Origin of the sequence: Escherichia sp. GZ89, from assembly GCF_019366485.1 — a bacterium.
Classification (GTDB): domain Bacteria; phylum Pseudomonadota; class Gammaproteobacteria; order Enterobacterales; family Enterobacteriaceae; genus Escherichia; species Escherichia fergusonii.
Genome location: NZ_JAEOHX010000004.1, coordinates 227,966 through 343,308, shown reverse-complemented (window position 1 = coordinate 343,308; position 115,343 = coordinate 227,966). Strand labels below are relative to the sequence as shown.

Annotated in this window: 103 protein-coding genes, 1 tRNA gene and 5 pseudogenes (2 of these 109 running past the window's edge); 52 read left to right on the top strand and 57 right to left on the bottom strand. The window is 49.2% G+C overall.

Annotation, left to right across the window (positions count from 1 at the left end):
- Nucleotides 1-660 carry the 5' portion of a sugar-binding transcriptional regulator gene (locus K0335_RS09960; RefSeq protein ID WP_000257635.1) on the bottom strand. 294 nt of this gene lie to the left of the window's left edge, so the window shows 660 of its 954 coding nt (coding positions 1-660); it begins with the start codon at nucleotides 658-660; the stop codon falls past the left edge of the window.
- Between the two features lie 348 nt (nucleotides 661-1,008).
- On the opposite strand from K0335_RS09960, the gene rluF reads away from it, so the two are divergent.
- A complete protein-coding gene (rluF, locus tag K0335_RS09955) occupies nucleotides 1,009-1,881 on the top strand; it encodes a 23S rRNA pseudouridine(2604) synthase RluF (RefSeq protein WP_219393805.1) in 873 nt (290 codons plus the stop codon).
- On the opposite strand, the gene K0335_RS09950 is transcribed toward rluF, so the two are convergent.
- Nucleotides 1,882-2,154 carry a DUF3811 domain-containing protein gene (locus tag K0335_RS09950; protein WP_001207638.1) on the bottom strand — a complete coding sequence of 91 codons (273 nt, stop codon included), beginning with the start codon at nucleotides 2,152-2,154 and terminating at the stop codon, nucleotides 1,882-1,884. It lies immediately after the preceding gene.
- A gap of 657 nt (nucleotides 2,155-2,811) precedes the next feature.
- Here K0335_RS09950 and K0335_RS09945 point away from each other — a divergent pair.
- Nucleotides 2,812-3,810 carry a slipin family protein gene (locus K0335_RS09945; RefSeq protein ID WP_223685747.1) on the top strand — a complete coding sequence of 333 codons (999 nt, stop codon included), beginning with the start codon at nucleotides 2,812-2,814 and terminating at the stop codon, nucleotides 3,808-3,810.
- Between the two features lie 5 nt (nucleotides 3,811-3,815).
- A complete protein-coding gene (locus K0335_RS09940) occupies nucleotides 3,816-4,607 on the top strand; it encodes a nucleotidyltransferase domain-containing protein (protein ID WP_104919833.1) in 792 nt (263 codons plus the stop codon).
- A gap of 29 nt (nucleotides 4,608-4,636) precedes the next feature.
- Here K0335_RS09940 and K0335_RS09935 read toward each other — a convergent pair whose 3' ends face one another.
- The 20 genes and pseudogenes from K0335_RS09935 to K0335_RS09840 all read right to left on the bottom strand — a co-directional run bounded on the left by K0335_RS09935 (nucleotide 4,637) and on the right by K0335_RS09840 (nucleotide 20,343).
- Nucleotides 4,637-5,365, bottom strand: a complete 729-nt coding sequence (locus tag K0335_RS09935) for a hypothetical protein (RefSeq protein ID WP_104919834.1) — start codon at nucleotides 5,363-5,365, stop codon at nucleotides 4,637-4,639.
- A 213-nt stretch (nucleotides 5,366-5,578) separates the two neighbouring features.
- Nucleotides 5,579-6,033: pseudogene (locus K0335_RS09930) on the bottom strand (hypothetical protein).
- A pseudogene (locus K0335_RS09925) lies at nucleotides 6,030-6,730 on the bottom strand (DUF4376 domain-containing protein). The pseudogenes K0335_RS09930 and K0335_RS09925 overlap by 4 nt, the downstream one beginning before the upstream one ends.
- Nucleotides 6,727-8,307 (bottom strand): annotated as a pseudogene (locus K0335_RS09920) (phage tail protein). The pseudogenes K0335_RS09925 and K0335_RS09920 overlap by 4 nt, the downstream one beginning before the upstream one ends.
- Nucleotides 8,308-8,309: 2 nt before the next feature.
- Nucleotides 8,310-9,026, bottom strand: a complete 717-nt coding sequence (locus K0335_RS09915) for a phage tail protein I (RefSeq protein ID WP_000359520.1) — start codon at nucleotides 9,024-9,026, stop codon at nucleotides 8,310-8,312.
- Nucleotides 9,019-10,134, bottom strand: a complete 1,116-nt coding sequence (locus tag K0335_RS09910) for a baseplate J/gp47 family protein (RefSeq protein WP_000951745.1) — start codon at nucleotides 10,132-10,134, stop codon at nucleotides 9,019-9,021. Before K0335_RS09910 ends, K0335_RS09915 begins: the two co-directional genes overlap by 8 nt.
- Entirely contained in the window at nucleotides 10,125-10,484 is a 360-nt protein-coding gene (locus tag K0335_RS09905) for a GPW/gp25 family protein (RefSeq protein ID WP_001093497.1), read from the bottom strand. Before K0335_RS09905 ends, K0335_RS09910 begins: the two co-directional genes overlap by 10 nt.
- A gap of 98 nt (nucleotides 10,485-10,582) precedes the next feature.
- Nucleotides 10,583-11,284, bottom strand: coding sequence for a phage baseplate assembly protein V (locus K0335_RS09900; RefSeq protein WP_104919838.1), 702 nt, complete (start codon nucleotides 11,282-11,284; stop codon nucleotides 10,583-10,585).
- A 9-nt stretch (nucleotides 11,285-11,293) separates the two neighbouring features.
- Complete coding sequence (locus tag K0335_RS09895) at nucleotides 11,294-12,334, bottom strand: phage late control D family protein (protein ID WP_104919839.1); 1,041 nt, start codon at nucleotides 12,332-12,334, stop codon at nucleotides 11,294-11,296.
- Complete coding sequence (locus tag K0335_RS09890; protein WP_001269712.1) at nucleotides 12,322-12,531, bottom strand: tail protein X; 210 nt, start codon at nucleotides 12,529-12,531, stop codon at nucleotides 12,322-12,324. The genes K0335_RS09895 and K0335_RS09890 overlap by 13 nt, the downstream gene beginning before the upstream one ends.
- Nucleotides 12,531-13,484 carry a phage tail protein gene (locus K0335_RS09885; protein WP_104919840.1) on the bottom strand — a complete coding sequence of 318 codons (954 nt, stop codon included), beginning with the start codon at nucleotides 13,482-13,484 and terminating at the stop codon, nucleotides 12,531-12,533. The genes K0335_RS09890 and K0335_RS09885 overlap by 1 nt, the downstream gene beginning before the upstream one ends.
- On the bottom strand, nucleotides 13,484-15,859 hold the full coding sequence (locus K0335_RS09880) for a phage tail tape measure protein (protein WP_104919841.1): 2,376 nt from the start codon (nucleotides 15,857-15,859) through the stop codon (nucleotides 13,484-13,486). Before K0335_RS09880 ends, K0335_RS09885 begins: the two co-directional genes overlap by 1 nt.
- Nucleotides 15,860-16,047: 188 nt before the next feature.
- Nucleotides 16,048-16,365 carry a phage tail assembly protein gene (locus K0335_RS09875; protein ID WP_104919842.1) on the bottom strand — a complete coding sequence of 106 codons (318 nt, stop codon included), beginning with the start codon at nucleotides 16,363-16,365 and terminating at the stop codon, nucleotides 16,048-16,050.
- A 50-nt stretch (nucleotides 16,366-16,415) separates the two neighbouring features.
- Nucleotides 16,416-16,940: a phage major tail tube protein gene (locus K0335_RS09870; RefSeq protein ID WP_104919843.1), complete on the bottom strand. Its 525-nt coding sequence runs from the start codon at nucleotides 16,938-16,940 to the stop codon at nucleotides 16,416-16,418.
- Nucleotides 16,940-18,364, bottom strand: a complete 1,425-nt coding sequence (locus tag K0335_RS09865; RefSeq protein ID WP_000729836.1) for a phage tail sheath family protein — start codon at nucleotides 18,362-18,364, stop codon at nucleotides 16,940-16,942. Before K0335_RS09865 ends, K0335_RS09870 begins: the two co-directional genes overlap by 1 nt.
- On the bottom strand, nucleotides 18,354-18,551 hold the full coding sequence (locus K0335_RS09860) for a hypothetical protein (protein WP_000875309.1): 198 nt from the start codon (nucleotides 18,549-18,551) through the stop codon (nucleotides 18,354-18,356). Before K0335_RS09860 ends, K0335_RS09865 begins: the two co-directional genes overlap by 11 nt.
- Nucleotides 18,548-19,003: a Gp37 family protein gene (locus tag K0335_RS09855; RefSeq protein ID WP_000404766.1), complete on the bottom strand. Its 456-nt coding sequence runs from the start codon at nucleotides 19,001-19,003 to the stop codon at nucleotides 18,548-18,550. Before K0335_RS09855 ends, K0335_RS09860 begins: the two co-directional genes overlap by 4 nt.
- Before the next feature lie 117 nt (nucleotides 19,004-19,120).
- Nucleotides 19,121-19,435, bottom strand: coding sequence for a hypothetical protein (locus tag K0335_RS09850; RefSeq protein ID WP_000777271.1), 315 nt, complete (start codon nucleotides 19,433-19,435; stop codon nucleotides 19,121-19,123).
- Nucleotides 19,436-19,447: 12 nt separating this feature from the next.
- Nucleotides 19,448-20,053 carry a lytic transglycosylase domain-containing protein gene (locus tag K0335_RS09845; RefSeq protein WP_000266450.1) on the bottom strand — a complete coding sequence of 202 codons (606 nt, stop codon included), beginning with the start codon at nucleotides 20,051-20,053 and terminating at the stop codon, nucleotides 19,448-19,450.
- Nucleotides 20,054-20,055: 2 nt separating this feature from the next.
- Nucleotides 20,056-20,343 (bottom strand): putative holin, encoded by a 288-nt coding sequence (locus tag K0335_RS09840; protein ID WP_000724378.1) that lies wholly within the window; start codon nucleotides 20,341-20,343, stop codon nucleotides 20,056-20,058.
- Between the two features lie 537 nt (nucleotides 20,344-20,880).
- Here K0335_RS09840 and K0335_RS09835 point away from each other — a divergent pair.
- Entirely contained in the window at nucleotides 20,881-21,225 is a 345-nt protein-coding gene (locus tag K0335_RS09835) for a Mor transcription activator family protein (protein WP_104919845.1), read from the top strand.
- Nucleotides 21,226-21,396: 171 nt separating this feature from the next.
- Here the strand turns inward: K0335_RS09835 and K0335_RS09830 are convergent.
- Both K0335_RS09830 and lysC read right to left on the bottom strand, forming a co-directional pair.
- Nucleotides 21,397-22,326, bottom strand: a pseudogene (locus tag K0335_RS09830) (zeta toxin family protein).
- A 144-nt stretch (nucleotides 22,327-22,470) separates the two neighbouring features.
- Nucleotides 22,471-23,820 carry a lysine-sensitive aspartokinase 3 gene (lysC, locus tag K0335_RS09825; RefSeq protein WP_001112915.1) on the bottom strand — a complete coding sequence of 450 codons (1,350 nt, stop codon included), beginning with the start codon at nucleotides 23,818-23,820 and terminating at the stop codon, nucleotides 22,471-22,473.
- Between the two features lie 292 nt (nucleotides 23,821-24,112).
- Here lysC and pgi point away from each other — a divergent pair, with 292 nt between their 5' ends.
- The 5 genes from pgi to K0335_RS09800 all read left to right on the top strand — a co-directional run bounded on the left by pgi (nucleotide 24,113) and on the right by K0335_RS09800 (nucleotide 29,942).
- A complete protein-coding gene (gene pgi / locus K0335_RS09820; RefSeq protein ID WP_104919847.1) occupies nucleotides 24,113-25,762 on the top strand; it encodes a glucose-6-phosphate isomerase in 1,650 nt (549 codons plus the stop codon).
- Nucleotides 25,763-26,116: 354 nt separating this feature from the next.
- On the top strand, nucleotides 26,117-26,359 hold the full coding sequence (yjbE, locus tag K0335_RS09815) for an exopolysaccharide production protein YjbE (RefSeq protein WP_000757333.1): 243 nt from the start codon (nucleotides 26,117-26,119) through the stop codon (nucleotides 26,357-26,359).
- 114 nt (nucleotides 26,360-26,473) lie between these two features.
- Nucleotides 26,474-27,112: a YjbF family lipoprotein gene (locus K0335_RS09810; protein ID WP_002433024.1), complete on the top strand. Its 639-nt coding sequence runs from the start codon at nucleotides 26,474-26,476 to the stop codon at nucleotides 27,110-27,112.
- Nucleotides 27,109-27,846: a capsule biosynthesis GfcC family protein gene (locus tag K0335_RS09805; RefSeq protein WP_104919848.1), complete on the top strand. Its 738-nt coding sequence runs from the start codon at nucleotides 27,109-27,111 to the stop codon at nucleotides 27,844-27,846. Before K0335_RS09810 ends, K0335_RS09805 begins: the two co-directional genes overlap by 4 nt.
- A complete protein-coding gene (locus K0335_RS09800; protein WP_104919849.1) occupies nucleotides 27,846-29,942 on the top strand; it encodes a YjbH domain-containing protein in 2,097 nt (698 codons plus the stop codon). The genes K0335_RS09805 and K0335_RS09800 overlap by 1 nt, the downstream gene beginning before the upstream one ends.
- Before the next feature lie 46 nt (nucleotides 29,943-29,988).
- Here K0335_RS09800 and K0335_RS09795 read toward each other — a convergent pair whose 3' ends face one another.
- Complete coding sequence (locus tag K0335_RS09795; RefSeq protein WP_001295279.1) at nucleotides 29,989-30,267, bottom strand: periplasmic protein; 279 nt, start codon at nucleotides 30,265-30,267, stop codon at nucleotides 29,989-29,991.
- A 214-nt stretch (nucleotides 30,268-30,481) separates the two neighbouring features.
- Here K0335_RS09795 and psiE point away from each other — a divergent pair, with 214 nt between their 5' ends.
- On the top strand, nucleotides 30,482-30,892 hold the full coding sequence (gene psiE / locus K0335_RS09790) for a phosphate-starvation-inducible protein PsiE (protein WP_000202902.1): 411 nt from the start codon (nucleotides 30,482-30,484) through the stop codon (nucleotides 30,890-30,892).
- Nucleotides 30,893-30,935: 43 nt separating this feature from the next.
- Here psiE and xylE read toward each other — a convergent pair whose 3' ends face one another.
- The 4 genes from xylE to malE form a co-directional block, all read right to left on the bottom strand.
- The gene (gene xylE / locus K0335_RS09785) at nucleotides 30,936-32,411 is read right to left on the bottom strand and encodes a D-xylose transporter XylE (protein ID WP_219393804.1); all 1,476 of its coding nucleotides are present in this window, start codon (nucleotides 32,409-32,411) and stop codon (nucleotides 30,936-30,938) included.
- Nucleotides 32,412-32,799: 388 nt separating this feature from the next.
- Nucleotides 32,800-33,690, bottom strand: a complete 891-nt coding sequence (gene malG, locus K0335_RS09780; RefSeq protein ID WP_001252083.1) for a maltose ABC transporter permease MalG — start codon at nucleotides 33,688-33,690, stop codon at nucleotides 32,800-32,802.
- Between the two features lie 12 nt (nucleotides 33,691-33,702).
- Nucleotides 33,703-35,247 (bottom strand): maltose ABC transporter permease MalF, encoded by a 1,545-nt coding sequence (gene malF, locus K0335_RS09775; RefSeq protein ID WP_015953923.1) that lies wholly within the window; start codon nucleotides 35,245-35,247, stop codon nucleotides 33,703-33,705.
- A gap of 153 nt (nucleotides 35,248-35,400) precedes the next feature.
- Entirely contained in the window at nucleotides 35,401-36,591 is a 1,191-nt protein-coding gene (gene malE / locus K0335_RS09770; protein ID WP_000695373.1) for a maltose/maltodextrin ABC transporter substrate-binding protein MalE, read from the bottom strand.
- A 377-nt stretch (nucleotides 36,592-36,968) separates the two neighbouring features.
- On the opposite strand from malE, the gene malK reads away from it, so the two are divergent.
- The 5 genes from malK (at nucleotide 36,969) to ubiA (ending at nucleotide 42,098) form a co-directional block, all read left to right on the top strand.
- Nucleotides 36,969-38,084 carry a maltose/maltodextrin ABC transporter ATP-binding protein MalK gene (gene malK / locus K0335_RS09765; RefSeq protein ID WP_000179181.1) on the top strand — a complete coding sequence of 372 codons (1,116 nt, stop codon included), beginning with the start codon at nucleotides 36,969-36,971 and terminating at the stop codon, nucleotides 38,082-38,084.
- 74 nt (nucleotides 38,085-38,158) lie between these two features.
- The gene (locus K0335_RS09760) at nucleotides 38,159-39,499 is read left to right on the top strand and encodes a maltoporin (RefSeq protein WP_046076453.1); all 1,341 of its coding nucleotides are present in this window, start codon (nucleotides 38,159-38,161) and stop codon (nucleotides 39,497-39,499) included.
- 106 nt (nucleotides 39,500-39,605) lie between these two features.
- On the top strand, nucleotides 39,606-40,538 hold the full coding sequence (gene malM, locus K0335_RS09755) for a maltose operon protein MalM (RefSeq protein WP_000782489.1): 933 nt from the start codon (nucleotides 39,606-39,608) through the stop codon (nucleotides 40,536-40,538).
- A gap of 177 nt (nucleotides 40,539-40,715) precedes the next feature.
- Complete coding sequence (ubiC, locus tag K0335_RS09750; RefSeq protein WP_104919852.1) at nucleotides 40,716-41,213, top strand: chorismate lyase; 498 nt, start codon at nucleotides 40,716-40,718, stop codon at nucleotides 41,211-41,213.
- A gap of 12 nt (nucleotides 41,214-41,225) precedes the next feature.
- A complete protein-coding gene (gene ubiA, locus K0335_RS09745) occupies nucleotides 41,226-42,098 on the top strand; it encodes a 4-hydroxybenzoate octaprenyltransferase (RefSeq protein ID WP_000455219.1) in 873 nt (290 codons plus the stop codon).
- A 55-nt stretch (nucleotides 42,099-42,153) separates the two neighbouring features.
- On the opposite strand, the gene plsB is transcribed toward ubiA, so the two are convergent.
- Nucleotides 42,154-44,574 (bottom strand): glycerol-3-phosphate 1-O-acyltransferase PlsB, encoded by a 2,421-nt coding sequence (gene plsB, locus K0335_RS09740; RefSeq protein ID WP_000017352.1) that lies wholly within the window; start codon nucleotides 44,572-44,574, stop codon nucleotides 42,154-42,156.
- Between the two features lie 170 nt (nucleotides 44,575-44,744).
- Between plsB and K0335_RS09735 the strand changes: the two genes are divergently transcribed.
- The 4 genes from K0335_RS09735 (at nucleotide 44,745) to K0335_RS09720 (ending at nucleotide 47,570) form a co-directional block, all read left to right on the top strand.
- Complete coding sequence (locus K0335_RS09735) at nucleotides 44,745-45,113, top strand: diacylglycerol kinase (protein ID WP_000002903.1); 369 nt, start codon at nucleotides 44,745-44,747, stop codon at nucleotides 45,111-45,113.
- Nucleotides 45,114-45,222: 109 nt separating this feature from the next.
- Nucleotides 45,223-45,831, top strand: coding sequence for a transcriptional repressor LexA (gene lexA, locus K0335_RS09730; RefSeq protein WP_000646099.1), 609 nt, complete (start codon nucleotides 45,223-45,225; stop codon nucleotides 45,829-45,831).
- 72 nt (nucleotides 45,832-45,903) lie between these two features.
- A complete protein-coding gene (dinF, locus tag K0335_RS09725; protein WP_000874974.1) occupies nucleotides 45,904-47,229 on the top strand; it encodes an MATE family efflux transporter DinF in 1,326 nt (441 codons plus the stop codon).
- A 131-nt stretch (nucleotides 47,230-47,360) separates the two neighbouring features.
- Nucleotides 47,361-47,570, top strand: a complete 210-nt coding sequence (locus K0335_RS09720) for a CsbD family protein (RefSeq protein WP_001030605.1) — start codon at nucleotides 47,361-47,363, stop codon at nucleotides 47,568-47,570.
- A 50-nt stretch (nucleotides 47,571-47,620) separates the two neighbouring features.
- On the opposite strand, the gene zur is transcribed toward K0335_RS09720, so the two are convergent.
- Nucleotides 47,621-48,136 carry a zinc uptake transcriptional repressor Zur gene (gene zur / locus K0335_RS09715; protein WP_000426182.1) on the bottom strand — a complete coding sequence of 172 codons (516 nt, stop codon included), beginning with the start codon at nucleotides 48,134-48,136 and terminating at the stop codon, nucleotides 47,621-47,623.
- Nucleotides 48,137-48,300: 164 nt separating this feature from the next.
- On the opposite strand from zur, the gene dusA reads away from it, so the two are divergent.
- Nucleotides 48,301-49,296 carry a tRNA dihydrouridine(20/20a) synthase DusA gene (dusA, locus tag K0335_RS09710; RefSeq protein ID WP_104919853.1) on the top strand — a complete coding sequence of 332 codons (996 nt, stop codon included), beginning with the start codon at nucleotides 48,301-48,303 and terminating at the stop codon, nucleotides 49,294-49,296.
- Between the two features lie 134 nt (nucleotides 49,297-49,430).
- On the top strand, nucleotides 49,431-49,673 hold the full coding sequence (gene pspG / locus K0335_RS09705; RefSeq protein ID WP_000891392.1) for an envelope stress response protein PspG: 243 nt from the start codon (nucleotides 49,431-49,433) through the stop codon (nucleotides 49,671-49,673).
- Between the two features lie 174 nt (nucleotides 49,674-49,847).
- Here pspG and K0335_RS09700 read toward each other — a convergent pair whose 3' ends face one another.
- Nucleotides 49,848-50,831, bottom strand: a complete 984-nt coding sequence (locus K0335_RS09700) for a quinone oxidoreductase (protein ID WP_000985191.1) — start codon at nucleotides 50,829-50,831, stop codon at nucleotides 49,848-49,850.
- A 502-nt stretch (nucleotides 50,832-51,333) separates the two neighbouring features.
- Here K0335_RS09700 and dnaB point away from each other — a divergent pair.
- Entirely contained in the window at nucleotides 51,334-52,749 is a 1,416-nt protein-coding gene (gene dnaB / locus K0335_RS09695) for a replicative DNA helicase (protein WP_002431749.1), read from the top strand.
- 31 nt (nucleotides 52,750-52,780) lie between these two features.
- Here dnaB and K0335_RS09690 read toward each other — a convergent pair whose 3' ends face one another.
- Together K0335_RS09690 and K0335_RS09685 are read right to left on the bottom strand one after the other, a co-directional pair.
- Nucleotides 52,781-53,308 (bottom strand): hypothetical protein, encoded by a 528-nt coding sequence (locus tag K0335_RS09690; protein WP_104919854.1) that lies wholly within the window; start codon nucleotides 53,306-53,308, stop codon nucleotides 52,781-52,783.
- 45 nt (nucleotides 53,309-53,353) lie between these two features.
- A complete protein-coding gene (locus tag K0335_RS09685) occupies nucleotides 53,354-53,914 on the bottom strand; it encodes a hypothetical protein (protein ID WP_223665951.1) in 561 nt (186 codons plus the stop codon).
- Nucleotides 53,915-54,040: 126 nt separating this feature from the next.
- Here K0335_RS09685 and alr point away from each other — a divergent pair, with 126 nt between their 5' ends.
- From alr to K0335_RS09630, 11 genes are all read left to right on the top strand, one after another.
- Nucleotides 54,041-55,120: an alanine racemase gene (alr, locus tag K0335_RS09680; RefSeq protein WP_046082098.1), complete on the top strand. Its 1,080-nt coding sequence runs from the start codon at nucleotides 54,041-54,043 to the stop codon at nucleotides 55,118-55,120.
- A 22-nt stretch (nucleotides 55,121-55,142) separates the two neighbouring features.
- The gene (pnuC, locus tag K0335_RS09675; RefSeq protein ID WP_000122232.1) at nucleotides 55,143-55,697 is read left to right on the top strand and encodes a nicotinamide riboside transporter PnuC; all 555 of its coding nucleotides are present in this window, start codon (nucleotides 55,143-55,145) and stop codon (nucleotides 55,695-55,697) included.
- Nucleotides 55,697-56,707, top strand: a complete 1,011-nt coding sequence (locus K0335_RS09670) for an AAA family ATPase (RefSeq protein WP_104919856.1) — start codon at nucleotides 55,697-55,699, stop codon at nucleotides 56,705-56,707. Before pnuC ends, K0335_RS09670 begins: the two co-directional genes overlap by 1 nt.
- Before the next feature lie 75 nt (nucleotides 56,708-56,782).
- Nucleotides 56,783-57,976, top strand: a complete 1,194-nt coding sequence (gene tyrB, locus K0335_RS09665; RefSeq protein WP_000486933.1) for an aromatic amino acid transaminase — start codon at nucleotides 56,783-56,785, stop codon at nucleotides 57,974-57,976.
- 184 nt (nucleotides 57,977-58,160) lie between these two features.
- Nucleotides 58,161-60,905, top strand: a complete 2,745-nt coding sequence (locus tag K0335_RS09660) for a 2-oxoglutarate dehydrogenase E1 component (RefSeq protein WP_160193802.1) — start codon at nucleotides 58,161-58,163, stop codon at nucleotides 60,903-60,905.
- Between the two features lie 32 nt (nucleotides 60,906-60,937).
- A complete protein-coding gene (gene odhB / locus K0335_RS09655) occupies nucleotides 60,938-62,092 on the top strand; it encodes a 2-oxoglutarate dehydrogenase complex dihydrolipoyllysine-residue succinyltransferase (protein ID WP_104919859.1) in 1,155 nt (384 codons plus the stop codon).
- 11 nt (nucleotides 62,093-62,103) lie between these two features.
- Nucleotides 62,104-63,522 (top strand): dihydrolipoyl dehydrogenase, encoded by a 1,419-nt coding sequence (lpdA, locus tag K0335_RS09650; RefSeq protein ID WP_104919860.1) that lies wholly within the window; start codon nucleotides 62,104-62,106, stop codon nucleotides 63,520-63,522.
- Nucleotides 63,523-63,543: 21 nt separating this feature from the next.
- Nucleotides 63,544-64,713: an ADP-forming succinate--CoA ligase subunit beta gene (sucC, locus tag K0335_RS09645; protein ID WP_104919861.1), complete on the top strand. Its 1,170-nt coding sequence runs from the start codon at nucleotides 63,544-63,546 to the stop codon at nucleotides 64,711-64,713.
- Between the two features lie 12 nt (nucleotides 64,714-64,725).
- Nucleotides 64,726-65,598: a succinate--CoA ligase subunit alpha gene (sucD, locus tag K0335_RS09640; protein ID WP_000114642.1), complete on the top strand. Its 873-nt coding sequence runs from the start codon at nucleotides 64,726-64,728 to the stop codon at nucleotides 65,596-65,598.
- Nucleotides 65,599-65,809: 211 nt separating this feature from the next.
- A complete protein-coding gene (locus tag K0335_RS09635; RefSeq protein WP_002431748.1) occupies nucleotides 65,810-67,309 on the top strand; it encodes a DASS family sodium-coupled anion symporter in 1,500 nt (499 codons plus the stop codon).
- An 11-nt stretch (nucleotides 67,310-67,320) separates the two neighbouring features.
- Entirely contained in the window at nucleotides 67,321-68,394 is a 1,074-nt protein-coding gene (locus K0335_RS09630) for an Ldh family oxidoreductase (RefSeq protein WP_002431747.1), read from the top strand.
- On the opposite strand, the gene K0335_RS09625 is transcribed toward K0335_RS09630, so the two are convergent.
- Together K0335_RS09625 and K0335_RS09620 are read right to left on the bottom strand one after the other, a co-directional pair.
- Complete coding sequence (locus tag K0335_RS09625; RefSeq protein ID WP_000608871.1) at nucleotides 68,383-69,741, bottom strand: sigma-54 dependent transcriptional regulator; 1,359 nt, start codon at nucleotides 69,739-69,741, stop codon at nucleotides 68,383-68,385. The two genes, K0335_RS09630 and K0335_RS09625, sit on opposite strands and share 12 nt — an antisense overlap.
- Entirely contained in the window at nucleotides 69,731-71,554 is a 1,824-nt protein-coding gene (locus K0335_RS09620) for an ATP-binding protein (RefSeq protein ID WP_219393803.1), read from the bottom strand. Before K0335_RS09620 ends, K0335_RS09625 begins: the two co-directional genes overlap by 11 nt.
- A 276-nt stretch (nucleotides 71,555-71,830) precedes the next feature.
- On the opposite strand from K0335_RS09620, the gene aphA reads away from it, so the two are divergent.
- From aphA to K0335_RS09605, 3 genes are all read left to right on the top strand, one after another.
- Complete coding sequence (aphA, locus tag K0335_RS09615) at nucleotides 71,831-72,544, top strand: acid phosphatase AphA (protein WP_104919862.1); 714 nt, start codon at nucleotides 71,831-71,833, stop codon at nucleotides 72,542-72,544.
- A 110-nt stretch (nucleotides 72,545-72,654) separates the two neighbouring features.
- Nucleotides 72,655-73,071, top strand: a complete 417-nt coding sequence (locus K0335_RS09610; protein WP_000270375.1) for a secondary thiamine-phosphate synthase enzyme YjbQ — start codon at nucleotides 72,655-72,657, stop codon at nucleotides 73,069-73,071.
- Between the two features lie 3 nt (nucleotides 73,072-73,074).
- The gene (locus K0335_RS09605) at nucleotides 73,075-73,431 is read left to right on the top strand and encodes an MmcQ/YjbR family DNA-binding protein (RefSeq protein ID WP_000155656.1); all 357 of its coding nucleotides are present in this window, start codon (nucleotides 73,075-73,077) and stop codon (nucleotides 73,429-73,431) included.
- 31 nt (nucleotides 73,432-73,462) lie between these two features.
- On the opposite strand, the gene uvrA is transcribed toward K0335_RS09605, so the two are convergent.
- The gene (uvrA, locus tag K0335_RS09600) at nucleotides 73,463-76,285 is read right to left on the bottom strand and encodes an excinuclease ABC subunit UvrA (protein ID WP_219393802.1); all 2,823 of its coding nucleotides are present in this window, start codon (nucleotides 76,283-76,285) and stop codon (nucleotides 73,463-73,465) included.
- 252 nt (nucleotides 76,286-76,537) lie between these two features.
- Here uvrA and ssb1 point away from each other — a divergent pair, with 252 nt between their 5' ends.
- A complete protein-coding gene (ssb1, locus tag K0335_RS09595) occupies nucleotides 76,538-77,074 on the top strand; it encodes a single-stranded DNA-binding protein SSB1 (protein ID WP_104919864.1) in 537 nt (178 codons plus the stop codon).
- A gap of 98 nt (nucleotides 77,075-77,172) precedes the next feature.
- Here ssb1 and K0335_RS09590 read toward each other — a convergent pair whose 3' ends face one another.
- Entirely contained in the window at nucleotides 77,173-77,454 is a 282-nt protein-coding gene (locus K0335_RS09590) for a YjcB family protein (protein WP_000201427.1), read from the bottom strand.
- A 243-nt stretch (nucleotides 77,455-77,697) separates the two neighbouring features.
- The gene (gene soxS / locus K0335_RS09585) at nucleotides 77,698-78,021 is read right to left on the bottom strand and encodes a superoxide response transcriptional regulator SoxS (RefSeq protein WP_000019480.1); all 324 of its coding nucleotides are present in this window, start codon (nucleotides 78,019-78,021) and stop codon (nucleotides 77,698-77,700) included.
- A gap of 86 nt (nucleotides 78,022-78,107) precedes the next feature.
- Between soxS and soxR the strand changes: the two genes are divergently transcribed.
- The 3 genes from soxR to K0335_RS09570 all read left to right on the top strand — a co-directional run bounded on the left by soxR (nucleotide 78,108) and on the right by K0335_RS09570 (nucleotide 82,303).
- The gene (soxR, locus tag K0335_RS09580; RefSeq protein ID WP_000412441.1) at nucleotides 78,108-78,572 is read left to right on the top strand and encodes a redox-sensitive transcriptional activator SoxR; all 465 of its coding nucleotides are present in this window, start codon (nucleotides 78,108-78,110) and stop codon (nucleotides 78,570-78,572) included.
- Between the two features lie 578 nt (nucleotides 78,573-79,150).
- Complete coding sequence (gene ghxP / locus K0335_RS09575) at nucleotides 79,151-80,500, top strand: guanine/hypoxanthine transporter GhxP (RefSeq protein WP_000106868.1); 1,350 nt, start codon at nucleotides 79,151-79,153, stop codon at nucleotides 80,498-80,500.
- Between the two features lie 156 nt (nucleotides 80,501-80,656).
- Nucleotides 80,657-82,303, top strand: a complete 1,647-nt coding sequence (locus K0335_RS09570; RefSeq protein WP_000402191.1) for a Na+/H+ antiporter — start codon at nucleotides 80,657-80,659, stop codon at nucleotides 82,301-82,303.
- Between the two features lie 63 nt (nucleotides 82,304-82,366).
- Here K0335_RS09570 and K0335_RS09565 read toward each other — a convergent pair whose 3' ends face one another.
- The gene (locus K0335_RS09565) at nucleotides 82,367-82,702 is read right to left on the bottom strand and encodes a zinc ribbon domain-containing protein YjdM (protein WP_002431746.1); all 336 of its coding nucleotides are present in this window, start codon (nucleotides 82,700-82,702) and stop codon (nucleotides 82,367-82,369) included.
- A gap of 413 nt (nucleotides 82,703-83,115) precedes the next feature.
- Between K0335_RS09565 and crfC the strand changes: the two genes are divergently transcribed.
- The 4 genes from crfC to pmrR all read left to right on the top strand — a co-directional run bounded on the left by crfC (nucleotide 83,116) and on the right by pmrR (nucleotide 88,201).
- Nucleotides 83,116-85,416, top strand: coding sequence for a clamp-binding protein CrfC (gene crfC, locus K0335_RS09560; protein WP_104919866.1), 2,301 nt, complete (start codon nucleotides 83,116-83,118; stop codon nucleotides 85,414-85,416).
- Nucleotides 85,409-86,248: a diguanylate cyclase regulator RdcB family protein gene (locus K0335_RS09555; RefSeq protein WP_104917808.1), complete on the top strand. Its 840-nt coding sequence runs from the start codon at nucleotides 85,409-85,411 to the stop codon at nucleotides 86,246-86,248. Before crfC ends, K0335_RS09555 begins: the two co-directional genes overlap by 8 nt.
- Nucleotides 86,249-86,528: 280 nt before the next feature.
- Entirely contained in the window at nucleotides 86,529-88,031 is a 1,503-nt protein-coding gene (gene proP / locus K0335_RS09550; protein WP_000914141.1) for a glycine betaine/L-proline transporter ProP, read from the top strand.
- An 80-nt stretch (nucleotides 88,032-88,111) separates the two neighbouring features.
- Entirely contained in the window at nucleotides 88,112-88,201 is a 90-nt protein-coding gene (pmrR, locus tag K0335_RS22700) for an LpxT activity modulator PmrR (protein ID WP_169710673.1), read from the top strand.
- On the opposite strand, the pseudogene pmrB reads toward pmrR, so the two are convergent.
- From pmrB to K0335_RS09505, 9 genes and pseudogenes are all read right to left on the bottom strand, one after another.
- Nucleotides 88,202-89,278: pseudogene (pmrB, locus tag K0335_RS09545) on the bottom strand (two-component system sensor histidine kinase PmrB); the annotation flags it as partial.
- On the bottom strand, nucleotides 89,275-89,946 hold the full coding sequence (pmrA, locus tag K0335_RS09540; protein WP_000697902.1) for a two-component system response regulator PmrA: 672 nt from the start codon (nucleotides 89,944-89,946) through the stop codon (nucleotides 89,275-89,277). The pseudogene pmrB and the gene pmrA, both read right to left, overlap by 4 nt.
- Nucleotides 89,943-91,586 carry a phosphoethanolamine transferase EptA gene (gene eptA / locus K0335_RS09535; protein ID WP_104917807.1) on the bottom strand — a complete coding sequence of 548 codons (1,644 nt, stop codon included), beginning with the start codon at nucleotides 91,584-91,586 and terminating at the stop codon, nucleotides 89,943-89,945. Before eptA ends, pmrA begins: the two co-directional genes overlap by 4 nt.
- 104 nt (nucleotides 91,587-91,690) lie before the next feature.
- On the bottom strand, nucleotides 91,691-92,446 hold the full coding sequence (locus K0335_RS09530; RefSeq protein ID WP_001217094.1) for an AraC family transcriptional regulator: 756 nt from the start codon (nucleotides 92,444-92,446) through the stop codon (nucleotides 91,691-91,693).
- Between the two features lie 540 nt (nucleotides 92,447-92,986).
- On the bottom strand, nucleotides 92,987-93,613 hold the full coding sequence (locus K0335_RS09525) for a DUF2238 domain-containing protein (protein ID WP_000198586.1): 627 nt from the start codon (nucleotides 93,611-93,613) through the stop codon (nucleotides 92,987-92,989).
- A 122-nt stretch (nucleotides 93,614-93,735) separates the two neighbouring features.
- Nucleotides 93,736-95,382, bottom strand: a complete 1,647-nt coding sequence (gene fumB, locus K0335_RS09520; protein ID WP_000066715.1) for a class I fumarate hydratase — start codon at nucleotides 95,380-95,382, stop codon at nucleotides 93,736-93,738.
- 77 nt (nucleotides 95,383-95,459) lie between these two features.
- Complete coding sequence (gene dcuB / locus K0335_RS09515) at nucleotides 95,460-96,800, bottom strand: anaerobic C4-dicarboxylate transporter DcuB (RefSeq protein ID WP_000899617.1); 1,341 nt, start codon at nucleotides 96,798-96,800, stop codon at nucleotides 95,460-95,462.
- Between the two features lie 561 nt (nucleotides 96,801-97,361).
- Nucleotides 97,362-98,084 carry a two-component system response regulator DcuR gene (dcuR, locus tag K0335_RS09510; RefSeq protein ID WP_000982280.1) on the bottom strand — a complete coding sequence of 241 codons (723 nt, stop codon included), beginning with the start codon at nucleotides 98,082-98,084 and terminating at the stop codon, nucleotides 97,362-97,364.
- A complete protein-coding gene (locus tag K0335_RS09505) occupies nucleotides 98,081-99,712 on the bottom strand; it encodes a sensor histidine kinase (protein WP_219393801.1) in 1,632 nt (543 codons plus the stop codon). The genes dcuR and K0335_RS09505 overlap by 4 nt, the downstream gene beginning before the upstream one ends.
- Nucleotides 99,713-100,203: 491 nt before the next feature.
- Here K0335_RS09505 and K0335_RS09500 point away from each other — a divergent pair, with 491 nt between their 5' ends.
- The 5 genes from K0335_RS09500 to K0335_RS09480 are packed head-to-tail and all read left to right on the top strand — an operon-like array spanning nucleotide 100,204 to nucleotide 105,217.
- On the top strand, nucleotides 100,204-102,630 hold the full coding sequence (locus tag K0335_RS09500; RefSeq protein WP_000661392.1) for a DMSO/selenate family reductase complex A subunit: 2,427 nt from the start codon (nucleotides 100,204-100,206) through the stop codon (nucleotides 102,628-102,630).
- A 13-nt stretch (nucleotides 102,631-102,643) separates the two neighbouring features.
- Nucleotides 102,644-103,270, top strand: a complete 627-nt coding sequence (locus K0335_RS09495; RefSeq protein WP_000816147.1) for a DMSO/selenate family reductase complex B subunit — start codon at nucleotides 102,644-102,646, stop codon at nucleotides 103,268-103,270.
- The gene (locus tag K0335_RS09490; protein ID WP_000544912.1) at nucleotides 103,263-104,039 is read left to right on the top strand and encodes a DmsC/YnfH family molybdoenzyme membrane anchor subunit; all 777 of its coding nucleotides are present in this window, start codon (nucleotides 103,263-103,265) and stop codon (nucleotides 104,037-104,039) included. Before K0335_RS09495 ends, K0335_RS09490 begins: the two co-directional genes overlap by 8 nt.
- A 54-nt stretch (nucleotides 104,040-104,093) precedes the next feature.
- Nucleotides 104,094-104,690: a molecular chaperone gene (locus K0335_RS09485; protein ID WP_001139857.1), complete on the top strand. Its 597-nt coding sequence runs from the start codon at nucleotides 104,094-104,096 to the stop codon at nucleotides 104,688-104,690.
- 29 nt (nucleotides 104,691-104,719) lie between these two features.
- A complete protein-coding gene (locus K0335_RS09480; RefSeq protein ID WP_223685754.1) occupies nucleotides 104,720-105,217 on the top strand; it encodes a 4Fe-4S dicluster domain-containing protein in 498 nt (165 codons plus the stop codon).
- Between the two features lie 567 nt (nucleotides 105,218-105,784).
- Here the strand turns inward: K0335_RS09480 and K0335_RS09475 are convergent.
- The 7 genes from K0335_RS09475 to aspA all read right to left on the bottom strand — a co-directional run bounded on the left by K0335_RS09475 (nucleotide 105,785) and on the right by aspA (nucleotide 111,909).
- Nucleotides 105,785-105,860: transfer RNA gene (locus tag K0335_RS09475), tRNA-Phe, on the bottom strand.
- 136 nt (nucleotides 105,861-105,996) lie between these two features.
- Entirely contained in the window at nucleotides 105,997-106,254 is a 258-nt protein-coding gene (locus tag K0335_RS09470) for a hypothetical protein (protein WP_001237784.1), read from the bottom strand.
- A gap of 67 nt (nucleotides 106,255-106,321) precedes the next feature.
- Nucleotides 106,322-106,897, bottom strand: a complete 576-nt coding sequence (locus K0335_RS09465) for a transcriptional regulator (RefSeq protein ID WP_001188518.1) — start codon at nucleotides 106,895-106,897, stop codon at nucleotides 106,322-106,324.
- Nucleotides 106,898-106,933: 36 nt separating this feature from the next.
- Nucleotides 106,934-108,628, bottom strand: coding sequence for a protein-disulfide reductase DsbD (dsbD, locus tag K0335_RS09460; protein ID WP_000068962.1), 1,695 nt, complete (start codon nucleotides 108,626-108,628; stop codon nucleotides 106,934-106,936).
- Nucleotides 108,604-108,942, bottom strand: a complete 339-nt coding sequence (gene cutA, locus K0335_RS09455; RefSeq protein WP_000879045.1) for a divalent cation tolerance protein CutA — start codon at nucleotides 108,940-108,942, stop codon at nucleotides 108,604-108,606. Before cutA ends, dsbD begins: the two co-directional genes overlap by 25 nt.
- A gap of 115 nt (nucleotides 108,943-109,057) precedes the next feature.
- Nucleotides 109,058-110,359, bottom strand: coding sequence for an anaerobic C4-dicarboxylate transporter DcuA (dcuA, locus tag K0335_RS09450; RefSeq protein WP_000637590.1), 1,302 nt, complete (start codon nucleotides 110,357-110,359; stop codon nucleotides 109,058-109,060).
- A 113-nt stretch (nucleotides 110,360-110,472) separates the two neighbouring features.
- Nucleotides 110,473-111,909: an aspartate ammonia-lyase gene (aspA, locus tag K0335_RS09445; RefSeq protein WP_002431743.1), complete on the bottom strand. Its 1,437-nt coding sequence runs from the start codon at nucleotides 111,907-111,909 to the stop codon at nucleotides 110,473-110,475.
- 336 nt (nucleotides 111,910-112,245) lie between these two features.
- Here aspA and K0335_RS09440 point away from each other — a divergent pair, with 336 nt between their 5' ends.
- Nucleotides 112,246-112,722, top strand: a complete 477-nt coding sequence (locus K0335_RS09440) for an FxsA family protein (RefSeq protein ID WP_001267295.1) — start codon at nucleotides 112,246-112,248, stop codon at nucleotides 112,720-112,722.
- A 15-nt stretch (nucleotides 112,723-112,737) separates the two neighbouring features.
- Here K0335_RS09440 and yjeH read toward each other — a convergent pair whose 3' ends face one another.
- Complete coding sequence (gene yjeH / locus K0335_RS09435; RefSeq protein ID WP_046076438.1) at nucleotides 112,738-113,994, bottom strand: L-methionine/branched-chain amino acid transporter; 1,257 nt, start codon at nucleotides 113,992-113,994, stop codon at nucleotides 112,738-112,740.
- Nucleotides 113,995-114,269: 275 nt separating this feature from the next.
- On the opposite strand from yjeH, the gene K0335_RS09430 reads away from it, so the two are divergent.
- Together K0335_RS09430 and groL are read left to right on the top strand one after the other, a co-directional pair.
- Nucleotides 114,270-114,563 carry a co-chaperone GroES gene (locus K0335_RS09430; RefSeq protein WP_001026276.1) on the top strand — a complete coding sequence of 98 codons (294 nt, stop codon included), beginning with the start codon at nucleotides 114,270-114,272 and terminating at the stop codon, nucleotides 114,561-114,563.
- A 43-nt stretch (nucleotides 114,564-114,606) separates the two neighbouring features.
- A protein-coding gene (gene groL / locus K0335_RS09425) for a chaperonin GroEL (protein ID WP_000729132.1) crosses the window boundary here: on the top strand, nucleotides 114,607-115,343 show its 5' portion. It continues 910 nt past the right edge of the window; only the first 737 of its 1,647 coding nucleotides appear in the window; it begins with the start codon at nucleotides 114,607-114,609; its stop codon lies off the right edge, out of view.

The window sequence follows — 115,343 nt, the reverse complement described above, 5'->3', positions numbered from 1 at the left end:
ACGTATTGCAGGGGAACCTATCCCCACCAGAGCAATATCGATGTTATTCCAGTAATCTGCAATGGTGCGAAAGTGTTGGGACTGCATGATACCGTTACGAATCAATGCATTATCCAGTAGTGCTGGAAAGTCTGCGAGATGAGATTCACCTTTCAGTTTTGCAGCAGCACCGTAGGTAAGGGTGTTCACATGGTAACGGCTTTCCAGTTTTCCCGAAGGTCCCCCGATAACAGGTACACAAATATGCTGATGTGACTGGCTGGCTGTCGATAGCCCCTCAACCATCGCCCGTACCGCACGTCCCCAGGAAAACCCGATGATATCGCCTGGCTCCAGTAGTCGTTCCAGTAGCTGTGCGCCATGTACACCCATTATTGCCAGTTGCTCTTCTTCCTGTTCTTGTTGGCAGGGCACTACCACAGCTTCTTTAAGAGCAAATTTTTGTTTTAGCTGCTGCTCCAGCCACAAGTTATCGTTGTAGTTGTAATTGATTGCGATGGTCACTAAACCCAGTTCACGACCACGTTTAAGCAGACGACTGATGGTCGTTCGGTAGATACCTAGCTCGCGGGCGATTTGTGCCTGAGTCATTTCTTGATCGTAATAAAGCTGCGCTATTTTCACGATCAGGCGAATATCGTCACCGTTTTCTACCGCCATACTGGCCTCCTGCACGTGCACATTTGTGCAAATCTCATTTTTTACCGCTTGATCTGATATAACCTCATCAACAGAGTGTTTCAAAAGGATTTTTCACTATTTATCCGCAAAAAATACAAGGTTAATTGTGCACATTTGTTTTTGTGTATCGTTAAGGCAAGCACATCTGTGCGTTATTATTTAACTAATTGATATTTATATGTATTTGTTGGTCTTGTTACTGACTTCGATGCCGTTGATTTTTGTGCAGAAAATTGTGGTGGATCACAATTAATTTCACTGTTGCGAAGAAACGCTGTTTTTCCTGCATCAGAGTCAGGGTATATTCCGCGTTTTACAGGAGAATTTATGCTGTCCGACTCATCTATCCGATTAAACAAATACATTAGCGAAAGTGGAATTTGCTCACGACGCGAAGCGGATCGCTTTATTGAACAAGGCAATGTGTTCATCAATGGCAAACGTGCCACCATTGGCGACCAGGTTAAACCAGGCGACGTCGTGAAGGTAAATGGTCGGTTGATTGAGCCGCGTGAAGCAGAAGACTTAGTGCTTATTGCTCTGAACAAACCTGTAGGGATCGTTAGTACTACTGAAGATGGCGAGCGCGACAACATCGTTGATTTCGTCAACCACAGTAAACGCGTGTTCCCGATAGGTCGTCTGGATAAAGACTCTCAGGGGCTGATTTTTCTCACTAACCATGGCGATCTGGTCAATAAGATCCTCCGTGCTGGCAATGATCATGAAAAAGAGTATCTGGTGACGGTCGATAAACCGATCACCGATGAATTTATTCGTGGTATGGGGGCGGGAGTACCGATCCTCGGAACGGTGACGAAAAAGTGCAAAGTCAAAAAAGAAGCACCATTTGTCTTTCGCATTACCCTTGTGCAGGGGCTGAACCGTCAGATCCGGCGCATGTGCGAGCACTTTGGTTACGAAGTGAAAAAGCTGGAACGTACGCGCATTATGAACGTCAGCTTAAGCGGCATTCTGTTAGGTGAGTGGCGCGATTTAACCGACGATGAGCTAATTGATCTCTTTAAATTAATTGAGAATTCTACTTCCGAGGTGAAACCTAAAGCGAAGGCCAAACCGAAAACGGCGGGCATCAAACGCCCGGTGGTGAAGATGGAAAAAACATCAGAAAAAGGTGGCCGCCCGGCGTCAAATGGTAAACGTTTCACCTCGCCGGGGCGTAAGAAAAAAGGGCGCTAATCAGCGCCTGCCGCGCGTCGACGTATTTGCCGACCAGCTAAATGACGCTTCGGGATCGGGTTTATAAGCCTGCTTTTTTTTCAACTGGCGGGCTTTTTTCGCTTCAGCCTCACGTTCAACCATTAATTTATCGATGTACTCTTTCTTGATGCTGTTGGTTTCGGAGTTGGTCAGTACGCGACCATGCGCAATCCGCGCCCGATCCAGCAGTGTTTTAAGTTCACGTTGCTCGCGTTCAGTCATCTCTTTTTGGGTAATACGCGGGAGTGCCATGATGTTGCCCTCAGTTAGCCGATGGATTCAGTGTACGGGAATTTATTTGCAAGCAGAACTGATAATATTCCCTTGTTCTCTTCTTAAATATTTATCTTTCTTGATAATTGACGATAAATACAGATACAAATTTGGTGAAAAATTTTCCCTCTACAAACAACAGTAATTTATTAACTCTTTATTTTTCATTTGGTTAAAAATATTTCTCAATTCTGGCACGCTTTTCGCAATAACACTTTTGCGTTGATACTGAATTTCAAAGGGGGTTAAACCCCGTCGGCACACCAGGAACGGCCAGGCTGTTTTCCGGGCGTGTTCCGTCAGCCTTTGACGCTAATTACGGGTTCGATTCCCGAATTCATTCCTGAAATGAATACTGGTTGTAACTTATTAAATAAAAAATGGGGGATTGCGCAGTCAGCGATCCCCGATAACGTCGCCGATAAAGACGCCGGGATACAGGCAAAAGGGAATTCCCCTGTCTCTTCGTGTCTGCTTCCGCGACGGCTATTAAGCAAGGAATGGATAATGATTAAAAAAATAAGCGTAAGAAAAGATCAGCTGGCATTACTCTCCAGAAATGGCGATTACTACAAAGTGCTGCCTGCAGGCGAGCATCTTTTACCCTAGTTAAATACGCCAGAAGTCTTGCTGATTATGCTCGATGGCAGCGAAGTTCCCGACGTGCTGGCGGATTATTTGCGTCGCTTTCAGCCAGAGTGGGTGGAAAGATATTGCGTGGTGGCCGACTTGTCGGAGACTGAAGCCGGGGCGTTGTATATGGACGGTATTTTGCTGGAGATCCTGCCGCCATCAACGCGTCGTTTGTACTGGCGTGTAGAGGATGATTTGACGCTGGTACGGATGAATACGCAGCAAGTCCAGGTTCAAACGGAGGTGATGAATGCGGTATTGCAGCCACGGCGCAAAGGGGCAGTTAAAGGCCGCGATGCGATACTGACGGTGCAGGTTCCGGCCTGGCACGTAGGCGTGCTGAAAATCGATGGTGAAACGCAGGCGCTGTTACCGCCGGGGCTGACCGCATACTGGAAAATAAATCATCTGGTTGAAGCTGAAGTTGTCGACACCCGCTTACAGGTTCTGGAAGTCAGCGGGCAAGAAATCTTAACGAAAGATAAGGTCAATCTGCGGATTAACCTCGCCGCCAACTGGCGCTACAGCGACGTGTTATTGGCATTTAGTCAGTTAACGAAGCCGATTGATCATTTGTATCGGGAATTGCAATTTGCACTGCGTGAAGCGGTAGGTACGCGTACGCTGGATGAGTTGCTGGAAGATAAACAGGTCATTGATGACGTTGTCAGCGAACAGGTGAAATCGCGCATGTTGCCATTTGGTATGGAGATTGCCTCATTAGGGGTGAAAGATATCGTCCTGCCTGGTGATATGAAAAATATCCTTGCGCAGCTGGTTGAGGCAGAGAAATCTGCGCAGGCCAATGTGATTCGCCGACGTGAAGAAACGGCAGCGACGCGCTCGTTGCTGAACACCGCGAAGGTCATGGAAAACAACCCGGTAGCGCTGCGTTTAAAAGAGCTGGAAACGCTGGAGAGAGTGGCTGAGCGGATCGATAACATCTCTGTATTTGGCGGTCTGGACCAGGTTCTGCACGGGTTAGTTAATATCAAAGGATGAGTCAAATGCCAATAAATGGAGTCAGTGCTGCGATGCGCGAACGGGTATCGCAGCAATTAAAAGAAATAGAACGTCGCTATGGCGTGAAAGTGCTGTACGCCTGCGAATCGGGGAGTCGCGGTTGGGGATTTGCCTCTCCCGACAGCGACTACGATGTACGATTTTTGTATGTTCACCCGCTGGAATGGTATCTGCGGGTGGAGGCGCCGCGCGATGTTATTGAGTTGCCTATTGACGACGAGTTAGATGTTTCAGGCTGGGAGTGGCGCAAGGCGCTGGGATTACTGAAAGGCGCTAATCCGACGCTGATTGAATGGCTGGATTCTCCGGTGGTCTATCAACAAGATGAAGAAACGATAACGCCGCTTAAGGCAATGGTGCCGAAGTGGTTTTCTCCGCTGCGTGCGCGTTGGCATTATTATTCGATGGCGCGGAAAAACTTTCGCGGTTATTTGCAGGGCGACGTAGTTCGGCTGAAAAAATACTTTTACGTGCTGCGACCACTACTGGCTGTGCGTTGGGTTGAAGCGGGAAAAGGCGTACCGCCAATGCGCTTTGCTGAGTTACTGACGGGAACCGAACTTGATGCGCCGTTACGCGCAGAAATAGACGAGCTGCTGGAACGTAAACAGCGCGCGGGAGAAGCGGAATATGGTCCGCGTCGTCCATTGTTACATGCATTTATTCGCGCGGAACTGGCGCGCGGGGAAATTCCACCAGTGTTACCGGACAGCAGGGACGGAGATGCCAGGGAACTGGATGGGTTGTTGTATCAAACAGTGATACGCCGGGCGTGATGCCCGGCGCCTTCCAATAAAAAAGTTTTTTACCGAAGAGAATATTTGAGCTGTTTAAATTTGCTGCAGAGTGTGTTTTTTATGCTGAAACCTGGAACCCAGTGGAGAGCTGTGTTCCAGGGACGAGGTGAACCGTGAAAACATACAATTTTTGCATCCGATGGCAATTCTCCGTTTGCTTTACCATCGTGTAAGTCAGGATTAAAGCCTATCATTTTAGGCGTCGCTATATTCGCTTTGTAACTGATAATTTGTCCTGGAAAAATATCCTGCCATCTTTCAGCGTCATGACATACTCTGCCGATAAATCCCTGATCCCCATGATATGGCGGCTTTCTGGTTGAATTTATTTCAGTTTCAGGCGATCTCATAAACTCTTCCCAGACAAGTTTTTTGGCGTCCGCAGGAATGAACATTATTCCAGTCGCAGGAGCAGCATTGGAACCATGCTGCGAGAAGTCGTTCAGTAATGTTACTTTTTTCATTTTAGTAAACTGTGTAATATCACCGACGATTACAGTATCAATATCAATATAAAGTATATCTTCATTCCCGAGAACAGGATGTTCGGGATTAAATAGCTCTAATTTTGCCCACCATCCTGGCCAATTATACAGTAATGGAGTGGTTTGAACCCCTTTGATTTCTGAAGCATCCGTCATGCAAATGGAATTATACCCATCCAGCTGCTGGTGAAGCCATTGTGCATGTTTAATAGTGAAATCCTTACTTTGTCTGAGAACGGAGACAATAAACATGTAATTTCCCTGTAGCGATTAGCAAAATATATAAGTAGTGAACTATATTTGATGTAATTTACAATGCAATAGTTATTGTATTTAAATTCTTTTATATTCACTCAGTGGATGGTTAGTATGGAAATATAATTACTGTGAATATTTATAAGCATGTGCTTTGTTTGTGATGGAATATACAGCCTGATTAAAGCCGGGCTTGAAGCCCGGCGTAGTTTATGGTTGATATTGCCAACTGTTAACTAAAGCGTACAAGTGGTTTGGGGAATAGCGCCAACTTTCTTTTAATTGCAGAAATTCGGCACAAAATTCGCTACAAAACAGGCGATCGCGCTGTTCTTTATTGCCGGTGATAATTCCTAAGGCTCCACGCCAGTCGTATTTTTTGCCATCATGTTTACGGAAAAAGCTTCTACATCCTGAAGGCTGACCTGGAGCGGCAGCATATCCCACTTGTCTGGCGGTAAAGGCATTATCTTTCCACGAACGCCTCGATCGCGCAGAGAGGCGGAGTAACAAAGGTAACTCTTTTCTCCATGTGCTACGGCTAATTCACAGTGGGAATAACTGCCGCGAGTGATTTTGCGTGTAAGCCAGTCAGCCAGTCTCGCAATAACCCGGTGCTCTGTTCGCCCTTTATAGCAAGCGAGCCAGACTGTAGTTTTACTCATGGTTGCCAGCCTGTTGAATAATCGTAGTCGAGTACCGACTGAATATCGTCCAGAGCTTCCACCGCCGCGATATGGCGTTGGCAAACAAGCGTATATCGTGATCCATTGTGACGGATTCAAACTGGGCAGCGATTTCGTTGGTTAACTCAGTCAGACCATTATTTTTAGTTTTCCACATTAAACCTGGCGGAATTTTTTTCTCCGCTCCCATTTTTGTGAGTGAGAGTTGTTGGATGCGGCTGCTTGTATCACTGTGGAAGTAATTGTCGTTGATGATGATGTAGTCGGTAGTGATGGAGTCGCGCAATGTTTTGATTTCGGCACATTTCGCCTGTTTAGCATCATCAATTGATGGCTGCCATTTTTCGCCATCCCAACGCTCAAAAGTACTGGTAGGGGAAATGATGGTGACAGTTTCAGGCAATTGACCCAATTTATTAATAATAATCTGGCTGCCATCAACTTTGTTATAAACAGTTTGGCCTCGATGATCTTCAATAAGTTCCCATTTATTAATTGACCATATAGAAGTAAAACCTGCAATTTTTTGTGGTGGTGGTGTTAATGTGCAGTAACTCGGTAGTCCAGTGTTTGGTGCTATATATACATTGGACTCACCAATAAATTCTTGTGTGTCTGGTGAAAAATTAAAAATAGATAAAATTTGTGCGTTATCGGAAAAAGTAAAAGTATTCATGCAAGCCTCACAATATAATTGAATGCAATGTTTTTAACAGTATTTTCTGTATTGCCAGTGTTATTGATGATAATTGAGTGATTATGTGTACCTAACACAATATTATGTGTATGACTTCCCAGTGCGATTGTATGTGCATGGGCGCCAATCGTAATACTATGATAATGACTACCAGCAGACTCAGTAGGTTCTCTGTAGTTCTCATCTGAATTGGGGCTGTTCCATAAAGACGGTCCATCTTTACCTTCTGCACCATCAGTTGGTATTCGGTGTGTATGTTCTCCAGATGTGCTTGTATTTCTACTTCCATGATTAAATGAAGCTGTAGTTTTTGTTCCTAAGTCCGTAGAGGTAGATGTTATTGTCCCTAAATTGGTACTAGAAATACTGCCCGTATGGTTATGTGATTTAACTCCATCCAGTTCAGTAGATAATATAGCGCGCCCACTGGATGGTTTTCCTTTAATTATCCATCCGCGCATATCAGGAATAACGCCAGATGGATATGCAATTGCCAGTTTGGGATAGGAGGTTTTATTAAATGTCTGACCAGTCATCAGAGCGTAGCCTGAAGGTACAGAATCAGATGGCCAGGGTATAGGCATCCCTACAGGACAGCTTTCCGCAGCAATAGCCTTATCCATCGCTGCCTTAACCGCGTTCGGCGTTGCAGCTTCCGTCGTACTGGTGCTGTTGGTCGCATTATTAAGTTTCACGACCCCTTTTTGTGTCAGCGTACCGTCGGGGATACCTGTTATTTGCCCCCAGGCATGGGTATGGCTGGACGGTGCCGCAGCAATAGCCTTGTCCATCGCTGCTTTAACAGCACTTGGCGTTGCAGCTTCCGTTGTACTGGTGCTATTTGTTGTGTTGTTAAGTTTAACGACTCCTTTCTGCGTCAGTGTACCATCAGGGATACCAGTAATCTGATTCTAGGCATGATTATGACTGGTGGCAGCTTTGCTATTTGCCAGGTCATATGCCGTTTTTACCGCTTTTGGCGTGGCCGCTTTGGTTTCATCATCGCTATTAGTCGCATTACTCAGCTGCGTAAAACCTTTTTGTGTCAGCGTCGCATCAGGATGATTTCGTGATTGCTGATGTGTTTTCAACGCGTCATCGACATATTCCCTGGTTGCCACAACGACTGAAGGGTCGATCAAAAGCGTCACCGCATCTGCATTGGTGACTTCCATGACCGCGCGTATAACGATTTGCTTACTGGCCCCCGCAGGTAATCGTGGCTTATAGGTTTCCGGAAATTTACCAATAGCGACCAGCGTGCCGTCGGTATCCAGTAACCCAACTTCGCGTACATACCAGCCTCCGACTTGTTCGGGAATAATCGCTTCTGCGATAACCCAGGCCGGATTATCTGGCGCAATTTTTAATGTATTGAGCTGACCACGCCAGACCTCATGGACTACTTTGGTCTGACTTTCTGTCGGTTCGATATATTTACCATTACCGTCGCCAACTACCATAGTTTGCAGACGGATCTGTTTTTGCTCGGCCAGTGCTGAGGCAATTTTGGCTTTGCCAGCAGCAGTTAATATTGTAAAAAATTCACTTGCCATTATTACTCCGGATATACAGACATAATTTCGGTGCTCCAGTATCCTGTGCCGACCTTCATCGGTTGGGATTGTGTAAGTCGATCGGGTTGATAAGGTAGTAGTTGAATATATTCCTCCACACAATAACCCGTCGCTAAAAATATTCCTGATGACTGGCTGAGGCTTTCTGCAACAGGAGGCAATACTGTAATGACTTCCCCTCCTTGCATGGCGCTGCCAATAACTGGTATTGGGCTTCGATTAATAAGCCAAATAACAATGCTTTCCAGCTTTGAACGAACATTTTTATATTCATGAATTAATGTGATAAGTGCATTGAATTCATCTTCATTTAATCCTTTTTCCTCTAGTGTAATATTTACCTTAAAAAAATAAGCCCTTCCCCCATATTCAAACCATTCTGAAATAGTTCCGGGTAAGGAAAGTATTTCCAGCACCCGCCGTACCGCCCAAATTGTTCCTTTATATTTATGCAGTTCAATGGCTTGTTTAATTAACTCGCGTTTCTCCCGTTCATCGGTGGTAAATAACCAACCTTCCAGCCCCTGAACGTGAAATTGTTCTGCAAGGGCTGGTAATGCCGAAGCATCAACCAGGTCGACCAGATAAACCATCAACGCCGTCAGATCGAGTTGGGCAAAACGCTCGGCGGCGATGTTTGCCAGAATCGAAAAACGCTCATCGCTGGCAAGCGGCGGCGGTGGCAGCAATTTATCCATCGCTGACTCCGGCAATCGTGACGTCTATTGCAGTGCATTCCGCCCATTCATGCGCCTGCAAAATACGTTTTGTAGGCATATTCAGCGCAACGTCATAGACGCCATCGACCTGTAACACTTTGATTATCTGGTTTGGCACAATGTCCTGCCCCAGATGTTTCTGCCGCTGTTGCGTCCAGAGGCTAATCGCTTTACGCGCCGCAGCCAGCGTTGTCTCCTGATCGGCGGTGGTAAACAGCGTTAGCTGAGCACGGATCTCATACGGCACTCGAAGAGCGCATTTCGCACTCACTTTGTCGGTCAGCGGACGTTTTTTCTCCTTGCTAACCTCCTGTTCGATTTGCGCGAGCAGTTCTATTCCTGGCAGTCCGTTCAGGGTTAGCGGGTAGATCTCCACGCAGCCTTCTGGCAATCCCTCGTCCGGCCCCAGTACTGCAACGTCAATAATCGACTGGCTAACAGAAAGCGTATGAAAGCGGTATGCGCCATAGCTGCCCGCATTACTAAAGCTTTCTGGTGCCAGTTGGATACGCTGGCGCAATGCGTCATCGCTCTCTTCACCGCAGCCGCCCGTTGACGCAGTCAGGTTGGTTACGTTGATGTCATAATGACCAATCCTGTCGACCAGTGCGCTAATTTGTGCAGGCTGCCAGCCGTTGCCCTGTTCACCTGCTGCGAGGCTGGTGGCAGGAACGGCGATATGCAAACTCCTGGCCGGAAGCAGAACATCTTCATCGGTGGCGAACATCACGCTATCAGAGGCACTGGCCCGCGTCCCCTGGGGAATCAGGATATTGCTGGTATACGCACTGACGACCGAAAACTGCAACGTCGTTTTTGCAGGCTGCGCAGGCAAACGGTGAACGCCCACCAACTCCCCTAAATAATCCAGCATTGGCGCGCGGGAATACGCGACCAGGTTTTGTTTCGCCGCTTCCTGAATGGCGATGCGTACAAGGTTTTCACGATAGGCAAACAGGTCGATGAGCAACCGCTCAGCCTGTGCCGGATAGAGTTTTTTACCACTGGCATCTTCGTATTGCGCAATCATCTCACTGGTAATTTGCGCAGGATCGCGGTCAATAAAATTGGGTTCGGCTATCGCCATAACACCTCCGTTGAGTTGATAACGCCGTCAGCGGCGCGCCATTGCACACGTAACGTCAGATGTTCGCCGTCGATTACTGGTGTCAGCTTCAGCAACCGACAGCGCGGTTCCCACTGGCGGATGGCTTCCACCGACTCCCGTACCACATGCGGGATTGCCCGCTCGATGGGGTAATCGATGTAGTGCCACAAGTTGCTGCCAAACAGCGGTCTGTGGGGATCACTGCCGCGCGGTGTACGCAGAATGATGTGTATTGCCTGGTGAATATCATCCAGCCCGCAGACGTATTCTTCAGGCCGCTGCAAGGCCGGTTGCCAGTGCAGCGTTGAGGGTCGTGTTTTTGTGTTCATGAGGGTATTTTCGCCCTGAACGGGCTGTGGCGATATTAAAGCGATTTAGAAAACTGATTGATTAAAAAGAGAAAACCCGCCATCAGGCGGGTTAAAAGTCAGTGTGAATGGTGGTTGGAGTTGCCACCGCTGTCCTGCAATGCGCCGCTGGCCTGAACGTTGCCGATCACGTTGACATTGCCGGTTATCGTGGCTGCGTTACCGATGCCTCCACTTCCTGCCATCCCGCCAAGCCAGGTGAGTTTTTTCATTACCGTGACGTTGCCAGTAAAGGTGCTCATGGGCGCATCTACCGTCACTGCTGCTGCTTTAACATCGACCTTAGTGGCGTCGATGCTGACATCGGTCGCTTTAACATCGACAGTATCGGAAGTCACGATGACCTGTTGGGCTTTAATCTCAACGTTGGGTGATGTCAGGCGGGTACTGTCGATAACCTCAATCACGATTTTCTCGATACCGCCGTTAATCGTCAGCTGGTGCGTGCTGCGGTCATATTCAAACGCTGCGCCATCAGAAAACTGGACGTAACGTTTATCGCGCGAGGCCACAGGCGCGGTGTCAACCGTAGAATAAACTGCGCCCAGCACCACGCCATCTTCACCGTTATTGTCCAGCAGAACTTCCACTTGCTCGCCCATATCCGGTAGCCAGTAGTCTTTATTGTCCTGGGAATTGCGTTGAAGTACCGCAAGCCAGTTGCTCTTCAGATTGTCACACTCCGGGAGCGTGACCCGCACCCGAACGCTGGTTTCGTCAATATCGCTGATAATCCCCGTTTGCCGGGTTACTCCTTTCATATTTCCTCCTTACTGGCTGGTCGCTGGCCCGCGCGACACGTCGATTTCAGTGGTATAGCCGCTGCGCACAAAACTGTGAGTAGATTTATCAATTAGCCATTGACCGGAAAGCACGCCAAAATCGGTTAGCTCGATTTTATTGCCCGCCGTCAGTTCCGGGCAGCCCATCATTGTGAGCGTCCCGGTTTGCTGATATTCGTTGTGGCTGTCGAGTGCAGCGTTGGCCTTTGCCTGTGCTGCGCCAACGTCCGTCGCCCGACTGTTCAGTTTTAGCGTGTCGGCACTGGTGCCGACTCCACGGGCAGACGGTTTTTGCTGGCTGTCGTGGGTGTAGATAACCAGTTCTTTTTTCTTACTATTTTGATGCTGTACGGTGGCGTTTTTGTAGATACGGTTAATGGTATCTTTGAAGGTGAAATGCGAAACGTCTTTGCGGTCGATCGTTTTTACCGGTGCCAGGCAGCGCAGCGTGGGTAAATGTGAAAAAATCAGCTCTTTTGTCGTCACTTTTACGGCATAACCATATTCGCTGGCCAGGCGCTTGAGAAATCCAACATCGGTTTCGCCGTACTGTGTCACCCGGTCAATCGTCAGCGGCTCGATTTTGCCCACCAGCTTCAGGCCGTGAGTTTGTGCGATACGGCTGGCGATAGCCGAAAGCGTCGTTTCTTCAAAGCCCTGGCTGTTACGGGTGCGCAGCGCCTGATTGACGGAAGTGGCGATGCCATCAATATTTACCGTAGAAGGTGGCGCTGAAATATCAATTTTATCAATAATATACTGACCACAATCGAGCAGCTTCTCTCCCTGATAACCCATATGCAGCGCCAGCGTATCGCCTTTGCCGGGATACCACTCTTTTATCCAGCGTCCATCTGTGTCATCCAGTGTAATTGCGATGGTATCTGACTCGTTTTTGATGCTGTCGTGGTAACTGATGCTGGTGACATAGGGTGTGATGTCATAAGTGATATCTTTATGCCCATACCAGAGGGTAAAAATGGGCGCGAGCGTGGCAAAGACGCCGCCAGTTACGCTTATCTCAGCCATGGTGGGATCTCCGATACGGTTTTGTTGACGGAAATGACCGGAATGATGAGCTGAATGCCGGAAGGTAGTACCGGGTAAATGGCGACATGTGGATTGGCGGCGATAATGCGTTCATAAGCCAGCGCATCGCCATAGTAATGCCATGCCAGATTATCCCAGCGTTCGCCGTCGGTGGTGATATGTTCAAGGTATCGCATCACCAGCTCCTCGTAATGGTTGCGGCAGCAAACTGACTCACTGCTGGAGTGGTTCGTTGTACCGTTGTTCGTGCCTGATCAACCAACGTTGCTGCTTTATCAAACGTCGTTTCGGCGATGTCGCTGGTAATGTCATCGAAAAGCGCCTGAGCATGGTCAACCAGCGTACTGGCGTCATTGGCGCAGTCCCGGATACCTGGCATGTTACCCAGTAAAGCTTTAATCTGCGCCGACAACGCTTTTGGGAGTCCTGCCAGCGTTTGCAGATCCATCGGCTGTTTAAACAGGGTTTCGATGGCGTCGATTGTCTTTTTCAACGACGTAATTATCTTTTCACACTTTTCTTTTAACGCTTTGGCCTCTTTAATCAGTGCTTTCACTTTTGCCACTGTTTTTTTAATATCTTCAATGGATTGCGCCAGTTCATCGAGCATCTCTTTGGCTTTGCGCATACCTTCTTCAATGGCGTTCAATATCTGATCTAACCAGGACTCCTCCTTATTCGGAAAATCGCTCGCCTTTTCCTCGATATTAGGCTCCTGGGTGGTAATTGCCGGGGGCAGCAGTGGGTTTTTCGGATCGCCGGTATACTCCTGGAGCGACATTGTTCCACTTTGGGCAATCACATTGCCCCAGGGATCGGTGTGCTGGTGAGTGGCGGTTAACTCTGTAATTACAAACCAGCCGCGATAATCTCCGTTGCCAAACACCAGCGCCATTGCTTTGTGGGCGAGCATGGCTTCACGCAGTCGATTCAGCTCTGTTGTGGGTTGGCAAAACTGGCTGTGCAGGGAAAATTCCAGCGCCAGCATATCCAGCTTATCGCCAATAAACTGTACGCCAGGTTTGCCTTCAATACGGGCATGTGTGGCGTAATCCACGCCCATTGTGCTCTTAAAGCCATCCCAGAACGTGACAACTTTAAATTCAATCTCTCCTAAAACGGCATACATCAGGCATACCCCCGGCGCTGCTGCTGCGCCATTACATCGTTAATCATTCTTTCCAGTTCGCGTTTACTCATCGTCAACACGTTCTGAATCTCTTTAGTGGTGTTTTGTCCGTTACCCTGCACGGTAATTTGTGGCGAAAAATTCACCTGAACTTTTCCTGAGGAACGGGAAGGTAGCGTCGCCGCTTTGGTTACGGATTTACCAGGTAAAGAGGCCGATGCTTGTTTGGCGGCTGTATTTTTTGCCGCTGATGCCGATGGTAGCGTTGTCGTTTTACTGGATGGCGCGAGTTGTTTCCCCACTGGAGGCGTTAAAATCGCACCGGCAACGCCTGGAACAACGGTCGTGGAGGAGACGGATGCGGTATTACTCGTGCTTGTAACAGCCGTAGCCGATCCTTCTGTACTAATACCCATCGTGGTTTTTAGCCAGTCCGGTAAGGCGTTTTTGATCTGGTCAATAATGCCTTTCAGAGCGGGGAAGGCATTTATTATGCCGTCAACCAGACTGCCCAGAAGATTGCTGCCGAACTCGCTAAAACTTGCAGGCATCTCGACACCAAACCAATTCATCACACTGGAAAAGGCGCTATAGAACAACTCCAGCGGTGACCAGTCGAGAATCAACCGACAAATTCCTGCAATGCCGCCGTCAAAGGCCGTGGTGATACGTTGCCAGATGGTCGAAAAGAACCTGGAGATAGGCTCCCAGTTGCGACAAATCAGATAAGCAGCGCCCGCAATCGCAGTGATGACCAGACCAATGGGATTCATCAATAAAACCCTACCCAACCAGAAGACGGTCTGACCTACCTGTTTCAGTGCGCCAATCAGGCCACGATCAAGCAGTTGCATTAGCCATTTTGCGCCGCCACCCAATGACTTAACCGCTGATAGCATCTTACTTGCCCCGCCTGTGAGCGCCAGACTTGCCTTGACTTTCAGGAAGATATCGACCAGACGAATAAACGGCGAGGTGATGAGGTTCGCGCCCAGCTTTAAAACATTCAGCGCACCGTTAAACAGCCAAATCGCCCCGACGATTTTCGCGATGTTTTGCACCAGTGTCGGGTGCTCACGTAGCCAGGCGCTGAACTGACGAATAACCGGCGTAAGGCTTTGTGCCAGCTCGCCAATCAGCGGCATTAATTGCAAGCCAATGCTGAGCCATAAATCATTTAACGCCAGCTGTAACGCTTTAGTCTGTTCAATGGGCGAGGCCATTTGCGCAGAAAAGTCGGCATCAATCAGATTCTTGCTGGTGGCTTGCATGGCAGAGGTTTTTAACTGGCGATATTCCTCCATATTCGCCAGCATAGGTGCCAGGAATTCCACCGTTTGCGCATCGCCGAACATTTCGCCCAGATTAAATTGCGTCACCATCGATTGCAGCGCATTGCTGCGAGCAGATAAATCTTCAATCTGCATAGTGCGTTTGAAGGTGTCGAGGATCGCCGGATTCATCTTCTCAAGCTGCATTTGTACGATATGAGTCATGGCTTCGCTAACACCCATACCGTTTTGCTGATGTTCAAGCAGAGAGCCTTGCAGATCGACGCCCTGGCTGGCGAACCAGTTATCGGTCTTTTTCGAAAAGGTGGTTTGCAGAAAGTGGTCGAAATTCTCCGCCGCCGCACTGGCGCTGGCTCCGTTTTTCATGGCGATCTGCATGGCGGCAGTCTGTTCAGCCATACCTTCCAGACCCTGAGCGCCGGTTTTACCTGCAAATTTGTCTATCCACAGCGTTTGCTCGGCAACGGCAGGCCCACCGCTTTTGCTAATGCCGTACATCATGTTTTGCGCGACGTGGAAATTTTCTGGCGCAATATTCAGTCGATCATGGGTTGCGAGCGCGGCATTCGCCCATGTTTCAGCACTTTCGCGCGTGGCGGTGGCAGCTTTGGCGATCTCCGGCATATAACGGTTGAGATCCTGTATCGACGACAAATTGCCTTCGATCAGCGTTTGGGCTGCGTTCTGTAAGGTGGTCTGATGCTGGTTAAAATCCATGCTCCAGTCGCGCAGATTAAGGCTGAGCGTCTCGCGAGTTGTATCATTCATCCCACCTTTGGTCGCCATATTGACCATGTTGTCCTGGAACTCATACGGCAACTTCCAGTCGGGGGCTTCAACATTGAATACTTTGCTAAATTGCCCGGCAAATGTGTGGGTTTTCTCCATCAGATTAGCGCGGCTGCGGCTATTTTCCTCCAGGCGGAGAGCGGAATCGGCAAGCCGCTGCGTTAGTTTGATAACTGTCGCTTGCTGAGTAGAGAGAGCTAACAATGTTCTGGCGTTGAGTGAGCCGTAACGGGCTATTGCCTGCGTCAACGTCTCATTACGCGCCTGAAGCTGGGTAATAATATCGTTGGCCAAAATTGTTTCTCTTATAGATTGGTGATGGCCCGCTGGTTAGTTTTCTGAAAAATGGGCTGGGAAGAAATAAACCTGGCGGGCTTTGAAGAACTCGCAGACATCAGGTCTGCGAGTCATATTCGATCTTTATTTGAGCGCTGGCTTCATCCAGCCAGTTGCTAAAGTCATCTATGGTGAGCGCGTCGATCTCACTGGGTGGAAAGCGAAACCATCTCGCCAGTAGAGCCATTGCCTGCCATAGCAGGGGAGGATTCTGTAACCACGGTAAGCATGGATTGAAATCGTTTCTGCAATGCCTGGTAATCCAGCAAATCCATTTCAGCTAAATCTTCTGGCACCAGTCCGGTCATCGCCGCCATCAGCGGTTCATCCCACTCTTCTGGCTTTTCGCTGATCCGGCGGGCGTTGCGCATATCTTTTACTTTCAGGCGACGTAATTGCAGCGTGTCGATATTATTTCCTGCTGCCGACGTAAATGGAAACTGCAAGATATAATGCTCTTTCATTTTGTATCCTTATTTATTTTGCGAAGTTCGGGGCCGTAGCCCCGAATAACTTAGCCACCGATGTTATTGCGATAGGTACTTAATTGATCCACGCTGTTAACACGGAAAATATTCGCCAGGTAATCCAGCTCCAGCAGTGTTTCACCATCGACCACCTGTTTAATATAAGTACAGCCAAAGGCGCTGCTGAATTCCGGGTTTTCATTCTGTTTAAATGTGCCCAGGGGATTTTTTTTAAACATCACGGTTAAATGTGTCACTAACGCTAATTGATTCGCTTTCCCCTGGGAGTTATAGCAATCAATACTGGAGCGGCACTGTAATGCCACCGCCTGCCACGGGTTTGCCGTTTTACGCATGACGTCCTGATAAAAGGAGTTCCATTTAATTTCGCCCTCCAGTTTATCGAAACCTGCCGGGAGTTCGATTTTACCCACCATGCCCAGTGCCTTATGCTCTTGCATAATTAAACTGACATCCGGCAATTTAATTTCGGTTGCACGACCTAAAAGGTTATTACCATCGAGATAAATATTGGCGTTGGTAATACGGTTAATTTGAATTTTTCCAGCCATTAGCTATTGCTCTCCAGAGAGACTAAATATTCAGAAGTAATTTCAGTTTCAAACGTCAGACGTTCCAGCGGCGGTGGCGGGGTGAATTTATAGCTCAGCAATAAATGCCCGGCGCTTAGTTCGGTCGGTGAATTTCGCGCCGGATCGTACCAGCACTCAAAGCCAAGCAGTGCGCCGTCGGCAATCAGCTTACGGCCCCAGGTATTTACCGATTCGGTCAGGGCATCAATCAGCGCCTGATTAATCGGCATATCAATATACTGCTGACTGAAATAACGGATTGACTCATTAATTACATCGCCTGTCCGGCGGGCGTTTTCAAAGTTACGCATATGGGTCACGGTAGGCCATGCCGCTGTGCGGTTGCCCCACAAGCGCAGACCAGAGCCGTAACTATTGAAAATAGTGGTAATGCCGTTTTCGTTGAGCTGATTCACTTCGCTTTGAGGATCATCAATCATTGCGGAAAGCGAACGTTCAATACCGGTAATACCCTGAATTTCCTGGTTTGAGTTGCTCCACCAGAAACCTTTTTCGAGGTCGACTTTGGCACGTAGCCCGGCAGCGCGCGAAGAGAGCGGTTCGAGAACTTCCTGGTTAGTGATGCCATCGTAAACTTTGACGTGTGGGTAACATAAACGCGCACGATCAGAGCTGGTGTTGAAGTTGATAGCCCCTTGCGAACCGCGTCCTGCCAATACCTGCTGGAATGTCGTCCCAATCGGGGCATCAATGTAGGTAATCGCACCAAGTTTTTCCGCTTGTGCAATCAGCTCGGTAGTTACTGATTTTTGCGTACAGAACACGGGAGCAAGCAGGATTTTGGCGTAGAAACCATACAGGTTATAGGTGTCCTGTAGCAGTTTCATCCCCGTGCGATCGCCTGCGGTATTAACGGCACCGATAATATCGGCTGCGGTGACCTTTGTAGGGTCGCACCAGGAATAATAGGCGCAAACTTTCGCACCAGGAGGAATGTCGGCTCCTGTACGGGTAATTATGCCTGTTTGTTCATCTACGCTAAATGCTGCGGTGTTATAGGTTGATGAATTTGATGAAGAGGGCTTTAGAACCACGTTACGCACATTGCGGTGAGCGAGTTTCGCCTGGTTGTTAGCGTCAAAAGTGATACTCTCATTGCTGATGTTGGAGCCATGTTTTGCCGGATCCAGCACGTTAATCACCACCACCGTACCGGCACCGTGGTCATAAATCGCCTTCAGTGCCTGTGGGATCGTAAAGTTAGCCTGAGTCGAACCAAACTGCGCAGCATCGCTTTCAGAAAGGCATAATGTTGGTTTATTTACCGGACCACAGGGGGCCGTACCGATTAAAGCGATGACGGCGGATTTTACCGCTTTAACCGGACGCGGGCCGGTTTCAATTTCAATGGTTTCTACACCGTGCAGATAATTAGCTGCCATGTACAATTTCCTCTCCGTTATTTTGTTCTTCCTGAGTGATGACAGGAGTCAGATGATTGCGGGCAATCATGGTCATGACCCACTCGTTGTCTTCTGGCAGATCAATTTCACTGTTCGGCCACAATAAGATTTCTTGTCCGTCGGCAAGGGTGACGCCGCTTGCCGGGCCGTTGTAGATGTATTTCATTCAGTTTCCTCGTAATTAACTTCAGTAAGCAGGGTAAGGTCCGTGCTTTCCCGTTTCGCGATAAACAGCGAGCTGGTCGCCATTTCCAGGATGTAGCGGCAGAAACCACCGCTCTCGCCTGCATTGATTTCTTTTTCAAGCCAAAGAAGACGCTCGCAATCAGGAAGCTGGATCCCCCCCAGTGCGCTGCGTATGCGGTCCAGTGCGTTTAACGCGTCACAATTTTTGCCAACAATAACGGTGGCAGTTAAACGGAGCGTTTGCTGTTGCACGAGAGCATCACTGCTTTCAGACATGGCAAATAGAGAACCGCTATAATTAATAATCACTGTAACTTGCTGCGTCTGCGGAATATATTTATGGGCATCAACCGATGAAATAGATACATCCATTTCGGGATTCTGTTCACATAATCTGGTCACAACAGAATTCATTACTGATAAAATTTCCATATAGGGTATCCCTTAATTATCGCTGATTCGTTAACGCTCACTTCGTTATCGTTGAAATGTATTCTGACGTAGTGAAGGTGAAGGATCTTTTAATCTGCTTTAGAGAAAAAATTGAATTTAATAGCTACCGCGTTGTAATAGCTCTATTTTGCTATATAAGGCATCCAGCTTTGCTTCTAATACTGCCTGGCCACGAAGATAATCTTCTCTGCGGACATAATGCAGCGGAAGCTCGGCACGAAATTCGAGAAATTCTCTTTCCAGTTTCGACCAGTTTGTTTCTGATTCCCGGCGCGCGTTTTCCAGAGATTCAAAACGCTCATTAAGTCTTTTTTCAATTTGTGCTAACAGCAATTTTCCGGCAGCAAACATTAATCCAACGAAGGAAAGCATAAGGGAGATCACTTCCCAAAAATCGATACTGAGTTTCATCGGCCCCTCTGATTAGTGAAGACAGCTTGCCTGTCCCCAGAGTAAATAGCGGGCGGCGTGTTGATAGAGAATCATCTTTGGATAGCGACGATTTTCTCGCCAGTTCGTGGCGCTGCGCCCGGCGTTGACTTGCTCAACATGACCAAACCAGAGAGTGGCATCTAGCCCTTTGGATACAGCCAGTTTTTTATCCCGATTAACCCATCCCTGACCGCCGTTATAGGCGCTTAGGGTAAACGCCATACGCTGACAATCATTTTTCGCAGAGATGTTTTTCCACAAATACTGGTCATATTGCACCAGCGCGCGAATCGCCCAGGTTGGGTTATACGGTTTGTTTTCACGCAACTGCGGATACAACTGGCTTACCCATGTCGCTGTAGCAGGCATGAATTGCGCCATACCTTGTGCGCCAACGGGGGAACGTACCATTGGCTGCCAGGCGGACTCCTGGTGTAATTGCCCGGCAAAGTCGGCCACTGGGGCATTCAGTCCCCAGACTTCTCGAGCGGTACGAATTAGTTCGTTTCGCCATGCCAGAGAGGCTCTCGGCGGTTCAGAGGCGTTGAGTGGGAAAAGAACGAAAATAATCATAGACGCGATATATTTCAGCCACATCACTATAGCCCTAACGCGACGGAAAGGCAGACGGCAGCAACGATGATAGCCCGGCGAATCATTGCCGCCGCGCAGCAACGCGGTTCCTTCCAGGGGCAAAAAGAGTCAGGCCGTGCCCAGGGGAACAAACTGCGATCGAGCCAGTATCCCAGCACCGCGGAAAGCGAAACCAGGCTTAGTTTATAAATGACGACCGGGATTTGTGCTGAAGAGGTCCAGCCGATCACGACAAACAGCGCGACGGAAGCGACCAGCCAGCCGGAAAGCCGGGGAAATGTGATTTTTTTCATACGATATCTCCTGATAAATGAGCGTTTAGTGTCGTCAGAACCCGCCAGTGAAGAATGAAAAAAGCTTTAATAAATAAGTTTAAAAAATAGATTCTCTATAAATGAACATGCCCGCTAATAAATCCACCCGTCAATAAAAGAGCAAAAGGTGACCTGGCGAACAAGTGCATCATTATGCAGGGGAAAGATGATGGTGGATCGTAGGAATATTCGATAGTTATTTGATTTTTAAAGTTTGTTTAAGAAAGTCAGCGACTGTGAGGGAAACGATCTTTTTACACTACAAGTAAAAATAATACTGTATGTGTATACAGTATCGTGTAAAATGATACACCTGTTGACAAGAAACATAACGCAAACAATATATCTATTTCATGAATTTATGGCGTTCATTAATATTAAAAATTTATATTTTTGTTAATTGTTTATTTGTTTGTTGAATGTATTGAGTAGCAGTAATGACAACTGCTTAGCGTATATCCGTGGTTTTACACGCATCGGGTCTTATTCAGGATGCAAGATATATGGAGATGAAAAATGATACGAAAATCAAAAGAGATGGCCCGGACACCGGAGATCATTAACGACCTGGCTTTTCATGCATCGCAAGTTCTGATTGAAAGCATCAATCTCGACAGTTCATCGGCAGAAAATGTGGGCTTTGCCATTGCCGACCGAATGATGCGTAACTGGGGCGGACAAAGCATTTATTTCCCTAAGGGGATCTCCGGACGAGCATCGGAGCGTGACTACCAAATCTATAGCGAGTGCGATGGGCGCAACTACGCCGAATTAGCGAAGAAATATAATCTGACGCTGCAATGGATTTATAAGATTGTGAAGCGGGTGCACGCAGAAAAACAGCAGCACCGTCGGATGTAAATCGTCAGCATAAATGAGTCATTTAAAGGCTAATATCAGAAGTGGCTTGTCATGGTGTAAGCGCTATAAGATAGCGCTTACACCAGCAAGACGATTTACGCCGCCGTGATATTGGGTTTAGCTAATACGCCGGGTGTAATTCCCGGCGTTATTTCACGCCATCAGCCCTTATTATTCTTGTGAATTCCCGCTGATTTCATTCTGGATAAGCGTCGCAATATTGTCATTCGTTGCCGCTTATGAACTAAATATCATCTTCTTACGCGAATACACCGCAAACTTATCTGCCAGGTTCGAAGCAAACACCTTGCTGGCATTTTCTGCCAGCAAATCGGTGACGAGATCGTGGTGGTTTTTATCCACTTTTCGGGCGATATTTCCCGCCTCTTTGTCCTTATTATACCGTTCATTGGTGCTTTCCCAGCTTACCGTCGCTGAGGTGGTTTTTATCATGACGTTTGTTTGGTAGCCTGCATCTTTGAGTTTTTTTAATGTTTGTAGCGGCGTAGCGGCATTACGAAATGTTCCTTCGACAACAATGTTGAGTTTACCGACTATCGCTCTCTCAATTGCTCGTTCGACCGTTTCGCCGGAAAATTTCGCCGTATGGGTAACAAAATCATCCCCATAAGTTTGGTAGATATAATTAAAATCAGGGTGTAGAAACCGGAAATCATCACCGTTAATAATCATTATATTATTCTTTGTTTCCCTTTTTGCTAATTCAATCAGCGATGATTTACCCGCTCCGGGTTGCCCACCTAAAACAAAACCAATGGGATGCTGTTGCGGTGTGACTTCATGATTTGTCAGACGCTGCCAAATAGAATCAAAAGATACTTTATTTTCTGAATGTGCAGTATTATTGAATTCACGCTGATATTGAGTTCTTACCTGCTGAAGGTGACTCTTTCCCGGTGTAAAATCAACAAATTCAGCTGGAGTGGAATAAAGATAATCGCGATAGCCGACTAATCGTGTGAGATCATCGACTGAATCCTGACATGACGAAATGGAGCGATTATCAACGATATTTGATAAAAACGCGATGCACTGACTGGCTCCGTTTAAAAGAGCATCTTTTTCCATTAATGCAGCCATTAACACTCCTGTTAAATGATATTTTTCGGTGATTATAATACTGTTCTACAGGAGTGATTTTATTTTTCAGATATTATTTGATCTATGTTTTCAGTGAGGATGGCGTATAACAATTGGTGAGCGTTATACGCCAGTAGGAAAATATTACTCAAACAAATTAAAATGCAGCTTCTGCACAACTTTCTCGGCATCTTCGCCTGGCACCAGGAAGCACAGGTTATGGCTGGAAGCACCATAGCAAATCATGCGAATATTAAACGGTTCCAGCACGCCAAAGACCTCTTTGCCAACGCCGCAGGCTTTTGACAGGTCATTACCAATCAATGCCACCAGCGCCAGACCTTCTTCCACTTCTACCCGGCACAGTGCAGACAGCTCCATCAGCAGGGATTGTGTTAACAGGGTATCTCCCGTTGACGTCGAACCCGTAGTGTCGAGAGTCAATGCGATACTAACTTCAGAGGTCGTGATCAAATCAACCGAAATATTATGCCGTGCGAGAATGCCAAAAACTTCTGCAAGAAACCCGCGAGAATGCAGCATATTCAGGCTGTGCAAAGTGAGCAGAGTCTGATTGCGACGAAGCGCCAGCGCACGGAACAATGGCGGGTCTTCGGTTTTATTACACACCAGAGTGCCACCAGCACGAGGATCTTTGCTGGAACCGACAAACACCGGGATATCGCTGCGCACTGCAGGCAGTAACGTTGCCGGATGAAGTACTTTGGCACCAAAGGTTGCCATCTCAGCCGCTTCTTCAAAGGCGATTTCATCAATTCGTTTAGCATCAGGCACAACGCGCGGATCAGTAGTATAAATTCCCGGAACATCTGTCCAGATATCGACACGAGCAGCGTGTAATGCTTCTGCCAACAGTGCTGCGGTGTAGTCACTACCGCCGCGACCAAGTGTTGTAGTGCGCCCTTTACTTTCACTACCAATAAAGCCCTGGGTGATGACTAAACCTTCACTGAGACGTGGGGTCAATTGCAGCGCAGACAGTTCCGCCAGCGCAGCAATATCTGGTTCTGCGCGGCCAAAACGATCATTAGTACGCATCACTTTACGCACATCGAACCACTGAGCCTGAACATTGCGTTCACGCAGAATCTCCACAAACAGCAGGGTAGACATCAGTTCGCCGTGGCTGACCAGTTCATCTGTTAATGCCGGAGAAGTTGCCAGCGCAGCTGCTTCCGCCAGCACCGTAATATTCTCCATCAGCCGTTCAATCTCATCACGGATGACATTGGGGTAGCGCAGACGTTCTACAATTGAGAACTGAATATTGCGAATAGCATCGAGTTTTTCGAAACGTTCAGTAGGTTCCAGACCTTCAGCCAGTGCCACCAACAGATTAGTGATCCCGGCGGAAGCTGAGAGGACGACTAAACGTACATTGGTATCAGAAAGCACAATGTCAGCACTGCGATTCATGGCGTCAAAATCAGCAACGCTGGTACCACCAAATTTAGAGACAACAATATCGGGCATAACTACCTCGTGTCAGGGAGTGAAAGAAGCGACCATGGCACAAAGGCAGAACTGAAACCGGTGCAGGCGCAAACCGTATTTATAAATAAAAGGTGCGGGGGAGGCTGTCAACGCTGGGATTATGCGGATTTTTCATGCAGCGGGGATGCTCAGAAACTGTGCTTATAACAGCTATACTTTTTATCCTCTTTCGCAGTTCGCCGAGCTAACGGCACTAAAACCATCACATTTTTCTGTGACTGGCGCTACAATCGTCCACAGTCACAATTCTCAAATCAGAAGAGTATTGCTAATGAAAAATATCAATCCAACGCAGACCGCGGCCTGGCAGGCACTACAGAAACACTTCGATGAAATGAAAGACGTTACGATCGCCGATCTTTTTGCTAAAGACGGCGATCGTTTTTCTAAGTTCTCCGCAACCTTCGACGATCAGATGCTGGTGGATTACTCCAAAAACCGCATCACTGAAGAGACGCTGGCGAAATTACAGGATCTGGCGAAAGAGTGTGATTTGGCTGGCGCGATTAAGTCGATGTTCTCTGGCGAGAAGATCAACCGCACCGAAAACCGCGCTGTTCTGCACGTAGCGCTGCGTAACCGTAGCAATACCCCGATTCTGGTTGATGGCAAAGATGTTATGCCGGAAGTCAACGCGGTGCTGGAGAAGATGAAAACCTTCTCGGAAGCGATTATTTCTGGTGAGTGGAAAGGCTATACCGGCAAAGCAATCACTGACGTAGTGAACATCGGGATCGGCGGTTCTGACCTCGGCCCATACATGGTGACTGAAGCACTGCGTCCGTACAAAAATCACCTGAACATGCACTTTGTTTCTAACGTCGATGGAACTCACATCGCGGAAGTGCTGAAAAAAGTAAACCCGGAAACCACCCTGTTCCTGGTAGCGTCTAAAACCTTCACCACTCAGGAAACTATGACCAACGCCCATAGCGCGCGTGACTGGTTCCTGAAAGCGGCAGGTGATGAAAAACACGTTGCGAAACACTTTGCGGCGCTCTCCACCAATGCCACAGCCGTTGGCGAGTTTGGTATTGATACCGCCAACATGTTCGAGTTCTGGGACTGGGTCGGCGGCCGTTACTCTTTGTGGTCAGCGATTGGCCTGTCGATTGTTCTCTCCATCGGCTTTGATAACTTCGTTGAACTGCTTTCTGGCGCACACGCGATGGACAAGCATTTCTCCACCACGCCTGCAGAGAAAAACCTGCCTGTACTGCTGGCGCTGATTGGCATCTGGTACAACAATTTCTTTGGCGCGGAAACTGAAGCGATTCTGCCGTATGACCAGTATATGCACCGTTTTGCGGCGTACTTCCAGCAGGGCAATATGGAGTCCAACGGTAAGTATGTTGACCGTAACGGTAACGTTGTGGATTACCAGACTGGCCCGATTATCTGGGGTGAACCTGGCACGAACGGTCAGCACGCGTTCTACCAGCTGATCCACCAGGGTACGAAGATGGTGCCGTGCGATTTCATCGCCCCGGCTATCACCCATAACCCGCTCTCTGATCATCACCAGAAACTGCTGTCTAACTTCTTCGCTCAGACCGAAGCGCTGGCGTTTGGTAAATCCCGCGAAGTGGTTGAGCAGGAATATCGCGATCAGGGTAAAGATCCGGCCACGCTTGGCTACGTGGTACCGTTCAAAGTGTTCGAAGGTAACCGCCCGACTAACTCCATCCTGCTGCGCGAAATCACTCCGTTCAGCCTGGGTGCGTTGATTGCGCTGTATGAGCACAAAATCTTTACTCAGGGCGTGATCCTGAACATCTTCACCTTCGACCAGTGGGGCGTGGAGCTGGGTAAACAGCTGGCGAACCGTATTCTGCCAGAGCTGAAAGATGACAAAGAAATCAGCAGCCACGATAGCTCAACCAATGGTCTGATTAACCGCTATAAAGCGTGGCGCGGTTAATTAAATAACCTTAATAACAATGCCGACTATAAGTCGGCATTGTTTTATCAGATAAATCCCCTTGTCTGTGATTTAACAGAAATCATACCGTGAGGTTAATCCTAAAATAGATTTTTAATTGTGGTTGATTTCGGAAAATACGCAGGTTCATTCCTTTTTGTTTTATTTTAAGTTTATGGTTTTCAATGTTATTTATATATAAGGTGAAACTTATATTTGATAATCATTCCAATTATCTTAAAACCCCATCACTAATTACCCTCACCGTAATTCGCATGCTTTAGTTGTGTATACTCGATCCCGCCCGAAATGTTTTTGGGTAAATCTCCATTCATTCAATGAAGGGAAATTGTTATGAAAAAAGTTCTGTATGGCATTTTTGCCATATCTGCGCTTGCGGCGACTTCTGCGTGGGCTGCACCTGTACAGGTGGGCGAAGCGGCAGGGTCGGCAGCAACGTCGGTTTCGGCGGGTAGTTCCTCCGCGACCAGCGTCAGCACCGTAAGCTCGGCGGTAGGTGTCGCGCTCGCGGCAACCGGTGGCGGTGATGGTTCTAATACCGGGACCACAACAACCACGACCACCAGTACCCAGTAATAAAGTATGTATCCCCAAAATAATTCGAGTCATCGCATCTGTGGCTTGAAGTATGACGGGGATTAACCATAACCACACTCCGGTGTGGTTATTCTGCCCCTCTGGAGAAGAGTCGTGAAGCGACCTGCACTCATTCTTATCTGCCTGCTATTACAGGCCTGTTCAGCCACGACTAAAGAGCTGGGCAATTCACTGTGGGACAGTCTGTTCGGTACGCCAGGCGTACAGCTGACGGACGATGATATTCAAAATATGCCCTACGCCAGCCAGTACATGCAGCTTAATGGCGGGCCGCAGTTGTTTGTGGTGCTGGCCTTCGCTGAAGACGGGCAACAAAAATGGGTCACTCAGGATCAGGCCACTCTCGTCACACAACATGGTCGTCTGGTGAAGACTTTGCTTGGCGGCGACAACCTGATTGAAGTGAATAACCTTGCCGCCGACCCGCTGATAAAACCCGCACAAATTGTTGATGGCGCAACCTGGACGCGCACGATGGGCTGGACCGAGTACCAGCAGGTGCGCTACGCCACCGCACGCTCGGTTTTCAAATGGGATGGCACCGATACCGTCAAAGTCGGTAGCGATGAAACTCCGGTTCGTGTGCTGGACGAAGAAGTCTCCACCGACCAGGCGCACTGGCATAACCGCTATTGGATCGACAGCGAAGGGCAAATTCGCCAGTCGGAACAGTATCTCGGCGCGGATTATTTCCCGGTGAAAACCACTCTCATCAAGGCGGCAAAACAATGATTAAACAAACTATTGCTGCGTTGATTATGAGCGTGGGAGCGTCATCGGTCTTTGCGGCAGGCACCGTCAAAGTGTTCAGTAATGGCAGCAATGAGGCCAAAACGCTGACAGGCGCAGAGCATTTAATTGATCTGGTAGGTCAACCGCGGCTCGCAAACAGTTGGTGGCCCGGTGCGGTGATTAGCGAAGAGCTGGCAACGGCGGCGGCATTACGGCAGCAGCAGGCGTTGCTGACAAGGCTGGCAGAACTGGCCTCAGAATCCAGCACCGACGATGCCGCCGCCATTAACGCCTTACGCCAGCAAATTCAGGCGTTGAAGGTGACGGGCAGACAAAAAATCAATCTTGATCCTGATATCGTGCGCGTTGCCGAACGCGGTAACCCGCCGTTGCAGGGCAACTACACGCTGTGGGTCGGACCACCGCCGTCCACGGTCACGTTGTTTGGGCTTATCAGCCGTCCTGGCAAGCAGCCATTCACTCCCGGTCGCGACGTGGCGAGCTATCTCTCCGGGCAAAGTCTGCTTAGTGGTGCGGATCGCAGCTACGCGTGGGTGGTTTACCCGGATGGACGCACGCAAAAAGCGCCGGTGGCTTACTGGAACAAGCGTCACGTAGAGCCGATGCCCGGCAGCATTATATATGTTGGCCTCGCGGACTCTGTCTGGAGTGAGACGCCTGATGCCCTTAACGCTGACATTCTTCAGACTCTGACGCAGCGGATACCGCAATAATGAAAAAAAGACATCTGCTTAGTTTACTGGCGCTGGGCATTAGCACGGCTTGCTATGGCGAAACATATCCTGCGCCCATTGGTCCGTCGCAATCGGATTTCGGTGGTGTAGGATTATTACAAACACCTACCGCGCGCATGGCGCGGGAAGGGGAGTTGAGTCTGAACTATCGCGATAACGATCAGTACCGTTATTACTCAGCTTCAGTGCAACTCTTCCCGTGGTTGGAAACAACGCTGCGTTATACCGACGTGCGCACTCGGCAGTACAGCAGCGTCGAAGCGTTCTCTGGTGATCAAACGTATAAAGATAAAGCCTTCGATCTCAAACTGCGTTTATGGGAAGAGAGTTACTGGCTGCCACAGGTGGCGGTTGGTGCGCGGGATATCGGCGGTACGGGGCTGTTCGATGCGGAATATCTTGTCGCCAGCAAAGCCTGGGGGCCATTCGATTTTACGCTCGGCCTGGGCTGGGGATATCTGGGCACCAGCGGTAACGTGAAAAATCCGCTCTGTTCAGCCAGTGACAAATATTGCTATCGCGATAACAGCTACAAACAAGCGGGATCTATCGACGGTAGTCAGATGTTCCACGGTCCGGCCTCACTGTTTGGCGGCGTGGAATACCAGACGCCCTGGCAGCCGCTGCGTCTGAAACTGGAGTATGAAGGCAATAATTATCAGCAGGATTTTGCCGGGAAGCTGGAGCAAAAAAGTAAGTTTAACGTCGGGGCGATTTATCGCGTTACCGATTGGGCCGATGTTAACCTTAGCTATGAACGCGGTAACACCTTTATGTTTGGCGTCACGCTGCGTACCAACTTTAACGATCTACGCCCGTCCTACAATGATAACGCCCGTCCGCAATATCAACCGCAGCCGCAGGATGCCATTTTGCAGCATTCGGTGGTGGCGAATCAGTTAACGCTGTTGAAATACAACGCCGGACTGGCCGATCCGCAGATCCAGACGAAAGGCGATACGCTGTACGTCACCGGTGAGCAGGTGAAATATCGTGATTCGCGTGAAGGGATCATCCGTGCTAATCGGATCGTGATGAACGATCTGCCGGAGGGGATCAAGACGATCCGCGTTACAGAAAATCGCCTTAACATGCCGCAGGTGACGACGGAAACCGATGTAGCCAGCCTGAAAAATCATCTTGCCGGAGAGCCGTTGGGCCACGAAACGACGCTGGCGCAAAAACGCGTCGAGCCGGTAGTTCCTGCGTCCACCGAGCAGGGCTGGTATATAGACAAATCACGCTTTGATTTCCATATCGATCCGGTGCTGAACCAGTCGGTCGGTGGCCCGGAAAACTTTTACATGTACCAGCTGGGCGTGATAGGAACGGCGGATTTGTGGCTGACGGACCATCTGCTGACCACCGGTAGTCTGTTTGCTAACCTGGCGAACAATTACGACAAGTTTAATTACACCAATCCACCGCAGGACTCGCACTTACCGCGCGTTCGTACCCATGTGCGTGAGTATGTGCAGAATGATGTCTATGTGAATAACCTGCAAGCCAACTACTTCCAGCATCTGGGCAACGGCTTCTACGGTCAGGTCTACGGTGGTTATCTCGAAACCATGTTTGGCGGCGTGGGGGCAGAGGTGTTGTATCGCCCGCTGGATAGCAACTGGGCGTTTGGTCTGGATGCTAACTACGTTAAACAGCGCGACTGGCGTAGCGCAAAAGATATGATGAAATTCACCGATTACAGCGTGAAAACTGGTCATTTGACCGCCTACTGGACGCCATCTTTCGCTCAGGATGTGTTAGTGAAAGCCAGCGTCGGGCAATATCTGGCAGGGGATAAAGGCGGCACGCTGGAAATCGCCAAACGCTTTGACAGCGGCGTGGTAGTGGGTGGGTATGCCACGATCACGAATGTTTCGAAAGAGGAGTACGGCGAAGGGGACTTCACCAAAGGCGTGTATGTCTCTGTACCGTTGGATCTCTTCTCGTCTGGCCCGACTCGTAGCCGTGCAGCAATTGGCTGGACGCCGCTGACGCGTGACGGTGGTCAGCAACTTGGGCGTAAGTTCCAGTTGTATGACATGACCAGCGACCGAAGCGTCAATTTCCGCTAAGTCATGGGAAAGGTGCCAGTTTTCGCACTCACTGGCACCTTCATTCTTAATGGCCTGTCGAGCCATCAGGAACGCAGTTCACCCCCGGTTTGCGATCTGGTGTGTAAAGGCGAAAACATTCTGTCTTCCTGTCCGTCGATATTGGTTGCAGGTCTGGTTGCCTGAGCGACTGGGCCATCATTGGGCTGGAGACATTGCTTTGCGGTAGGTCGGCTTTATCAGCAGTACCGAGTGGACCAGCATAAGCAGGAAGGACAGAGACTGATAACATCAAAGCAGCAAAATAAGGCTTCATTTTTACCACCTTTATCAGGTTACGTTTCATTTGTTCCAGAGGAACATTGTCGATTTTTCGCGCATTGCTGGTGGCTGGGAATCACCTGAATGGGTGATTTTTTGGGCTGTGTGTTTTGCCAGATGCGACGTTGGTTGGGAGATGCCCACTTAATCGATCTGAACAAAACATACACAAAAAATATAGATCTCCGTCACATTTTTGCGTTATACAGGAAGCTCGCCATTGTGAAGGAGGTACTGCTATGACGTCACTCTCTCGTCCGCGCGTGGAGTTTATCTCCACCATTTTGCAGACCGTTCTCAATCTTGGCCTGTTGTGTCTCGGCCTGATTTTGGTTGTCTTCCTCGGCAAAGAAACGGTGCATCTGGCTGATGTGCTGTTCGCGCCAGAACAAACCAGCAAATATGAGCTGGTGGAAGGGCTGGTGGTTTACTTTCTCTATTTCGAATTTATCGCGCTGATTGTGAAGTACTTTCAGTCCGGTTTTCACTTTCCCTTACGTTACTTTGTCTATATCGGGATCACCGCCATTGTGCGCTTGATCATCGTCGATCATAAATCACCGCTGGATGTGTTGATCTACTCGGCAGCGATCCTGCTACTGGTGATCACCTTATGGCTGTGTAATTCGAAACGGCTGAAGCGGGAGTAAAAAGACAGCACGCCGAACTGGCGCGGCGTGCTGGACAGGAAGATTACAGCGTAGCAGTTTGTTGTGTTTTCTTCGTTTCCGGTTCCCAGAGCGCTTCCAGCTCCTCAAGGGTTTTACCTTTAGTTTCCGGGACAAATTTCCACATAAACAGTGTCGCCAGAACGCCCATACAACCGTAAATCCAGTAGGAGAAACCGTTGTGGAAATGGGCCACCAGCCAGGAGTTTTTGTCCATCATCGGGAAGGTCCAGGAGACGAAGTAGTTCGCCAGCCACTGGGCCGCCACCGCGATTGCCAGTGCTTTACCACGAATGGCATTCGGGAAGATTTCCGACAGCAGTACCCAGCATACCGGACCCCAGGACATGGCAAAGGCGGCAACATAGAACAGCATCGATAGCAGCGCCACAATACCCGGTGCCTGAGTGTAAAACGCAGTACCGAGGCTAAACATACCGATTGCCATTCCGAGCGCGCCGATAATTTGCAGTGGCTTACGACCAAATTTATCCACCGTCATAATTGCCAGAACGGTGAAGGTGAGGTTGATAACTCCGACAATAATGGTCTGCAACAGCGCGATATCGGTGCTGGCCCCCAGCGTTTTGAACACTTCCGGCGCGTAGTACAACACCACATTGATGCCAACAAATTGCTGGAAGATGGAGAGCATAACGCCGATTACAATCACGCCCACGCCAAACATCAGCAGACGACCACCGGTTTTGCGGCCATGATCCAGGGAGTGTTTAATTTCCTGTACTGCCTGAGTTGCAAGGGTGTTGCCCATAATTTTGCGCAGGATACCTTCCGCCTGTTCCTGTTTGCCGCGCGACATCAGCCAGCGAGGACTTTCTGGAACGGTATACAGCAGCATTAAGAACAGCAGTGCAGGGATACATTCCGAGGCGAACATATAACGCCAGCCGTCAGTATTCAGCCAGGTGGCATCGCCGGAACGGGCAATAAAATAGTTCACGCAGTAAACTAAAAGTTGCCCGAAAATAATGGCAAACTGGTTAAAAGAGACCAGTTTCCCGCGAATATGAGCTGGAGCCAGTTCCGCAATATACATTGGCGAGAGCATTGAGGCTAAACCAACACCAATACCGCCAATAATGCGATAAATAACAAATTCCGGGACATAACCTGCCAGATAAACAGGCACTGTGTTGTCCGGGTTTATTGAGGTAAAACCAAGTTCTGGCCAGGCAGAACCTACACCAGAAATAAAAAACAGGACAGCAGCAATCTTAAGTGAATCACGACGACCGAAGCGGTTACTGCAATAACCACCGAGGGCACCGCCGATGATGCAACCAATCAGAGCGCTGGCTACGCAAAACCCTAACAGGGAATTGGCAGCGGATTCACTTAAGTTTTGTGGAGCAACAAAGACGGTATTGAGTGACTCAACAGTACCGGAAATAACGGCGGTGTCGTAGCCAAATAATAAACCACCTAATGTAGCGACTAAGGTAATCGAAAATATATAACTGGAATTATACTGGGTACTCATTCAGACCTGCCTTAGGCTATTCCATTATTTTATCAGTACATTGATGTTGGAATTGTCTGGCAGTTATGACAATTATCATTTTTTACAACGCTTTTACGTTATGTATTTTCTGTGATCTTAATTCGGAAAATTTGTTGCAATTGATGAAAAAAAGAGTGTTGCCGTGACTCAGAGCACGAATAAGAATTATCGTAAGTATAAAAACATATAACGTAATAAATTTTGTATATTGGAAAATATTAATCGTTGAATAATAAAACTTGTGATTGGACGAAAAAATGGCGCTCCGTGGAGCGCCGAATAACAGTCACAAGATGGAATAACAGACTTGAGGGTGCAGTGGCATAGCCCGTTTCCGGGCTGGGTTACAGCTAAATATCGACAACAATTAACCTTTCACACCACCCGCCGTCAGGCCGTTGACCAGCCAGCGTTGGGCCAGCAGGAAAACCAGAGTGATAGGAATGGCTGACAGCACCGCCGCTGCAGCAAAGTCGCCCCACAGATAGTTTTGTGGGTTGAGATACTGCTGCATACCAACAGCCAGCGTGTAGCTGTTTACATCACGCAACAACAGTGATGCGACAGGAACTTCGGTGATTGCGGCGATAAACGACAGAATAAACACGACTGCCAGAATCGGTACTGACAATGGCAGTAGTACCAGACGGAAGGCTTGCCATGGTGTTGCGCCATCCAGCGCCGCAGCTTCTTCCAGTGAGCCATCAATGGTTTCGAAATAGCCTTTAATTGTCCAGACATGCAGGGCAATACCACCGAGGTAGGCGAAAATCACACCGCCATGAGTGTTCAGACCAATAAACGGGATGTACTGGCCGAGGCGATCAAACAATGCATACAATGCCACCAGCGAAAGCACTGCCGGGAACATCTGGAAAATCAACATTCCTTTCAGCAGTGTTGCTTTCCCCGGAAAACGCATTCGGGCGAAGGCGTAGGCGCAAGTGGTGGAAAGCGCCACAATACCCAGCGCGGTGATGCCAGCAATTTTTACCGAGTTCCACAGCCACAACAGTACCGGGAAAGGTGGTGGCGTGACGCGACCGTCGGCGTGCTCTACGCTGAAACCTAATGCCAGTTTCCAGTGCTCCCAGGAGATATGTTCCGGGATCAGGCTACCCGTGGCGAAGTTACCTTCGCGCAGGGAGATGGTGATAACCATCAGCAACGGGAACATAATTGCTGCGATGAAAACCAGTAACCCTACGTGGGTGATGAATAAACGCAGTTTTTGCGATTTAGGTTGGACCATTGCCATATCTATTGTTCCTTAATCAAACTTCATCCGCGTGGCTTTCAAATTCACAATCGCCAGTGCACCAACCAACAGGAAGATCAGCGTGGCAATCGCTGCCGCAAGCCCAAAGTCCTGCCCCCCGCCACCTTCAAAGGCGATACGGTAGGTGTAGCTAACTAACAAGTCGGTGTAACCGGCTGGCGTGGTGGTGCCGAGTCGATCAGGTCCGCCATTAGTCAACAGCTGAATCAGCACAAAGTTATTGAAGTTAAAGGCGAAGCTGGCAATCATCAGCGGTGTCAGCGGTTTGATCAACAGCGGTAATGTGATCTTGAAGAAGTTCTGTAACGGACTCGCACCGTCCATTGCTGATGCTTCATACAGGTCGTCAGGAATCGCTTTTAACAAGCCCATGCACAGGATCATCATGTATGGATAACCGAGCCAGGTATTGACGATGATAATCATCAAACGGGCGGTATTCGGATCGCTGAACCAGGCCGGTTTAATGCCAAACAGCGAACTGAGCATCATGTTGATTTCACCGAAGCTCTGGTTAAACAACCCCTTGAAGATCAGAATCGAGATAAATGACGGCACGGCGTAGGGCAATATCAGCAATACGCGATATATCGCTTTACCTTTTAACGCTTCCCATTGCACCAGGCAGGCCAACACCATGCCTACCGCGACGGTCAGCAAAACTGTTAACACTGAGAACACCACGGTCCAGGCGAAGATGGCCAGGAACGGCTTCTGAATACCTTCATCGGTAAAGACGCGGGAGAAATTGTCCCAGCCGGTGGTGACGGTATAACCGGGACTTAATTTTTCATCGCCCCAGTGACCATCAGCGGTCAGTGACTGGTAGTAACCAATCTCATTGTTCGGGCGATATTTCACGCCGCTCTGATTATTGGTCAATGTGCCATCTTCAGACAGCGTGTAGAGCGGCTGCGTGCCGGAAAACTGGCGCAGCGAACTCATTATCACTTTGTTGTCATTAGGCAATATGGCGGTGATATCGTTTAATGCCTGGCGGTTTTGCGTGATAACGCGCAGTGTTGCGCGTTCGCCTTCAGGAAGCGTATCGCTCTCTTTCAGTTGTAGCTTCTGCACGCCGCCAAATTTAAAGGCATCAGAAAGATAATATTTGCCACTTTCTCCATCAGTAAGGGCCAGTTGCCACTCATCACCCGCTGGATAAAGGCCAAAGTTATAGGTTTTTCCTGACTGCCAGGTACGGTCTAACAACACTTCCTGCGCGCGTTCAAAAGTCAGCTGGTTAGTGCTGCTGTAGTTGGTAAAAGCAATAGCGATGGTACAAACTAATGGGAACAGGACAAATAGCCCCATACCCGCCATACCAGGGTAAACATAGCGCCAGGCGTAAGTCTTACGATTGGCAAAAATATACAGGCCAGCAGAGCTTAAAATCAGCGTCATGATGGCGAACAGGTATTCCCCTTGTGCGTACATTAAAACAACAAGGTATCCCACCAGCAGACTTAGCAGACCAATAACTGACCATTTCAGTGTGTCGCTTTGCCACCAATGTTTCTTTTTAATGACATCCATGGGGATCTTCCTCATTCCAGAACGGATAAAGCGTTTACGCTGCATCCGACAACAACCGCCTGATACGACGCTGACGCGTCTTATCAGGCTTACATTCGTTTCGGTTTTGTTGGCCGGATAAGGCGTTCACGCCGCATCCGGCATTTCACAGCATTACTTGGTGATACGAGTCTGCGCGTCTTTCAGGGCTTCATCGACAGTCTGACGACCGCTGTCAGCGTTAATTACCGCAGTACGTACCGCATACCAGAAGGCAGACATCTGCGGAATATTCGGCATAATTTCGCCTTTCTGGGCGTTATCCATGGTGGCGGCAATACGCGGATCTTTCGCTAACTGCTCCTGATAAGATTTCAGTGCAACAGCGCCCAGCGGTTTGTCTTTATTCACTTCTTCCAGACCCTGATCGGTCAGCAAGTAGTTTTCGAGGAACTCCTTCGCCAGTTCTTTGTTCGGGCTGGCGGCGTTAATACCGGCACTCAGAACACCAACGAACGGTTTAGACGGCTTACCTTTGAAGGTTGGTAGCAGCGTCACGCCGTAGTTCACTTTGCTCTTATCGATGTTGCTCCATGACCACGGGCCGTTGATGGTCATCGCTGTTTCGCCTTTGTTAAAGGCAGCTTCTGCGATGGAGTAATCGGTGTCTGCGTTCATGTGTTTGTTTTTGATCAGATCAACCAGGAAGGTTAAACCGGCTTTCGCCCCTGCGTTGTCCACACCGACATCTTTCACGTCGTATTTGCCGTTCTCATACTTGAAGGCGTAACCACCGTCAGCGGCAATCAGCGGCCAGGTGAAGTACGGTTCTTGCAGGTTGAACATCAGCGCGCTCTTACCTTTCGCTTTCAGTTCTTTATCCAGTGCCGGAATTTCTTCCCAGGTTTTCGGTGGGTTCGGAACGAGATCTTTGTTGTAAATCAGAGACAGCGCTTCAACCGCAATCGGGTAGGCGATCAGTTTGCCGTTGTAACGAACGGCATCCCAGGTGAAGGGATAGAGTTTGTCCTGGAAGGCTTTATCCGGGGAGATTTCTGCCAGCAGGCCAGACTGTGCATAGCCACCAAAACGGTCATGCGCCCAGAAAATAATATCCGGGCCGTCGCCAGTAGCAGCTACCTGCGGGTACTTCTCTTCCAGTTTATCCGGATGTTCGACAACGACTTTGATACCCGTGTCTTTCTCGAATTTCTTACCGACTTCAGCCAGGCCGTTATAGCCTTTATCGCCGTTAATCCAGATGACCAGCTTGCCTTCTTCAATTTTGGCGAGTGCCGTGGCGGAAAACATCAGTGTTGTCAGGGCCGACAAAGCAAGGATGCGTGCGCCAGTTTTAATTTTCATATAACCCGTCCTTTTCCATTTGTGTATATTGCTCGTGGATACGCAGAGGTCGCTTAACGGTCTTTAGTTTCTTTCTATGACATCCTCTTTCCATCCTCCTTTCCCCTACGCCCCATTGCTGCTTTATGTGATCTGTGTTGCATAAATGAGCGTAATGCGGGGTGGCGCACATAAAATAGACATGTTTTTTGCAACGGGGGTCACGAAATTCCTCCTGGTTGCCAGCCATCCGTCGCAGTACCTGCTTTCTCATCCTCCCGCCTCCTCCCCCATAAAAAAGCTGGGGGGTGGAGGATTTACCTAATCATCTGATGCCGCATAGTCAGCCCATCATGAATGTTGCTGTCGATGACAGGTTGTAACGAAGGGAGAAGGGCATGGCGAGCGTACAGCTACGAAATGTAACGAAGGCCTGGGGCGAAGTGGTGGTATCGAAAGATATCAATCTCGACATCCACGAAGGAGAGTTCGTGGTGTTTGTCGGGCCATCAGGCTGCGGTAAATCAACATTACTACGTATGATCGCCGGGTTAGAAACCATCACCAGTGGAGACTTGTTTATCGGGGAAAAGCGGATGAACGACGTGCCGCCTGCAGAACGCGGTGTCGGTATGGTGTTCCAGTCCTATGCGCTTTACCCCCATCTCTCGGTTGCGGAAAACATGTCGTTTGGCCTGAAGCTGGCGGGCGCTAAAAAAGAGGTGATTAACCAGCGAGTTAATCAGGTCGCTGAGGTGCTGCAACTGGCACATCTGCTGGATCGTAAACCAAAGGCGCTTTCTGGTGGGCAACGTCAGCGTGTGGCAATAGGCCGTACGCTGGTGGCGGAACCCAGTGTGTTTTTACTCGATGAACCGCTCTCCAACCTTGATGCCGCGCTGCGCGTACAGATGCGTATCGAAATCTCCCGCCTGCATAAACGTCTGGGCCGCACCATGATTTATGTCACTCATGACCAGGTCGAGGCAATGACGCTGGCGGACAAAATCGTGGTGCTGGATGCCGGTCGTGTGGCGCAGGTCGGCAAGCCGCTGGAACTTTACCACTATCCGGCGGATCGCTTTGTCGCGGGCTTTATTGGTTCACCGAAGATGAACTTCCTGCCAGTGAAAGTGACCGCGCTCGCCATCGATCAAGTGCAAGTTGAACTGCCGATGCCAAATCGCCAGCAAGTCTGGTTGCCGGTAGACAGCCGCGATGTCCAGGTTGGGGCCAACATGTCATTAGGTATTCGCCCTGAGCACCTGTTACCGAGTGATATCGCTGATGTCACGCTGGAAGGCGTGGTGCAGGTGGTAGAGCAACTGGGCAACGAAACGCAAATTCATATCCAGATCCCTTCAATACGTCAAAACCTGGTGTACCGCCAGACTGACGTGGTGTTGGTAGAAGAGGGTGCCACATTCGCTATCGGCCTGCCGCCAGAGCGTTGTCATCTGTTCCGTGAAGATGGCACTGCATGTCGTCGACTGCATCAGGAACCGGGCGTTTAAGCATTCCACAACAGACACAACGTCTCTACAAGGCGATGTGTAAAAAAAGAAAAGCAATGATCTCAGGAGATAGAATGATGACAACTCTGCGCAAACTCCCCCTGGCAGTTGCCGTCGCAGCAGGCATGATGTCTGTTCAGGCAATGGCCGTGGATTTCCACGGTTACGCTCGTTCCGGTATTGGCTGGACGGGTAGTGGCGGTGAACAACAGTGTTTCCAGACCACTGGTGCACAAAGTAAATACCGTCTTGGTAACGAATGTGAAACCTATGCGGAATTGAAACTGGGCCAGGAAGTGTGGAAAGAAGGCGATAAGAGTTTCTACTTCGATACCAACGTAGCCTATTCCGTAGCACAGCAAAACGACTGGGAAGCTACCAGCCCGGCCTTCCGTGAAGCGAACGTTCAGGGTAAAAACCTGATCGACGCGCTGCCGGGTGCCACCATCTGGGCAGGTAAACGCTTCTACCAACGTCATGACGTTCATATGATCGACTTCTACTACTGGGATATTTCAGGTCCTGGTGCTGGTCTGGAAAACATCGATCTCGGTTTCGGTAAACTTTCTCTGGCAGCTACGCGTTCTTCTGAAGCGGGCGGTTCTTCCTCTTTCGCCAGCGATAATATCTACGATTATGTTAACGAGACCGCGAACGATGTGTTCGACGTACGTTTAGCACAAATGGAAATCAACCCAGGCGGTACTTTAGAACTGGGTGTGGATTATGGTCGTGCAAACTTACGTGATGATTATCGTCTGGTTGATGGCGCTTCTAAAGACGGCTGGATGTTCACTGCTGAACATACCCAGAGCATGTTAAAAGGCTTCAACAAGTTTGTTGTTCAGTACGCAACTGACGCAATGACGTCTCAGGGTAAAGGTCTGAACCAGGGCTCGGGCGTCGCGTTTGATAACGAGCACTTTGCTTACAACATTAACAACAACGGTCATTTGTTGCGTATCCTCGACCACGGTGCAATCTCCCTGGGCGACAACTGGGACATGATGTACGTAGGTATGTACCAGGATATCAATTGGGATAACGACAACGGCACCAAATGGTGGACGGTCGGTATTCGTCCGATGTACAAGTGGACGCCGATCATGAGTACCCTGCTGGAAGTGGGCTACGACAACGTCGAATCCCAACGCACTGGCGACAAGAACAACCAGTACAAAATCACCCTTGCTCAACAATGGCAGGCTGGCGACAGCATCTGGTCGCGTCCGGCTATTCGTGTCTTCGCCACCTACGCCAAGTGGGATGAGAAATGGGGTTATGACTACAACGGTAGCTCCAAAACTAACCCGAACTACGGCAAAGCCGTTCCGGCGAATTTCGAAGGCGGTAGCTTCGGTCGTGGCGACAGCGACGAGTGGACCTTCGGTGCCCAGATGGAAATCTGGTGGTAATAACGCACTAACCTGACCTGATGAGGGGCGTAAGCCCCTCTGTTTATCGGGTTTGGCGCGCTATTGCCTGGCTACCGCCTGACCCCCGCTTTCTGAGGTGATAACAATGAAAATGAAAAAAAGTCTCGTCGCCCTTTGTTTATCTGTAGGGCTATTGGCTGGCGCACCGGGAATCACTCTGGCAGACGTTAACTACGTACCGCAAAACACCAGCGATGCCCCCGCCATTCCCACCGCTGCGCTGCAACAACTGACCTGGACGCCCGTCGATCAAGCTAAAGTCCAGACCACACAGTTGGCAACGGGCGGCCAACAACTGAACGTAGCAGGTATCAGCGGCCCGGTTGCGGCGTACAGCGTACCGGCTAATATCGGTGAACTGACTTTGACGCTGACCAGCGAAGTGAATAAGCAAACCAGCGTATTTGCACCGAACGTATTAATTCTTGATCAGAACATGACGCCTTCTGCTTACTTCCCCAGCAGCTATTTTACCTACCAGGAGCCTGGTGTAATGAGCGCCGATCGTCTTGAAGGGGTAATGCGCCTGACGCCTGCTTTGGGTCAGCAGAAAATTTATGTTTTGGTCTTTACTACTGAGAAAGATCTCCAGCAAACCACGAAACTGATTGATCCGGCAAAAGCCTATGCCAAAGGCGTGGGTAACGCCGTACCGGATATTCCTGATCCGATTGCCCGCCATACCACTGATGGTTTGCTGAAACTGAAAGTGAAAACCAATAGCAGCTCCAGCGTTCTGGTTGGGCCACTGTTTGGTTCTTCCGGTCCGGGGCCGGTCACTGTAGGCAACACTGCTGCACCTGCTTATGCAGCACCAGCACCGACAGCAACGCCAGCACCAGCGAAGAAAAGCGAACCGATGCTGACAGATACCGAAAGCTATTTTAATCAGGCGATCAAAGAGGCGGTGGCAAAAGGTGATGTCGATAAAGCGCTGAAACTGCTTGATGAAGCTGAACGTCTGGGCTCGACCTCTGCCCGTTCCACTTTTATCAGCAGTGTAAAAGGCAAGGGGTAACCACTCCCCGCAGTGCTGATTTTGCAACAACTGGTGCGTCTTCTGGCGCACCTTTTTTTATCATTTTTTGCGATTGTTGCGTTTTTGTTGCGCAATAGATCACTTAATTTTGTTTCCTTCTCCCGTAATCTCTTTTCTGCGATACAATGCCTTCACGTTATAGAACGGAGAGTTCGCATGTCACATCCCGCGTTAACGCAACTGCGTGCGCTGCGCTATTTTGCTGAGATTCCGGCGCTTGATCCCGCACAACTCGACTGGTTATTACTGGAAGATTCCATGACCAAACGTTTTGAGCAGCAGGGAAAAAAGGTGAGCGTGACAGTAATCCGCGAAGGCTTTGTCGGGCAACAAGATGTTGCCCTGGAGTTATCGCAGTTGCCGCAAGAGCCTCGCTACTGGCTGCGGGAAATTTTACTTTGCGCAGATGGTGAACCCTGGCTTGCGGGGCGCACTGTGGTGCCAGAATCAACGTTATCTGGCCCTGAACTGGCATTACAAAAACTGGGTAAGACCCCGTTGGGGCGCTACCTGTTTACATCATCAACGTTGAGCCGTGATTTTATTGAGATTGGTTGTGATGCAGAGCTATGGGGGCGGCGTTCACGTCTGCGGTTAAGCGGTAAGCCCCTGATGCTTACTGAACTGTTTTTGCCTGCATCACCGTTGTACTAAGAGGAAATAAAGATGGAGTGGAGTCTGACGCAGAATAAGCTGTTGGCGTTTCACCGCTTAATGCGTACGGATAAGCCAATTGGCGCGTTACTACTGCTCTGGCCAACCCTGTGGGCACTTTGGGTGGCTACACCAGGCGTGCCACCATTGTGGATTCTGGCAGTATTTGTGGCTGGAGTCTGGCTAATGCGGGCCGCCGGGTGTGTGGTTAACGATTATGCTGACCGTAAATTTGACGGTCATGTTAAACGCACCGCAAACCGACCGTTGCCCAGCGGTGCGGTAACCGAAAAAGAAGCCCGGACGTTGTTTGTGGTGTTGGTGCTGCTGGCATTTTTGCTGGTACTGACACTGAACACGATGACGATTCTGTTATCTGTAGCCGCACTGGCACTGGCCTGGGTTTACCCATTTATGAAGCGCTACACGCATTTACCGCAAGTGGTATTGGGCGCGGCATTTGGTTGGTCGATCCCTATGGCTTTTGCTGCGGTTAGTGAGTCGGTGCCGCTTAGCTGCTGGTTGATGTTCCTTGCGAATATCCTTTGGGCAGTGGCTTATGATACTCAGTACGCGATGGTTGACCGCGATGACGATGTTAAAATTGGCATTAAATCCACGGCGATCCTGTTTGGGCAATACGATAAATTTATTATCGGCGTATTACAGATTGGCGTGATGGTATTAATGGCGCTGATTGGTTGGCTTAACGGCCTGGACTGGGGCTATTACTGGTCGATTCTGGTTGCAGGTGGTCTGTTTGTTTATCAACAAAAGCTGATTGCCAACCGTGAGCGTGAAGCCTGTTTTAAGGCGTTTATGAATAATAACTATGTTGGCCTGGTGCTGTTTTTAGGGCTGGCAATGAGTTACTGGCATTTTTAATTTTGTTAATTTAATAAAAAAACCGGTCACTTGACCGGTTTTTTATTATCTTGATTTACTCGCCCTGCGTCGCACTTTCAATCGTCAGACGCACATCAGACGTAATCAACTCCGCCAGCATCTGATACACCTTCAATGTCTCTGCCGGTTCGGCGTCGCCACTATCGCTGATGTAACCTTCATCACGCAGAGTCAGTACCAGAGAACTGAACACTGCTTTGTCGAAGAACTCCGGCGCGTTAATGCCATGCAACACTGACAGACGTTGCGCCACGGTGCGACTCTCTTTCTCCAGCGAACTGCGGTTGATTGCCGGATTAGCGCTTAGCAGCCAGAAAGTGATGGCATAACGCTGCAATGTTTCGCGTGCACCAGCGGCCAGCAACTGCAATGTGCGGGAGTGTGAAGGATTAATTTGCAACTCGTCATTTTGCAGGGTAATCAGCCCTTGACGCGCCATCTCACGCGCCAGTGCATCAATAACATCTGGTAATTCGTCGCGATCCCAACGCAGGAACAGCTCAGCTTTCAGCATTGGGTACAGCACTTCAACGTGGTGCAACAATGCCTCACGGGAGATGTGACGGTGCTGCGTGACAATTGCTGCCATCAACGAAGGCAGTACCAGCATATGTGCAATGTTGTTGCGGTAATAGGTCATCAACACTGCCTGTTCACGCGGCAGAATGATGATGTCACCAATGGTGTCTTTCTCCACCTCAAACTTATTCATCTGCAGCGCGTGGTCAATCAGTTCACTGGCGCTGGCAGAAGGTACAGTCGCATCGGGGGAGTACGGCACATTGCGTAACAGATCAAGATAGCAATCTAACTGCTCGGTCAATTGCTCACGGGTAAGTGAACGCTGACGAGATGCCAGTAACGCAGTACAACACAGGTTCATGGCGTTAGCCGCCCCGGCGTTATTAATACGCACCATCAAATCGGCAGCAATGTTATTTACCGTCGGTGTTAACCAGGCCGGACGCACCGCTTCGATCGGGTCGATAGATTCGCGCCATTCTGGTACGTGCTGGTTGAGATAGGTCATCAACGGAATGGGTTCGCCAAAATTGACATAGCCCTGACCGAGATTACGCAGCTTGCTTAGACCACGCAGCATCTGCGCCATGTTCTCTTTCTCTTTGGTTGCCCCACGCAGTTCTTTCGCGTAGGTGCCCACCTCCATCACGTGCTCATAACCGATGTAAATCGGCACTAAGGTAATAGGACGAGTACCGCCACGCAACATTGCCTGAATGGTCATCGACAACGTACCGGTTTTCGGGTCCAGCAGACGACCAGTACGTGAACGGCCCCCTTCAACAAAATACTCTACAGAATAGCCACGGCTAAACAGCTCACCCAGATATTCACGGAATACAGTAGAGTAGAGTTTATTGCCCTTAAAGGTACGGCGGATAAAAAACGCCCCCAGACGGCGGAAAATCGGCCCTGCTGGCCAGAAGTTCAGGTTAATCCCGGCGGCAATATGTGGCGGTACCAGCCCCTGGTGATATAACACATAGGAAAGCAGCAAGTAGTCCATATGGCTGCGATGGCACGGCACATAAACAATTTCATGACCATCGTGCGCCAGTTGCCGTACACGCTCGGCATTATGAACATTAATGCCCTGATAGAGACGGTTCCAGGTAAAACCGAGAATACGGTCGGTAAGACGGATCATCTCATAAGAGAAGTTAGCTGCGATCTCTTCCATCAATGCGACGGCATTTTGCTGCGCTTTTTCATGGGAGATTTTCTTGCTACGCGCTTCGTCTTCTACCGCTTTGGCGATCGCACGGGAGGCGAGCAGTTTATTAAACAGATCCTGACGGGCAGGCAGGCGCGGGCCAACTGCTGCAAGTCGCTGACGAGCGAAGTGCATACGCGCGACACGTGCCAGTTTCTGAGCAATAGTTTTATCCGTGCCGTGTTCATCTGCCATATGGCGTAAAGAAACGGACGGCGAGAAACGCACAAAGCTGTCACGGCCTAACCACAGAACAGCAAAGAATTTTTGCACACCGTTGAGCATACGCAATGGTGGATTAACTTCGCCTTTTTCACGCCCTGGTGAACGACCAAACATTACCGATACTGGCACCATCTGGACGTCGAGATTGGGGTTACTGCGGTGTAAGTCGAGATAGTCGTGAAACAGCTTGATCGACTCTTCTTTTGGCGTGTAATAAGTGAACACGCGTGGACCGCCGTGAATAAAGACATAGCGAGGCAGCAGCGTACCGTCGATCTCCAGTGGATCTAACGGGTCAGGGAGATCGTGCGCCAGACACTGGGCACGTAGGGTCAGCAAATCCGCTTTTGAGTTGTACGGTAAAACGTACATAATTGGACGAGAGGTATCGAGCCCCAGTTCCGGGGCAGGATCTGCCGGAATAGACTTGCTTTTTACCAGGATGCTTAATGGTAAATTCAGTAATTTGTAGTAAATTCGTGGCCAGCCGGACATAAACGATGTAAAGCCTCTGGTTAATAATGCAAATGCGCCGCAAGGATAGCAGAAAGTCGGTTGAAATTCTGTTGTATCCCTTCAACCTTCGCGTCGCGTTGTTGTCACCCGAATTACACGGGTAAACAGTTCTTTTTTATTGACGCTAATAAAGCAAAAAGGTTCTTTCAATGGCCAATAATACCACTGGATTCACCCGGATTATCAAAGCAGCAGGTTATTCCTGGAAAGGTTTTCGTGCTGCATGGGTTAATGAAGCAGCATTTCGCCAGGAGAGCGTCGCAGTATTGCTAGGCGTGGTCATCGCCTGCTGGCTGGATGTCGATGCGATTACCCGCGTATTATTAATTGGTTCAGTAATGCTGGTGATGATTGTCGAAATCCTTAACAGTGCGATCGAAGCAGTGGTTGACCGCATTGGTTCTGAATATCACGAACTTTCCGGGCGAGCCAAAGATATGGGGTCTGCCGCCGTTTTACTTTCTATTATCGTCGCACTGATAACCTGGGGCATCCTGTTATGGTCGCATTTCCGATAATGCTTCCAGATTTCGCTAAAACTCTCGTTTATCGTGTATTTTGTGATTCCAAATTCGCCTTTCGCTGTATATACTCACAGCATAACTGTATATACACCCAGGGGGCGAAATGAAAGCGTTAACGGTCAGGCAGCAAGAGGTGTTTGATCTCATTCGGGATCACATCAGCCAGACAGGTATGCCACCGACGCGTGCGGAAATTGCGCAGCGCTTGGGGTTTCGTTCCCCAAACGCTGCTGAAGAACATCTGAAGGCGCTGGCACGTAAAGGCGTCATTGAAATTGTTTCTGGTGCTTCGCGTGGTATCCGACTGTTGCAGGAAGAAGAAGAGGGGCTGCCGCTGGTTGGGCGTGTAGCTGCTGGTGAACCACTTCTGGCACAACAGCATATTGAAGGCCATTATCAGGTCGATCCTTCTCTCTTTAAACCCAATGCGGACTTCTTACTTCGCGTTAGCGGCATGTCGATGAAAGACATTGGTATTATGGACGGCGACCTGCTGGCAGTACATAAAACACAGGACGTACGTAATGGCCAGGTCGTTGTGGCGCGTATTGATGACGAAGTTACCGTTAAGCGTTTGAAAAAACAGGGTAACAAAGTCGAACTCCTGCCAGAAAATAGTGAATTCAAACCTATTGTTGTCGATCTTCGTCAACAGAATTTCACTATTGAAGGTCTGGCTGTAGGCGTAATTCGCAACGGCGACTGGCTGTAATCAAGCTTTTAATACCGCGATGCATCAGGCATCGCGGTCTGTTTTTCACTTCTTCTCATCAGGCTTGTCTGCATGGCATTCCTTACCTCATCTGATAAAGCACTCTGGCATCTTGCCTTACCCATGATCTTCTCCAATATCACCGTCCCGTTACTGGGTCTGGTCGATACGGCAGTTATTGGTCATCTTGATAGTCCGGTTTATTTGGGCGGTGTGGCTGTAGGGGCAACGGCGACCAGCTTTCTCTTTATGTTGCTGTTGTTTTTGCGTATGAGCACCACCGGTCTTACCGCCCAGGCTTATGGTGCAAAAAATCCTCAGGCTTTAGCACGAGCACTGGTGCAACCGCTGTTGCTGGCATTAGGGGCTGGAGCATTAATTGCTCTGTTACGCACACCGATAATCGCTCTTGCTTTACATATTGTCGGTGGCAGTGAGGCTGTACTGGAACAGGCACGACGCTTTCTGGAAATCCGTTGGTTAAGTGCTCCGGCATCACTGGCTAATCTGGTATTACTTGGCTGGTTACTTGGCGTGCAATATGCCCGTGCGCCGGTTGTTCTGCTGGTGGTCGGTAATATCCTCAACATTGTGCTCGATATCTGGCTGGTGATGGGGCTTCATATGAACGTGCAGGGCGCGGCGCTGGCGACGGTTATTGCGGAATATGCAACATTGCTGATTGGTCTGCTAATGGTGCGTAAAATCCTCAAACTACGCGGTATCTCCGGTGAAATGCTGAAAACAGCCTGGCGAGGCAACTTCCGCCGCCTGCTGGCACTTAACCGCGATATCATGCTGCGTTCGTTATTGTTACAACTCTGTTTTGGCGCAATAACGGTTCTTGGCGCGCGACTGGGAAGTGACATTATCGCCGTCAACGCGGTCCTGATGACGCTACTCACCTTTACCGCCTATGCGCTGGATGGTTTTGCCTACGCGGTTGAAGCGCATTCAGGTCAGGCGTACGGTGCACGCGACGGGAGCCAGCTACTGGAGGTCTGGCGTGCAGCGTGCCGCCAGTCGGGGATCGTAGCGTTGCTGTTTTCTGTGATTTATTTGCTGGCGGGTGAACATATCATTGCCTTACTGACCTCGTTAACCCAGATCCAACAACTGGCCGATCATTATCTTTTCTGGCAAGTCATTTTGCCGCTGGTGGGGGTCTGGTGTTATCTGCTGGATGGCATGTTTATTGGTGCAACACGCGCCGCCGAAATGCGCAATAGTATGGCGGTCGCAGCAGCAGGATTCGCGCTTACGTTACTGACCTTACCGTGGCTGGGTAATCATGGTTTGTGGCTGGCATTAACCGTATTTTTGGCACTGCGAGGGCTTTCTCTGGCTTATATCTGGCGTCGTCACTGGTGTAATGGCACTTGGTTTGCAGAAACGTGATGGTTAAAAATTCTGATAAATAATTCTGATTCCAGATTCCTGACTACACTTAATCTCACGTTCAGCAGAAAACATAGCGATGTTGGACGCAATACTCTCGCTATTCACAACCTAACGATGAGGACTTGAATATGAATAAAGACGAAGTCGGCGGTAACTGGAAACAGTTGAAAGGTAAAGTGAAAGAGCAATGGGGCAAACTGACCGATGATGATATGACGGTCATTGAGGGCAAACGCGATCAGCTGGTGGGGAAAATCCAGGAACGTTATGGCTATCAGAAAGATCAGGCGGAAAAAGAGGTCGTAGACTGGGAAACCCGTAACGACTATCGCTGGTAACCCTCATGCCTGTAAGTACAAGGATGTACTCCCTCTGTAAGACAATGTTGTTAGCGCGGCTTTTTCTTCACCTGAATGGAATGGTCGTGCTGGCACTTTTCAGGATGACGACACGCTTCAACTTCAACACACGCTGCACATAATCCATGTGCTTCAATCACATTATGCCGCAAGGCAAAGCCCATTTTTGCCGCCAGAGTATGCATAATATCTTCCACACCTTCCGCACACTCTTCTTTCACCGCGCCACAACGATCGCAAATAAACATCGCAGACGTATGGGTCGGCTGATCAAACAGATGGCAGAGTACATAGCTGTTGGTGGATTCCACCTTATGTACAAATCCCTGCTCCAGCAGAAAATCCAGTGCACGATAAACCGTCGGTGGTTTGGCTTGTGGTTCGGATTCGCGCAATAAATCCAATAGATCGTAAGCACTGATAGCGCCTTCCTGGAGGCTCATCAGACGTAGCACTTCGAGGCGCTGCGGAGTCAGGCGCACATTACGCTGGCTGCAGAGTTTTTCAGCCTGCGCCAGTAACTCCTGCGTTGTGGTCATTTCCATTTAGCACCTCAAAATATGGGAAATAAGGAAGTCCTTACTTTATCATGTTCTCTGTTAAACGCCGAGATCCCCGGTTACTCAAGCCCTTCACCAGAGCATTGCCTTCTGGCTTAATCGTTATGCTATAGTAGCGCCCCCATTTACCAAATGATTAAAAAATCGCCATGTCAGCAGAATCACAAACCGCTTATCCCGCATACCGTTTCTCCATTGCTCCGATGCTCGACTGGACAGACAGGCATTGCCGTTATTTCTTGCGTCTGCTCTCTCGTAATACGCTGCTCTATACCGAGATGGTGACCACGGGGGCGATTATTCACGGTAAAGGTGATTACCTGGCATACAGCGAAGAAGAGCATCCGGTGGCATTGCAACTGGGTGGTAGCGATCCGGCGGCGCTGGCACAGTGTGCGAAACTGGCGGAAGCGCGTGGATATGATGAAATCAACCTCAATGTGGGCTGCCCGTCTGATCGCGTACAGAACGGTATGTTTGGTGCGTGCCTGATGGGTAACGCGCAGCTGGTGGCGGACTGCGTTAAAGCGATGCGTGATGTGGTGTCGATTCCGGTGACGGTGAAAACGCGTATTGGTATTGACGACCAGGACAGCTACGAATTTCTTTGTGATTTTATCAACACCGTTTCCGGTAAGGGTGAGTGTGAGATGTTTATCATCCACGCCCGTAAAGCCTGGCTTTCCGGTTTAAGCCCGAAAGAAAACAGGGAGATCCCGCCACTTGATTATTCTCGTGTCTATCAGCTGAAGCGCGATTTCCCCCATTTAACAATGTCGATTAACGGCGGGATCAAGTCGCTGGAGGAAGCCAAAATGCATCTGCAGCATATGGATGGCGTAATGGTCGGGCGTGAGGCTTATCAGAATCCTGGTATTCTGGCGGCGGTAGATCGAGAAATTTTTGCTTCTACAGATACAGATGCTGATCCGGTCGCAGTGGTGCGAGCAATGTACCCCTACATTGAACGTGAACTTAGCCAGGGAACGTATCTGGGGCATATCACGCGGCATATGCTGGGGCTGTTCCAGGGGATTCCAGGAGCACGTCAATGGCGGCGTTATTTAAGCGAAAACGCCCATAAACCCGGCGCGGATATTAACGTACTGGAACATGCTTTAAAGCTGGTTGCAGATAAGCGTTAATTTTTAACCAAAACTTAGTCAAATTCACCACGCCCTGCGTTAACTCGCGGGGCGTTTTGTTTATAAATCAATAGATTATTTGTTGGCATGATTCTTGTAACGCCAGCAAGAGATTTCATTTTTGGGAGAACATCATGCTGGAACTACTTTTTGTGATTGGCTTCTTTGTCATGTTGCTGGTCACCGGCGTCTCTTTTCTCGGGGTAATTGCTGCCCTGGCAGTGGCGACCGCATTTATGTTTTTGGGCGGTATGCTGGCACTGATGATTAAGTTATTGCCGTGGTTGTTGTTAGCCGTTGCGATAGTGTGGGTTATCAGGGCGATTAAATCGCCAAAATTGCCACAATATCAGCGCAATAACCGCTGGCGTTACTAAGGGATTGTGCGGAGGATCACAACCTCAGTTTTTGCCCTTAGAACAAAATAGGAATTGATAATTAAATCTGTCACTATTGCGCGTCAAACAAATTCATCGAGCTGTACCCTACATACAGCCGAACTAAAAAAGAAAGGGCTTCCCAGGTGGAAGCCCAATTTCTTTCTACAATACTCAAGGAATCAATAAACTGGAGCCTTGTGTCGCCCGGCTTTCCAGAACTTCATGGGCACGCTGCGCCTCAGTAAGCGGATATTTTTGCGCATCCGCAACATCCACTTTAATCACGCCGCTGGCAATCAATGAAAATAGCTCATTGCTGGCTTCGCTCAATTCATCTCGCGTGGTGATATAGCCTTGCAGGGAAGGGCGCGTCACATACAACGAACCTTTCTGATTCAAAATCCCTAAATTAACCCCGGTTACTGCGCCAGAAGAGTTACCAAAACTGACCATCAGACCACGACGTTGCAGGCATTCGAGCGACGCCTCCCAGGTATCTTTACCTACCGAGTCATAGACCACACGGAGTTTCTTGCCGCCAGTAATCTCTTTGACTCGCTCGACCAGATTCTCTTCGCGATAATTAATAACCTGCCACGCTCCTGCTTTTAACGCGCTCTGTGCTTTTTGCGCTGTACCAACAGTGCCGATAAGTTTGGCCCCTAATGCCTTCGCCCACTGGCAGGCGATCAGACCGACTCCGCCCGCAGCAGCATGAAACAGAAATTGTTCGTCAGGTTTTATTTCATAGGTTTTACGCAGCAGATAAAACACCGTTAAGCCTTTCAGGAACGACGCGGCTGCCTGTTCAAAAGAAATGGCTGCTGGCAGAATTGCGGCTTTATCGGCATTAACATTATGTACGGAGCTGTATGCGCCCAGTGCCGACTGCGCATAAACCACGCGATCACCGGCTTTGATATGCTTCACGCCGCGACCGACCTTGCTCACTACCCCCGCCGCTTCTGTACCTAATCCACTGGGCATAGACGGTGGCGGATAAAGACCACTACGGATATACGTGTCGATAAAATTAACGCCGATGGCTTTGTTTTCTACCTGGATTTCATTCTCTGCCGGATCGGTAGGAGTGAACTCCACGGTTTGCAGAACTTCCGGGCCACCATGTTGGTGAAATTCGATTTTTATTGCCATCGTTCGCTCCTGTACTGTGCGGAAATTACCCAATAAGCCTAACAGTAAGAACTTAAGTACGGGTAATTATTTATACCCAGAAGTTAGTTGCATCGGCTGGAAAGGAAACTGATAAGCTGATGAGGTCAATAAATCCAGGGAGTGGTGATAATGAGTGGTGGATTGTTAGATTTCTCGAGTTTAGTTATAACATTTGGTTTGGTCCTTATCCTGGTTGCAGGACTAATATGGCTTTTGGGAAATAGCTTCAAATCAAAGCCAATCAAGACAATATGCAGACTTATTAGTACGGTGATTTTTTCCTTTGCCGTTGTTTTGCTTCTGGATGAGTATGATCTTATAGATACGCCATTGTGACATGCTGGTGAGCCACTTTGTCTGTCGACCGACCTGGCCAATTCTCATATCCACCGGAAAGCGGGGACGTTAAATGCTGTAGCGAGAAACTGTTTCTCGCTATACTCTCTTGTCCCCCATTCAACAGCAGGTAACACCATTCGTTATGGCAGGCAATAAACCTTTCAACAAACAACAGACTGATAACCGCGAGCGCGATCCTCAAGTTGCCGGGCTGAAAGTGCCTCCGCACTCGATTGAAGCGGAGCAATCAGTGTTGGGCGGTTTAATGCTGGATAATGAACGCTGGGATGATGTGGCTGAGCGCGTTGTCGCGGATGATTTCTACACCCGACCGCATCGCCATATCTTTACCGAAATGGCGCGTTTGCAGGAAGGCGGTAGCCCGATTGATCTGATAACACTGGCGGAATCACTGGAGCGCCAGGGGCAACTTGATAGCGTCGGTGGTTTTGCTTATCTGGCTGAACTGTCAAAAAACACCCCAAGTGCGGCGAACATCAGCGCTTATGCCGACATCGTGCGCGAACGTGCCGTTGTTCGCGAGATGATTTCCGTTGCTAACGAGATTGCCGAAGCCGGTTTTGATCCGCAGGGGCGTACCAGTGAAGACCTGCTGGACCTGGCTGAGTCTCGCGTCTTTAAAATTGCCGAAAGTCGGGCGAACAAAGACGAAGGACCGAAGAATATCGCCGATGTACTCGACGCAACCGTCGCGCGTATTGAGCAGTTGTTCCAACAGCCGCACGATGGCGTGACGGGGGTAAATACTGGCTATGACGATCTGAACAAAAAAACCGCTGGCCTGCAGCCGTCGGATTTGATCATTGTTGCAGCACGTCCGTCGATGGGTAAAACGACATTTGCGATGAACCTCGTCGAAAATGCGGCGATGTTGCAGGATAAACCGGTGCTTATCTTCTCGCTGGAGATGCCATCGGAACAGATTATGATGCGTTCTCTGGCGTCGCTGTCGCGCGTTGACCAGACTAAAATCCGTACCGGGCAACTGGATGATGAAGACTGGGCGCGCATTTCCGGCACGATGGGCATTTTGCTGGAAAAACGTAATATCTATATTGATGATTCCTCCGGCCTGACGCCCACAGAAGTGCGCTCCCGCGCCCGCCGCATTGCCCGTGAACACGGCGGCATCGGGCTTATTATGATCGACTACTTGCAGTTGATGCGTGTACCGGCACTTTCCGATAACCGTACTCTGGAAATTGCTGAGATCTCCCGCTCATTAAAAGCCCTGGCGAAAGAACTCAATGTGCCCGTGGTGGCGCTCTCACAGTTGAACCGTTCTCTGGAACAGCGTGCCGACAAACGCCCGGTTAACTCCGACCTGCGTGAATCCGGCTCCATCGAGCAGGATGCGGACTTGATCATGTTTATTTACCGTGATGAGGTTTATCACGAGAATAGTGATTTAAAAGGCATCGCGGAAATTATTATCGGTAAACAACGTAACGGCCCTATCGGTACGGTACGTTTGACCTTTAATGGTCAGTGGTCACGCTTCGATAATTACGCAGGGCCGCAGTACGACGATGAATAATCAATTTGCCGGTTAAACACCGGCAAAATTTTTATCGGCGGGATTGGGCCTGATTATATTGCTCTTCTTTATAATCTTCAGGTTGAAGACTATCGTAATCAATATTGTCATAGATAGCTTCTATGTCGCCAGCAACGGTGAATCCTGCATCAGTCAGTAATTTTTTAACACGATTGTATTCATGTTGTTCAGTATCTTCATCGCCATAAAAATAGGTGAACATCAGGTAATTGGGCACGGTATCTGCGACTAGTTCATAGTTAGCTTCATCATTCAGCCGAACCACTTGCGCTTTATCGAGGGGGATCGTATTGGGACCTCGCCATAAGCCGACAAAACCTTCATGATCTTGCCCAAACCAGCTGATTAATTTATTCGTCGCCTTTATTGCCGTCACATTATCCTGAATTTCAGGGATGGCGAGTTCTTCTTCATTTAAATAACTGTTATCAGAAGGGGCATCCCAATTTGGATCGTCGGTTAATGTAAGCTGTAGCTCATCAATGATTTCTTTAATTTGATTACGTTTGTTTTTGAGTAGTTCCAGGTCTGGGGTCATTACTATCTCCTTGTAAAATGCTTTTCCTGAGTTCGTTGAACTGCTTTATTCCGCCGGGCTTTCAATCCCTTTTTTTAGCCACTCTTTAAGGCTCAGAACCGAGTTATCTTCGTCTTCGTGGAATATGATATTGTCGATCCGCCAACAGCCATCATCAGCGGAACGCGCCATTAGCGCTTCGTCCTGCCAGGCCTTTTTATCATCAACGGTAAAATGAAAATGGAGGGCGACAGTGACGTTGTTATCACCAGGTTTATACGATGACGGTAGTGTCACGCCATCAAATTTCTCATAGTAACTATCCGAAGGATAAGACGTGAAAATAATCCCGTCACCAAAAGTAGGTTTGGCCGTGGGATCGATGGCGTAGTCGCGTTTATTTCTGTCATACGCGCCAACAATCAGTTGATAAAGCGAGGGGGTGAGGTATTTCTGAAAAAATGTCAGCTGGTCTTTTTCACTCTTAAAGCTGGTATCAGAAAAAACATAGGTTGAGTAAAACTTATCTGCGACACCGTCAGGTGTCTGCGCCGGGCAAGCCCCCGTCGCGGCAGGCGTTATACCTGCGATTAGCAGAAAAAAGAAAACAAATTTTATCTTTGTCATGGCTGAAAATCCGATATCATCTTGCCGTTTATAAACCCATCCCTGGATGTGGAATAGCATACTCCGGTCCTATCTGTTTAGCGAGGTTTTGCACGGGTGGGCAGAACCTGAAAAAAAGGAATACAAATGCAAGCGGCAACTGTTTTGATTAACCGCCGCGCTCTGCGACACAACCTGCAACGTCTGCGTGAACTGGCCCCCGCCAGTAAACTGGTTGCGGTGGTGAAAGCGAACGCCTACGGTCACGGTCTGATTGAGACCGCGCGAACGCTCCCCGATGCTGACGCCTTTGGCGTTGCCCGTCTCGAAGAAGCCCTACGGCTGCGAGCGGGGGGCATCACGCAACCTATTTTGTTACTGGAAGGTTTTTTTGAAGCAGGCGATTTGCCGACGATCTCCGCTGAACATCTGCAAACCGCAGTCCATAATGAAGAGCAGCTTGTCGCCCTCGAAGCCGCTGAGCTTAAAGAGCCTGTCACCGTCTGGATGAAGCTCGATACCGGAATGCACCGTCTGGGCGTATTGCCGGAACAGGCCGAGGCGTTTTATCAGCGTCTGAGTCAGTGTAAAAATGTCCGCCAGCCGGTGAACATTGTCAGTCACTTCGCCCGTGCCGATGAACCGCAAAGCGGCGCGACTGAAAAGCAGCTCGATATCTTCAACACCTTTTGTGAAGGTAAACCGGGGCAACGCTCAATTGCGGCATCAGGCGGCATTTTGTTATGGCCACAGTCGCATTTTGACTGGGCGCGTCCGGGGATCATTCTTTACGGTGTTTCGCCGCTGGAAGATGGCACGACCGGGGCGGATTTTGGTTGTCAGCCAGTCATGTCTTTAACCTCCAGTCTGATTGCCGTACGGGAGCATAAAGCCGGAGAACCAGTAGGTTATGGCGGAACCTGGATTAGCGAACGTGATACCCGTCTTGGTGTTGTGGCAATGGGCTATGGTGATGGTTATCCGCGCGCTGCGCCGTCTGGTACTCCGGTACTGGTCAATGGTCGAGAAGTGCCCATTGTCGGTCGGGTAGCAATGGATATGATCTGTGTGGATTTAGGTCCGCAGGCGCAAGATAAAGCCGGAGATCCGGTCATTCTGTGGGGTGAAGGGTTACCCGTTGAGCGTATCGCTGCAATGACAAAAGTAAGTGCTTACGAACTTATTACGCGCCTGACCTCAAGGGTAGCGATGAAATACGTGGATTAATAATCGTCTCCAGGGAGGGACAATGTCTTATTCAGAAATCGCCGCGTGTCTGGCATACGCGGTTTCCGTCTGGCTGGCCGCCAGAAACAATGTGCATACCTGGTGGATCGGCATTATTGGCTGCATTTTGTACGGTTGGGTTTTTTGGTCCGTGCAGCTCTACGCTGATGTGACACTCCAGTTGTTCTTCATTGCAACCAGCATCACTGGCTGGATCCACTGGCTGAAAGGTCAGGGTGGCGACATCTTGCCGGTGCGTCGTACACATGCGAAACACTTTTTCCTCTTGTTGCTTTGTGCTGTTGTTGTTGCAGGCGGCTACGGCTTTTTACTCCACACCTTTACCAATGCCTGGGCCCCCTGGCTGGACTCACTGATTTTGACCTTCAGTGTCCTGGCGCAATTCATGTTGATGGGAAGACGTATCGAAAACTGGTACGTCTGGTTAGCGGTGAATACCCTGGCAGTACCGCTGTATATGACACGTGGGTTGAATTTGACCGCGGGTTTATATTTCTTGTTCTGGATTAACGCCTGGCATGGTTTGTATCAGTGGCGCAAGGAGCTACAGGCATAATGAAACCTTTCTCAACGGGTCTGGTGGTCGGCAAGTTCGCTCCCTTACACTGTGGTCATGAACGGTTGATTAATACCGCACTGGCGCAGTGTGAAGAGTTATACATCATCAGTTATTCCGTACCAGAAATGCCAGGCTGTGAACCGGAGAAACGGTTGAGTTGGTTACAATTACGCTTCCCGCGAGCGAATATCCTGGTCCTTACTCCTGAACTTGTTGCGAGCTATAACCTGACTGCAATACCGCCTAATGATGCAGATGAGGATATTCATCGCCATTATGTCGCGACGATATGCCTGCAAGTATTACATTGTCGTCCACAAGCCGTCTTTACTGCGGAAGATTATGGAGATGGCTTCGTTAAGGTGCTGGCACAGCGATTTGCACAGCCTGTTAAGCATATTCGATTGCAGCGTCCTGTTGGCGATGAAGCGCCTTCGGGAACACTGATTCGTTCCGATGTTCACCGTTACCGCTACATGTTGGCCTACGACGTATATCGTAGTTTTGTTCACCGGATCTGCCTGCTTGGTGGGGAATCGACAGGTAAAAGCACGCTTTCAAAAGCGTTGGCGGAGGTGCTTGGGACGGCGTATGTCGCCGAATTTGGGCGTGAGTATTGGGAAGAGAAAAACGGTATCCTCACTGGAAATGATTTGCTGCATATTGCTCGTGAGCAGGTACGCCGGGAACAACATTCTTCAGCAAATCATTATCTTATTTGTGATACGTCGCCCCTTACAACGTTGTTTTATATGCTTGATCAATATGGTCATGCGCCACAAGAGTTACATCGTTTGGCAGAACGGGAATATTCACTGGTCGTGCTTTGCGGTGCTGAATTTCCGTTTATGCAAGATGGCACCCGGCAAGGAGAAGCATTTCGTGCGCGTCAGCAGGCGTGGTATGAAATGGAATTAACGCGCAGGAATATTCCTTATCTTTCCGTTGCAGGTTCGTTGGCTGAACGATTAAGACAAATTCTCGACCATCTACCCGATAGACTTTAAACATCCTCTCGATCTTCTCCCGCTTCCGGTTTATTGTGTTTTAACTACCTGCCTGTAAACCTGGAGAACCATCGCGTGTTTCAAAAAGTTGACGCCTACGCTGGCGACCCGATTCTGTCGCTTATGGAGCGTTTCCTGACCGACCCCCGTAGCGACAAAGTGAATCTCAGTATCGGTCTTTATTACAACGAAGACGGCATTATTCCGCAGCTTAATGCTGTCGCAGAGGCTGAAGCACGGCTTAATGCGCAGCCGCATGGCGCTTCACTTTATTTGCCGATGGAAGGGCTGGGAAGTTATCGACAGGCCATTGCTCCGCTGCTGTTTGGTGCGGAACATCCGGTTGTTGAGCAACAGCGTGTGGCAACCATTCAAACGTTGGGCGGTTCCGGCGCGTTAAAAGTGGGTGCAGATTTTTTGAAACGTTACTTCCCTGATTCTGGCGTCTGGGTAAGTGATCCCACATGGGAAAACCATATTGATCTGTTTGCCGGTGCGGGTTTTGAAGTCAGTACTTACCCCTGGTATGACGAAGCCACTAACGGTGTACGCTTCAATGACTTACTGGCAACACTAAAAACATTACCCGCGCGTAGCATTATTTTGCTGCATCCTTGCTGCCATAACCCGACAGGGGCTGATCTCACCAACGACCAGTGGGATGCGGTAATTGAAATTCTCAAAGCACGTGAATTAATCCCGTTCCTTGATATTGCTTATCAGGGATTTGGTGCAGGAATGGACGAAGACGCATATGCACTTCGCGCCATTGCCAGTGCAGGTTTACCGGCATTAATCAGCAATTCATTTTCGAAAATCTTCTCTCTGTACGGCGAACGCGTTGGCGGTCTTTCGGTCATTTGTGAAGACCATGAAGCCGCAGAGCGTGTACTGGGGCAACTGAAAGCCACGGTACGGCGTATTTATTCCAGCCCGCCGAGTTTTGGCGCTCAGGTTGTGGCGACCGTGCTGGGTGATGAAGCGCTGAAAGCCAGCTGGCTGGCGGAAGTTGAAGCAATGCGTACCCGTATTCTGGCGATGCGTCAGGAAATGGTGAAAGTGCTACGCGCAGAAATCCCCAATGGGAATTTTGATTATCTGCTTAAGCAGCGGGGCATGTTTAGTTACACCGGACTAAGCGCTGCTCAGGTTGATCGCCTGCGTGAAGAATTTGGCGTGTATTTGATCGCCAGCGGTCGCATGTGTGTTGCCGGACTTAATGCGCAAAATGTACATCGTGTTGCGAAGGCATTTGCTGCGGTAATGTAATTGGATTCAGCAGGCGGGTATCTCTCCCGCCTGTTCCTGATACCAGCCATCTTCTCTTTCCCTGTTCCATTTTTCACTCACCTTTGCATGGATTCGCAGAGATAACTTTATGAAAAATAATGTTTTTAACTGTTGGTACGGATTGTGCAATACCGTTGCCGTCTATGACCATCAGGAGAAAAACATGGAGAACATGACCTCGCCCGGCACGCTGCTTAGTGGAGATAACGCGACCTGGCTTGAAGAGTACTACCAGACCTGGTTGCGTGCGCCGGAACAACTCCCGGAAGACTGGCGGCGTTTTTTTCTTTCACCTGAACTGACTGTCCAAAGCGTATCCGGTGATAACAATGTCAGCGGTACGACCTTAAAAAAACAGGCTGCGGTAATACAACTGATCAATGCCTGGCGCACACAGGGGCATTTGCGCGCAAAGCTTGATCCCCTTGGTTTGAATCCCCCGGCTGACGTTCCCTCCCTCCAGCCGGGTTTTTGGGGATTAAGCGAAGAAGACTTGTTGCAGGAGTTTAGCGTCACCTTTGGCGCACACACCACGCAAATGCCACTTAAGCAACTGCTTAACCTGCTGGAGCAAGCCTGGGCGGGTAGCCAGGCTTATGAACTTGCTCATCTGGAAAATCGTGAAGAAATCAACTGGCTGTTATCACGGATTGAGAGCAGCAATGCGCCACAAGCTGATGCCCAAACCTGCATTGCCCGTTTTGAAAAACTGATGGCGGCAGAGACGTTAGAGCGTTATCTGCATACCCGTTATGTTGGGCAGAAACGGTTTTCTCTGGAAGGAGGAGAAAGTGCAATCCCGGCACTCGATACGCTGACAAAACGCCTGCGTGCGCAAGGCGTAGAGGAAATGGTCATTGGCATGGCGCATCGGGGAAGACTCAATGTGCTGGTGAATCTGCTGAATAAAGATCCGGCGCAGCTGTTTGCCGAGTTTGAAGGTAAGCAGATGATCGGCAGTGGTTCAGGTGATGTGAAATACCACATGGGATATTCCAGTAACCTGGAAACACCTGCCGGTTCGTTACATGTAGCGCTGGCGTATAACCCCTCACATTTAGAGATTGTGAATCCGGTGGTGCTGGGCCAGGTGCGAGCCAGACAGGAACGTCGTGGAGAGAATGGTCAGGCGCAAGTGGTCGGGGTACTCATTCACGGCGATTCTGCACTGGGCGGTCTTGGTGTCAACCAAACCACGTTTAACTTATCGCAGACCCAGGGCTACGGTACGGGCGGCACGCTACATCTGGTGATTAATAATCAGATTGGTTTCACCACTTCCCGCTTGCAGGATATGCGTTCATCACGCTACTGCACCGATATCGCCAAAATGGTTGCGGCACCGGTTATCCATGTTAATGGTGATGATGTCGATGCTGTTTGCCAGGCAATAGCGTTGGCGTGCGACTGGCGAAATACCTTCCGGCGCGACATCATCATCGATATTTGCTGCTTCCGTAAGCACGGACACAACGAAAGCGATGAGCCACGTCTTACCCAGCCACAAATGTATCAGGCAGTGGATGCTCACCCTGGTACCCGCGCCCGTTATGGTGAATCTCTTGCCCGCCGTGGCCTGTTAACTCAGACGCAACAAGATGAGATGACGGCACGCTATCGTGACTGGCTGGATAGCTGTCAGAAACGTGAACCGCTGCCTGTGACACCCGCGACGCATTCTTTTAGCGCCAACTGGAGTGGGCTAACGAATCCTCGCTGGAGCAGTCCCGTAGCGACGGCATTACCCCTTCAGACACTGGCAGCGTATGGTGAAATCATTTCTACACTGCCGCCAGATGTGGTCGCGCATCCCACCATTAAACGTCAACTGGCATTACGCCAGGAGATGGCCGCAGGTACTCAACCAGTAGACTGGGGTATGGCGGAAATGTTGGCTTATGCTTCGCTGGTGGATGCCGGTTTCGGTGTGCGTCTTTCTGGTGAAGACTCAGGGCGTGGCACGTTCAGTCATCGTCATGCAGTGGTACATCATCAAACTGAAGCCCGTCGTTATCTGCCGTTACAGCATATCCGCGCTGGTCAGGCATCTTTCGATGTTTATGATTCGGTGCTTAATGAAGAAGCGCTATTGGCATTCGAATATGGTTATTCAACGTCTGCGCCTCAGCAACTGGTTATTTGGGAAGCACAGTTTGGTGACTTTGCCAACGGCGCTCAGGTTGCTATTGACCAATTTATCTCGTCTGGCGAAACCAAGTGGGATCGCTATAGCGGTTTAACCATTCTTCTGCCGCATGGCTATGACGGACAAGGGCCGGAGCACTCTTCCGCACGCCCTGAGCGCTGGCTGCAACTGTGCGCAGAAAACAACATGCAAGTGGTGATGCCCAGTGAGTCGGCACAGATGTTCCATTTGTTGCGCGGTCAGGCATTACGCCCAATGCGCAAACCGTTAGTAATAATGATGAGTAAGCGTTTACTTCGCGTTAAAGGCGCGATGAGCGATCTTTCTGAATTCACTGATGGCGCTTATAAACCGGTAATCACCGATCCGCAATTGCATCAGTCCCAGAAAGTGAAGCGCGTCATTTTGTGTAGCGGTCAGGTCTATTACGACGTACTGGAAGTCCGTAAGCAGCGTGAGTGTGAAGACGAGGTGGCGATTGTTCGCCTGGAGCAACTCTACCCGTTCCCGGTTACAGAACTGAATGATGTTCTGGCGAATTGGCCGAATTGCTGCGAATGGATTTGGTTGCAGGAAGAGCCAGAAAACCAGGGTGCGTGGCGGCAGATTCGTCATGAGCTGGCGGCACTGAAAATTAACACTCCTTACTGGCAGTATGCAGGCCGCCCGGCAGCGGCAGCTCCGGCGACCGGTTATGGGCGTGTACATAAACAACAAATCGACGAATTTCTTGCTGCTGCGTTTGCAGATATTCAGCCATGAAAGGCGCACAAAAATAATAAGGAGAACATTTTATGATCGAAATTACTGTCCCTGTATTACCGGAATCTGTCACGGAAGGCACGCTGACAACCTGGTGTAAACAAGAAGGCGAGCACGTAAAGCGTGATGATGTGATTGCCGAGCTGGAAACCGATAAAGTCATTCTGGAAATCCCGGCTCCGCACGATGGTGTGTTAAGCAATATTATCGTCAGCGAAGGTAGCACGGTCACGTCAGCGCAACTGTTGGCGCATCTTAAGCCGCAAGCTGCAATAGAAGAAACTGTCACACCAGTCACCGAAATCCTGGCGATGCCTTCCGCACGGCTGGAGGCACAGCGTAGTGGTGTCGAACTTGCTGACGTTGCGGGGAGCGGGAGAAATGGACGTATCCTGAAAGAGGATGTGCAGCGCGTTACTCCTGCACCAGCCACTCAGCCTGAACGGGTGGTGGAGATCGCGCCAGCTAAACCCTTGACACCGGGTGCTCGTCAGGAACGTCGTGAGCCGATGTCGCGCTTACGTCAGCGAATTGCTGAGCGTCTGCTGGCTTCCCAACAAAATAACGCCATTCTTACCACATTCAACGAAGTAAACATGCAGAGCGTGATGGATTTACGCACCCGCTGGAAAGATCGTTTTGCCGGGAAGCACGGCGTGAAGCTGGGCTTTATGTCCTTCTTTGTTAAGGCCGTTACCCGGGCGCTGGAACGCTTCCCCATTGTTAATGCCAGCGTCGATGGCAACGATATTATCTTGCGCGATTACTGTGATATTGGCATTGCGGTTAGCAGCAACCGTGGTCTGGTGGTGCCCGTATTACGCAATGCGCAATCACTCTCTTTGGTGGAAATTGAACGGCAAATTGCCGAATACGCCACACTGGCACGCAATGGCAAATTGCCGCTGGAGGCGTTACAAGGTGGTACGTTCTCTATCACCAACGGCGGAACTTTTGGTTCGATGATGTCAACGCCAATCATTAACCCGCCGCAGTCAGCCATTCTCGGTATGCATGCCATCACGCCGCGTCCGGTGGCAGAAAATGGTCAGGTTGTTATTCGTCCGATGATGTACCTTGCTCTCAGCTATGACCATCGCATTATTGATGGTCAGGAAGCCGTGCAGACGCTGGTGGCAATACGCGAGCTACTGGAGTCACCGGAACAACTGTTGCTGGATCTTTAAGGAAAGCGCCAATGATTACAATTTTCGATGTGGCAGTTATAGGTGGTGGGCCAGGTGGTTACGTAGCGGCACTGCGGGCTGCGCAGAATGGGCTTTCCGTAGTATGTATTGATGATGGTGTGAATGCTCAGGGCGAACCTTCGCCTGGCGGTACGTGCCTCAATGTCGGCTGCATTCCGTCAAAATCGTTACTGCAATCTTCTGAGCTGTATGCGCAAGTACAGCATGAGGCAAGCATTCATGGCGTTAACGTTGAAGGCGTATCTTTCAATGCTGCCGCGATGATTCAACGCAAAGACGCCATAGTAAGCCGCCTGACAATGGGCATCAGCTTGCTGTTTAAGAAAAATAAAGTGAAGCACCTGTGCGGCCTCGCAACGATAGAATGTGCTCAGGATGAGATTTGGCAATTACGCGTAAACGATCAACACCTTCACGCCCGTAATGTAGTGATTGCAACAGGTTCTCAGCCGCGTCAGCTGCCTGGCGTTACCATTGATAATCAACAGATCCTCGACAATCGTGGCGCCCTGGCATTGAGCGAAGTGCCACCGCGTCTCGGTGTGATCGGTGCTGGCGTGATTGGCCTTGAACTGGGGTCTGTGTGGAATCGGGTCGGTTCAGACGTCACGTTGCTGGAGATGGCGCCAATGTTCTTGCCTGCACTGGAAGCTCGCCTGTCGAACGAAGTCCGTAAAGCAATGATTGCCAGTGGGATGAAAATGCAACTGGCAGTAGAGATTGAGGCTATTGAACAACGGGATGACGGTGTGCATGTGCGCTGGCGGCAGGGTGAGAAGCAAGAAGAAAGCCGCTTCGATAAATTAATTCTTGCCATTGGGCGTGTACCGCGACTTTCTGGTGTCGATCTCGTGCAGCTCGGTCTGGAAGCCGACAACCGTGGCGGTATTGCCGTCGATAACTTATGCCGTACCGGGAAAGCCGGGCTGTGGGCGATTGGTGATGTCGTACGAGGGCCGATGCTGGCGCATAAAGCGATGGCCGAAGGTGTGGTGGTGGCTGATCAAATTGCCGGACTGGCGGTAGAGCCGGTTAATTTCGCGCTGATCCCTTCGGTGATTTACACCCAACCGGAAGTCGCGTGGGTAGGGGAAAATGAGGCCTCACTGAAAGCCGCTGGCAGAGCCTTTAACAAAGGAAATTCTCTGTTTGCCGGTAACGGTCGCGCCTTAGCATTAGGTCAGGAAGGTGGGCGTTGTACGTTATACAGCGATAAACACTCTGACCGCGTACTTGGCGGAGCGATTGTTGGCCCGCAGGCATCGGAGCTGATTAATGAAATTGCGCTGGCGATGACTTTTAGCGCCTCTGGCGAGGATATTGCCTGTGCGGTACATGCGCATCCGACGTTAAGCGAAGTCATCCACGAAGCAGCAATGGCCTTGAATAATAAAGTATTACACGGATAACACACACCACTGAGGGAATATATGAATTTACATGAGTATCAGGCCAAATCGTTACTGGCTGGCATGGGGATGCCGTGTCCAAAAGAGATAGCTATCCAACAGATTTCGCAACTGGCAGATGCCTGGCAACATATTGCTTGCCCGAGTAAAGGCGCGGTACTTAAAGCGCAGGTACACGCTGGTGGGCGCGGTAAAGCTGGCGGCGTAAAAGTGCTTAAGCAGCTGCCGGAAGCACAGGCTTTTGTACAGCAAATGCTGGGATCGCAACTGGTGACTTATCAGACCGGGCCAGAAGGACAGTATGTCCGCAGTATTTTGCTGTGCGAAAACATTTATCCGGTACGCCAGGAACTCTATTTTGGCATGGTGGTGGATCGTGAAAGCCAGCGGGTCACGTTTATTGTCAGCCCGGAAGGTGGTGTGGAAATTGAAAAAGTCGCCCATGAGACACCGGAGAAAATCAGCAGTGTCAGCATTGATCCACTGACAGGCGTGCAGCCTTGCCATATCCGCGAAATGTTTGCTGTTCTGCAACTGGAACACGGGCTATTTGCTGCCTTTAGTCGCCTGGTTAATCAGGCGTGGAAAGCCTTTAACGAACTGGATTTTGCCCTGCTGGAAATTAACCCTCTGGTGTTGCGGGAAACGGGCGAATTTATGTGTGCAGACGCGAAAGTATCGCTGGATGATAACGCGCTGTATCGTCACCCGGAACTCCAGGTGCTACGTGATGAAACCCAGGAAGATCCGCGCGAAAGCCAGGCGGCGAAGCTTGATCTTAACTATGTCTCGCTGGACGGAAACATCGGCTGCATGGTCAATGGTGCCGGATTGGCTATGGCAACCATGGACATCATCAAACTGTACGGTGAACAACCCGCAAACTTCCTGGATGTTGGCGGTGGCGCAACCCAGGAGCGCGTCAGTGAAGCCTTTCGGCTGATTGTTTCCGACAGCAAAGTGAAAGCCATTCTGGTCAATATTTTTGGTGGGATTGTTCGTTGCGATATGATCGCCCGAGCCATTATTCATGCACTGAATGAGGCCAGCATCACCCTGCCTGTCGTGGTGCGTCTCTCCGGTAATAACGCCGTCGAAGGGCAGCGGTTACTGGCAGAAAGTGGCCTGACGGTGGAAGCCGTCGATTCTCTGGATGATGCCGCGAAACGCATCATTGCGTTACTGAATTAACAGGAGGTTAAGATGAGCGTTTTGATCAACAAACACACGCGGGTACTGGTGCAGGGCATTACTGGCAAAAACGGCACATTTCATACAGAGCAGGCTATTGCGTATGGTACTCAGATTGTCGGTGGAGTGACGCCTGGCAAGGGCGGGCAACTGCATCTGGATCGCCCGGTTTTTGATTCAATGAAAGAAGCGATGCGACAAACTGAGGCTGATGCCAGCGTAATTTATGTGCCTGCGCCGTTTGTGCTGGATTCTGTCGTTGAGGCTATTGAGTCTGGCGTCAAATTGATTGTGGTGATTACCGAAGGTGTGCCAACACTGGATATGGTGAAAGTTCGTCGGTTGCTTGACTGCCACCCGGATGTGCGGCTGATTGGGCCAAACTGCCCAGGAATCATCACACCGGGCGAGTGCAAAATCGGCATTATGCCGGGAGAAATCCACCGCCCAGGGCGTATTGGGATTGTTTCCCGCTCCGGTACATTAACCTACGAAGCTGTAGCGCAAACCACGGCGCTGGGACTTGGGCAATCCACCTGTATTGGTATTGGCGGCGATCCGGTTCCGGGGACTAACTTTATTGATGCGCTGCGTTTATTCGAAAATGATCCGCAAACAGACGCGGTAATTATGATCGGTGAAATTGGTGGTAATGCGGAAGAGCGCGCTGCAGAATTTATTCGCCATGAAATGAATAAACCGGTCGTAGGTTATATTGCCGGTGTTACTGCACCAAAAGGAAAACGCATGGGGCACGCCGGAGCCATTATTTCTGGCGGTAGCGGCAGTGCGGAGGATAAATTCCGTGCGTTCGATAAAGCAGGCATGGCATGGACAAGAAACCCGGCGTTACTTGGCGAAACATTATGGAATGTTATTAAGTAATCCATAAATCTATCTCAAGGGAGCATATCGCTCCCTTTTTTTATCTGTGTGGTAAGGGAATCATCTTTTAATAATTGTGCGGAAAACCGCGCATAAAATAAAAAGGATAAATAGTTAACTCATTAAATAACAAAGCATTATTAAAAAATTAAAGATGGCATAGCTCCTGCAATAGCCAGGCAGGTTTTTTATTTTTCACAATGAGGTGAATATGTCATCAATATCCCATGACGCGTCACAAAAGCGTCGAATTATCCCTAATCCCGGCCTGTGGTTGGCGATCATTGCCGGAATTATTATTACCCTTCTGCCACTGGGCGATACATTGCCCGTCGCCGGACAAAATATGATCGCCATTCTGGTGTTTGCCATTATTGTCTGGATCAGCGAAGCGATGGATTACACCGCCAGTGCAATTGTTATTTCCGCACTGATTATCTTTATGGTTGGTTTTGCCCCGGATATGAATCACCCGGACACGATCCTTGGCACCGCGAAAGCGCTGAAAATGACTCTGTCGGGTTTTTCTAATTCTGCTCTGGCGCTGGTGGCAGCAGCAATGTTTATCGCGGCGGCAATGACCATTACCGGGCTGGATAAACGCATTGCGCTATTTACTATGTCGAAAATAGGTGCCAGCAGCCGTAGCATTATTATCGGTGCCATTGTGGTGACCATCGTCCTGAGTCTGGTCGTACCCAGTGCCACTGCCCGTACGGCTTGCGTGGTGCCGATTATGATGGGCGTCATTGCGGCATTTAAGGTGGATAAACATTCACGTTTAGCGGCGTCAATGATGATTGTTATCGCCCAGGCGACCAGTATCTGGAACGTTGGTATTCAAACATCGGCGGCGCAAAACCTGCTTTCTATCGGTTTTATCAATAAAACTTTCGGCGCCGGGCATTCTGTCAGCTGGCTTGACTGGCTGTTAGCGGGCGCGCCCTGGAGCCTCACCATGTCGGTGATCCTCTATTTCCTCGCACGTAAATTGTTGCCACCAGAAACGGAAGCTGTTGAAGGGGGGAGCGATGCCATTAAAAAAGCACTCGCAGAGTTAGGACCAACCACCGGTAAAGAAAAACGCTTGATCGGTATTTCGCTGTTGTTACTGCTCTTTTGGTCTACTGGCGGAAAATTACACAGTATTGATACCACCTCTGTCACCCTTGCCGGACTGGCGATTATGTTGCTGCCTGGCATCGGTGTAATGAGCTGGAAAGAGGTCGAAAAACGTGTGCAGTGGGGCACGTTGCTGATGTTTGGTATTGGTATCAGTCTGGGGTCCACGCTGCTTGATACACAGGCAGCTTCATGGATGGCGAACTATGTGGTGAAAGGTTTTGGTCTCGACGGCTTGCCATCATTAGCCATCTTCGCGATTCTCGCGGCTTTCTTGATCATCATCCATCTGGGCTTTGCCAGCGCTACTGCATTAACTGCTGCTTTGCTGCCTATCCTGATTAGTCTGTTAAGCAGCCTGCCGCCAGAACTCGGTGTTAACCCGGTCGGCATGACTATTTTGCTGGCCTTCAGTGTCAGTTTTGGCTTCATTCTGCCAATTAACGCGCCACAAAATATGGTGTGTATGGGTACAGATACCTTCACGCCACGCCAGTTTACTCGTGTGGGACTGTACCTGACAGTGATCGGCTACCTGCTATTACTGCTGTTTGCCGCCACATGGTGGAAGATCCTGGGACTGATGTGAGGAAACCAACGATGTCATTACAAATTGCGGTAGAAAAAGTGCGTTGGTTGACGGCCGGATTGCTGGAACTTAATGGCTGCGATGCTGATATCGCTCAGGATGTGGCAGAACATATGATTGAAGCTGAACGTTATGGCTTTGCCAGCCACGGTGTCACGCTGTTACCGAAATATCTGGAGAATATCGCTCGCGGCGATGTAACTGCGAATGCCCGCCCGGAATACCTGGCGAGTGAAGGTAATTTACAGCGTTTTCATGCCCACAATGGCTTTGGTCAACACGCCGGAAAAGTGGCAGTCAATGCTGCTATTGAACAAGCAAAACGCCGTGGTTTTTGCCTGTTAACGTTGTGTCATGCACATCATTTAGGGCGTATGGGGCATTACGGGCAAATGGTTGCTGATCAAGGCCTGGCGATGCTGGCAATGAGCAACGTTACCGGGCGTCCGGCGCTGGTCGCGCCCTGGGGCGGTGCGGAACCGCGTATGACCACTAATCCTTTTTGTTTTGCCTGGCCGTTCAGTGATGGGCGTCCGCCGATTCTGGTTGATTTTGCTACCAGTAGCATGGCGCTGAATAAAGCGCGGGTGATGTCGGCTGCCGGGAAGCAGGCAGCTCCGGGACAATTGATCGATGCACAGGGGAATCCAAGCAGCGATCCTGGCGTGTTATTCAGTAACCCTCCAGGAGCGTTACTGCCATTTGGTGAGCATAAAGGATTTGGCCTGGCACTGATGATTGAAATGATGGCAGGGATCTTATCTGGTGGTGACACGATCGCCGAAGATCATCAGGCGGATGGATCTGCGCATAATCATCTTTTTGCGTTGGTCATCGATCCTGATCAATTCACCGATCTGGCAGGGGAGAAAGGGCTGTTCTTTGCGAATTATCTGTTAGCCACGCAGCCTCAACCTGGCGGCAATCCGGTGATTTACCCCGGTATGCCAGAAGCTGCTAACCGGGAACGCAATGCGAAGATGATTACGATCCCGGTGTCATTCTGGTCCTGGGTGGTTGAACATTACGCCCGCAAAGGTATCGATTTGGGGTTACATCCTCAGGAATCAGCATTAGCTGGATGAATCCAGCCGATAAACTTGTGGTTGAATCTGATGCTTGTTGAGTTTGTCGTATAACGTCTTGCGCGGCAGTTGTAATAGCCGCGCAGTCAAACTGACCTGGCCTTCCGTTTGTCGCAGCATATCTTCGATTAACTTTTTCTCGAATGCATCAATGCAGGCGGTAAGGCCACTCTCTTCTTGCTGAGTCATTGGCACTGGCTGGTGGTGGGTCAGTAAACCGAGAACAAAACGCTCTGCATTGTGTTTGAGTTCACGTACATTGCCAGGCCAACTTTGTGACTGCAACCAGGCCAGTAACATGGGAGAAATATCAGGCAGAGGGCGATTATATTTTTGTGCCGCCTGACTGGCGAACCAGTAAAACAGTTCAGGGATATCTTCTCGTCGCTGGCGTAGAGGTGGAATATTCAGGTTAACCACATTCAGACGATAATAGAGATCGAGGCGAAACAGATGTTCTTCGCTGCGACGCAGTAAATCTTCCTTGGTCGCTGCGATAACACGGCAATTCACCGGAATTAATTGATTGGCACCTAATCGTTCAATGGTTCTTTCCTGCAATACACGCAGCAGTTTTACCTGCATCCCTGATGGCATTCCCTCTATTTCATCGAGAAATAACGTACCACCATTTGCATGTTCAATTTTTCCAATACGCTTTTTAACCGCACCGGTAAATGCGCCCGCCTCATGACCAAATATTTCGCTTTCAAACAGCGTTTCTGGTAAGCCTGCACAGTTTAAGGCAACAAACTGCCCCTGACGGCGGGTACTCCAGTGATGCAGCATTCTGGCGACGACTTCTTTACCACAACCTGTTTCACCATAAATAAGGACATCGGCACCGGTATCTGCGACATTAAGGATCATTTTACGCAATTGCTGCATCTGCGGACTACGACCAATCAGCACCGGGCCATTTTCCTGTTGCAGATTCGCCAGTAATTGCTGATTCTCTAAAACCAGCCGTCGCTTTTCTACTGCTCTGGCAATAATACTGAGTAATTTATCTGAGCTACAGGGTTTCTCAATAAAATCAAACGCGCCATTACGCATCGCCTCAACGGCCATTTCCACATCACCATGCCCGGTAATTAAAATGACTGGAATCTTGTTGTCCATTTCATTGATATAGTTTAATAACTCCAGTCCTGAGATACCCGGCAACCTGACATCAGTGAGGACAATTATATTTTGCAGGCTTTGGATTAAAGAAAAACTGTGTTCTGCATCGCAACAGGAAATAACACGATAACCAGCCAGCGTGAGCGTTTGTTCACAGGCAAATCGGACATCATCGCTGTCTTCAATATAAATAATGGTAATGTCATCGGACTTATTTATCATGATCTTCTCGCCATTCTGGCCAGGTTAATGTCATCACCGCGCCGCCTTCAGGATGATTACTGGCGTGGATAGTACCGCTTGAATTTCGGACAATTTCGCTGACGATCGCCAGCCCCAGTCCCATTCCTCTGCGTTTAGTAGTAAAAAAAGGTTCAAATATACGATCGATAACTTGTGGAGCAAACCCTGCGCCACTATCTTTAAGTGTAATAATGACTTTGTTATCGGTTTGGCGAATGGCAATATCCAGTCTTTTATTAGGACGGCCCTCCATAGAATCTAAGGCGTTACTAATTAAATTACTGAATATCTGCTCAAGTCCGAATTCATCGCAATTGACAAATAATGGCATGGAGGGCGCTTTTATTCGCCGCTCAACATTATTTTTTTCCATACTGTGATTAAGTAGCGCCACGGCGCTATACATTACTTTGATGACATCGGCAGAACCTTTTGGTACGCGATGGCGTGAGGCAAATGCTTTAAGCTCGGATATAAGCTGTGTCATCCGTTCAATCACTGAAATAATATGTTTCAGATTCTGTTCAACCTGCGGATACATCTCTTTTTTCAGCATAATACGCGCGTTATCCGTAAGAGCATAAATGGCAGCTAATGGTTGATTTTGCTCATGGGCAATTTCGGTTGCCATCTGCCCAAGTGCCGCCAGTTTGCTGGACTCTGCCAGTTCACTGCGCGTAATTTGTAATACTTGCTCAGCCTGACTGCGTTCTTTCATCTCCTGGAGTAATTTTTGATTGATCAATTCCAGGGCAGATGTACGCTCTTTAACTTGTTTTTCTAATGTTTCATTTGCCAGCGTTAATAATTGTTGTGCATGGGATCGCATTCGCCAGTATTTAATAAATAACAAAAAGAGCAGATAAATAATTAGTGTTATAACTAACGAAATAGCCCATGACCAGTACAGGTTATCTAAGGGAACCATAATTATCATTTTCCAGTTAAATTCTGGAATGGCGATTTGCTGTGTATAATATTTTGGAAATAAGCAGAGTTGTTCTTTTTTATCTTTCAGGAAAGTATAATTGCTAACGGTATAACAAGGGTAATAATCCGCCGGTAAAAGATTGTCGAGACTATATTGACGGGTAGATTGTAGTTTTTGTTTTGCCTGAACAGGTAACGGTTGCAGCGTTCTCATTCGCCATGGCGATTTTGAACTTAAAAATATAATCCCATGTTCATCATTAACGATGATGTTTTCAGGACCTTCGGACCAGGCTTTTTCAATTTCATTAAGACTTATTTTAACTACTACAACACCGACAATTTTTCCTTTATCTTTAATACTTGTAGAGAGGAAAAAACCTGGTGTATTCGTGGTGCTGCCGATACCGTAAAAGCGTCCATTTAAGCCAGACATGGCGTGTTTATAATAGGGGCGATAGCTATAATTTTGCCCCACATAGCTGCCGGGTTCCTGCCAGTTGCTGGAAGCGATGGCTTTACCTTGGGTATCCAGAATAAATATTGCAGCGGTTTTGAGTTGTGTATTGAAATGAGCAATTCGTTGATTGAGCTCGCTGGACATCATATCGGCAGGCGTAATTACTGCCTGACGGATGATATGGTCTGTTGAGAGCATATAGGGTAAAACATAAAATTGCTCGATGGTGGAATATAATGTGGACTTATACATTTCAAGCCGCATTTTATCGGTGCCGGATAATGTTATAAAACGCAAGTGCAAAAAAGCGATTGAAACCGCTAACATGATAAGAAAAAGTGAAATGCTTGTAATGTGAAATCGCCATTCGTTCTTAAATATATAATTCCACGATATTTTCATTCATCATCCATTGAATGTGTTTATATTTAACCTCAGTATATTCCCTGAAGAATGTTCGCGAGAACCAAAAGAGTGTCATTGTGTGAATGTGTAAGCAGAATAACCGTGGCAATGTGTGGTTTATCGCACAGGTATTCCAAATGTGATCGTGCTCTTTTTCTCTAACAAAACCGCAGATAATCCTTCCTTTCCCTTGCTGCTGGCGTTATGGTCAGATGGTTTTTTCAACAAATTACATAATAAAAAATCCAACAAACTGATTATTTAGGGAAAAATATGCGCAAGATCACACAGGCATTGAGTGCCGTTTGCTTATTGTTCGCTCTAAACAGTTCCGCTGTTGCCCTGGCCTCCTCACCTTCACCGCTTAACCCTGGTACTAACGTTGCCAGACTCGCAGAGCAGGCTCCTGTTCATTGGGTTTCAGTCGCACAAATTGAAAATAGCCTCACAGGGCGTCCACCGATAGCGGTGGGGTTTGATATTGATGACACGGTGCTTTTTTCCAGTCCGGGCTTCTGGCGTGGCAAAAAAACCTTCTCGCCAGAAAGCGAAGATTATCTGAAAAATCCTGTATTCTGGGAAAAAATGAACAATGGCTGGGATGAATTCAGCATTCCAAAAGAGGTCGCTCGTCAGTTGATTGATATGCATGTACGCCGAGGTGACGCGATCTTCTTTGTGACTGGTCGTAGCCCGACGAAAACAGAAACGGTGTCAAAAACGCTGGCGGATAATTTTCACATTCCTGCCACCAACATGAATCCGGTAATTTTTGCAGGCGATAAACCAGGTCAAAATACAAAATCGCAATGGCTACAGGATAAAAATATCCGAATTTTTTATGGCGATTCCGATAACGATATTACCGCCGCACGCGAAGTCGGTGCTCGTGGTATCCGCATTCTACGTGCCTCCAACTCTACCTACAAACCCTTGCCACAAGCGGGTGCGTTTGGTGAAGAGGTGATCGTCAATTCAGAATACTGACAGAGCGGGAGAGCGTGACACTCTCCCGAATGCTGTTTTTTTAATCACACCTTTATCCTTTCGCTGTCTTGCTGCAAACTGATTAAGAGAGTTTTATCAAGGAGCAGCACATGTGGTATCAAAAGACGCTCACGCTTAGCGCCAAATCTCGTGGGTTTCATCTGGTAACGGATGAAATTCTGAATCAGCTGGCTGATATGCCGCGCGTTAACATCGGCTTACTGCATCTGTTGCTGCAACATACCTCCGCCTCTCTGACACTTAATGAGAACTGCGATCCCACCGTACGCCACGACATGGAGCGTTTTTTCCTCCGCACCGTTCCCGATAACGGAAATTATGAGCATGACTATGAGGGTGCAGACGATATGCCTTCTCATATCAAATCCTCAATGTTGGGAACATCGCTTGTATTGCCGGTGCATAAAGGGCGTATTCAGACCGGCACCTGGCAAGGCATCTGGCTGGGGGAACATCGTATCCACGGCGGATCGCGTCGCATCATCGCGACACTACAAGGGGAGTAAAAAATGACCATTTCGGAGTTGCTACAATATTGCATGGCAAAACCAGGCGCAGAACAGAGCGTGCATAACGACTGGAAAGCGACACAAATCAAAGTGGAAGATGTGCTTTTTGCGATGGTAAAAGAGGTTGAAAATCGCCCGGCCGTTTCGTTGAAAACCAGCCCGGAGCTGGCTGAGCTGCTACGGCAGCAGCACAGTGATGTGCGCCCCAGCCGCCATCTGAACAAAGCACACTGGAGCACCGTGTATCTCGACGGATCGCTGCCGGATTCGCAAATCTATTATCTGGTGGATGCGTCTTATCAGCAGGCGGTGAATTTGCTGCCGGAAGAAAAACGTAAATTGCTGGCGCAACTCTGAAAGAAGGCCGCTCAGAAAGCGGCCTTAACGATTACAGCATCGGCTTGAGGAAGCGTGCCGTGTGTGATGCTTCGCACTCCGCGACGGTTTCTGGCGTACCGGAGACGAGGATTTCGCCGCCACCACTGCCGCCTTCCGGTCCCAGGTCGACAATCCAGTCAGCGGTTTTGATCACGTCGAGATTGTGCTCAATCACCACGATGGTATTGCCCTGATCGCGTAGTTTATGCAGCACGTCGAGCAGTTGCTGAATATCGGCGAAGTGCAGACCGGTGGTCGGCTCGTCGAGAATATACAACGTCTGCCCGGTGCCGCGTTTTGACAACTCACGCGCCAGCTTCACTCGCTGGGCTTCACCACCAGAAAGTGTGGTTGCGGACTGCCCCAGGCGAATGTACGTCAGGCCAACATCCATCAACGTTTGCAGCTTACGTGCCAGAGCTGGCACCGCATCAAAGAACTCACACGCCTCTTCGATGGTCATATCCAGCACTTCGTGGATGGTTTTGCCTTTGTACTTAATCTCCAGCGTTTCACGGTTATAGCGTTTACCTTTGCACTGGTCGCACGGTACGTAAATGTCCGGCAGGAAGTGCATCTCCACTTTGATCACGCCGTCGCCCTGACAGGCTTCGCAGCGTCCGCCACGGACGTTAAAGCTGAAACGTCCTGGCGTATAGCCGCGCGCACGGGATTCCGGTACGCCCGCAAACAGTTCACGTACAGGCGTAAACACGCCGGTATAGGTCGCCGGGTTAGAACGCGGAGTACGACCAATCGGACTTTGGTCGATATCGATGACTTTGTCGAAATGCTCCAGTCCCTGAATATCGCGATACGGTGCCGGTTCGGCGATGGTCGCGCCGTTCAACTGGCGTTGGGCAATCGGGAACAGCGTGTCGTTAATTAGCGTGGATTTACCGGAACCTGAAACACCTGTAATGCAGGTAAACAGACCGACCGGCAGTGTCAGCGTTACGTCTTTCAGGTTGTTGCCACGGGCCCCTGTCAGCTTCAACACTTTTTCCGGATCTGCCGGAACGCGTTTCTTCGGCACTTCAATCTTGCGTTTGCCGCTCATGTACTGCCCGGTTAACGACTCTGGCACGGCCATAATCGCTTCCAGCGGACCTTCCGCGACCACTTCACCGCCGTGTACACCCGCGCCCGGGCCAATGTCGATAACGTGGTCAGCGGCGCGAATAGCGTCTTCGTCGTGCTCCACCACAATCACGGTATTACCGAGATCGCGCAGGTGGATAAGCGTACCCAGCAGGCGTTCGTTATCGCGCTGGTGCAGGCCGATAGACGGTTCATCCAGCACGTACATAACGCCAACCAGTCCCGCGCCAATCTGGCTCGCCAGACGGATACGCTGGGCTTCACCGCCGGAAAGCGTTTCTGCCGAGCGGGAAAGTGTCAGATAGTTCAGACCGACGTTAACGAGAAATTTCAGGCGGTCGCCAATCTCTTTGAGGATTTTTTCCGCAATCTTCGCGCGTTGTCCTGCGAGCTTGAGATTGTTGAAAAACTCCATCGCATGACCAATGCTCATGTCGGAGATAGCAGGCAGCGGCGTATTCTCGACATACACGTGGCGCGCTTCGCGACGCAGACGTGTTCCGTCGCAGCTGGCACACGGACGATTGCTGATGAACTTGGCTAACTCTTCGCGTACCGCGCTGGATTCCGTCTCTTTATAACGGCGCTCCATATTGTGTAGCACGCCTTCGAACGGATGACGACGAATGGAGGTGTCGCCACGATCGTTCATGTATTTGAATTCGATGTTTTCTTTGCCAGAACCGTACAGCACCACTTTATGCACGTTCGCGCTCAGGCTGCCCCACGGCGCTTCGACGTCGAACTTATAGTGATCTGCCAACGATTTTAGCATCTGGAAGTAATAGAAGTTGCGGCGATCCCAGCCACGGATCGCACCGCCAGCCAGCGACAGCTCCGGGTTTTGGATCACACGATCAGGATCGAAATATTGTTGTACGCCGAGGCCGTCACAGGTCGGGCAGGCCCCCGCCGGGTTGTTAAATGAAAACAGGCGTGGTTCCAGCTCACGCATACTGTAGCCGCAAATCGGACAGGCGAAGTTGGCAGAGAAGAGCAGCTCTTCCGCTTTTGGATCGTCCATATCAGCGACGACCGCTGTACCGCCAGAAAGCTCCAGCGCCGTTTCAAACGACTCTGCCAGACGTTGGGTGAGATCGTCGCGCACTTTGAAACGATCAACCACCACTTCAATGGTGTGTTTCTTTTGCAGTTCCAGTTTTGGCGGATCGGAAAGATCGCAGACTTCGCCATCTATGCGCGCACGGATGTAGCCCTGACTTGCCAGATTCTCCAGCGTTTTCGTGTGTTCGCCTTTGCGCTCTTTAATGATTGGCGCCAGCAGCATCAGACGCTTACCTTCCGGCTGCGACAGCACGTTATCCACCATCTGGCTGACGGTTTGTGCCGCCAGCGGAACATCGTGGTCCGGGCAGCGCGGCTCACCAACGCGAGCGTACAGTAGACGCAAATAGTCGTGGATTTCGGTGATTGTCCCCACCGTAGAACGCGGGTTATGAGACGTCGATTTCTGCTCAATTGAGATGGCAGGAGAAAGCCCTTCAATATGGTCGACGTCCGGCTTTTCCATCAGTGACAGAAACTGCCGCGCGTAGGCGGAAAGGGATTCAACGTAACGACGCTGCCCTTCGGCATATAAGGTGTCGAAAGCGAGCGAGGATTTGCCAGAACCCGAAAGCCCGGTGACGACAATCAGTTTGTCGCGGGGGATAACGAGGTTGATATTTTTGAGATTATGGGTGCGGGCGCCCCGAACTTCGATCTTATCCATTCACCTTTCCCGGATTAAACGCTTTTTTGCCCGGTTGCATGGTGCTACCGGCGATCACAAACGGTTAATTATGACACAGAATGACCTGAATGAATATACAGTGTTGGAATGCGAAACCCAGAGCGCTATGTAACAATGTTTGACCAGAATTGTTTAGCGGAACCGAGGTCACAACATAGTAAAACCGCTATTGGTAATGGTACAATCGCGCGTTTACACTTATTAGAACGTTTTTTTTCAGGAGACATGAACATGGCCAGCAGAGGCGTAAACAAGGTTATTCTCGTTGGTAATCTGGGTCAGGACCCGGAAGTACGCTACATGCCAAATGGTGGCGCAGTTGCCAACATTACGCTGGCTACTTCCGAATCCTGGCGTGATAAAGCGACCGGCGAGATGAAAGAGCAGACTGAATGGCACCGCGTTGTGCTGTTTGGCAAACTGGCTGAAGTGGCTAGCGAATATCTGCGCAAAGGTTCCCAGGTTTATATCGAAGGTCAGTTGCGTACCCGCAAATGGACCGATCAATCCGGTCAGGATCGCTACACCACGGAAGTGGTGGTGAATGTTGGCGGCACCATGCAGATGCTGGGTGGCCGTCAGGGCGGTGGTGCTCCGGCAGGCGGCAATATGGGCGGTGGTCAGCCGCAGGGCGGTTGGGGTCAGCCTCAGCAGCCGCAGGGTGGCAATCAGTTCAGCGGTGGCGCGCAGTCTCGCCCGCAGCAGTCCGCTCCGGCAGCGCCGTCTAACGAGCCGCCGATGGACTTTGATGACGATATTCCGTTCTGATTTGTCATTAAAACAATAGGTTATATTGTTTTAAGGTGGATGATTAAAGCATCCGCCAGCCATAAAAAAGAAGCCTCCGTTATGGAGGCTTCTACATATCAGGTCATAATCATTGGCCATTCGGGTGGCGCCTGATTCATGACTTCTACCATCACTGATTCAATATTGTGCCAGATGGCAGAAATATCCATCATCGTGATGCCCAGCAAGCCTGTGGCAAACCAACATGCTGATACAACACCAAGCCCGCTGCTGATCACTGCCAGTCCGATGTAATCAGATTTGCGAAAACGGATGTTGAGCGTACTGGCCAAAAACATCAAAACCGCACTCAGTAACTGCCAGCGAAGAAGCACCACGCCAGTGGTTATGGTCGCCATGAAAGAAATCCTCTGAAGTTCGCAGGCCCTGGACAGCGCGGCGTTGCTCACTAAAGAGGCTTTACACTCTGGCTATCTACGGGCGTTCACATTGAATGTAATGAAACATTCATTAGTTTCATTATTTTGTGAACTATATCACATTGGTTTATTTGTTCGCCAGCATGGCGCCTGGAAAAACATCAACTTGTGGTGGTGAGGCGGGGGTGAGAATGCCCGCCATCATACCGGCGGACATCAGGTTTACAGGCGGTGGCGATAATCGCTGGGTGTACGATCAAATTCGCGGCGAAATACGCGGGAAAAAGTTTGCTGAGATACGTAGCCCAGATCCATAGCAATATCAAAAATGGGGCGCTCAGTCGTGCGCAGTTCAACGGCGGCCAGTAAAAGACGGCGCTGGCGAATATATTCACCCAGCGTCTGGTGCATCACTGTGCGGAACATCCGCTGCAAATACCACTTCGAGTAACCCGATTTTTTAGCGACCACATCAATGTTCAGCGGTTGGTCGATATGTTCATCAATCCATTCAATAAGTGCCTGAATAATTTGCTGATGGGACATAAAGCTGCCTCTTTTTCAGTGTTCGATTCGTCGTTTAGTCTGTGGGTGAGTATAATTCCTCAAGTTAACTTGAGGTAAAGCGATTTATGGAAAAGAAATTACCGCGTATTAAATCCCTGCTTACACCTGGTGAGGTGGCAAAACGTAGTGGTGTTGCAGTTTCAGCACTGCATTTTTATGAAAGCAAAGGGCTGATAACCAGTATTCGCAATAGTGGCAATCAACGGCGATACAAGCGCGATGTGTTGCGTTATGTCGCAATCATCAAGATTGCGCAGCGGATTGGCATACCTCTGGCAACCATTGGCGAAGCGTTTGGCGTTTTACCGGAAGGGCACACATTAAGTGCAAAAGAGTGGAAACAACTCTCCTCCCAATGGCGAGATGAGTTGGATCGGCGCATCAATACACTGGTGGCGTTGCGTGATGAACTTGACGGCTGTATTGGTTGCGGATGTCTTTCCCGAAGTGACTGTCCGTTGCGTAACCCCGGTGACCGTTTAGGAGAAGAAGGGACTGGAGCACGCTTGCTGGAAGAGGAGCAAAACTAAAGCGCCACAAGGGCGCTTTAGTTTGTTTCCGGTCTTTGTCTTTCTCTCTATCCCGTTGGTTCACGGGAGGGTTTCCCCCGACTTCAACACACCTCATTCGAGCACGTGGTGGAGGTTCCGGCTTGCGTTGATATTTTAATTTTATGCCACCTCCGAATATTCGCCAGCCAACTCTTACTCTTTTTAGCCGCAAAATTTGCGCTATCTTGCGCAATTTTTTGCCGCAACGAAATTCACAGTTTGTCGATTTTATCGATCGATTTGCTACTTAATCGCAGGAAAAATGTTGCAACATTGCGCACCGACGATAACGTTTGCGCATCGCTTGTGTTTTTTTTCATCACGGGTATAAGGAAAGGGCAAAAAAATCGCAATATCAGGTTGAAAATGCCTCTTTGATCGCTGGATAATCGTTTGCTTTTTTTTATCACCCGTTTTGTATGCGCGGAGCTAAACGTTTGCTTTTTTGTGACGCCCCTTATTGTCGCAAACCTGGACCAGGAAGATAACGTGACGCTGGCAGTGGATTGTCCACCTCGCATACCGACGAATTAATAAACTCTCAGGGGATGTTTTCTATGTCTACGCCATCAGCGCGTACCGGCGGTTCACTCGACGCCTGGTTTAAAATTTCACAACGTGGAAGCACTGTCCGTCAGGAAGTGGTTGCCGGGTTAACGACCTTCCTGGCGATGGTCTACTCCGTTATCGTCGTTCCGGGAATGCTGGGTAAAGCGGGCTTCCCGCCAGCAGCCGTTTTCGTTGCTACTTGTCTGGTTGCGGGAATCGGCTCGATTGTGATGGGGCTGTGGGCTAATTTGCCGCTGGCTATCGGCTGTGCGATTTCCCTGACCGCATTTACTGCGTTCAGTCTGGTGTTAGGGCAACAAATTAGTGTTCCGGTGGCGCTGGGTGCGGTATTCCTGATGGGGGTGCTGTTTACGGTAATTTCCGCCACGGGTATCCGTAGCTGGATTTTACGTAACTTACCGCAAGGTGTGGCGCATGGTACGGGGATTGGTATCGGCCTGTTCCTGTTATTGATCGCAGCCAACGGTGTTGGCCTGGTTATCAAAAACCCACTGGATGGTTTGCCTGTTGCGCTGGGTGATTTCGCCACTTTCCCGGTGATTATGTCACTGGTAGGTCTGGCGGTGATTATCGGCCTGGAAAAACTGAAAGTACCGGGCGGCATTCTGCTGACCATTATCGGGATCTCTATTGTTGGTCTGATTTTCGATCCTAATGTGCAGTTCTCCGGTGTTTTCGCCATGCCGTCGCTGAGCGATGAAAATGGTAATTCACTGATTGGCAGCCTGGACATTATGGGCGCGCTAAATCCACTGGTTCTGCCGAGCGTGTTGGCACTGGTGATGACCGCAGTCTTTGACGCCACCGGGACAATCCGGGCTGTTGCCGGACAGGCGAATCTGCTGGATAAAGACGGGCAAATTATCGACGGCGGGAAAGCGTTGACAACCGACTCCCTGAGCAGCGTTTTCTCTGGTCTGGTTGGGGCCGCTCCAGCTGCGGTTTATATCGAATCGGCCGCAGGTACGGCAGCAGGCGGTAAAACCGGTCTGACGGCGATCACCGTGGGCGTATTGTTCCTGCTGATTCTGTTCCTTTCTCCGCTTTCTTATCTTGTGCCGGGTTATGCAACAGCTCCGGCGCTGATGTACGTTGGCTTGCTGATGCTGAGCAACGTGGCGAAAATTGATTTTGCTGACTTTGTCGATGCGATGGCAGGCCTGGTGACAGCGGTGTTTATCGTGCTGACATGTAATATCGTGACCGGCATTATGATTGGCTTCGCGACGCTGGTGATTGGTCGTCTGGTTTCCGGTGAATGGCGTAAACTGAACATTGGTACAGTCCTGATTGCTGTCGCTCTGGTTGCTTTTTATGCAGGCGGCTGGGCAATCTGATTCTGATTTTATACAGAAATCCGAAAACGGGCGGCTTTTGCTGCCCGTTTCTATTTTCTGCGCCCATCGCGGGAGCTTTTGCGATATTCTGAAAACGCGAGAAATCAGGCATAACGCCTTTCTCTGATCATAAGAAACATTGCAAACAGGGAACGCATGGAAATTTTCTTTACCATACTCATCATGACCCTTGTGGTCTCGCTGTCCGGGGTGGTCACACGTGTACTGCCCTTCCAGGTCCCCCTTCCATTAATGCAAATTGCCATTGGTGCGCTACTGGCGTGGCCAACGTTTGGCCTGCATGTGGAGTTCGATCCCGAACTTTTCCTGGTGTTATTTATCCCGCCACTGCTGTTTGCTGATGGCTGGAAAACACCAACCAGAGAGTTTCTGGAACACGGGCGAGAGATATTTGGCCTGGCACTTGCGCTGGTACTGGTCACTGTGGTCGGTATCGGTTTTCTCATCTACTGGGTGGTGCCGGGGATCCCGTTGATTCCAGCCTTTGCCCTGGCAGCGGTACTTTCTCCTACTGATGCGGTCGCTCTTTCGGGGATTGTCGGTGAAGGGCGTATCCCGAAAAAAATCATGGGCATTTTGCAGGGCGAAGCGTTGATGAATGACGCCTCTGGTCTGGTGTCATTGAAATTTGCTGTTGCGGTGGCGATGGGCACAATGGTGTTTACTGTTGGTGGTGCCACCGTTGAGTTTCTTAAAGTCGCCATTGGCGGCATTCTTGCGGGCTTTGTGGTGAGCTGGTTGTATGGGCGTTCACTGCGCTTCCTGAGCCGCTGGGGTGGTGATGAGCCGGCAACGCAAATAGTATTGCTGTTCTTGCTGCCGTTTGCCTCTTACCTGATTGCAGAACATATTGGTGTTTCTGGCATTTTGGCTGCGGTCGCCGCCGGGATGACGATTACTCGCTCTGGAGTAATGCGCCGGGCGCCGTTGGCAATGCGATTGCGTGCTAACAGTACCTGGGCGATGCTGGAGTTTGTCTTTAACGGCATGGTGTTCCTGCTGTTAGGGCTGCAATTGCCAGGAATTATGGAAACCTCACTGATTGCTGCAGAGGCCGATCCCAACGTCGAAGTCTGGATGTTGTTTATGGATATCGTCCTGATTTATGTCGCTCTAATGCTGGTGCGTTTTGGCTGGCTGTGGACGATGAAAAAACTCAGCAAGCGCTTCCTGAAGAAGAAACCGATGGAGTTTGGTTCGTGGAGTACGCGCGAAATCCTGATCGCTTCTTTTGCCGGCGTGCGTGGGGCGATTACCCTTGCGGGTGTGCTCTCAATACCGCTGTTATTGCCGGATGGCAATGTCTTCCCGGCACGCTACGAACTGGTGTTTCTTGCGGCGGGTGTCATCCTCTTCTCGTTGTTTGTCGGCGTGGTGATGTTACCGATCCTGTTGCAACATATTGAAGTTGCTGATCACTCACAGCAACTGAAAGAAGAGCGTATCGCCCGCGCAGCGACTGCAGAAGTCGCAATTGTTGCGATCCAGAAAATGGAAGAACGTCTGGCGGCAGATACCGAGGAGAACATTGATACGCAGCTACTTACGGAAGTGAGTTCGCGTGTTATTGGTAACCTGCGGCGTCGTGCTGATGGGCGAAACAATGTAGAAACGTCGTTACAGGAGGAAAACCTTGAGCGCCGTTTCCGCCTGGCCGCATTACGCTCTGAACGAGCTGAACTTTACCATTTGCGCGCCACACGTGAGATCAGTAATGAGACGCTGCAAAAGCTGTTGCACGATTTGGATTTGCTGGAAGCGTTATTGATAGAGAATCAATAAATTTAATCTGCCGGAATGGGCGTTAATACGCCCTCCGGCATTTTTAATCAGTAGGTGGTGAGATTAGTTCTTCTTCACAAATTCAGATTTCAACTTCATCGGGCCAAAACCATCGATTTTGCAATCAATGTTGTGGTCGCCTTCAACCAGACGAATGTTTTTCACTTTCGTACCGATTTTCAGCATTGAAGAGCTACCTTTTACTTTCAGATCTTTGATAACGGTGACGCTGTCGCCGTCTGCCAGCAAATTGCCGTTCGCATCTTTTACGATCAGCTCATCGCTTTCTTGTGCCGGTTCTGCATCGTTCCATTCGTGAGCGCATTCCGGGCAGATATACATGCCGTTATCTTCATAGGTGTATTCGGAGTTGCATTTAGGGCAGTTTGGTAATGACATGGTGATTTCCTCAAAAGTCAGTAGGGCAAAAGCACCTAAAATGGGGCAGATTGCCGCAAAAGGCCGCAATTATACACAAAATCCCTGTAGTTGTCGGGGATAATTATTGATTAAGGGTTACGCTATTTGGGGCCGATAATGAGAAAAAGATGTAAATAAATTATTTTAGACCTTAAATTGCCTATCTTTATTATTTGCGTTATGGTTGTCATTTATAAGTAATTTGATGTCTTGCATATGATTTTATTACAATCATAAATTATAGAATTTATTACTGAATAACCATAAAGCCATATATAACAAAAACTTAGTTAAATTATTTAATTCCAGGCGTAATTATCAAAGCTGTAAACACAATATTAATAATAAACGGCTTAGTAAAATAATTAAAATTTGCGTTAAGGAAGTATTTTATGTACACACAAACAATATATGAATTAAGCCAGGAGGCTGAGCGATTATTGCTGCTTGCCATTGAACAGCTTGATAGCGCGCAACATTCATCTGCCAGCCAGCAAGATACGGGTGTACCCACGGTAACTGAAGTAAAAGCCCAACGAGAAATGCTGCAAAACGAGTTATGCAAAGTGACGCGGCTTGAAATGGTGTTAGCCATTGTAGGCACGATGAAAGCAGGTAAATCGACGACAATCAATGCCATTGTTGGCACAGAAGTATTACCTAACCGCAACCGGCCAATGACCGCGCTTCCTACTCTTATTCGCCATACTCCAGGGCAAAAAGATCCCATACTGCATTTTTCACACGTTGCCCCTATCGATCAGTTAATGGCGGAGTTGCAACAGCGAATGCACACTTGTGATTATGCTTATCTGACCGAAGTCCTTGAGATCGATAAAGATATGCAGGCATTGCTGCAGCGAATAGAAACCGGGCTGGGGTTCGAAAAGCATTATCTTGGCGCACAGCCTATTTTTCAGTGTCTGAAAAGTCTTAATGATCTGGTGCGCTTATCAAAAGCGCTACGGGTGGATTTTCCCTTTACCGACTATGCCACCCTTGAACATATTCCAGTAATAGAAGTGGAGTTTGTTCATCTCGCCGGGCGTGAAGATTATCCGGGGCAATTGACGCTTCTCGATACACCTGGGCCAAACGAAGCCGGGCAACCTCACCTGCAAAAAATGCTGAGAGAGCAACTGGCGCGAGCATCTGCGGTACTGGCGATTATGGATTACACGCAACTTAAATCGGTGTCGGATGAAGATCTCCGCCAGACAATTGCCGCTGTTGGAAAATTGGTTCCGTTGTATGCGTTAGTGAATAAATTCGATCAACAAGATCGTAACAGTGATGATGAAGATCAAGTCAAAGCATTAATATCGGGCACGCTGATGAAGGGCTCGATTTCCCCAGGGCAAATTTTTCCAGTGTCGTCGATGTGGGGGTATCTGGCGAATCGTGCACGGTACGAACTACAGCAATATGGGCGATTACCGGATCCTGATGAACAGCGTTGGGTGCGAGACTTTGCAGATGCAGCGTTGGGCAGGCGTTGGCGTAATACTGATTTGACCGATAGCACCGCTATTCGCCAGGCTGCTGACCAGTTGTGGGAGGATTCGCTACTGGAACGCCCCATTCAGGCATTACTTCACGCAGCTTATGCAAACGCCTCGCTTTTTGCCTTGCGCTCGGCATCACATAAGATATTGAATTATGCGCAAACGAGACGTGATTCGCTTAATTTTCGTGAGCGAGCACTCAGTGTGGCCACTGAACAGTTACAGCAGCACATTGCACAGCTGGAAGATGATTTGCAGTTATTGAAAGTGAATCAGATGCAGGTTAACGATGAAATTAACCATGAAATCGTGCTGGCGCTGGCAGCTGCGGACCACTATTTGCAGCAACGCCAGAGCGATATTTTGCGTCAGTTCGTCGCGTTGTTTAATCGGAAAAATGTTCACGATAAGGCCATGCGAGAAGGCTGGCTGCCGCAAGCAGACATCACTGACGAGACCTTAGTCTTACCCGACGAAGGCCAGGCGCAGATCGTGCTAAGTAAAATTCGCGCGTCGTGTGAAGGCGTTTTGCTGGCGGCACAGGATGAGATTAGCCGTGATATGACGCTTCGATTCACCCAACTGGAATCGACCCTTAACCGGACCTTAACTGAAGCCGTGCGTCCCATTGAACAGCGGGTGGTATCAGCGTTGAATCATTCAGGATTTCATGCCCGTATACGTTTAGCACCATTGCACAGAACGATATTTAACTTCAATATCCGGCCATTTTTCGTGGAGGCGATAGCGGAGGAAGCTCCTCCTGATCGCCAGGGACGAATGCGTGAAACCTTCTCCCGTTGGTTTAATCAACCAGACTGGAGTGGTAACGAATATCTCAAAGAGAAGAGACGCTATACCCTGGAAATAACACGCCTGCACCAACACCTGACAGACTATGTTCAACTGTTTTGCCAACAAATCAGCAAAGCTTTAGCCGCTCACATCGATGTTTCTGTTACCGCCGCAATGGCAGCTTTCTTTAGCGATTTCACGCGCGAACTGGCTGAAATTCAGCAAAACCTGCGCGAAAGCCTGGTTGTGCGTCAGCACAATGAATCAGCACTCAATGTGTTACGAGAACAGTTAAAACAGACAATTTCCTCTACCGGATGGATGCTCGAAGATGCCCGTTTGCTTCGTGATGATATCCAGACACTTTTATTAACCGGGCATAATGATGACTAACGCGATACTGACCGGGCCTGGACGCGTACTGGAATCGGTGCAGCCAAAGTTTATGGTCTCCCTGCTACAGGATGATGACGCTACGGGTGAGATGCCGCAGCAGCAGTTTCGCCAGCGTTTAACGCAGGAGATCCTTGTCCAAACGCAACAACAGTGGGTTGCGCCCGGTGTCTACAGTAAGCAACTGGCGATGTCACTGCAATTGATGGAAAAACTGGTCGCGATACATGATCCCGGGCATCTGGCACTCACTCTGATTAACCAGCGTTTGCAGCATTTGTTGAATACAGAAAGCCCAGGCGCACTACATTACCCAATGCTTATCCTGCTTCATGAAAAATTCGTCGCCCGTTGTGCCTGGAAAGAGAAAGCACTGATGCAGCGTGGGCTGACAGTTCAGGCGGGTAACCACTGCGAGCAAATTTTCACGCGCTGGCGTGCAGGTGTGTATGACACATGGTCTTTGTCCGGGCGCTGTTTTATCGCCCTGGAGGAGCTGCGCTGGGGAGCGTTTGGCGATGCTTGTCGTCTGGCGGGGCCTGATGTGGCGACCCTGCTGATTGATAATTTGCGTTCGATGGCAACGGAGTATCTGGCACTCAGTATTCATGCCGCGCCTGCAACACGCCATTTTTATCACCACTGGATAACGCCGATGAACGGGAAAGGGGAATATAGCGAGTTATTAAGCTGGATGGGTGACTGGTGTGATGTGGACAAACATCCGGTGTGCTGGTCGGTGAGTCAGCGTTGGCAAAACGTTGCGTCGGGGATGCCCCGGCTCTGTTCCGCCGGGCGTCTTGCAGCTGCCATGATTGAGGAAATGTTTTAACTGTAAACTCATTGTGAATAATTGTTTACACCAATGAAATTGAATACGGTTTTTGGTGTGAAGTTGATCACAAATTTAAACGCTGGTAGGGTAAAAAGGTCATTAACCGCCCGCCTCAGGCGTCAACAGGTTCGGTTGTACAGTCCTTAACCGGACCGTGTAAGTAAACCTGCTACGCTTGTTTCAACGATTGCACCCTGCAATTCCCGCTTACCGTTAGCGGACGCCACGCTGAGTCATTTGGCGTGTGCGTACTCGGGCTTAGTCTGCGAGGACAGCTATGCTGAAAAAGAAAAAAGTAAAACCCATTACGCTTCGTGATGTCACGATTATCGATGACGGAAAATTGCGAAAAGCCATTACCGCAGCCTCGCTGGGTAACGCAATGGAATGGTTCGATTTTGGTGTTTATGGTTTTGTTGCTTACGCATTAGGTAAAGTGTTCTTTCCGGGAGCCGACCCCAGCGTGCAGATGGTTGCCGCACTTGCCACTTTCTCCGTTCCCTTTCTGATTCGACCGCTTGGCGGACTTTTCTTCGGTATGTTGGGCGATAAATATGGTCGCCAGAAGATCCTTGCGATCACCATTGTGATTATGTCGGTCAGTACTTTCTGTATCGGTTTAATTCCTTCCTATGCCTCCATTGGTATTTGGGCGCCGATCCTGTTGCTGCTCTGTAAGATGGCGCAAGGTTTCTCCGTCGGTGGCGAATATACCGGGGCATCGATATTTGTTGCGGAATACTCTCCTGACCGTAAACGTGGCTTTATGGGCAGCTGGCTGGACTTCGGTTCCATTGCCGGGTTTGTGCTGGGGGCAGGCGTGGTGGTCCTTATTTCGACCATTGTTGGCGAGGAGAATTTCCTCGACTGGGGCTGGCGTATTCCGTTCTTTATCGCTCTGCCGTTAGGGATTATTGGCCTTTACTTGCGTCATGCGCTGGAAGAGACACCCGCGTTCCAGCAACATGTTGAGAAACTGGAGCAGGGCGACCGTGAAGGTTTGCAGGATGGCCCAAAAGTTTCATTTAAAGAGATCGCCACTAAACACTGGCGTAGTTTGCTGGCATGTATTGGTCTGGTGATCGCGACGAACGTCACTTACTACATGTTGCTGACTTACATGCCGAGTTATCTTTCGCATAACCTGCATTACTCGGAAGATCACGGCGTGTTGATTATCATCGCTATTATGATCGGTATGCTGTTTGTGCAGCCAGTGATGGGGCTGCTTAGCGACCGGTTTGGCCGTCGTCCGTTTGTTATTCTCGGCAGTATTGCGCTGTTTGTGCTGGCGATTCCGGCGTTTATTTTGATTAATAGTAATATTATCGGCCTGATTTTTGCCGGGCTGTTGATGCTGGCGGTGATCCTCAACTGTTTTACCGGGGTCATGGCCTCCACGCTTCCGGCGATGTTCCCGACGCATATTCGCTACAGTGCACTGGCAGCTGCGTTTAATATTTCGGTATTGATTGCTGGTTTGACACCAACCGCAGCAGCCTGGTTGGTGGAAAGCTCGCATAATTTGATGATGCCAGCGTACTACCTGATGGTGGTGGCGGTGATTGGTTTAATTACTGGCATTACCATGAAAGAGACGGCGAATCGTCCGCTGAAAGGTGCGACACCAGCGGCGTCAGACTTGCAGGAAGCGAAGGAAATTCTTGGTGAGCATTACGATAATATTGAGCAGAAAATCGATGATATCGATCTCGAAATTGCCGATTTGCAGGCGAAACGTTCTCGTCTGGTGCAGCAACATCCGCGCATAGTGGAGTAACCTGACGCGATGCTGCACGCTTAAGGTTCACTTAATCTCCAGGATGCATACTCTCCTCCAGTTCAACGGAGGAGAGTGTCATGAAAAACCGTGTTTATGAAAGTTTAACGACTGTGTTTAGCGTGCTGGTGGTCAGCAGCTTTCTCTATATCTGGTTTGTGACTTACTGATTTTTTTAACTTGACCCAGGCTCTTGTGCCGCTGGCATCTTTACGATTTTGCAGGAAAAATTGCCCGTGATGCAGTTGCGTAATGCGGCTGACAATACTTAATCCCAGGCCAATTCCACCATAGCGGCTGTCCATGCGCACAAATGCTTTGCTCAGTTCCCCACATTTACTTTCGTCAATGCCGGGGCCTTCATCTTCTACCGCCATAATGACACCATCATCAGCATCATCGAGATAAATCGTAATACTGGTTTCTTGTGGGCTATAGCGGTACGCATTTTCCACCAGATTTCGCAACAGCATCCGTAGTAACGTTGCATCTCCTTGCACCACAAAATCAACTGCACTTTCCGGGAGTAACAGCGTTTGCTGGCGTTGATCCAACATGGTGCTTAGCTCCTCGTAAGAAGGCACAATCACATCGTCAAGCAGTTTTACTTGTTGATAATTGCCCGAAGAAAATGACTGCCCGGCACGCGCCAGTTGCAGTAGCTGCGAGACGCTGGCCATCATTTGATCAAGGCGTGCCAACAGAGGGGATACATCCACATGATGCGTTTTTGCCAGTAACTCCAGATGGAGGCGCACGCCAGCCAGTGGAGTGCGCAGCTCGTGAGCGACATCAGCAGTGAATAACCGTTCATTATCCAGCGTGTTGGTCAGGCGAGTGACAAGGTCATTCAGCGCCGTCACCACTGACATAATCTCCAGAGTCGAACTTTGAATATCAATAGGTGCCAGGTTATCTGCCGTGCGGGCATCCAGCTCTTTTTGCAACTCAGCCAGTGGGCGAGTAATACGATGAACGGCCTGATAACAAATAAACAGTGTCAGACCCACCATAAACAAGCCGGGAACGATCAGGCTGGCCACTGCCTCACGGACTTCTTCCATAATACGATGGTCATTATTACGGTTGTCGCGGATGGCTTGCTCGAAAAACTGAATTTGCTCAATGCTTTCATGCCATAGCCAAATAGAACTAATAAGCTGAAAGACAACCAAAATCAGCCCAACGGTGATCATCAGCCGTTGACGGAGTGTCATTGGGTGATTCAAAAAGCGCTTCAGATTCACTTAGCTTCCTCAGAGGTAACCAGCATATAGCCAAAACCGCGCACGGTGCGGATTCGCTCCTTGCCGATTTTGTCGCGCAGGTTATGGATATGCACTTCCAGCGTGTTGGTGGAAGGCTCGTTATCCCAGTTATAAATATCGTTGTAGAGAATTTCCCGGTGTACAGGGCTACCTGCTTTGAGCATTAACCGCGACAGCAGCGCGTACTCTTTTGGCGTCAGGATCAGTTCTTCATTCCCCATCCACACCTGGCGTCGTCCCATAATCAGCTTAAGATTGCCAATATTGAGTTCACTTTCACCCTGGGTATTGTGTCGGCGTAACAAGGCGCGGATGCGGGCATGTAGCTCCTCCAGCGCAAAGGGTTTCACCAGATAATCATCTGCACCGACATCCAGCCCGGCGATTTTGTCAGTGAGCGTGTCGCGTGCAGTCAGAATCAGAACTGGCAGAGTGTGTTTTTTCTGCCGGATACGAGCAAGAAAGTGCAAGCCATCTTCGTCGGGCAAGCCGAGATCGAGCACAACCAGGCTGTAATGCCCGCTCTCCAGAAACTGCTCGGCAGCGCGAGCCGTTGAAACACCGTCGCAGGCATAACCTTCGGTTTGCGCAGCAAGGATTAATCCCTGTAGTAACAATGTATCGTCTTCAACAATTAAGATTTTCATCGAGCGTTTCTCCGGCATTGCTGCAAAATATCATCTGTGGCCTGGTAATACGATGTTTGTACGCCCGTAAGTCCCAGCATGGTTGAGAATAAATTGTCCTGCGAATAATGCTGTGTCGCGGCCTGTTTTTGCAGGCAACTCTGGTCGACACCATAGCGTTTTTGATAGTCCTCTGACAGCCAGAGCAGCATCGGTACCTGTTTTTGCACATCCGGGGCGATGGCATATGGCAACCCATGCAGGTAAACACCGTTATCCCCCAGAGATTCCCCGTGGTCTGAGAGATAAACCAGGCTGGTGGTGAATTTGTCCTGATGCGCTTTCAGAAGATTAATCGCTTTATCAACAATATAGTCAACATACACCAGCGTATTGTCATAGGTATTCACCAGTTGTTCCTGCGAACAAGTCTGGATTTCGTTGGTATCGCAGGTGGGGGTAAATTTCCTGAACTGCGGTGGGTATCGGTTGAAGTAGGTGGGGCCGTGGCTACCAATAGTGTGTAACACGATGACGCCATCGCCTTGCAGATTATTTATGTAATCTTCAAGCCCATGGAACAGCACTTCGTCATAGCATTCGCCGTTAATACATTGACCGGGCAAATTCAGTGCAGTCATATTCTGATGTGGCACACGGTCACAGGCACCTTTACAGCCACCATCATTGTCATTCCACAAAACATTGATACCCGCACGCTGAATCACATCCAGCAGACCTTCCTGATGCTGCGCCAGTTCTTCATCATAATGTTTGCGCGGCATATCTGAGAACATGCAGGGTACGGATACTGCTGTCGCAGTTCCGCAGGATGCAGTATTCGGGAAGTAGACGACATTATCTTTTGCCAGACGAGGGTTGGTATCACGGGGGTAACCGTTAAGTGAGAAATTCTCCGCCCGCGATGTCTCGCCAACGATCAGAATGGTCAGGTTTTTGCGCTCCCCTTGTTGCATCAGTGGTGTGCGATGCGCATCTTCGCCAATACGCACCAGCGGCAAGTGCGCCAGGCGCTGATGAGAGTACCATGACCAACTGGCAACGATGCTGTTCGACGGGCTGAGCGATTTCACCAGCTCTTTATTATTGCGAAAGAGTGACGCGTAATCTTTATAGAACAAGGCTGCAATAAGCAGAATGATCAGCACTGAGACCAGTACATTTGCACCACGAATTAGCCCGCTGCGTAACCGTGATGGTGCTGGCGTAATTTTGATCCAACACGCAATGAACGCGGCCAGAATGCCACTCAGACCCAGAGTCAGCAGCATTTGTGGTGTCATTAATGCAAAGGATTCGGCGGGAGTGGTATCGACGATATTGGCAATCATTGAGCGGTCAATGACGATACCATAAGTCATGATGAAATATTGTGCTGATGCTGCAACCAGAATAAACACACAAGCCAGCAGGCGGTGCAACCACAAGAACGACGCCAGTGTCAGTACTATATTGATCACGCTAAAAGCGACAAACGGCATGGAGATGAAGACCAGCACATTACGCGTTGAATCGAGGGGCAGCACCCGCATCACCTGGTTGTAAAAGGCGACGTTCAGGCACACGGAAATATAGACTGAAACCAGAAGTAGCCAGCTTGTCAGGCTAAGAGAAGGTCTTTTTAACAGGAGCTTAAACATTACGGTCTTTCCATCGAATAGATGGCGATATCTTTTCAGAATAAAATTAAGCCAACCTTAAGATCTTAAGGTTGGCTTAAAGACAGCTTTCATTAACACATTGCTTACTGACGAATCCGATGTTCGGCAACGTAGTGCAATGGCGTCATACCATAAAATTCTTTAAATACGGCAATAAAATAGGATGTGCTGTTGTAACCGCAGGACTGTGAAACCTGAGAAATATTTTTATCATCCATCAATAATTGATTTACCGCATAGCGCATTCGGCAGGTGGTGATTATTTGGCTGTAACTGGTGTTTTCACTTTTAAGCTTTTTCTTTAACAAACTGGGGCTGAGACATAAACAGCTGGCTACCATACTAAGATTCCAGTCTTTATGGATGTCGCTCTCGATAATATGATAAACGCTGTCACTGACGCAGCTGCGTAGCATATACATCAACAGCGGGATAAATTTTTTACTTTCGAGGAAACGGGATAAAACAGTGAATAACAGTGAGCGGGTACGTTCTTTTTCAACTTCGTTCTCGGGGTCTTTAGCGCTGTGCTGCGCGGCGACACGAAAGACGTCGGGAGTCAGGCTGGTCGCGGTGAGAAGCGGGGTTGCACTTCGTTGCCAGAGAGGAAACTGAGAGAGGTCTTTATTCAGAAAGCGGAGATAATCTTTGATGATGTCGAGACTTATGTGGGCAACAAGCTCATTATTCAGTGAGGAGATATCGACAATATTATTATCACAAGCGATTAACGCCATGTTATTCGCTTTTAAATTTACAGGCTCCTTGCCATTTACCCTAAGCCAAACATCCTTCTCGGTTAATACCACGACACAAGGTTGACTGCTGCAAATTCTCATACCCGAACTCCAGGAATAAGTATTAAAAAGTGATCTCACCAGAAGGATAAGATAACAAAATGTTAGATTTGTATGATGATTCAAAGATGCATAAAATAGCGCGTTAATTTTTAAATGCAATATTAAAAAAGGCAAATGTTCTGTACAAAAATTTTTACGCTATTGGCAATGCATTAATATCAGGCAAAAAAAAGCGCGGGGTGGGACCGCGCAAAGAGGTATGACGTGTGATGTATTTGCAGCAATACTCAGGACATGCTTGTCATACCAAAATCGTCTTTACCAGGTTTGAAGGAGTGTTTATTGTTGGCAATTATTAATCGCTAATTTTTAGCTGTAAAGTGGTTGAAATTAAAGCGTTTTTATATATTTGTTATTATTTACAGCGAGTTAAATCGAAATTAATGGCTATTTCATTCGAAGATTTTCGACAGCAAAACTATTTTTTTATCTGATAGTGATATTAAAAATCAGGCGACGTTGTTGGTTAAGTTTCACCGGCGACTGACTGCACCGCTAAGGTGCAGTCACTTCTGGTGCTCAGGTGATTAAGCCATAGCGCAGGAGCTGGCGGCAATGAAGGCGGGCAAGCAATAACACCGTCGTTAATGCCCCCAGCAGTGCGCAGAACATATCGGATTGCGTGTCCCACTGGTCGCCCTGTGTACCGAGAAAATCATCCGCTCCCTGGCCCATTGCCAGCGCCGCCCACCACTCGATTAATTCATACATCGCGCTTATCGCCAGTGCCACGCAGCAGACCAGAAACGCTACCATCTTACGTCCGCGAACGTACATCCCACGCACGAGGATCTCTCGTGCCACCAGTGCAGGCACCAGCCCCTGGAAAAAATGCCCCAGCTTGTCATACGGATTACGGCTCAATCCCAACCATTCTTGCACCTCAAAACCAACGGGGACTTTCGCGTAGGTGTATTGTCCGCCGACCATCAGGATGATGGCGTGAAAGAAAATGAGCGTATAGAGCAGCGGCGTTAACGGATAACGTCTGGCGGTGGCAAGCAGTAGCGGCACCACGATAATCACCGGTGTCACTTCCATCAGCCAGGTGAGTTTGTCATGGGTCGAAATGCCGGTATAAATCAGGATTAACGTTAGCGCCAGTGCGCCGGTGTTAAGAATTAATGGCTTGAGTGAGCGGGTCATGGTGAGTTCGCAAGTCAGGAAAAATACTGACTATTCACCAGCAAGCGTGAAATTACAATCGCAAAAGAGGTGGCCCAGGGGGATCACCTGGCAGCGTGCCGCCAGGCGCTGGGCCGAAGAGGTTACTTAGTGCAGTTCGCGCACTGTTTGTTGACGATTTGCTGGAAGAAGTCGTTACCTTTGTCATCGACCAGGATAAACGCCGGGAAATCTTCTACTTCGATTTTCCAGATAGCTTCCATACCCAGCTCCGGATAGGCGACACATTCCAGATGCTTGATGCTCTGCTGTGCCAGTACCGCCGCCGGGCCGCCGATGCTGCCGAGGTAGAAGCCGCCGTGTTTATGACATGCGTCGGTGACCTGCTGACTGCGGTTACCTTTTGCCAGCATGATCATGCTGCCGCCGTGGGATTGCAGCAGATCCACGTAGGAGTCCATCCGGCCTGCGGTGGTTGGGCCAAGTGAACCTGATGGATAACCGGCAGGCGTTTTCGCCGGACCCGCATAGTAGATTGGGTGATCTTTGATGTACTGCGGCAGTTCTTTACCGGCGTCGATCAGCTCTTTCAATTTGGCGTGTGCAATATCGCGACCCACGATAATGGTGCCGGTGAGCGACAAGCGGGTGGATACCGGGTATTGCGAAAGCTGGGCGAGGATCTCTTTCATCGGGCGGTTAAGGTCGACTTTCACCGCTTCGCCTTCACCTGCCTGACGCAGTTCTTGTGGAATGTACTGGCCTGGATTGTGTTCCAGTTTTTCGATCCAGATACCTTCGCGGTTGATTTTCGCTTTAATGTTACGGTCAGCGGAGCAGGAGACGCCCATACCTACCGGGCAGGATGCGCCGTGACGTGGCAGACGGATCACGCGGATATCGTGCGCGAAGTATTTACCGCCAAACTGCGCACCAGGGCCGAGTTTCTGTGCTTCTTCTAACAGTTCCTGTTCCAGTTGCACATCGCGGAACGCCTGGCCGTGTTCATTCCCTTCCGTCGGCAGTTCATCGTAATAGTGAGCGCTTGCTAACTTGACGGTTTTTAGGTTGGTTTCAGCAGACGTACCGCCAATCACAAACGCGATATGGTACGGCGGGCAGGCTGCAGTACCGAGGGTACGCATTTTCTCAACGAGGAAGTTTTTCAGTTTGCCGGGAGTCAGCAGAGCTTTGGTTTCCTGGTAGAGATACGTTTTGTTGGCAGAACCACCGCCTTTCGCAACGCAGAGGAATTTGTATTCGTCGCCATCTACCGCGTACAGGTCGATTTGTGCAGGCAGGTTCGTGCCGGTGTTGACCTCTTTGTACATATCCAGCGGCGCGTTTTGTGAGTAACGCAGGTTATCTTCGATATAAGTGTTATAGACACCTTTCGACAGCGCTTCTTCATCGCCACCGCCGGTCCAAACTCGCTGACCTTTTTTACCGACGATGATCGCGGTGCCAGTATCCTGGCAGGTTGGCAGCACGCCTTTGGCGGCGATTTCTGAGTTTCTTAAGAATTGCAGCGCCACGTACTTGTCGTTTTCGCTGGCTTCTGGATCGTGAAGAATAGCAGCAACCTGTTTCTGGTGTGCCGGGCGGAGCATGAACGAAGCGTCATGGAAGGCTTGCTGCGCCAGCATGGTCAGGGCTTCTGGTTCCACTTTCAGGATAGTTTCGCCGTCGAATTCGGCAACGCTGACGTAATCGGAAGTGAGCAGATAATACTCAGTATTGTCTTTCCCCATCGGGAAAGGTTCCTGATAGATAAAGGGTTTGTTTGACATAGCTTCCAGCCTGTAACTCTGTATCTGTTATACGAAAAATGACGTGCCGCGTGGTGACGAGCGGCACGCAGAGTGTTTTATAAAAAACCGTACATTGCGGCGAAGATCCAGCCAAAGACACAGGATACGCTCACGCCGATCAACCCTGGCAGAATAAAGCTGTGGTTGATAACGAAGCGTCCGATGTGGGTAGTACCGGAACGGTCAAACTGAATCGCTGCCAGATCGCTCGGATAAGTCGGCAAGATGTAATAACCGTAACAAGCCGGAGCGGAAGCGACGATATAAGCCGGGTCAACACCGATTGCCAGGGCTAATGGCACAATCGCCGCCAGCGCTGCCGCCTGCGAATTAACAAACTTGGAGACCAACAGCAGGACAATGGCGTAGGCCCACGGGTACTCTTTCACCATTTCGCCCAGCACTGACTCGATTTCAGCCATATGTGCGCCAAACATGGTTTCTGCCATCCAGGCAATTCCATATACCGCCACGATAGCGATCATACCGGAGCGGAAAACCTCATTTTTTGAAATTGCCGCAGGATTGGTTTTAGTGAGGATGATAATCAGCGCCCCGGTCAGCAGCATAAACATCTGAATGACCAGAACCATCGACAATGCTTTGCCACCAAAGACAGGGCGTAGCTCAGAAAACGCCCCCAGCAGTGCTACCACAGCAATTGCCGCCAGGAAAATCCACATTGCCAGCCAGTTGCTCTTCGGCAGTTTTTTATCCAGCAGCGTAGCGGTATCGCCGTAAACATACTGATAGTTTTCTGGTACAGAGATAAATTTCTGAAACTCTTCGTCTTTATCCAGATCTTTACCACGGAACCAGCTAAAGATACCGATCGCCAGGATACCTAACAGTGTCGAGGGAATAGTAATAGAAAGCAGGTCGAGGAACTCAAGATGACGACCATCGAAAGTGACATTGCCCAGCATTGCGACCAGTGACACGACCGCAACCGACACCGGGCTTGCGATAATCCCCATTTGCGCGCCAATAGAACTTGCCGCCATCGGGCGTTCCGGGCGAATGTTGTTCTTGATAGCGACGTCATAGATGATTGGCAAAATGGTGTAAACCACGTGACCCGTACCGCAAAGAATGGTCAGCGTGCAGGTTACAAACGGTGCGACGATGGAGACATATTTCGGATTGCGGCGCAGCATTTTCTCTGCGATTTGCAGCATCACGTCCAGCCCGCCTGAGGCCTGAAGTGTCGCAGATGCTGCCACCACCGCAATAATTACCAGCATCACATCAACGGGCGGTTTACCCGGCTGAAGATGAAAAACGAAGACCAGAATAACCAGACCGATACCGCCTAATAAACCCAGAGCGATCCCGCCTTTTCTGGCGCCATAGAAGAGACAGATTAATATTATGAGTAGCTGTAATGTAAATAACATTTATAAACCCTCGCGATAAGCATGTAATTTTTGTTAAATAGATCACAGTCTCTTTTTGTCGGTTATGCTTTGTAATGAAGAGACTGGTGTTTATATTTTTATCGTTTTGTGATTAATATCTGCCCTGGTGTTGAGAGATAATAAAAATATTCTGGCGATGGATTTATAAACGAAGGCAGGAGATGCATTGTCTTCTATCTGGCTGAAAACTAGTGATTATTATTGTGTATGTTGTGTTGTTGGCATTGTTCTGTCATACCAGATGAATTAAAGACTACTCCTTTGGGATTAAAAATAAATGCCAAAACGATGCTAAAATAGTTAATTAACTTTTGTTAGCGATTTTGTAATTAAAAACAGCATGAAGAATGAGCCGCTTCTACTAATAGAAATAGTGCGACAGGTTTTTTGATCTGCCGCAATATTTCCCCAGGAGTTGAATTAAGGATATAACAGAATATATACGCTAAATAATTCAAGTTGCAGGAACGCAGTCGCAGCACATGCAACTTGAAGGATGACGAGTATGCGTAATGTTAGGAGTGGTTTTGCTGTTGATTATTATCCCTGACAATATTGTTTCAGCAACGAATAATGTTCAGGTTGAACGCGATAACGATAAACCGGGCGGCCCGTCACACCGTAGTGAATACTGGTAAATAAAATATGGCAATTCACCAACCAGATAAGGTACTTACGGCATGAGACGCGGGAGATATTCACTTCGTTAGCCAGTTCATCAGTGGAAAACTCGTAGTCCTGATGAGCATCTATCCATTGACAAAGGGTACGTAAGGTTTGTGATGTTAATCCTTTTGGCAGGCGGCGGGCATCTTGTTCTTTGTTTGTGCTGCCATGGATTAACTGATCTAATTCCGCCTGGTCGAAATACTGATGCTTCTCCATTGCCTGTTTCTTTTGCCGCCAGTTATTGAGCGCTTCTTCAAAACGGGTCGCCTGAAAGGGCTTGATCAAGTAATCGACGACACCGTAATGCAGTGAATCCTTGATAGTTGCTGCATCTGCCGCAGAAGAGATCACGATAACGTCTATTTTACGGCGTGCGCCATGCAGTATTGGCAGCAAATCAAGACCATTTTCTTTATGCATATAAATATCCAGCAGAATCAGATCAATGTGGATATCGCTGTTGAAAATAAGGTCTTCTGCCTGGACGAGTGTTGATACTGTGCCACAACACTGAAACCCAGGGATCTGCGTGACATAGCGGCGATTTAATTCCGCAACCATCGCATCGTCATCGATAATTAATACATTCATCATCTACTGGTTCTCTCCCTATCCCAGGGTATCTGAACAAAAAACTGGGTGAAAACACCGGGCTCGGATTCAACGGTAATACTTCCGCCAAGCCCTTCTACCTGCTGTTTGACGAGTGCCAGACCGACACCTCGTTCGCTTCCTTTTGTTGAGATACCTTTCTCAAAAATATGACTAATACGATCAGCCGTAATACCCGGACCATCATCACTCACTTCGCAGTGCAGCCAGCCATGGCGATAATGCAGGGCAACACTGATTTCACCACCCTTTTGTGAGCCTGATGCCTCCAGCGCATTTTCAATCAGGTTACCCAGTACGGTAATCAGGACTGCTTTTTGCTCCTCACTGGCGGTGTCCGGGACCAGGCTTTCATTGCTGATAATCAGCGAATGCCCGGCATCGGTAGTACGACTGATTTTGCTGATTAAGAATCCTGCAATCTCTGGCGGTTTAATTTTACCCAGTAGAGAACCGATCTCTTCCTGGTAATTATTCGCCGTTTTGAGAATGTACTCTTCCAATTGTTGATAACACTTCAGATGTAATAATCCGAGGATCACATGCAATTTATTCATAAATTCGTGGGATCGTTCACGAAGTGCATCTGCGTAGTTCACCAGGCCATCCAGACGCTGCATCAACTGCCGAACTTCGGTTTTATCCCTGAACGTTGAGATGGCGCCAATAATTTCGCCATCGATCCGTATGGGAACGGTGTTGATCAACAACAAACGGTCTTTTACTGTTTTTTCTTCATCCCGACGTGAAATCCCGTCGCGCAGCACATCGCTTAAATCAACGACCTGTGCCCAGGCATGGCTTAAAGTTGAAAGATGCGCATCATCCTGCGATGTGTGATAGTTGAGTAGCTGCTGCGCGGCGTCGTTTATCAGCGTAACTTCACCTTTATGATTAACAGCAATAACCCCTTCTTTCATGGATTGCAGCATCGCCTGACGCTGTTCGAAAAGGGCTGATATTTCATAAGGTTCAAGACCGAAAAGAATACGTTTGAGAACTTTTACCAATACCAGGGAGCCAATTAATCCAACCAACATGCCGAATAAAATCGACCAGATAATGCTCCAGCGACTATTGTTAATTTGCTCAGCAACGCGACTCAACTCCATGCCGATAGCGACGACACCAATCTGACGGTGATTTTCGTCATACACCGGGGTAAACACCCGTAACGCCTGAGCGAGAAATCCACGATTAACATCAACGTTTTCCTGGCCTTTTAACGCCAGTAAAATATCGTCGCCTTTAAATTGCTGACCAATCCGTTGAGCTTCCGGATGGGAGTGGCGCAATCCTTGCATATCAGTGACCACAATAAACAGTAGATCGTTACGTTTGCGTACTGCTTCGGCGAATGTCTGGATGCCACTTTCAGTGGGAGATTTCTGTAAACCATTACGAATTTCAGGCGAATGAGCCAAAGAACGTGCCACCGCCAGCGCTTTGTCGGTCAGCGCATCTCGGGTCATGTCGCTGATTTGGGAAAAATAGATCAGATGGACGACTAGCAATACGGAAAATAGTACGGCGCTGACCATTAACATCACCGTCGTACCGAGTTTCATCGGTCGCTTACGTAACATACGGCAGGGTAAGGAATGTCTCATCGCGATCCCGAAAATTCTTATCGTGAGGGTATTATCACTGATGAATCACGTAATTCAAAGGGAGTACGCCGTTTCTATGCGCCAGCGCATATCCCCGCCATATATCAGGATGCATATGCTGCAAAGACGTCAGTTCACCCTGGTCATTGGCTAATGTAAGATTCTGGAGACCTGCCTGTAACACGAATTGCTGAGAGCATAATAAGACAAGATTTCATACGAAAATTTCACTTTGCGGGAGATTACACTTTTTAAATTATCACCTGCAGGATAATTAATTGAAATTTAGATTAACGCTGCGTGATATTTAATCTCAAATGATAATAAAGATGCGTTATCATTTATATTTTGATAATGACCACAAATATTTATATTTGTGCTAAGCACCAAATCTCACTTGATCATAATCAATCATGATGAATTACTAATTCTTTATGATTACCTCATATGTCGTATTAATAATAATTATGAAAACAATGTGAGAAAATAAAATGAAAGAGTTGTTAAATACAACAATCTCCCGACGTGATGCGGTGACTACAACTGCAAAACTGGGAGCTGCCGTTGCACTAAGCAACGCCATCACTTTGCCTTTTTCCACAACCGTCAGGGCCGAAACATCGGATACCGGTAAAACCAACGAAAATGCTGAAACCGTCAGGCATAGTGCTTGCCTGGTGAATTGCGGAAGTCGTTGTCCATTAAAGGTTATCGTAAAAGACGGACGCATTGTTCGTATTGAAGCCGAGGACGCGAAGGACGACTCTGTTTTTGGTGAACATCAGATTCGACCTTGCCTACGTGGTCGTTCCAGCCGCTGGCGTGTTTATAGCCCCGACCGTATTAAATATCCCATGAAACGAGTAGGAAAACGTGGCGAGGGGAAATTCCAAAAAATTTCCTGGGATGAAGCGACAGCATTAATCGCTGCTGAATTAAAACGTATCACTGAAAAATATGGCCGAGAGGCAATTTATTATAATTATCAATCTGGCGCTTACTATCAGACTCAGGGTAGCCCGGCATGGAAACGTCTGCTGAATATTACCGGCGGTTATTTGCGTTACCATAATACTTACTCGACTGCGCAAATTGGTGCTGCAACACCTTATACACACGGTGTATATGTTGGCAGCCATTTCACCGAAGTTGCTAATTCCGATTTAGTGGTACTTTTTGGTCTTAACCTGTCAGAAACGCGTATGTCCGGTGGTGGACAGGTGGAAGAGCTGCGTCGTGCGCTCGATAAATCCAAAGCCCGTGTCATTATCATTGATCCTCGCTATACCGACTCTGTTATCACCGAACATGCTGAGTGGTTACCTATTCGTCCAACTACTGACGCCGCACTGGTGGCGGGTATTGCACACACACTGATCACCGAAAACCTGATCAACGAAGAGCAGGTAAATAAGTACTGTGTGGGTTATGACCGCTCTACACTGCCAGAATCGGCGGCACCGAACGCCAGCTATAAAGACTATGTGCTGGGAACCGGGGAAGATGGTGTGGAAAAAACACCTGAATGGGCGGCAAGTATCACCGGATTACCCGCGACGCGTATTCGTCAGTTAGCAAGGGAAATGGTTGCGGCGAAAGCCTGTTATATCTGCCAGGGCTGGGGGCCGCAGCGTCATGCCAACGGTGAACAAACTGTTCGTGCAATCCAGACTTTGCCAGTACTAACCGGTCATTTCGGCTTACCTGGTACGAACAATGGCAACTGGCCTTACGGTACGCCGTATGGTGTTCCTTCACTGCCGGTGGGTGAAAACCCTATTACCACCTCTATTCCGTGCTATCTCTGGACCGATGCGATCCAAAATCCTGAAAAGATGACGGCCAATACAATGGGCGTAAAAGGTGCGGAGAAACTCAAAACCGGGATCAAACTGATTGTTAACCAGGCGGGTAACGCTCTGTTAAACCAGCATGGAGCAACCAATCGTACCCGTAAGATTCTCGCCGACGATACATTGTGTGAAACCATCATCGTTATCGAAAACCATATGACCCCAAGTGCAAAATATGCAGATATTTTGCTGCCGGAAACCAGCTACCTTGAGGCCGAGGATCTGGTAGACAGTTCATACTCTGCAGGATCGCACAACTATATGATTGCGCTGCAAAGAACCATCGAGCCGATGTGGGAAGTGCGGAGTACTTATGATATTTGCGCCGATATTGCCGGGCATCTTGGTTTGCGCGAGCAATTCACTGAAGGAAAAACTCAGGCACAATGGGCAGAGCTGCACTATCAGCAAATCCGTGAAAAACGCCCGTACCTGCCGGAATGGCAGGTAGCAAAAGAGATGGGCGTTATCGACCAGCGTATCGCGACAGAGAAAGAGAGCATTGCTTTTGCCGATTTCCGCGCTGATCCGCAGGCGAATCCGCTAAAAACGCCATCCGGTAAAATCGAAGTGTATTCCCAGGCACTGGCTGATCTGGCGCAGAAATGGATCTTGCCAGAGGGCGATCGTATTCCTGCTGTGCCTGAGTTCTGTGTGGTGAAAGAGTCACATCTGAATAAAGAACTGACTGCGAAGTACCCGTTACAACTCAGTGGATTCCATACCAAAGGCCATACTCACTCAACTTACACCAACGTGCTAATGCTGCACGAAGCGGTGCCAGATGAAGTATGGATCAACCCGATCGATGCCAGTGCGCGGCAACTGTCGTCTGGTGATCTGGTACACGTGTTTAATGATCGTGGTGTGGTTGAGATCCCTTGCAAAGTGACCCAGCGTATTTTACCTGGCGTTGTTGCCATGCCTCAGGGAGCGTGGACGCGTCTGGACAGCAATGGTGTTGATGTTGGTGGCTGTATTAACACGCTGACAACTCACCTGACCTCGCCGCTGGCGAAAGGGAACCCGCAACATACCAACCTTGTTGAAATTAAACGCGCTTAAGGAGTGATCCACAATGAAACAGTATGGTTTTTACGTTGACTCCTCGCGTTGCTCTGGCTGCAAAACCTGCCAGGTAAGCTGCAAGGATAATAAAGATTTGGATGTCGGACCGAAGCTGCGCCGCGTGTATGAATATGGTGGCGGTAGCTGGGTGAAAGAAGGTGAAAGCTGGCACAACAATACCTTCACTTACTATTTGTCGATTGCCTGCAATCACTGCGATGAACCGACCTGTGTGGCAGGTTGCCCAACCGGCGCGATGCACAAACGCGAAGAAGATGGCCTGGTGCTGGTGGATGACAGTGTTTGTGTGGGCTGTCGTTACTGCGAAATGCGCTGCCCTTATGGTGCACCGCAGTTTGATACACAAGCTAAAGTGATGCGTAAGTGTGATGGTTGCCTTGACCGACTGGAGAAAAATCTCCCGCCTATTTGTGTTGAGTCCTGTCCACAGCGAGCTTTGGATTTTGGTCCTATCGACGAATTGCGGGCGAAATATGGCAGCGAAAATGAAATCGCACCGTTACCTGCCGCTTCGTTTACGCATCCTAACCTGATAATTAAACCGCATCCGCTGGCGCGACCTACGGGCGACAAAGAAGGGGCGATCATGAACATTCGGGAGGTGCGCCATGCATGAGTTACCACTGGTCTTTTTCACCGTATTTACCCAGAGCGCAGTGGGGGCGTTTATTCTGCTGCTGATTGGCGGTGCCATGGGGTTAATTGAGCCACGTCGTATGGCGATTGGTCTCTTTTCGGTGATGTGCTTGTTTGGTGTGGGTGTTGTGCTTGGCACCATTCATGTCGGGCAGCCGCTGCGAGCGCTGAATATGCTATTCCGTGTCGGCAGTTCTCCTATGAGTAACGAAATCGTGCTTTCGGCATGTTTTGCCGCAGCCGGAGGACTGGGATCTCTCGGTTTGCTGTTAAATCGCGGTGGTGCAATGCTTTGTAAAGTACTGGTATGGCTGGCCGCTGCGATTGGAGTCGTGTTTATCTTTGCCATCCCGCGTATTTACCAGTTGGCAACGGTAGCGACCTGGAGTACCTCTTACACCACCATGATGATGGTGCTAACTGCACTTATCGGTGGCGGCATGTTGGCGGCGTTGTTTGGCGTTCGTCGTCTGGGGCTGCTGGTAAGTGTACTGGCGATTCTAGCGAGTTTCTGTTTGCGTCCGGGTTATATTTCCACGCTAATGAGTGCTGATGGCGTTATTACCGCTGCGCAGTCCACCTGGTTTACCGCTCAGGCCATTCTGTTGGCGCTGGGTGTTATTGGGGCACTGCTCTATGCACGCATGAAAAGTGGGCAAGCTGTGCTGGCGATGACTGCACTGGTGGTTATTGCTGCTGAACTGGTTGGTCGGATCGGTTTCTACAACCTCTGGACCATCCCTATGTAACCTGTGAGTGGCCGGTGTCTGTCCGGCCACCTCTGCTTTCAGGAGTGTTTAATCATGCCTTCCCCAGCCGTACTGGTGCGTATTCTTGGTGCCCTGTTTTACTATTCTCCCACGCGTCCTGAAGTTCGGGCACTGTTTGACTGTCTGCCGACATTGGATGAGATATACCCCTGGCGCGATCCCCGCCAGGTGGCTGAATTATGCTCTGACTGGTCACTCCCGGATGAGGAGCAGCATCTCTGGCAATTTTCTGTTCTTTTTGAAGGACAGGGTGAAATGCCAGCACCGCCCTGGGGTTCGGTATATCTCGAAAAAGATAATCTGTTGATGGGTGACAGCACTGCCGAGTACCAGAAGTTCCTTCGTGATCAGGGAATGACGTTTGATTCCTGTATAAATGAACCGGAAGATCAGTTTGGCCTGATGCTGCTTGCCTGTAGCGCCTTGCTGGCAGAGGGGAAAGAACGTGCAGCTAATCAATTGCTGGAAACGCATTTGCTGCCGTGGGGATATCGTTATCTGGAGTTATTACAGCGCAACCCTGTCAGTGCGTTTTACGCGAAGTTGGCGCAGATTGCGACACTGTTTCTGCAGGATTATCAGCAGCAACAGGCACTAAATCCTCCAACCAAACGGCTCTTTCTTGGATGAGTAAGTCAGAAAATTATTATCAGGAGTTAATGTCTCATCGGTATGTTAGCCGACGCGGGCTATTTCGGGCCTTTGTCAGCGCGGCTCGCCCGATAACAACACCGATATTACCTGTGCACTCCTTACCTCCCGGCGCGTTACCTGATGCGCAGTTTCGTGTGCAGTGCACGCAGTGTGATTTGTGTATTAATGCCTGTCCCATGGGCATTCTCAACCGGCATGAAGATGGCTATCCGCAATTGGTGATTGAATTTGCCAGTTGTGACGGCTGCGGCTTATGTATCGCTGCATGTTCTACTGAGGCATTACGTCCGCAGGCTCGTTTCGACACCGGATTTCGTCCCGTTTTTAAAGCAAATTGTGTTAATCCGGTGCGCAGTTGCAAACAGTGTGTCGATCTATGCCCACTTCAGGCATGCTCAATCAACGAAAGCGGAATGCCTGTAATCGATGCTGCAATATGTAATGGTTGCGGTGAATGTTTGGTTCAGTGTGGTTATGACGCGGTAAAACTTGAGATGGTGTGAGGGGCAGGGAGGAACACTCTGTGTATTAACAGATTTCACTTGATGACCTGGAAATTATTATTTTTAGGAATGAGGATTCTTATCCGCATGGAAAATATGTGCACAATTATCCTGCGATAATAATGAAAATCATCTGCTTTTTTTAGCAAAAAACATCACAATAATTACGATAATAATTAACTCAAGTAACATATTGTCATGTGACTCCTCTTTTTGAGTGTGGCGTATTGTTGTTGTTAAATCGGCATGACAGATTGAAAAATATTAGTAAATAGCTGATGATAAAAGCAATAATCCTTGCTGGCATTTTTATTTTCTTATTTTCAATCTTTTTCCGTTGAAGGCCTTATATTATTTCTTATGTGGGAGGACGGGAATAAATTACTTAAATTTTTGCTCTAAATAATTCGCGATGCAAGATTATCCGACGTGAATAATTTGAGCGTGGTTATCGGCCTTTGGGGATTTTTGTCTTTGGCTAAGGGCGTTGGTTTGAATTATTCCAGATACGATTCCATGGGCCCGGAAAGCAAAAACCCGCCTTGTGGGCGGGTTTTCAGGAATTAGTGGTGCCCGGACTCGGAATCGAACCAAGGACACGGGGATTTTCAATCCCCTGCTCTACCGACTGAGCTATCCGGGCAACGGGGCGCATTAAACCGTAATCTGCACATCTCGTCAACTCAATTTCACGTTTTACTGTCTGGTTGCTTATCTTTGCGGCAGTTTGTACAGTTCTGGACCACTATTGAGGAAAATTACATCACTCCCATATCACCTTAACCATGATGGCTGGCAACGGTGCCTATGTAATATTTGTTATTCAACCAGACGGGAATGACGGCAACACGTTCAAAGGCGTAATGCAGAGGCTTTCCAAAGCGGTAGTTATCACCATAGTCCGCTGCGCGGCAAGTGCCGGTGTTGTTGCAGGCGAGTTTCTGGTCTTTATGGCTGAAAGTAAGGCCACTTATGGCATTGGCAAAAAAGGGTATAACGAAAAGACCGGCAAGTGTGGCGTGGTGAAGCAGGCGCATATAATTCCCTTTTACCTATCCGTGTTGGTGGAATTATATGCGTATACGAAAGGACCAGAAATCCGAATTATGTCAGCGCTCCACCCTGGCGGCAGCGGGCGAAGCGCAGGATATCTTCCGCCAGCCGATGTGCGGTATCGACATCGGCCTGGCTGCGATTTACCAGCATCCGGCTCAGGCAACCTTCCAGTACCAGTTCCATCTGCTTTGCCACCATGGCGGGATCATCTACCTCCAGGGTAGTTAATAGCTCGTGAGTGAAATCAAAAGCTGCCTTTTTTTGTTGCTCCGCCAACTGATGAATAGGGTGATCCGGATCAGGATAGAAGGTACAGGCAGCGATAAACAGACATCCGGGGTAGCGGTTATTACTCACGCACTCCGATAATGCCTGGTAACGGGCCAGTAGTTTTTGTTCAGTAGACAGCGTTTCATCCAACATTAACTGACGACGCCAGATATCTACCTTTTGGCTAAGGTAGCGCAGAGCATCGTACAGAATGGCCTCTTTGTCTGGCCAGAAACGTTGCAATTCATCAAGTGGATAATCAATGCGTTCAGCGACCATTTCTGGCGTCGTGTTAGCAATCCCTTGAATTTCTAATAATTTCAGGGCTTCTCCCAGAACATCTTCACGTTGCACGCTATTTTCCTCCGTCTTTCCTTTTGCAAGTGTTGCTCACGGTTGGCGATCACGCAAATGTGCGTCAAAGGTTGTCGCGTCCATATAGCCCGTAACTCTGGCATTTGGTTGTTCATTGCCCTGAGTGTCAAAAAACAGAATTGTGGGTAAACCCAGAACGTTCAGATGTTTCAATAGTGCGACATCCTGGGCATCGTTGGCTGTTACGTTGGCCTGAAGTAAGACCGTGTCTGCTAACGTTTTTTGCACCTGCGGGTCGCTGAAGGTGTATTTCTCAAACTCTTTACAGGCGACGCACCAGTCGGCATAGAGATCTAACATCACTGGTTTGCCTTTAGCTTCAATGAGCGCCTGATTTAACTCATCTACCGTTTTGATTTGTGTAAAGTTGAGATGCGCCTGCGTTTGCGCGGTATGCGTCGCACCAAATGCCCAATCCTGGAGTGGGCGCACGCTAACCAATGCTGCCGCCAGCAGGATAATTTGCACGATACGCATCCAACCGCGTTTGGCCTGTAAGCTGGTGATAAAGGCCCAGCCAAAGAACGCGACACTAAGCACCGACCACAAGCGTAATCCCCAGACATCACCAATCACACGCTCCAGCAGGAAAACTGGCAGTGCGAGGATCACAAAACCAAACGCGGTTTTGACCTGTTCCATCCACGGGCCGCTTTTCGGCAGCAGGCGGTTGCCAAAGACGGTAATTAGCATCAGTGGCAAGCCCATGCCCAGCGCATAAAGATAAAGCGTGCCGCCGCCCAGCCACATGTTCCCGCTTTGGGCGATATACAGCAGAATCGCGCTAAGCGGTGCGGTGGTGCATGGTGAACAGATCAGCCCGGCAATCGCCCCCATAACAAACACACCACCGGGTGAACCGCCCTGTTGGCGATTGCTCATCAGCGTGAGGCGCGTTTGCAGCGAGGAGGGGAGCTGTAAGGTGAATAAGCCAAACATCGACATCGCCAGCAAAGTAAAGACGATGGCGAGGCCGATAAGCACGTAAGGGTGCTGTAGCGCCGCCTGGAACTGTAATCCTGCTGCGGCAACCACCAGACCCAGCGCCGTGTAGGTCAGCGCCATCCCCTGCACATAAATAAAGGTTAGCAACAATGCTCTGGCAGTAGAGAGCCGCTGTTTACCGCCCAGCACGATGCCGGAAATCAGTGGGTACATCGGCAGCACGCAGGGGGTGAAGGCGATACCGATACCGATTAACAACGCCCAGAGTGCGGAAAAGGGCAGTTGTGCATCGGTTTGCTGTTGTTGAGCAGGAGCCGGTTGCGGTGCGTTTTTACTGGCAATGACCGCGCTTAACGGCACTATTTTGGTTTCTGGTGGATAACAAAAACCCGCCTCGGCGCAGCCCTGATAAGTGACGGTCAACGTTGCACCAGCACTCGCCTGGTCGATGGTCACGGGAAGCGTCAGCTTGTCGCGGTAAATCTCACTTTTGCCGTAAAACTCATCTTCATGCCAGACACCTGGCGGCAGTTGCACATCGGCAATCTTCGCCTGCTCGGGCGTGATGTGGATCTGTTTACGATAAAGGTAATAACCGTCTTTAATCTGCCAGCTCAGATTAAGCTCATGTTGGTTTTGCTGAAAATCGAAAGCAAAAGCCTGATCAGCAGGCACAAATTGTGAACGTCCTGGCGCGTCAAATAATCCAGCAAAAACGGACGTGCTGCAAAGTAGCAGGATCAGCGTAAAGATGCGTTGAGCCATGAGAGGTAATCAGTGTCTCCATGAATAACAGGTAAAACCAGAAGCTCAGGTGTTTGATAAGGATGATGAGACTTCAGGCAGTCCAGCAGTGCCTGCTGGTGGGATTTGTCGGTTTTGAAGATCATCTGTACTTCAGATGCTTCTTCAAGCTTACCTTCCCAGAAATAAAAGGACGTTACTCCGGGGATGACTGTGGAGCAAGCGGCCAGTTGCTCTGCCAGTACTCTGGCGATCAATTCCCGGGCTATCGCTTCATCTGGCGCGGTACAAAGCACTACTACGGCCTCAGTATGCGAATTTTTTTCGGCAAGCATAAACACCTCGCAACAACAGATGGAACCGCAAGAGAGAGGTCACTATACAACGGTCGGGGGAAGGATGTTAGTCGGCGGGAAAGAAAGCGGGGCGTGAACGCCCCGCGATTGGTCATTACAGCATTACACTGCCCAGCAGGAAGCCGAAGCAAACGGCCAGAGCAACACCCAGAGTACCCGGGATGAAGAACGGATGGTTGAAGACGAATTTACCGATACGAGTTGTACCCGTGTCATCCATCTGTACCGCAGCAACCAGCGTCGGGTAGGTCGGCAGAATGAACAGACCAGACACCGCAGCGAAAGAAGCAACAGCAGTCAGCGGAGAAACGTTCAGTGCCAGAGCCATCGGCATCAGTGCTTTTGCGGTTGCCGCCTGAGAGTACAACAGAGCAGAAGCAAAGAAGAAGATGACAGCCAGCAGCCACGGATGACCCTGAATCACTTCACCAGCGGTATCTTTGATCCAGTCGATGTTGTTGGAAACGAACGTATCGCCCAGCCACGCAACACCCAGGATACAAATACAGGCGCTCATCCCTGCTTTGAAGGTGCTGGAGTTGAGGATATTGTCAGTGTCCACTTTGCAAAGAACAGTGGTCAGAGTCGCAACGCTCAGCATGATAATCAGAATAGCGTTAGTGGTGTTCATCAGCGGCTTCTCAACCAGACCCATGCTTGGGCTGTTGATAATCGCATAGATAACTACGCCAACTACGCCCAGCAGGAACAGCCAGACGGATGCTTTCGCGCCTTGTTTGATTTCAATTTGCTTTTCGCCGCGCAACTCAATCAAACCTTCTTCCAGACGCTTGAGATAAATCGGATCGTCAGAAAGTTTAGAGTTGAACAGCATGGTGACGATGAAGGACATCACCAGAACAGCCAGCAGAGTGGACGGGATGACCACAGAAAGCAGATGGATGTAGCTAATACCATGACCTTCCATTACAGAAGACATGTACACCACCGCCGCAGAGATCGGTGATGCAGTAATCGCGATCTGCGCGGAAACCACCGCCGTTGACAGCGGACGGCACGGCTTAACCCCTTGTTCCTTAGCCACTTCTGCGATAACAGGCAGCGTTGCCAGGGAGATGTTACCTGTCCCGGCAAAAATGGTCAGGAAGTAGGTCACGATGGGCGCGAGGATCGTGATATATTTCGGGTTACGGCGCAGCAGCTTTTCTGTCTGGTTAACCAGATAGTCCAGACCGCCAGCAACCTGCATGGCAGAGATAGCAGCAATAACTGCCATGATAATGGAAATGACATCGAATGGGATGTTACCGGGTTTGACGCCAATGGCAGCAAGAACCAGAACACCTAATCCGCCTGCAAAACCAATACCTATGCCCCCAAGTCTGGCACCTAAAAAGATTGCCAGCAATACGATAATAAGTTCGACAACTATCATACTAGCCTTCCTTGTTTATTGATTAATTGATATCAATTTGTTGTTATTTGGTTACTACCTTTAAATAAAAAGGCACGTTATTAAACGTGCCTTTTTGGTCCTACACAATTCGATTATTGTTCACTTTCATCAGTATAGCGTTTTGCTTTATAAGCAGGGTGCATCAGGTTCTGTGCAGAGAAAATATCATCAAGCTCTGCTTCAGTCAGAAGCCCGCGCTCCAGAACGACTTCGCGCACGCTCTTACCGGTTTCAGCACAAATTTTACCGACGATATCGCCGTTGTGGTGACCGATGAACGGGTTCAGATAAGTGACGATGCCGATAGAGTTAAAGACGTAGCCTTCGCAGACTTCTTTATTGGCAGTGATGCCGTTAACGCATTTTTCCAGCAGGTTGTAGCAAGCGTTGCTCAGGATATGAATGGATTCAAACATTGCCTGACCAATCACCGGCTCCATGACGTTCAGCTGCAGCTGACCCGCTTCTGCTGCCATGGTAACAGTGGTGTCGTTACCGATAACTTTGAAGCAGACCTGGTTTACGACTTCCGGTACTACCGGGTTAACTTTAGCAGGCATGATGGAAGAGCCAGCTTGCAGTTCCGGCAGGTTGATCTCGTTCAGGCCGGCACGCGGGCCAGAGGAGAGCAGACGCAGGTCGTTACAGATTTTGGACATCTTCACAGCCAGGCGTTTCAGTGCGCTGTGTACCATTACGTAAGCACCGCAGTCAGAGGTTGCTTCGATCAGGTCTTCAGCAGGTACGCACGGGAAGCCAGTGACTTCAGCCAGTTTCTTCACTGCCAGCGGAGAGTACTCTTTCGGCGTGTTCAGGCCTGTACCGATTGCGGTCGCACCGAGGTTAACTTCCAGCAGTAGTTCAGCGGTACGCTGAATGTTTTTAACTTCTTCTTTCAGCAGGATGCTGAAAGCACGGAATTCTTGACCGAGAGTCATCGGAACTGCGTCCTGCAGCTGGGTACGACCCATTTTCAGGATGTCCTGGAATTCGACAGCTTTACGTTCAAAGCCTTCACGCAGTTGGTTAATCGCGTCGATCAGTTTGATGATGGAAGCATAAACAGCGATACGGAAACCGGTCGGGTAGGCATCGTTAGTAGACTGACATTTGTTAACATGGTCGTTCGGGTTCAGATACTGATACTCACCTTTCTGGTGACCCATCAGTTCCAGACCAATATTGGCCAGCACTTCGTTAGTGTTCATATTAACGGAAGTACCTGCGCCGCCCTGGTAAACATCTACCGGGAACTGATCCATGCATTTTCCGTTATTCAGGACTTCATCACATGCGGCAATGATGGCATTCGCTACACTTTTAGGAATGGTTTGCAGCTCTTTGTTAGCTAAAGCCGCTGCCTTTTTCACCATTACCATCCCGCGGACAAACTCAGGAATATCACTGATTTTGTTGTTGCTAATGTAGAAGTTTTCAATCGCTCTCAGAGTGTGAACACCATAGTAGGCTTCAGCTGGAACTTCCCTGGTACCCAACAGATCTTCTTCGATACGAATGTTATTTGACATGTGAACCTTCTTTTTCAAGCTGCCAATGATTTGTTCTAAACGCGCAGAATATATGCGGTTATGAATGTTTTTCGACCGACGATTATCCCCTGCATCGACCGAATACCTGAGATCATATGCTGCTATGCGATTTCTACCGTAATCTGGATCACTTTAAGCGGCGGAAATTGGGGCTGATTTATTGATTTGTGAAATGGATCACCCCTTTAGGATTAATACCATAAATATATCCGATACCCCCTTGAAATTTTGAAAATCATCGCTATATCAGGCGAGTGCGTAACGCAAATTTAACGCGCAGCTGTGGTCAACAGTTGCGAATAACAGGAGAATCCTTTGCGCTGGATACCTTTACTTGCTCTCTTTCTCTACGTTTACATTGAGATTTCGATTTTTATTCAGGTCGCCCATGTCTTAGGCGTTCTGCTGACTCTTATACTAGTAATATTCACCTCAGTTATTGGTATGTCACTGGTTCGCAACCAGGGCTTTAAGAATTTTGTGCTGATGCAGCAGAAAATGGCTGCTGGGGAAAATCCGGCAGAGGAGATGATCAAAAGCGTATCGCTGATCATTGCTGGTTTGCTGTTACTGCTCCCAGGCTTTTTCACCGATTTCCTCGGTTTGCTTCTTTTATTACCGCCGGTGCAAAAGCATCTGACAGTGAAGTTGATGCCGCATTTGCGCTTTTCTCGCATGCCAGGCGGTGGTTTTAGCGCCGGGACCGGTGGCGGTAATACTTTTGATGGTGAGTATCAGCGAAAGGATGATGACCGCGACCGCCTTGATCATAAAGACGATCGCCAGGATTAATGTCGAAACGCCGGATTATGTGGTTATGCCATTTTCCGGCGATTTTCGTTTTGGCAGAAACAGCCATAACCCCGCCAGCATGATCAGCGCATAGAAACTTTTCCAGCCGACCATCGTCAATAACAGAACGCATAACAGCCCGCCAGTCACCGCCAGTAGCCGATAACGTCCTTGCAATAATTTACAACCAGCCAGCATGCATAACAGGTAAATCATAATAAAGATGCCATTGGCATAAATAATAAGAGCGTCCAGATTGATTTCTAAAGCATGGATCACCAACGTGCTCACCACGCAGCAACCGAGCACAGCATTAAGGGCATTATTCGGGATATGGCGAGAAGAGAGGCGTGCCAGGTAGTGGTCAGGATTATGTTGCGCCTGCGACCAGACCAGGCGGGCGAAGCTCTGTATATAAATGTTGAGACTGGCAAAGCAGGCCAGATAGCCAATCACGCAGGCAATCCATAACGCTCCTACACCGAACAGTTGAACTACAATTTTTGGAAGCGATGCTGCCGCCGCCATTTTTTCACCATAGGCGTCGAAGTGTAAGACGACTACCGTACAGCCCCAGTAGACTAATCCTGCCAGCAGCAGACCAATCATCAACGCGCGAGGAAAATCACGCTCTGGATTTTTAAATTCCGAGGCGAGATGGGCAAATGCCTCCAGACCGACAAAGCACCAGAACATCACTGATAACGCAGCAAATAACCCGGTAAGTTCGATATTACCTGGTGCAGGGAAGGGGATATTCGCAGGTTTGATATCACCCGCCCACCAGATGGCGACAATCAGCGTGACGATAAGCCCGGCAATGACCGTTTGTAGATTAGCACTGGAACTGGCACCGCGAGTACCGATATACCACACCAGCGCCAGCGTACCGAGTTCTGCCAACAACAGTTGCCAGCTATGCCAGCCAAACATCGCCTGTCCGAACCCGGCAGCAATTTGTAGCGCGGCAGGCAAACCTACGGGAATGACCGATAAAAACAGCCAGCCGGTGACTCGCTCAAGCCGCGAACCAAACGCCATACCGACGAAGTGTGCGACGCCGCCTGCACTGGGATAGTGGCGACCCAGAATCGCAAACACAATCGCAATCGGGAACACTAAGATAATCAAAACGGGCCACGCCCACAGGCTGGTATTGCCTGCTACCAGTGCAGCTAACGCAGGAACGGCAAACACGCCGGTGCCTAATAATGACGTCGATAGCAGGCCGATGCCCTGGGCCAGCCCCAGTTCTTGTTTGAGTCCACTCATGGGTTGATATCCGATTGCGCCCAAATTTTGGGCAACTGCGTAGATTTTCGATGGTAGCACAATCAGATTCGCTTATGACGGCGATGTAGAAATTGTGATGAAACGTGAGGTGAATCAGGATTTTTACCCGATTTTGTGCTGATCAAAATTTTTTTTCATTTTCCCCCTTGAAGGGGGATAAGCCCATCCCCATTTCTCTGGTCACCAGCCGGGAAACCATGTAAGGTCCGGCGTCACCCATAACAGATACGGACTTTCTCAAAGGAGAGTTATCAATGAATATTCGTCCATTGCATGATCGCGTGATCGTCAAGCGTAAAGAAGTTGAAACTAAATCTGCTGGCGGCATCGTTCTGACCGGCTCTGCAGCGGCTAAATCTACCCGTGGCGAAGTGCTGGCTGTTGGCAATGGCCGTATCCTTGAAAATGGCGAAGTGAAGCCGCTGGACGTGAAAGTTGGCGACATCGTAATTTTCAACGATGGCTACGGTGTGAAGTCTGAGAAGATCGACAATGAAGAAGTGTTGATCATGTCCGAAAGCGACATTCTGGCAATTGTTGAAGCGTAATCCGCGCACGACACTGAACATACGAATTTAAGGAATAAAGATAATGGCAGCTAAAGACGTAAAATTCGGTAACGACGCTCGTGTGAAAATGCTGCGCGGCGTAAACGTACTGGCAGATGCAGTGAAAGTTACCCTCGGTCCGAAAGGCCGTAACGTAGTTCTGGATAAATCTTTCGGTGCACCGACTATCACCAAAGATGGTGTTTCCGTTGCTCGTGAAATCGAACTGGAAGACAAGTTCGAAAACATGGGTGCGCAGATGGTGAAAGAAGTTGCCTCTAAAGCGAACGACACTGCAGGCGACGGTACCACCACCGCAACCGTACTGGCTCAGGCTATCATCACTGAAGGTCTGAAAGCTGTTGCTGCGGGCATGAACCCGATGGACCTGAAACGTGGTATCGACAAAGCCGTTACCGCTGCAGTTGAAGAACTGAAAGCGCTGTCCGTACCGTGCTCCGACTCTAAAGCGATTGCTCAGGTTGGTACTATCTCCGCTAACTCCGACGAAACCGTAGGTAAACTGATCGCTGAAGCGATGGACAAAGTCGGTAAAGAAGGCGTTATCACCGTTGAAGACGGTACTGGTCTGCAGGACGAACTGGACGTGGTTGAAGGTATGCAGTTCGACCGTGGTTACCTGTCTCCTTACTTCATCAACAAGCCGGAAACTGGCGCAGTAGAACTGGAAAGCCCGTTCATCCTGCTGGCTGACAAGAAAATCTCCAACATCCGCGAAATGCTGCCGGTTCTGGAAGCCGTTGCAAAAGCAGGCAAACC

Excerpts from the sequence above, each read along its gene's own strand:
- pnuC (WP_000122232.1), top strand. The coding sequence starts at position 55,143 with ATGTCTTATTCAGAAATCGCCGCGTGTCTGGCATACGCGGTTTCCGTC.
- K0335_RS09605 (WP_000155656.1), top strand. The coding sequence starts at position 73,075 with ATGACCATTTCGGAGTTGCTACAATATTGCATGGCAAAACCAGGCGCA.
- dsbD (WP_000068962.1), bottom strand. The coding sequence starts at position 108,628 with ATGGCTCAACGCATCTTTACGCTGATCCTGCTACTTTGCAGCACGTCC.
- K0335_RS09870 (WP_104919843.1), bottom strand. The coding sequence starts at position 16,940 with ATGGCTGGAAAAATTCAAATTAACCGTATTACCAACGCCAATATTTAT.
- K0335_RS09660 (WP_160193802.1), top strand. The coding sequence starts at position 58,161 with ATGGAGAACATGACCTCGCCCGGCACGCTGCTTAGTGGAGATAACGCG.
- K0335_RS09620 (WP_219393803.1), bottom strand. The coding sequence starts at position 71,554 with ATGAAAATATCGTGGAATTATATATTTAAGAACGAATGGCGATTTCAC.
- K0335_RS09565 (WP_002431746.1), bottom strand. The coding sequence starts at position 82,702 with ATGTCATTACCAAACTGCCCTAAATGCAACTCCGAATACACCTATGAA.
- rluF (WP_219393805.1), top strand. The coding sequence starts at position 1,009 with ATGCTGTCCGACTCATCTATCCGATTAAACAAATACATTAGCGAAAGT.
- K0335_RS09855 (WP_000404766.1), bottom strand. The coding sequence starts at position 19,003 with ATGGAAATTTTATCAGTAATGAATTCTGTTGTGACCAGATTATGTGAA.
- pspG (WP_000891392.1), top strand. The coding sequence starts at position 49,431 with ATGCTGGAACTACTTTTTGTGATTGGCTTCTTTGTCATGTTGCTGGTC.
- dinF (WP_000874974.1), top strand. The coding sequence starts at position 45,904 with ATGGCATTCCTTACCTCATCTGATAAAGCACTCTGGCATCTTGCCTTA.
- K0335_RS09530 (WP_001217094.1), bottom strand. The coding sequence starts at position 92,446 with ATGAGAATTTGCAGCAGTCAACCTTGTGTCGTGGTATTAACCGAGAAG.
- aphA (WP_104919862.1), top strand. The coding sequence starts at position 71,831 with ATGCGCAAGATCACACAGGCATTGAGTGCCGTTTGCTTATTGTTCGCT.
- malG (WP_001252083.1), bottom strand. The coding sequence starts at position 33,690 with ATGGCAATGGTCCAACCTAAATCGCAAAAACTGCGTTTATTCATCACC.
- odhB (WP_104919859.1), top strand. The coding sequence starts at position 60,938 with ATGATCGAAATTACTGTCCCTGTATTACCGGAATCTGTCACGGAAGGC.
- psiE (WP_000202902.1), top strand. The coding sequence starts at position 30,482 with ATGACGTCACTCTCTCGTCCGCGCGTGGAGTTTATCTCCACCATTTTG.
- soxS (WP_000019480.1), bottom strand. The coding sequence starts at position 78,021 with ATGTCCCATCAGCAAATTATTCAGGCACTTATTGAATGGATTGATGAA.
- K0335_RS09570 (WP_000402191.1), top strand. The coding sequence starts at position 80,657 with ATGGAAATTTTCTTTACCATACTCATCATGACCCTTGTGGTCTCGCTG.
- K0335_RS09795 (WP_001295279.1), bottom strand. The coding sequence starts at position 30,267 with ATGAAACGTAACCTGATAAAGGTGGTAAAAATGAAGCCTTATTTTGCT.
- K0335_RS09800 (WP_104919849.1), top strand. The coding sequence starts at position 27,846 with ATGAAAAAAAGACATCTGCTTAGTTTACTGGCGCTGGGCATTAGCACG.
- K0335_RS09945 (WP_223685747.1), top strand. The coding sequence starts at position 2,812 with ATGCTCGATGGCAGCGAAGTTCCCGACGTGCTGGCGGATTATTTGCGT.
- K0335_RS09720 (WP_001030605.1), top strand. The coding sequence starts at position 47,361 with ATGAATAAAGACGAAGTCGGCGGTAACTGGAAACAGTTGAAAGGTAAA.
- K0335_RS09490 (WP_000544912.1), top strand. The coding sequence starts at position 103,263 with ATGCATGAGTTACCACTGGTCTTTTTCACCGTATTTACCCAGAGCGCA.
- pmrA (WP_000697902.1), bottom strand. The coding sequence starts at position 89,946 with ATGAAAATCTTAATTGTTGAAGACGATACATTGTTACTACAGGGATTA.
- K0335_RS09480 (WP_223685754.1), top strand. The coding sequence starts at position 104,720 with ATGTCTCATCGGTATGTTAGCCGACGCGGGCTATTTCGGGCCTTTGTC.
- uvrA (WP_219393802.1), bottom strand. The coding sequence starts at position 76,285 with ATGGATAAGATCGAAGTTCGGGGCGCCCGCACCCATAATCTCAAAAAT.
- plsB (WP_000017352.1), bottom strand. The coding sequence starts at position 44,574 with ATGTCCGGCTGGCCACGAATTTACTACAAATTACTGAATTTACCATTA.
- K0335_RS09525 (WP_000198586.1), bottom strand. The coding sequence starts at position 93,613 with ATGACCCGCTCACTCAAGCCATTAATTCTTAACACCGGCGCACTGGCG.
- K0335_RS09940 (WP_104919833.1), top strand. The coding sequence starts at position 3,816 with ATGCCAATAAATGGAGTCAGTGCTGCGATGCGCGAACGGGTATCGCAG.
- K0335_RS09610 (WP_000270375.1), top strand. The coding sequence starts at position 72,655 with ATGTGGTATCAAAAGACGCTCACGCTTAGCGCCAAATCTCGTGGGTTT.
- K0335_RS09905 (WP_001093497.1), bottom strand. The coding sequence starts at position 10,484 with ATGAACACAAAAACACGACCCTCAACGCTGCACTGGCAACCGGCCTTG.
- lexA (WP_000646099.1), top strand. The coding sequence starts at position 45,223 with ATGAAAGCGTTAACGGTCAGGCAGCAAGAGGTGTTTGATCTCATTCGG.
- K0335_RS09760 (WP_046076453.1), top strand. The coding sequence starts at position 38,159 with ATGATGACAACTCTGCGCAAACTCCCCCTGGCAGTTGCCGTCGCAGCA.
- eptA (WP_104917807.1), bottom strand. The coding sequence starts at position 91,586 with ATGTTTAAGCTCCTGTTAAAAAGACCTTCTCTTAGCCTGACAAGCTGG.
- K0335_RS09630 (WP_002431747.1), top strand. The coding sequence starts at position 67,321 with ATGTCATTACAAATTGCGGTAGAAAAAGTGCGTTGGTTGACGGCCGGA.
- yjbE (WP_000757333.1), top strand. The coding sequence starts at position 26,117 with ATGAAAAAAGTTCTGTATGGCATTTTTGCCATATCTGCGCTTGCGGCG.
- K0335_RS09495 (WP_000816147.1), top strand. The coding sequence starts at position 102,644 with ATGAAACAGTATGGTTTTTACGTTGACTCCTCGCGTTGCTCTGGCTGC.
- K0335_RS09690 (WP_104919854.1), bottom strand. The coding sequence starts at position 53,308 with ATGACCCCAGACCTGGAACTACTCAAAAACAAACGTAATCAAATTAAA.
- ghxP (WP_000106868.1), top strand. The coding sequence starts at position 79,151 with ATGTCTACGCCATCAGCGCGTACCGGCGGTTCACTCGACGCCTGGTTT.
- zur (WP_000426182.1), bottom strand. The coding sequence starts at position 48,136 with ATGGAAATGACCACAACGCAGGAGTTACTGGCGCAGGCTGAAAAACTC.
- K0335_RS09735 (WP_000002903.1), top strand. The coding sequence starts at position 44,745 with ATGGCCAATAATACCACTGGATTCACCCGGATTATCAAAGCAGCAGGT.
- lysC (WP_001112915.1), bottom strand. The coding sequence starts at position 23,820 with ATGCCCGATATTGTTGTCTCTAAATTTGGTGGTACCAGCGTTGCTGAT.
- K0335_RS09895 (WP_104919839.1), bottom strand. The coding sequence starts at position 12,334 with ATGGCTGAGATAAGCGTAACTGGCGGCGTCTTTGCCACGCTCGCGCCC.
- K0335_RS09915 (WP_000359520.1), bottom strand. The coding sequence starts at position 9,026 with ATGGATAAATTGCTGCCACCGCCGCCGCTTGCCAGCGATGAGCGTTTT.
- K0335_RS09555 (WP_104917808.1), top strand. The coding sequence starts at position 85,409 with ATGACTAACGCGATACTGACCGGGCCTGGACGCGTACTGGAATCGGTG.
- dcuA (WP_000637590.1), bottom strand. The coding sequence starts at position 110,359 with ATGATAGTTGTCGAACTTATTATCGTATTGCTGGCAATCTTTTTAGGT.
- K0335_RS09500 (WP_000661392.1), top strand. The coding sequence starts at position 100,204 with ATGAAAGAGTTGTTAAATACAACAATCTCCCGACGTGATGCGGTGACT.
- xylE (WP_219393804.1), bottom strand. The coding sequence starts at position 32,411 with ATGAGTACCCAGTATAATTCCAGTTATATATTTTCGATTACCTTAGTC.
- K0335_RS09935 (WP_104919834.1), bottom strand. The coding sequence starts at position 5,365 with ATGTTTATTGTCTCCGTTCTCAGACAAAGTAAGGATTTCACTATTAAA.
- K0335_RS09910 (WP_000951745.1), bottom strand. The coding sequence starts at position 10,134 with ATGGCGATAGCCGAACCCAATTTTATTGACCGCGATCCTGCGCAAATT.
- K0335_RS09885 (WP_104919840.1), bottom strand. The coding sequence starts at position 13,484 with ATGTATGCCGTTTTAGGAGAGATTGAATTTAAAGTTGTCACGTTCTGG.
- K0335_RS09485 (WP_001139857.1), top strand. The coding sequence starts at position 104,094 with ATGCCTTCCCCAGCCGTACTGGTGCGTATTCTTGGTGCCCTGTTTTAC.
- K0335_RS09875 (WP_104919842.1), bottom strand. The coding sequence starts at position 16,365 with ATGAAAGAGCATTATATCTTGCAGTTTCCATTTACGTCGGCAGCAGGA.
- ssb1 (WP_104919864.1), top strand. The coding sequence starts at position 76,538 with ATGGCCAGCAGAGGCGTAAACAAGGTTATTCTCGTTGGTAATCTGGGT.
- K0335_RS09845 (WP_000266450.1), bottom strand. The coding sequence starts at position 20,053 with ATGTGGCTGAAATATATCGCGTCTATGATTATTTTCGTTCTTTTCCCA.
- pmrR (WP_169710673.1), top strand. The coding sequence starts at position 88,112 with ATGAAAAACCGTGTTTATGAAAGTTTAACGACTGTGTTTAGCGTGCTG.
- dcuR (WP_000982280.1), bottom strand. The coding sequence starts at position 98,084 with ATGATGAATGTATTAATTATCGATGACGATGCGATGGTTGCGGAATTA.
- K0335_RS09470 (WP_001237784.1), bottom strand. The coding sequence starts at position 106,254 with ATGCGCCTGCTTCACCACGCCACACTTGCCGGTCTTTTCGTTATACCC.
- yjeH (WP_046076438.1), bottom strand. The coding sequence starts at position 113,994 with ATGAGTGGACTCAAACAAGAACTGGGGCTGGCCCAGGGCATCGGCCTG.
- aspA (WP_002431743.1), bottom strand. The coding sequence starts at position 111,909 with ATGTCAAATAACATTCGTATCGAAGAAGATCTGTTGGGTACCAGGGAA.
- K0335_RS09430 (WP_001026276.1), top strand. The coding sequence starts at position 114,270 with ATGAATATTCGTCCATTGCATGATCGCGTGATCGTCAAGCGTAAAGAA.
- ubiA (WP_000455219.1), top strand. The coding sequence starts at position 41,226 with ATGGAGTGGAGTCTGACGCAGAATAAGCTGTTGGCGTTTCACCGCTTA.
- K0335_RS09835 (WP_104919845.1), top strand. The coding sequence starts at position 20,881 with ATGATACGAAAATCAAAAGAGATGGCCCGGACACCGGAGATCATTAAC.
- crfC (WP_104919866.1), top strand. The coding sequence starts at position 83,116 with ATGTACACACAAACAATATATGAATTAAGCCAGGAGGCTGAGCGATTA.
- K0335_RS09840 (WP_000724378.1), bottom strand. The coding sequence starts at position 20,343 with ATGAAAAAAATCACATTTCCCCGGCTTTCCGGCTGGCTGGTCGCTTCC.
- dusA (WP_104919853.1), top strand. The coding sequence starts at position 48,301 with ATGTCAGCAGAATCACAAACCGCTTATCCCGCATACCGTTTCTCCATT.
- malM (WP_000782489.1), top strand. The coding sequence starts at position 39,606 with ATGAAAATGAAAAAAAGTCTCGTCGCCCTTTGTTTATCTGTAGGGCTA.
- K0335_RS09860 (WP_000875309.1), bottom strand. The coding sequence starts at position 18,551 with ATGAAATACATCTACAACGGCCCGGCAAGCGGCGTCACCCTTGCCGAC.
- fumB (WP_000066715.1), bottom strand. The coding sequence starts at position 95,382 with ATGTCAAACAAACCCTTTATCTATCAGGAACCTTTCCCGATGGGGAAA.
- proP (WP_000914141.1), top strand. The coding sequence starts at position 86,529 with ATGCTGAAAAAGAAAAAAGTAAAACCCATTACGCTTCGTGATGTCACG.
- K0335_RS09685 (WP_223665951.1), bottom strand. The coding sequence starts at position 53,914 with ATGACAAAGATAAAATTTGTTTTCTTTTTTCTGCTAATCGCAGGTATA.
- K0335_RS09950 (WP_001207638.1), bottom strand. The coding sequence starts at position 2,154 with ATGGCACTCCCGCGTATTACCCAAAAAGAGATGACTGAACGCGAGCAA.
- K0335_RS09625 (WP_000608871.1), bottom strand. The coding sequence starts at position 69,741 with ATGATAAATAAGTCCGATGACATTACCATTATTTATATTGAAGACAGC.
- K0335_RS09590 (WP_000201427.1), bottom strand. The coding sequence starts at position 77,454 with ATGGCGACCATAACCACTGGCGTGGTGCTTCTTCGCTGGCAGTTACTG.
- dnaB (WP_002431749.1), top strand. The coding sequence starts at position 51,334 with ATGGCAGGCAATAAACCTTTCAACAAACAACAGACTGATAACCGCGAG.
- K0335_RS09850 (WP_000777271.1), bottom strand. The coding sequence starts at position 19,435 with ATGAAACTCAGTATCGATTTTTGGGAAGTGATCTCCCTTATGCTTTCC.
- alr (WP_046082098.1), top strand. The coding sequence starts at position 54,041 with ATGCAAGCGGCAACTGTTTTGATTAACCGCCGCGCTCTGCGACACAAC.
- K0335_RS09635 (WP_002431748.1), top strand. The coding sequence starts at position 65,810 with ATGTCATCAATATCCCATGACGCGTCACAAAAGCGTCGAATTATCCCT.
- K0335_RS09505 (WP_219393801.1), bottom strand. The coding sequence starts at position 99,712 with ATGAGACATTCCTTACCCTGCCGTATGTTACGTAAGCGACCGATGAAA.
- sucC (WP_104919861.1), top strand. The coding sequence starts at position 63,544 with ATGAATTTACATGAGTATCAGGCCAAATCGTTACTGGCTGGCATGGGG.
- K0335_RS09890 (WP_001269712.1), bottom strand. The coding sequence starts at position 12,531 with ATGCGATACCTTGAACATATCACCACCGACGGCGAACGCTGGGATAAT.
- malE (WP_000695373.1), bottom strand. The coding sequence starts at position 36,591 with ATGAAAATTAAAACTGGCGCACGCATCCTTGCTTTGTCGGCCCTGACA.
- ubiC (WP_104919852.1), top strand. The coding sequence starts at position 40,716 with ATGTCACATCCCGCGTTAACGCAACTGCGTGCGCTGCGCTATTTTGCT.
- K0335_RS09900 (WP_104919838.1), bottom strand. The coding sequence starts at position 11,284 with ATGAAAGGAGTAACCCGGCAAACGGGGATTATCAGCGATATTGACGAA.
- malF (WP_015953923.1), bottom strand. The coding sequence starts at position 35,247 with ATGGATGTCATTAAAAAGAAACATTGGTGGCAAAGCGACACACTGAAA.
- lpdA (WP_104919860.1), top strand. The coding sequence starts at position 62,104 with ATGATTACAATTTTCGATGTGGCAGTTATAGGTGGTGGGCCAGGTGGT.
- pgi (WP_104919847.1), top strand. The coding sequence starts at position 24,113 with ATGAAAAATATCAATCCAACGCAGACCGCGGCCTGGCAGGCACTACAG.
- sucD (WP_000114642.1), top strand. The coding sequence starts at position 64,726 with ATGAGCGTTTTGATCAACAAACACACGCGGGTACTGGTGCAGGGCATT.
- K0335_RS09700 (WP_000985191.1), bottom strand. The coding sequence starts at position 50,831 with ATGGCAATAAAAATCGAATTTCACCAACATGGTGGCCCGGAAGTTCTG.
- K0335_RS09805 (WP_104919848.1), top strand. The coding sequence starts at position 27,109 with ATGATTAAACAAACTATTGCTGCGTTGATTATGAGCGTGGGAGCGTCA.
- K0335_RS09670 (WP_104919856.1), top strand. The coding sequence starts at position 55,697 with ATGAAACCTTTCTCAACGGGTCTGGTGGTCGGCAAGTTCGCTCCCTTA.
- dcuB (WP_000899617.1), bottom strand. The coding sequence starts at position 96,800 with ATGTTATTTACATTACAGCTACTCATAATATTAATCTGTCTCTTCTAT.
- malK (WP_000179181.1), top strand. The coding sequence starts at position 36,969 with ATGGCGAGCGTACAGCTACGAAATGTAACGAAGGCCTGGGGCGAAGTG.
- soxR (WP_000412441.1), top strand. The coding sequence starts at position 78,108 with ATGGAAAAGAAATTACCGCGTATTAAATCCCTGCTTACACCTGGTGAG.
- K0335_RS09865 (WP_000729836.1), bottom strand. The coding sequence starts at position 18,364 with ATGGCAGCTAATTATCTGCACGGTGTAGAAACCATTGAAATTGAAACC.
- cutA (WP_000879045.1), bottom strand. The coding sequence starts at position 108,942 with ATGCTTGCCGAAAAAAATTCGCATACTGAGGCCGTAGTAGTGCTTTGT.